Genomic DNA, 114572 nt, shown 5'->3' with positions numbered 1-114572 from the left:
AGACCTGAGGCGGGATAGTAACCAGTTCAGCGCCCCGACGCAGCTCGCGGCGGTCGGTATCGAAAGAGCAGCTTTCGAAGAGGTAGCGCAAGCTGCCATTCCCCCGAGCAACTTCCGAACACCGGGGTCCAGCACGCCGGCAAGGCAAAGAATAAGCTGCCGGTGACGAAAATGTAAGTAGCAAGTAAAGCGCGCTCGCCGATGCCTTGGCATCCTCTGGGGACACAACATCCAGGAGATACCGCCATGAGCACGATAACAGTATCGGGACAGCCCGCCGCCTCGACCCGGCAAGTCCCCGGCTTCATCAGTCGATGCTGGAATGCGCTTCAGGAGCGACGCAAACGCGAGAAGGTGCGGGCCGCGTTGTACGGCCTGAATGGCAGCGACCTGCAAGATATCGGCATTGCCTATGGCGATATCGAGTACGTGGCCTTGCACCCGGACATCGACCCACGAGGCATCTGATCCGCCGAATGAAACGCCTGTTATTTGGCACAGGGTGGACGGCCGGAATTACCGATCGCCCGGAGGTCGACTTCTGCTTTGGGTCAAACGCTGCCTTACACCCTCGAAACGCGACTTCTGTTGTTACCCCAGCAACCGACATAGGGGTGACCAAGGCAGCACGTCGGTTTTGTGCCAACAACGGACCTTAACTCAAAGACTAGAAAACCAAACATCCCTTACTCAGGCAAGCCAAGCCTTTCGATCACCTCCTCCAACAGAGCTCGACGCGGCAAGTTTCGTATCGGCTCAACAAACAATTTCCTCAGGTCCGAAATCCGCAATTGTGGATGTCGCAGCTTGATAGTCGGGTCTGCCTCTATCGCCCATCGGATGAACCAAGCGTACAGATCATTGGGGGCACGAGCGATTAGCTTTTTGGTTTGTTCGAGGGCATCCGGATAACGGAACAGCGCCCACAACGTGAAGCATTTGCCCCGCAACGCAATGAAGACAGTCCGATCGTCGAAGGGGTTCAGTCTGATCGCACGATTAAATGCCTCCAAGCCTTGTTCAAGTTCTCCCGCTTCTCCAGTGCAAAGGGTAATCCACGCGCGAGCAGTCCACGCGTTCGAGAGGTTGGGGTTGATTGCGAGAGCTTGGTCCACGTAATCAGAACCACGCTCCATGTCGCCGATCGTAAATGCAAAAATGAGAGAGGCCCAAGCCAAAACGAAAGCGTCCGTAGGCTCCAGAGCGAGCGCACGATCATTGAACCGTATGGCTTCGGTTCGCTCCTCCTCGGTGAGGGCTAACCCCCCGTAGGTTGGCTTCATAGCTAAGCAAGCAGCAGCGCGTGTATAGGCCGTCGCGAACTCCGGTTTCAGATCGATCGCCTTACGGAATAGTATTAAGGCTTGGGCGTTCGCTTCTTCATTTCGCTCGCCGTATAGCGAGATCCCCCTCAGATAGAGGTCGTAGGCATCCCACTTATCCGGCGGCGTACGCTTTACGCGTTCTACTTCTGCATAGACTAGTCGCGGGGCAATTGCCCCCACGACACTCATTGTAACCTTGTCTTGGAGGTCAAAGGCGTCTTGCAGCTCGCCTTCAAACTTGTCAGCCCACAGGTGGGCACCGGTCGCAGCTTCGATCAATTGCCCTGTGATCCGAACCCGTTGCCCAGACTTACGAACGCTCCCTTCGAGTACGTAGAGAACACCGAGTTCACGCCCAACTTGCTTGATGTCAACTGGTTTACCTTTGTAAGTGAACGATGAATTCCTTGCGATGACAAACAGGCCCTTGAAGCGGGACAGTTCTGTGATGATTTCTTCCACCATGCCGTCCGCGAAGTAATCCTGCTCGGGATCGCCGCTCATGTTGGTAAACGGCAGTACAGCGATGGAGGGTTTATCCGGAAGCGCTAGCGCCGGAGCTTGGCCCGGCAACGAGCCCGGTTGCGCCTTTGCAGCGCGCTGACCACCAAGCTGAACCCGCCACGCTCGCATGGGCTCGGTAATATTTTTTAGGATCTGCGGTCCAAGGTCATCGCATGTGACCTCGACCTTGCCGCGAACCTGCCGATAGGCGTCATCGGAAATGCAAACGCCGCCCGGCTCGGCAATACCTTCCAGCCGAGCGGCAATGTTGACACCGTCGCCAAAAATGTCGTTGTCGTCGATGATAATGTCGCCGACATGGATGCCGATGCGGAGCTCGATCCGTGTGTTCTGCGGTACGTCTTCGTTCTGCTGGGTGACGCGCTGAACCTTCCGGGCTTACGCGTGAATCTATCGGAGGGTTGCTATGCTTCTGTCGAAGGGTGGGCTGCCGTCGCTAATCTCCACCCAAAGGTCATCCGGCAGCGTTGGGACTTCGCTACTACCTTCATCTCCGGCCGATTCGATCCTTTCCAAGGTATTCGCCTGGTGCAATCGCGTGATCGGGACTCCTTGTGGTCCACCATGATCATGCTGGAACTAAACCAACTATTAGCGGGGAATCAGCCGCAACGCTTCGGCAGGAATGAATTGGGCAGAGGCGATCACTAATCGCAATGGAGCCGGATCGCTGAAGTGACGTCAGGAATCACACGGGGGTGATAAGTTCAGCTTTCTTAGGAGTGGATCCAACCCGTCAGAACGACACCGCTTGACCTCACTAACCTGCTTCGGAGGCTTATCAGCGGCGCCCTTCTTTGATTGCTTTGTAATCTTGGCTCTATTGCTTGCGACCTTGGCGTTAAGATCAAGCGGATCGTGCCAATGACGAGGAGTAATGCGGTGACGCGGGGGAATGGCAGCTTGCTTTGGAGCTGGTGGTGGCAAATCGGCTTGGCCTTGTTCGCTAGACTGAACATAAACAACATCGACCGTCTCAGAGGCAGTCGGCGTGTCCAGATTGATTACAAGCGGCAGGCGATCAGCCTTGTTCCCAGCCACTACGGGCATGACAACTTCAGGCGCGGGTGGCGGCGCTGATTTCTTCGCAGCTGCAGCAATAGCACCTAGTGCAGCTAGGCAAACCACTCCAAGCGCGACCGCTCTAATCACGTGGGAAGCCCCCTGTGCAGAGAGCCTCCGAGCCTTGTGATCAAATTGGTTCAGAATAAGGCCGCCCGGCCAATGTCACTGACCTAGGCGCTGGCGCCGGCCGTCTCTCCGGCGGTGACGCATCCGGCGATGCTTCGTACCCGCGGGCTGGAGCGGAGGTAGTGCAGCTGGAGGTCGGACAAGTAAAACAACGGCACCGCTCGGCTCCGGATTTATCTTCTGTAGCGGAGCCTCGATCGAGGCAAGCAAAGCTCGGCCAGCTTCGGTGATCTGCCAGCCGGACTTGTCGCGCAAGACAAATGCTTGGGTAAAGATATCGAGACCAGGCGCACGCGCCGCCAAACGTTTTGTCCGGTCAGTCCAGTCTGGGCCACTGGAAATGAGAATGGCCACCGCGCACCTCAGCTCTTCCAGTGAAGCGCGTCCTTCTGGATATCCGGCCAGCACCTTGAGAACCGTAATCTGAAAACTCACAACCGCCCCCGACACGCAAGGCGCTCAAATACAGCGGGCATGAGGCTAGTTCGCGATTCACCGGTCGTCTGTCCACTACCGGCACACCTTCTGCGATCAGACGATTTTCGACACCGCGCGCCAAATGAGCAACACTGCCCGGTCCAGAGTTGTCACTTAAGACGTCACCACGGGCCATCGTTGACACCTTATCGCGCATTTCATTGGGTGCATGGTTCTTTACCGCCGCGTCCGCTGTTCTAGGCACAGCGGATGCAAGTCGCACAAGCTCGATAATAATAATAGCCCGGATCGCAGCAAATTCTGTGGCGGGCTTGCAGCGCTTCGTCCCGTTCCTTCAACGGAACAACATCCAGTTCTATGCGACTCGCGTAAGCAAGACATAAGCTAGATTGCACCGGGGCTGAGCAGAGTTTAAGCCCGCAGTTATTTTGAGCCCGGTCGGCCGCTGGTCAGATTGCCAGCGGCCTTTTGATGGTCGAACTCGAACCGGGGACCAACGTCGCGAAAGGTGCGCTATGGAAGAGTGAAGGCAAAAAATCGCGTCTGGTCTATTCAGAAGTTGAGATCGGCTCTCTCACAACGATCCGCACTTGCTTGCGCAAATCCTATGCGACACAGGCCGCGCCATGTACGAAGGTCGGATCGGCAGCCGCTTGTACTTTCGCGCAAGGCCCGCCCATAAGGGATCCTGCTGCGGGGCGAAGGCTTGGACCGCTATCAGCCGCGCTGAGAATTTAGTATCTTCGGCTCGTTCACTGGAGCGGCGCGCCCATGCCACGTCCTGGAAATCCGTCCGCCGTATCGAAGGCTAGAATGGCGGCAAGTATCAATGCCAAAGAAGAGGAGCGGTGTAGGAAGTATAGGGATTTCAAGGCGATCGACGATGCCTACCGGAAGGGTGACATCGACGCTCTGCTTGTGGCTCTGGGGGATCCCTCTGACTTCCCGAATAGCCTGCATCCCTGGGATTTAGGGCTGGGTGACTTTCCGCTTGAGTACGCGATTTATTGGAGCCCGCTTGCGTTCATCGAAACGCTCCTCGACCATGGGGCAAATCCCAACTACCTGGATCGAGCCGGATTCCCCTCACTGATTGCGGCACTTTCGACCGACCGGCCTGACCGGCTCGAGCTTTTGCGTCTGCTGCTGTCCCGCGGTGCCGACATCGCGCAGCGTGGAGTAAATGACTGGACCCCGTTGCACTACGCTGTGAGCCGAGACGACGTCCCTGCAATCGAGCTCCTATTGGCGCATGGAGCTGACGTCAGCGCGAGGACGCGGATTGACGATTTCACAACACCGCTCGAAGAAGCAAAGCGATTGAACCATAAAAGCGTGGTTGACGCATTGAAGCGGTCAACTTCAGCTTGAGAGGCCGCGAATTCATAAACCATCAGCGCTGGTCAGCTTTGGTTTACCAGGCCGCTTAAGCGTTTTCGTCCGAGCCCATGCCATGGTGGCTTGCAGATCGGGGACAAGCCTCGACAGGGAAAGCGTCAGGGTCGGGCTGCCAAGCGGCCCGACCCGCCGTCTCGGGAGTGCAATGCGATCATCACAAAAAACAAAGCGCAAGAAGGCAAAGACGAACCTGGCTCTCGCTTATTTGTCCTCGACGCTATCGATGGCCACGCACAACCTGATCAATATGGTCGCAGTGACCGCGTCTCGGGCGCGGTTCTGATTGCGCTTCTCACCGTCAGGCATTTTTGAAGCGGGGCGCATTCGCCAATCGAATGTTATGGAATGTTGATTTATCGTATCGCCAAAGGCTGCCACATGCGAGAATGAACAGACGGCTTGACCGGACGGATCTGGGCAACGATCAACGAGCGGCACGTGACAAAGGCAGAGATCGACGCCACGCTGGCGCATTCGAATTAACCAATCGACTGCCAAGGATGAGAATCAGTGCAGAGCGCTTTGAACGTCGCGCGCCCGCCTAACGTCAGCCGTTTCGGCTCCTTTGTCAAACCAACGGCAGATTGGTTCCAGCAGCGCGCGCGCCTCATCAGGCCTTCCTTGCGTCCGCCAGAGTTCTGCAAGGCTTGTGGCGGCGCGTAGTTCCAAGGACTTGGCGCTTTGACCACGCGCCACTTCAATAGACTTCCTAAGATGAGACTCAGCTTCGCTTACCTTCGATGGGTTGAGCGCTACAAGAATTTGCGCTCTTTGCCGATGCAATTCCGGTTCCCATGACCTGCCTGTCACCTCACCAGTATTGGCCAGGATCCCCTCGACAATCGATAGAGCGCGTTCATTTTCGCCAGCTTTGGCGTACAGGTCCGCCAGCCAGCTATCCATCATTGGAAGCATGAAGCCGACGCCATTACGTCGCGCTTCGTCGATTCCCAGTGCCATTTCGTCCCGGGCCTCTTCAAGTCGGCCTAGTTCGCCGACTGCTCGGCCTCGCGAAATTCTGGACAAAATTACGTACAGCGAAAACCGCTGTTCTTGTGACATTTCATAGCTTTTTTCGGCGCTTTCGAAGGCGCGAGCGGCATCCCCGCGCAGGAGGTGCACAACAGAAGTCATGTAATGAGCGAACGCCACGGTGTATGGGTGCCCAAGGTCTTGACCCAAGGCAAGCGCTTCCGAAACGCGGGAAAGGGATTGATCCGGATAGCCCAGAAACCACAAGTCCCAAGATAGGAGCAGAAGTGAAGCCGCTTGGGGTTCCACCATGTAAAGATTGGATAGGGGCTGTTTTCCTTTGCCAATCGAGAGCTTGATTGACTCCGCGAAATGGTTCGCTGACGATTGGAAGTCCCCAATCGTCAATAACGTACTGCCCATCACTCTATGAGCCACCATTAGCGGCACGGGTTGGGACAACGCTCGTGACCGTGACAGGAACTCATCAGCTAAGCGGAGCGCATCATCATTCTTTCCACCCATCCAGGAGTGCCCCCACAACCCAAACAGGGCTTGGAAATACTCAGGGATGTCGCCGAGTTGCAGGCATAAGGTACGAGCCCGCGAAAACGCTTCGCGGGTTTCCGCGGAGGCATACCCTTGAATGGCGATAAGCGGTATTCCTAACGCCAATTGAATGTCGATCTCTTGTTTGATCCGTTCAGGCGTTTCCGGCAAAGCGTCCAGAAGCTGAAGGGCATTTCGAAAGCTAGCAATCGCTTCGACGTTGGCGGAATGCGCGAGCGCGCCCTGCCCAGACTTGAACCAGCAACGAATGGCCAGTTGGTGATTGCCTGCTTCTTGATAGTGATAAGCCAGGACTTGGGGTTGATTTTCGGCGAGCTCCGAAAAGTCATGCTCTAAGATTGCCGCGATGTCCGCGTGTATCTGCTGCCTCTTACTCCTAAGCAAAGAGTCGTAGATTGCGTCACGCAACAACGCATGCTTGAAGGCGAAACGAAGGAAAGGCGAAATTCCGACTCGATAGACGATGTCAGCCTGTTCGAGCAACGAGAGGGCCGACAGCATATCGTCATCGTCAATTCGCGATGCAGCCGACAAGAGATCATAGGAGAACTCGCGCCCAATCACAGCCGCAATCTGTGCAAGTCTGCGACTCGGCGCAACGCGGTCGAGCCGCTCCATCAATGCATCACTCAGCGTGTCCGGAACCCTGAGTAATGCTGGCTGTGCTGCGGGCTCGAAAGTGCCTCGGGTTCGTAAAGGCGCACTCAACATACTGCTTGTCAGTTCCTCTATGAATAGCGGGACGCCATCGGCCTTTTCGATAATCCGGTCGAGCACCGCTTGGGGCATGCTCCCTCCCCTCAAGATATCTCCGATCATCGCCTTCACTTCGGTGAGCGATAATCGAGTGAGCGAGTGCATGGTGGTGTTCGCATGGGTCATCCATGTGGGGCGGAACTCGGGCCGGCACGACACAATAAGTAGCACGCGGGCGTGGTCGATCCGGCCGATAATCGATTCAAGCAGCTCAAGCGTCGATGGATCTAGCCAGTGCGCATCCTCGAAGATGCAGAGCGTGGGGCGTTGGACAGAAAACGCCAAGATCATGTCGACAAGCGTGCTTATCGTCCTGTTTTTTATTTGCTGCGGCGTAAGACCAGATAATTCGAGGTTATTTTCCAAAGGGATTGATAACAGTTTGGCAATGAGCAGGACCGGCTCTTTGGAATTATCAGTTGAGCGCGGAAGGTAAGTTGTAAGCTTGGCAATCTTATCTGCCTCGGCCTCGCGAGCTGTTAGTTGGGCCGCTTGTTCGATCTGCCCGATCACCGGAAAGAATGCGCTCTGACTGTGATAGGGCGAGCACTGATGGTGCAGCAAGACGTGTGGTTCCTGCTGAATATGCGATTTCAATTCGTGGAGGAGCCTTGATTTTCCGACTCCGGGAATACCCGAGAGCAATATGACTTGGCCGTCACCCTCTTTGACTTTCTGCCACCTATCAAGCAGCAAGCTTACTTCACTTGAGCGTCCAATGAGCGGGGTAAGAGAGCCCGTATGCGCAGCCTCGAAGCGGCTAGCGGTATTTTTTGCCGCGAGCACGCGATACACGTGAAGAGGTTCAGTTACACCTTTGAGTTCCTGGAGCCCGAGGTCCTGAAAATCAAAAGCTGCCCATACGAGACGCCTCGTCGATTCCGAGATGAGGACCGTGTTGGCAGTGGCAAGGGTCTGTAGACGTGCGGCGATATTCGGCGTCTCTCCCACCGCGTCCATCGACCACGTACCACTATCTCCAATTTCACCGACAACAACCGGACCCGAGCAAACACCCACTCGACAATTCAGGGTAACTGGCCCTGCAATCTTCGTAACTCCGGAGACAATCTCCAGGCCGGCGTGAACAGCACGAACGGCGTCATCCTCGTGTGCACGGGGCCAGCCGAAAAATGCCATCACGCCATCGCCGAAATAGCGGGCGACCTCGCCTCCATAGCGCCCAATCGCCGCGCTGCACCCTACCCGATACGCGTCAATGAGTTTTTGGAGATCCTCAGGATCTAACTTCTCCGATAGCTGCGTAGATCCCACCAGGTCACAGAACATCACTGTGATCTGACGGAATTCAGCTTCGCGATGTTGCACAAGAGACGGTGGCACCACAGTGGCGCTTGAGACCGCTTTTGTTGTGCCGGTGCGCTGGCGCGCGGCCGTCAATGCTTCAATGGCCCTAAGCAGCTTCTTACGGTGACCTAGAGAAGATACTCCGAGTTTTTCGAGATCATTTTCCGTCAAATCCGGAAGGACGGAGTAGTCGATGTTGTTTTCTGCGAAGGTTTTGGCGTACTGACCTAGACCGTGTCTACCCAGCCACTCGGCTAAGTCGGTGGTTGTTGTCCTCGTCATTGCAGAGGCCCTTGCCTACTGCCGTAGTTCATTAAGAAGGAGTTGGGCTTCAGACCCACCATGTGGTGCCTTTGTTGCTTAAAACCAGGAAACCTCCTCCCGCGCACGATATCATATGAGCGTTATCATGTGAGCGTTCTTTTGACCGCTGGCTTTACCCGGCGGCGAAGCACAACTGCAGCTTGGCGCGACGACGCCAGCGCTGGGTGCCCTACCATGCTACCATGTCGGCCGAGCGCGAGCAGTCACGCGGGCCGAGTCGTGTTAAATCGCAACCGTGCTACAACGCTATGGAGAGCCGGCGCGTCGTTTCTCGTGCCTCACGCCTTGTCCAAACTGCGATGACTATTGCGCTATTCGCTCATGCCACGGGCCGAGCGCACCGTTTTTCACCGTGCATAGGATAAGAAGTGTGACGATACGGGAGCGCCTCTCCGAGCGCCTGCTCAAGCTCCTCAAGCATCTCCGCCTCGGATTTGAGAAGCTCGTGATTATATCCCTCCGCCAGGATCAATGCCGATTCATACGTCTCCTGAACGACCCTGATACGGTCATTCGCGGGAAGGGAGGCAACGAACTTGATCGTTTCTTCGACGTGAGTGGCCTCACTTCCGAGGGAGCTGTGACTTCTGAGGAAGCGGGTCGCATCGACGTCATGCGGACAGATCGCCTGCACCTTCTCGATATCGGTCTCCTGCTTGAGCGCGGCGATGCGCTCCAGGCAGTACGAATAGCCGATGCAGCCGATTGGATAGTCCTGGACGCAGAGATCATCGAAGCGCTTGCAGAGCGGCTTGATGCCCTCCGGGATAAAGCTAGCGACGAGTCGCTCGCCGGGCACACCCAGCGCACGCAGATCCTTGAGCGCGAGCCGGTCGTGACCGGTCTCCTCGCGCGCACGCTCCTCAAGGTAGGCCGCGACCTCGGGCCTCCCCAGCTCGTTGAAGCGCCCGGCGGCGCGCCGGAGATTTCGAGGCGTGTCGACAGACGTGTGATAGGCGCCGGCCAGGGCGACGATATAGCCGGCGATCGTCGGGTCAGGGCGCGCGAGGCGCTTTTCGATTCCCGCAAATCCAAGATTTATCGCGCCGTCAAGCAGCCCGACCGTGCTGCCCGCCGAGCCCACACCTGTCATCGGTGTCGCGAATGGATCTACGGTTTCTCTCGTGCCTCTCGGGGTATGAAACCAAACCTCTCCCGACTCGCGAGCGACGATAGAAATATCGCCCGTGACGTTGACCCACTCCGTGACCAGCCGTGCCATTTGAACCTCCACTTCCGCGTGAACGTCCGCGTGGTTTCTCGCAGGATGCGACCAAACTCGCGTCAAGCTAGAGACACCCCGCCTCACCCGAGACGGAGTGCAAGACCGCTAGATTCCGTTCGGCGTAACGGCCATCAGCAATTTGGCCGTTTCGAGAAGTGTTTGCCCTGCCGGCGCCGCTATCGTGCGCGCTTCATCCGGCAACACAAAAACGACTTCATCGTCGTCCTCCTGCTGCCAGCCGGTATTGTACTCAGCTTCCGTAAGCACAACGGGGTGGTTCAGAAAGACCCCCCGGTTCGCCAGCTCTGTTTGGACGGCAGCTTGATTGTTGTGATTGAGTAGCTTCTGTTTCAACGGATTACTGGCCCACGCGTCGACGACCAATTGTGCAAGGACATCACTTGTGTATGAAAAATCTAGCACCTTCACGTCTTGGTCGTTGATGTTAGCCTTGTTTTTCCAAATTCCTCGCTCCGGCTTCTGGTTCCTTTGGCCCATGGGCAACCCTCCCTAATCAAGCAAGCCCCGGCATTTTGCCATGCCGCGTACTTAACCACTTTAGTTGCGGTACTTTCTAGATGCAAGTTACGCTGGCGGTATCAGGTTAGCACACGGCGCACAAACGTCGGCTTCACACCCGCTAACCAGATGATCGAATAGCTGGCAATGTCCTCTTTTGATGCTGTGGACGGCTCCTCCACCGGCACATGAGTGCCACGGATGTGGGCGCTGTTAAAGCTCCCAGTATTCAGAGGAGCGAGCCATGCTGACGGTCACGACAATCGGTTTGGACATCGCCAAGTCAGTCTTCCAGGTGCACGGAGTTGATACCGCCGGCCAGGTGTTGGTCCGCCGGCAGTTGAAGCGCCGCCATGTCCTTGCATTCTTCCAGAAGGTGCCGCCATGCCTGGTTGGCATTGGGGCCTGTGCCTCGTCTCACTATTGGTCCCGCGAACTTCAGGCGATCGGCCATATCGTTCGGCTGATGCCGCCAGCTTACGCGAAGCCCTACGTCAAGCGGCCGAAGAATGACGCGACTGACGCAGAGGCGATTTGCGAGGCGGTTACCAGAGCCAACATGCGGTTCGTGCCAACCAAGACGCCTGAGCAACAGAGCTGCCTGATGCTTCACCGCACACGCCACCTGTTCACCAGCAGACCGCGGTGATTAATTCGATCCGGGCTTACCTTGCCGAGTTCGGCATCGTCGCACCGGTAGGGCGCAAAGGAGTTACGGAACTGCTGCATGTTGTTGCCGACCCGAACGACAACGGGTGCCAGAGGTTGCCCGTGCGTGCCTTGCCGCGCTTGGCGATCAACTGCTCAGACTCTGCCGCAAGCGCAACCCATCGCTGGAGCGCCCGAAGACGGCGGTGCCGATCCAAGTCGGTCAAACCAGTATTCGGCGGTAAAGCTGACGGTACCGATTTCAATCCCAAAGACGTCTCGAAGTAGGGATATTTCTTGATGGCCGATGTACGATGCAAGTCCACCCCGGGTTTAGACATCGCTTCCTCCTGGATGATGTTGTTGCCTCCTTCGGGCTGAGATCGGTCGCGGTGTGTTTCCGCGAACACTGGAAGCTACCCAAGCAGTCCGCTTCGCGTTGAGAAGCGGACTAAGCCGATCCAGACCGCGAAGTCCCCTTTGTGCCAAACGCGGAAGTAGTTAGCCTCGCTTGGGGAACAGCTTGTCGCGGATGTAACGAGAGGTCGGTGTTAACTGGATGCCGCGCGGGCGCGGTTTATGCCACGTCGCCTTGTCTATTTCCTGCTTGTCACCGATGGCGAGACGACCGGAGGCTCTATTAGCAATGAATATAGCATCGCTCATCTTCCGTCCTGATCTGGGGTTCTTGGCCTTGACTTCTTTCCAGAGCTTCAACCGCCCCAGTTTGAGCTTTGGAAGCTCCTCCCGGATTTCCCTGCGCAGGCAATCTTTTTCCGTTTCCCGCCCACGCCTACGACCCCCAGGGAACATCCATAACCGGTCGCGCCTTCTCCTCACCAACAAGACGCGCCCGCGCTTTGCCGCAACGAGTTTTGATGACTTTGCCATTACTATTCTGCGCTGCCCTAACATCGAATCGTTTGCCCGATTTTATAAGATCCTCGACGCAATAATAGCGTTACCCTACCCCATGCTTCAGATTGAAATATACGACGCGACTACGAAGATGCGTACGCCGTTGAGTTAGTCCTCGTAAGCTGAAATCTCGATAAGGCTACCATCCGGGTCGCGACAATAGACCGACTTCAAGGAGCCGATTGCACCTTGCTTGTTCACCGGTCCTTCTTCAATGGTAACGCCACAGCTCTTGAGATGGTCAATCACCTCCTGCGGCGTTGTGTCTGTCAAAAAACAGAGGTCCTCACTGCCTGCTTCTTCGTGGTCGGCTGTGACCCATTCTTCCTTGTCTGCTGAGACTGGACGCAAGTTGACCTTTTGATTGCCGAACAGCAGTGAGATTCGTTTTTGCTTTCCGTGTCCCGGATCGAGGTCTTTTCTTTCCATGCCCAAGACGCGTTGGTACCACTCTGCGGAGACCTCCACGTCCGTGACGTTCGCTACGAGATCATTAAGGGAACTGACTTTGATGGGCATATAATGTACCGTCAGATGATCAGATGTTTCGTGACAAAGATCTACCAAGTGCAAGCATACACTTTTTGAATTTCCGCCAGCTTGCTCCCGCTCGCAGAGATTTGCTGGCCGCCTTTCCTGTTCAGGCGCCCAACGATTCCTCTATCGATAGGCCTTCGAGAAATTCAGCCAACGCGGTTTTCCAGCCACTTCCGCAGCCTCGGAAGAGCGGAAGCCGTGCACCCTCACTTTCACCCCCATCGGTGTTTTCCTGTGACGAAGTTCCCAGCAAAAGCAATCCGGGCCACCACCCTCCTGAGTGACAGCAACAAAGTAATCTCTATGTGTCGCGATCGGGATCATCGAGACTCTAACGTATTGTTCCCACGGAGGTTCAAAGTATTTGCCGCTCAAAAAAGCGCCACTGTGCCGTCGCAACTGCGCTATCCACGGTAAGGATGACATCGACCTTTAGCCTAACAAACTCTGTCGCGATCTCGCGCCGAAGCGGCCGCTCTTACCCTCCGCCCACCTGTAGACGATGGAGACGGTATGCCCATCGATCCAGCCGAGTTCGCACAGGCGCTGCTCGAAACTCGCAACCAACGGAGCCCACGCGGTGGCCGCGCCTGCGCCCAGGAAGCCGATGATATTGACTGGCTGCTGCGCTCGTGCAACCGCGCTGGCCGCGCCGCCGCCGCACCGGCCACAAGCGTGATGAACCCGCGTCGCTGCATTGCCAATCCCACGATGCTCCCAGCCCGAGCGTAAGCGGCTTTTCGGCACTGGTCCAAGCGGTCGGATGTCCGAAGTGGGTCATTCGCGTCGATTTGACCGGACCACGGCGACTTCCGATCTACCCCAGGGAACAGACATTCTCAGCATAGCCGAGCATGTCTCAAAGGTGCCAATATGCGACATCAGCCTTAGTGGGCATCCCATCTGATCTGTCGTACAATCGCATCTAGGTTGGATCGTGGGCCATGGTGCAGGAGCGGCCAGTCCGGGTCGAGCGGAGGTTGTCGGCGATATTGGCCGCCGACGTAGCTGGCTACTCGCGGTTGATGCACAATGACGAAGAGGCGACCCATGCCAAACTGGCCGCGCTCCTAACCGACGCCGTCGCCCCGGCAATTGCCGAACACGGCGGCCGTGTCGTGAAGAACACCGGCGACGGGTTTTTGGCGGAGTTTCCGAGCGCGGTCGAAGCCATCCGAGCTGCGGTGCAGTTCCAAGCGCGTGTTAACGAGCTTACAACCGGTGACGTGGAAGAGAGACGCATTGTATTCCGCGTGGGCGTCAATATCGGTGACGTAATCGTTGAACACCACGACATCTTCGGCGACGGAGTTAACATTGCTGCTCGGCTTGAAAGCATCGCAGAGCCGGGCGGCATCTGCATCTCGTCTGCTGCCTACGATCAAGTCCGAGGCAAGGTCGGCGTTGAGTTCGCCGATCTGGGTGAGCAGAACCTCAAGAACATCGACGACCCGGTGCGGGCCTATGCCTTAGTCCAGCATGAGCTCGGCCTGCCGACAGAGGGCGGCAGCACGACACTCAGCCGACCTTCGGCGCCGCACCTGTCCCTAGTGGTGTTGCCGTTCGCGAACATCGGGGCGATCCCGAGCAGGAATACTTTGTGGATGGCGTCACAGAGAGCCTGACCACAGACTTATCGCGCATCAGTGGCGCGCTTGTGATTGCGTGTAACACAGCGTTCACGTTCAAGGGCAAAGCAATCGATGTCAAGAAGCTGGGACGTGAGCTGAACGTCCGCTATGTACTGGAGGGTTCGATGCAGCGTGGCGGCAACCGCCTCCGCGTGAACGTCCAGTTGATCGACGCCGAAACCGGCAACCAACTCTGGGCCGAGCGTTTCGACAAGCCTGTCGCTGACCTCTTCGACATGCAGGACGAAATCGTATCGAGGCTGGCCAACACGCTCGACGCGGAACTCATTGTTGCCGAAGCAAGACGCGCGGAGAGTTCGTTACATCCAGACGCCTTGGATTTGGTGTTCCAGGGCCGAGGCTGGCTCAACAAGGGGCTGATCCCCGATTACATGGCGCGGGCGCGCGGTTTTTTCGAGAAGGCGGTGGCGCTTGATCCCGAAAATGTCGAGGCCATGGTTGGTTTGGCGCGGGTCGATGCGATGACTGGATCTGCCCTTATGACCGACGACTGGTCAGCGCGGCTCGCCTCGGCCGAGGCGACTTTAACCAAAGCGTTATCGCTCGCGCCGAACCATGCTGTGGCTCACATGTTGATGGGCATCGTGCAAGTGGTCACGAAGCGCGCGGCCCAAGCCATTGCTCAATGCGAGCACGCAACGGCTCTGGATCGCAATTTGGCTCCCGCTCATGCTGTCATCGGGGGCGCAAAGTTCTTTCTAGGTCGCGGCGAAGAAACTGAACCCCACATCAATGAGGCACTCCGCCTTTCTCCTCGCGACATTTTTGCCCATCGATGGATGGCAATCGTCGGCTTCGCCAAGGCGCAGCTCGGTGCCGATGCCGAAGCAATCGTCTGGCTGCCCCGGGCTCTCGACGCAAACCGAAACCATTCCACCGCGCATTTCGTTCTCGCGGCTGCGCTGGCGCGGCTCGGGGAGCTGGACGAAGCGCGCGCCACAGTGCAAGCGGGACTTGCGCTCGATCCGAATTTCACCATTCGCCGCTTTCGTGATGCCACCAACGCACGGAGCGACATTCCGACTTTCCTTGCCTGGCGCGACCGCGTGATTGAGGGCATGCGATTGGCCGGGGTGCCTGAGGGCTGATGTCCGAGTTGGGTCCAATCGCGTCGGTTTGACGGTCGGCCAGCCACTTCCGGTCTACCTCCGTCAACGGACATCGCCAGATCGGCTCGGCTCTTCCGCTTCGTGCCAACAAGCGACATTGCGCCGGGCGGTGCGCCGTTGGCGCGTCGACAATTTGGCCGTCACGACGGGCCCTCGGCGTGCTATCATTCCAATTGAAATTAATGGGCCTCAGTCTCGGCGTGGGAGGAGAGTTGCCATGAGGCGACGGGATTTCATCGCGCTCGTTGGCGGCACGGCCGGGACATGGCCGCTCGCCGCCCGCGCTCAGGTTTCGACCAAGCGGCCACTTATCGCTGTTCTGGTTGCGGTCACGCGAAAAGGCAATCCGGTGCTCAACGCTTTTGTTCGGGGCTTGCGAGAAGTCGGCTACGTCGAAGGCCAGAATGTCGATATTGCATGGCGTTTCGCCGAAGGCCGGATGGATCGATTTCCTGAGCTGGCAGACGAGTTGGTCCGACTTATGCCAGACGTGATCATGGTCGCGGTCACTCCGGCCGCCGTCGCGGCAAGGAGGTTGACGCAAACCATCCCGATTGTTTGCCCATTGCTTGCCGACCCGATCCGCCTTGGTTTGATTGCGAGCGTGTCACGACCGGGGGGCAACGTCACTGGTCTCCTATTCCGCATTGAGGGTCTCGCGGATAAGCAACTCGAGCTTGCGCTCGAATTGATCCCAAATGTGGCCAGAATCGGATTGCTGGTGAATGTTGCCAGTGGGATCATAATCGATCGCCAAGAAGCAGAGAGTGCGAGTCAGAGGTTAGGGATCAAGTTGATTCCCGCCGCGGTTCGGACGCCCGATGATCTCGACGCGGCGTTTCAGGCATTGGCAAATGACGGCGTTCAAGCTGTCATCGTGCTTGTCGATGGTATGCTGTTCAACGAACGAAATAGGGTCGCCGCACTTGCGGCGGCGGCGCGGCTGCCAGCCATCTACGGCTTTCGCGACCATGTCGATGCGGGCGGCCTAATCAGCTACGGGGTCAACTTGGCCGACAACTTTCATCGTGCGGCGGCCTACGTTGACAACATCCTCAAGGGCGCCAAACCGGGTGATCCGCCGGTCGAGTTTGCCACCAAGCTCGAAATGGTGATTAATCTGAAATCGGCTAAGGCACTTGGCCTCACGGTGCCCCCCTTATTGCTCGTGCGCGCCGACGAAGTGATCGAATGAGCGATACCCACTATGTCCGTTCCGGGTCACTCGCGTCGGTTTGACCGGATCACGGCGACTTCCGGTCTACCCCCGGTGAACGGACATTCTCAGGATAGGCGGGCATGTCTCAAAGGTGCTAGAAACATGGGATCACATCGACAAATGAAAGAGGCCGCCAACTGAGGCGGCCTTTTACATGAACGCGATAACTAACCCCATCGCGACCAGAGCTTCTACACCAGTGATGGCGATGCCTAGATATAGGCCACCCATGACGTCAGATTGGAACTTGGGTTGTTTGCCCGACACTGCACTATCTCCACGCAATTTCCCACCACGACACACCAAGCGGAAGGACGGGCAAATCGTTCCGGCGGAACTGCACACTCCCAACATCGTGCTCATGGCGGGGATCGCTATGCCGCATGCAACCCCAGTGGACGGTCGGTCAGGGGGATGATCCGGAAACGTCGCCCGGCTTTTGCGATTGGTGACGAAACGTGGGCTGAACAACGAGTTCACCACGTGTTCATCTGCAAAATCCTAATAGGCGCTCGGGAGGCGCTTATAGGGAGGTGGACACATGTCGGACGCCCGGAACGGCTTCGATGCGATTGGAGTTGTGGTCGATTGGATCGACGCCTGTAAGCAACGTAGGCTAGATGATTTGCTAAACCTCTATGATGCCACGGCCACCGTTGAATGCTGCGAAGGCGGAAGCTTTCGAGGCCGATCCGAGATGGAACGATACTGGCGCTCGCGGTTAGCGCGATCGCGCCTAGGTACCTTCGAGATCGACGCATTGATGCCGAAGCCAGATGGCGTGACGCTCGATTATCGAGGGTACGACGGCCTGCCCGTGCGGACGCATTTCCGCTTCACAAGTACAGGCAAGATAAGTCTCACAGCCTCCGCGCCTATTAGAGCAGCCGCCTAAAGTGCCTTGGTCGCCGCTGCCGGCGGGCTCGGCGGCAAGATCTTGCTACTAATGACTCGCCGCGCCCCCCCGATTCCCTGAGGACTTTGCCGTGCGAATGCCGCTAGATCGAAGGTCGCGCCTCTCGCAAGTGGAACCCGAATTGCTCTTGTTCTGTTAGGTATGGGAGGAGCGGCCTCCAACCAGTCGAGCCAACCCTATGCCCAAGGTCCGCGTTTCAATGCCGGAATTGCAGCGTCGAGCTTTGTTAGAAGTGAGAAAGCAGCCGGGCTGTCATAACGTGCAGGAAATAGCGATCAATCGTGTTGCAAAGCACCCTGAAAATAACTGGTCGCTCTGCGTGCTCGCAGCGGGCGCGGCAGATGCCAATACCGCCGCGCGCGCGGCGGTTCACGTCCAAACCGTTTTGCGCCGAAACTATGATCTGCTGACTGATTGATCTGTAGGTCCATAAAAGGAAGGCGGAGATCAAATGGACCACCGCTTCACATTCTCGATATTCACAATTGAGGTCAACGGCAGGCCAACGCTTGCGTTGCAGGCTAAGAGGCACAAGGATGCGGAACGTCTTTGCGAACATGTCCGGTTACGCACAAAGTTGAGTACAATTACGTCTCATGGCACCCCGTTGTGCGATGCCAGTGCCACGATGAAGGTCAGGTTGGCTACCGCCGAAGAAGCAGTTCTTTATCGGCAAGCAACGCAATCGACCGAGCCATCAGGTGACACTAACGTCGTGTACCTTGTGGATCTCGATGGATAGGCGGAACAAGAAAAAGAGGGCCGAAGCCCTCTTTCAAGATTAGTACCGACGATAGCCCCGATGATATCCGTAGCCGCGACGTACATAGGGGCGGCGGACGACGTAGGTCCCGCGCCGATACACGGGCCTTGTGCGGACGCAACCGCGCGGACCGCAGACCACTGCAACGCTCTCGACGTTCGAAGACTGGAACTGTCCCAGGGGGGCCAGCGAGAGCGACCATCTCCGCGCTAAACGCGCGCGAGCCGCCGGGCTTCCCCAGCGGCTCAAGCGTTGCGTAGCGATGTGTTGCGACGCGTAGCGTCGCGTGGCGGTGCAATGCGCCGAGCGCGCCGCGTTGCCTACCGTGATGTCGATAGTCCTACGCATCTCATCGACCACCCCAACCATGGTACAGTCGCGAGGCGACTTCAAGACAGCGCTGCTGCCATAAGACCTGCACTCTCTTTATGATTGTGCCTAAGAAGGCTGCAACTGTCGTAACGAGATGCAAAAGGAACCATGTAGCAGACACGCGCGTCGTTGACGGCCTTGAAACGCCGTCAATGATAGGCGATATCGTCGTCGAGATGGACTTGTAGCTAATGCAGAAAGCCCCGGCATTGCTGCCGGGCCTTTCTTACAGTTGGGGCTCTGAACGGTTAGACTTAGAAATCCATACCACCCATACCGCCCATGCCGCCACCGCCCAAAGGCATGCCGCCGCCTGCGTTCTTCTTTGGCACTTCGGCCACCATGGCTTCGGTGGTGATCAGCAGCGCTGCGACTGAGGCCGCGTTCTGGATCGCCACGCGAACCACCTTGGTCGGGTCGATAATGCCCTTGGCGACCAGGTTGCCGTATTCGCCGGTCTGCGAGTCGAAGCCGTACGAGTACTGATCCTTTTCGAGGATCTTGCCGACGATCACCGAGCCATCTTCACCTGCGTTGATAGCGATCTGGCGGGCCGGCGCGGATAGCGCCTTGCGCACGATCTCGACGCCGGTCTTCTGGTCGTCGTTCTTGGTGCGCAGACCTTTGAGATGCTCGGAGGCACGCAGCAGGGCGACGCCGCCGCCCGGCACGATGCCTTCCTCAACCGCCGCACGGGTCGCATGCATCGCGTCATCCACGCGATCCTTGCGCTCCCTCACTTCGACTTCGGTCGCGCCGCCGACGCGGATCACCGCGACGCCGCCTGCGAGCTTTGCCAGACGCTCCTGCAGCTTCTCACGGTCGTAGTCCGAGGTGGTTTCCTCGATCTGCGCCTTGATCTGCTGCACGCGCGCCTCGATGTCGGCCTTCTTGCCGGCGCCGTTGACGATGGTGGTGTTTTCCTTGTCGATCATCACCTTCTTGGCGCGACCGAGCATCTGCAGCGTGACGTTCTCGAGCTTGATGCCGAGATCTTCCGAGATCGCCTGACCACCGATCAGAACCGCGATGTCCTGCAGCATGGCCTTGCGGCGATCGCCGAAGCCCGGAGCCTTGACGGCCGCGACCTTGAGGCCGCCACGCAGACGGTTGACGACGAGGGTGGCGAGAGCTTCGCCTTCGACGTCTTCCGCGACGATGACCAGCGGCTTGCCGGTCTGCACCACGGCTTCGAGCAGCGGCAACAGTTCGTTCAGCGAGGAGAGCTTCTTCTCGTTGATCAGGATGTAGGCGTCGTCCATTTCAACGCGCATCTTGTCGGCGTTGGTGACGAAGTAGGGCGAGATATAGCCGCGGTCGAACTGCATGCCTTCGACGACGTCGAGTTCGGTTTCGAGCGACTTGGCTTCTTCAACCGTGATGACGCCCTCGTTGCCGACCTTCTTCATGGCGTCGGCGAGGAACTTGCCGATTTCGGCGTCGCCGTTGGCGGAGATGGTGCCGACCTGGGCGATTTCCTCGTTCGAGGTGACCTTCTTGGAGTTCTTGACGAGGTCGGCGACCACGGCTTCCACAGCCAGGTCGATACCGCGCTTCAGATCCATCGGGTTCATGCCGGCGGCAACCGACTTGGCGCCTTCACGGACGATCGCAGCGGCGAGCACGGTTGCGGTGGTGGTGCCGTCGCCGGCCGCATCTGCGGACTTGGAAGCGACTTCGCGCACCATCTGCGCGCCCATGTTCTCGAACTTGTCTTCGAGTTCGATTTCCTTGGCGACGGTGACGCCGTCCTTGGTGATGCGGGGAGCGCCGAACGACTTGTCGAGCACGACGTTGCGGCCCTTGGGGCCGAGGGTGACCTTCACCGCGTTGGCGAGAATGTCGACGCCGCGCAGCATGCGGTCGCGGGCATCAACGCCGAATTTGACTTCTTTAGCTGACATATTTGATTTCCCTGAGTTGTACTTGGTGTCTCACCCTTGTCGGGGAGCGCCTCGCAGGCGCTCCTCAGGGGTGAGCGTGTGCGAGTTGGCTTAGGCGGCCTTCTTCTTGGTCGCGGGAACGTCGGTGAGGACGCCCATGATGTCGCTTTCCTTCATGATCAGCAGTTCCTGGCCATCGAGCTTGACCTCGGTGCCGGACCACTTGCCGAACAGGACGCGGTCGCCGACCTTGAGGTCGATCGGGATCAGCTTGCCAGCTTCGTCGCGGCCACCGGGGCCGACGGCGGTGATTTCGCCCTGGGAGGGCTTTTCCTTGGCACTGTCCGGAATGATGATGCCGCCAGCGGACTTCTCTTCGGCGTCGATGCGCTTGACCACGACGCGGTCGTGAAGCGGACGGAATTTCATGCAGTCCTCCTAAGTTTTTGCAAATGTTGTCGATTTTGGCGTCTTGGCAGTCCGGGCAGGCGAGTGCCAACCCGGCTGCGGGTGATTTAGGCCAGTCTTGTTCGGGGGACAAGGGCTTCTAGCAGAAAAATTGGCACTCAAATATGACGGCTGCCAATTTCATTCATCATGATTAATCAGGGTAAACGGCCAGCCGACCTCGTATTAGCACATGCGGTAAGCTGCTGCTAACGCATGAATTTTCAACAGTTCATTAAACATTTAGGCTTGTGATGGGTTGGTATCGTGCGTCACATTTCTCTCATGTGAGCGCATCTCCGCCGGGGTGGCTCGGTGTGGCCACCACGTGAAATGCGCTTCCTAAAATGGAGGTTGGCATGGTCTCGCGGGTTGGAGTTGTTTCCGACGATTTCCGGAAGCAGGTGCTGGGTTATGGGCTGACGACGGCGCAAATTCTGTATCGGCTGCCGGATCATCCCTCGCTGCTGCAGACCTACGTCTGGCAGAACTACGATCTGTTTCCGAAATTTCCGGCGCTGAAAGATTTTCTGGCCTTCTGGCAGGAAAAGCTCGACGGCCCGCTGTATTCGGTCACGGTCGCGCATTCCAAGCTGATCAAGCCGGCCGAGCTTCGCGCCGTGGACGGCGTGTTCAGACTGAATTGAGCGGAAAGGATTGTAGGGTGGGCAAAGCGCAAGCGTGCCCACCATTCCTTGCGCGATGAAGATGGTGGGCACGGCGCAAGCGCGCCTTTGCCCACCCTACGAGGCGCATTTTGTGCTAGCCTCTCCCCACCAAACGATCAGGGGAGGCAAGAAAAATGGCCAAGCAAAAAGCGACACCGAAAGCCGCAGCCAAAACCGCGGTGAAGAAAAAATGGACGGGCCTCGGCGCGGCAGCCAAGTCCTCAGCCCGCAAGACCATCACATCAAAAGGCCGCGTCGCCACGGCCAAATCGAAGGCGGCCGCCAAGCCAGCGGCCAAGGCCGTAGCAAAGCCGAAGGCGCGGCCGAAACAGCGCATCGCCATCAGCCATCACCGCGATGAGGATTTCAAGGCCGACGGCCTGCGCACCTATGCGCAGTACCGCGATCTCGGCATTGCCGCGGCGACCCATGGCCTGGCGCAGGCGCATGTGATCCGGCTGATCGGCCCCTGCAACCCCGAGGAAGTTTCAAAACTGCATTACCACGACGTCGAATTCCAGATGGTCTATGTGCTCAAGGGCTGGGTGAAGACCTACATGGAAGGCCAGGGCGAGACCTTGATGAAAGAGGGCGGCTGCTGGACCCAGCCGCCGCGCATCAGGCATCTGATCCTGGATTATTCCGACGACGTCGAATTGCTGGAAGTGATTTTGCCGGCGGAATTCAAGACGGTGGAATTGGGGACTTAAGAGCGCGCGAGCGCCGATTTTAGTGTTCGTCATGGCCGGGCTTGTCCCGGCCATCTACGTCTTTTGTTGCTTCATGAAGAAGTAAGTGGTGGATGCCCGGGGCGTAGGCGAGCGTAAGCGACGCCGTCCTTCAGACGGCTATGCCGGGGCATGACGGAGTGATTTCGTCTCCGGCATCACGAACGCGATCAGGCAAAGCCCTAAACATCCGATCGCGGACAGGCCGAGGAAGGCCGCGCTGTGGCCGAAATGGTCGCTGACATAGCCCGCCAATACATTGCTGCATGCCGCGCCGATCCCCACCGCCGTCCCCACCACGCCCTGGGCGAGGTTGAAATGGCCGCTGCCGAAGGCGATGTCGGCGACGGTCAACGGGATGAGAACGCCGAACACCGCGGCGGTAATGCCGTCAAAGAATTGCACGGCGACCAGCAGATAGGGATCGGTGACGGTTGCGAACAGCACGCCGCGGATGGCGAGCGCGGTGAAGCCGATCAGCAGCAGCGGCCGGCGGCCCCATTGCTGCGCCTTGCGGCCCACCGATGGCGAGGTCAGCGCCACGATCGCCTGCGGCAGGATGATGCACGCCGCGATCAGCACCGGCGCCCACTGGGTCGAACGCGTCGTCACGATGCCGGCCATCAAGGGGAGCATCGCGGCGTTGGCGAGCTGCAGCAACATCACGGCGCCGGCAAAAATCAGGAGCGGGCGCTGGCGCAGCAGATGCAGCACGCTGGTGGCTTCAGGATCCGGCTTGGCGCGGACGATCGCGCCATGGGCCTGCTCCGGATCGATTTCGCGATCCCTGATCCGGGCCAGCGCTATGATGGTGAAGATCACCAGAACGAAGGTGGCGAGAAACACCGAGCGGCTGGACAGGAAATAGCCGCAGGCGCCCATCAGCGCTGCGGCGAAGCCGTTGCCGAGCGAGGCAAATCTGGCATTGCGCCCGAGCCGTTCGCCGATCGCGGCCGGTCCGACCAATCCAAGGCTGATCGCGGCGATCGCCGGGCCGAGCACGCAACTCGCCATGGCGTGCAATGTCGCCGCCGCCGCGATGACGGGAAAGATCGGCCATGCCGCATAGGCCAGCGCTGCGACTCCGATCGCCGCGACCGCGAAACCGGCGACCAGCCGTTCTCTCCGGGCGGCGTCGATGATGGCGCCGCCCGGCATCTGGCCGATCAACCCGACAATGCCGCCGATCGACAGCACCAGCCCGATCTCGACCTGGGTCCATTTTTGCGTCGTCAGATAGACCGCGACGAACGGACCAAAGCCGGTCTGGACGTCGGCGAGAAAGAAGATGAACCAGTCGAGGCCGCGCTGGCTTTGCGCCGAAGGGTGCGGCTCGGGCGATGCCGGCGGCGGCGGTGACGTGTCGCCGCGTTCATCGATGGACGGCGCGCCCCGCGTCTCATCGGCAAAATCCTTGGCAGGATCTTTGGGATATGGGTTCGGGCGCGCGGACAGTGGAATTCTCCTCCTCCGTCAGTGGTCGAATTGCAGAGGCTGCAGACTGCCGGAGGCGCCGAGCACCACGATCGGCGTATCTTCCTTGTATTCGGGTGCGGCCTTGACCTGTTCCAACGTCAGTTCGAGCGTCATGCTTTCCTTCTTGTTGGTAACTTGTCCGAAGTGGAGTGCGTTCCAGTCGACGACGATCTTTCGGCTGCCGACGCCGAGAAAGCCGCCGAAATCGATCACCGCGGCGCGCACGGTTCCGGAGCGATCGACGATCACGTCGACGATGCGCCCCATGTTCTCGCCGGCCGTGCTGCGGACATCGCGTCCGAGAATCCCGCGTGCGTCCGCCGCGCGGATAACCGTGACGGAAGGCGGGGGCACCGGTTCTTTCGGCGCATCCGGCCCGGTCTTTGCCGCCGGACTTGGTGCGGCGGGGGCCGGCGGGCCCTTGTCTGGTTCCTGCGCGACCGCCAGTGCGCCGAGGGATATCGCGCTCCACACCAGAACGGCTGCCGTGATCTTTTGCCCTGAACGCATGCGGTCTCCTGAAGCTTTTCACGGTTGCGCGACCAGCGACGAGCCGGCCGCGGCCGGTTTCGTCACCATTTCCCGACTACGATCGCCGTCAGCGCGACAACACGATCGAGACCTGAACCCGGCCGCGCGTCCGCATCATTTCGAGCGATACGTCGTCGCCGTGACGACGCAGGCGAAGATCGACGCTGGAATCGCCAAGCCGCAAGTCGCGCAGCACGACCTCGTTCAGGAATTCCGGCAGACGCGGATTTCGCAGGCGGATTTCGCCGGCCCGCGCATCGAATTCCAGGCCCAGCGAAGCTTCCAGCAGCGTGAAAGGCGTCGCGCTCGCCCATGCCTGCGGCGAGCACGCCACGGGATAGAGCGTCGGTCCAAACCGCCGCTCGCGGTGGAAGCCGCAGAACAACTCCGGCAACCGCCTGAGATCCATGTAACTCGCCGCGCCGAACAACCCCTTGAACAGATGTTCGACGGAATGTTTCAGGCCGTAGCGCGCAAGGCCCAGCGCGATCAGCGCGTTGTCGTGCGGCCAGATCGAGCCGTTGTGGTAGGACATCGGATTGTAGCGGGACTCACCGAGCGCCACGGTTCGAATGCCCCAGCCGGTGAAGAAGCGCGGCCGCATCAGGTCGGCGGCGACCATGCGCGCGCGGTCTTCGCCAATGATGCCGGTGAACAGAAGCTGGCCGGCATTGGATGTCCGCACCTTGCACGGCCGCTTGGCGCCGTCGAGCGCGAGCGCGTAGGTGCCCATGTCAGGACACCAGAACGCCTCCTCAAAGCGCGCGGCAAGTTGGATTGCTTCCTCATCGAGCCTGCGCGCCTTCTCGGCAAAGCCAAGCTGGCGCGCGCAGCGCGCCGCGAGCCGTTTGCCGGCGAAGACGTAACCCTGAACCTCGCACAGGGCGATGTGGCCTTCGGCCAACTGGCCATCGGCATGAAAGATCGCGTCGAAGGAATCCTTCCAGCCCTGATTGGCGAGGCCCTGGTCGGACGCGCGCTGATATTCGACAAAGCCGTCACGATCAGGGTCGCCGGGACCGTCGATCCAGGCCAGCGCGGCCTCTATCGCAGGCCACAGCTCGCGCAGCGTGTCCTCGTCGCCGGTGCGCTCGAAATAGAATCCTGCCAGCAGCACGAACAGCGGCGTGGAATCGACGCTGCCGTAATATTGCGCGAACGGCACTTCGCGCAGCGCCGCCATTTCGCCGCCGCGCATTTCATGCAGGATCTTGCCGGGTTCGGCATCGTTCAAGGCATCGACGGCCGTGGCCTGATAGGCAGCGAGCCGTTTGAGCACGCCACAGGCCACGCGCGGGTCGATCCACAGCATCTGCAGCGCTGATATCAGGCCGTCGCGGCCGAACGTGGTCGAATACCAGGGAATGCCGGCATAGGGATAGCGCCCATGCGGGGTGTCGGTCATCAGCATGTTGAGATCGGCCATCGACTGGCACAACACCTCATTGAAGATGCTGTTCGAGGTTTCGACGCTGGCGGCGCCCGCGGTCGAACGGCGCATTTCGCGGCGATGCGCCAGCAGGCCATGCATGAACGGCGCCGGCCGGTGCTCCGCGGCATAGTTGCAGGTCACCGCAACGAACACCGAGGTAAGCTGCTGCGGCTCGAGCGCGAAATGATAGCTGCCGCTGTTCACCGCCAGCAGGGTCGGGCGCGGGTCGAAATGCAGATTGGTCGTTCGCGCCTCGCCGTCGAGGCCGTGATACTCGAACCTGACATCGGCGGGGCTGAGCAGCTCGCTGGTGCCGGCGCCGCGGCGCGCGCGCCTGGCGCCGCGCACCTCGAACAGATCGGCGAAATCATTGTCGAACAGGAAGGTCAGATCAATGTGTGCCGCCCGGTCGCCATGGTTCTGGACGGCGATCCGCTGATAGGCGGTGCCGCGCCACAGGAAGATGGTGCGCACGATGTGGATCAGATCCTTCTGCAGGACGATCCGGTCGCCGTCATAGATGTCGGGATTGGTGAGGTCGATCGTCAGCGCGGAATTGTCGTCGCGCAGGTTGGAGCCGAGCAGCAATGGCTGGGTCTGGTTCAGCAAGAGTTCGAGCCGCGCCAGATAGCGGGTATCGGCATTGAACAGTCCATCGGGTCCACCGGCCGAAGCACCGATGTCGCCATGGCTGTCGAGGACGATGAACGTATCGTCGTGCTTGAGGGTGCGGCGCGGCCGTGCCGCCTGGCCGGTCATGGGAATGTAGAACGGCGATTCCGTGATCTGCTCCGCGAGCGGAGCATCCGCCCGCTGGACGTTGGCTTTGGTGGCCATGCGTAACCTCTGTCCTGTAACTCTAGAGCCTTTTCCGTTCCGATTAAATCGGACGGGCTAGATTCTTGATTTGACGCGTTTCATTGACGCCAACCGGTATCCAATTCGCTGGAAAACGCTCTGGCGAATACCGCTCCGCACGCCGCGACGCCGATCTGACTGTGTCTCAATTCGCCGCCGCGATTCAGGCTGCGTGGATCGCGAGACGGTTCATTTCCTGGGTCACGAGCTGCCGGTAAGGGCCGGTTTCACGCATCAGGCGGTCGGGCGGACCGTCCTCGATAACCTTGCCATCCTTGAGCATCACGACGCGGTCAAAATTGCGCAGCGTCGCGAGACGGTGCGCAATCGCGATCACGGTGCGGCCGCGCATCAGGCGGCCGAGCGCATCGCGGATGGCCTCTTCGGATTCGCCGTCAAGCGCGGCAGTTGCCTCGTCGAGCAGCAGGATCGGCGCGTCCTTCAGAAACGCGCGCGCGATCGCGATGCGTTGCCGCTGGCCGCCGGAGAGCTTGACGCCGCGATCGCCCACCATAGTGGCAAGGCCGTCGGGCAGATTTTCGACGAAGTCGCAGCGCGCCGCGATCGCCGCGCGCAAAACCTCGTCGTCGGTCGCCGTTGGGCGGCCATAGCGGATGTTCTCCATGATGGAGCGGTGGAACATCGAGATGTCCTGCGGCACCACCGAGATCGCCTCGCGCAGGCTTTGCTGGGTGACGCGCGAGATATCCTGACCGTCGATGGTGATACTGCCCTTGTCGACGTCGTAGAAGCGCTGCAGCAGCACGAACAGGCTGGACTTGCCGCCGCCGGACTGGCCGACCAGCCCGACGCGCTGTCCGGGTTTGAGATTCAGGTTGAATTTGTCGAACACTTGGACACCGCCGGGATATCCGAACGAGATGTTCCTGAAGGTGATGGCCGCACCGCTCTTGATCAGCGGTTCGGCTTCGGGATGGTCGCGCAGTTCATGCGGTTGCAGCAGCGTCGCAATCGCCTCCGAGAGCCGGGCCGTGTGCTGGGTGACATCGACAAGTGCTACCGCCAGATCGCGGGTCGCATGCAGGATGGAGAGGCCGAGCGTGCAGACCAGTACCACGTCGCCGGTCGTGGCCTTGCCGCTCTGCCATAGCGTGACCGCCCAGTACAAAAGGGCCACCGTCAACGCCAGCGTGATCACCGCATGGATGAGCCGCAGCTTTTCCAGATAGCGCAGGCTGCGGCCCCGCGCGGTCAGTTCGCGGTCGACGGTGTTGTCGAAGCGGTTGTGCTCATGGTCGAGCCCGCAGAACGCTCGCACCAGCGGCATGTTGTTGATGACGTCGACCATTTCGCCGTCAACGGCGGCGGCCTTGTCGGCGTAGTCGTCATGTAACGGCTTGCCAGCGGCCGCGATCCGGAACATGGCGATGAGGACCACGCTTGCGATCACGACCATGCCGGCGGCCATCGGCAGGCTGACGGTTCCAATCAGCGCGATTGCCACAATTGTGGCGATGCAGGGCGGCAACACGTTCCATACGAACATGTTCTCCACCGTGAAGACGGCATTCGAAGTGGCGGTGATCCGGCTTGTCAGCATGCCCGGTAGCCGATCGATGAAATAGCTCGGGGCGTGCCCGGTCAAATGGCGGAACATGTCGCGGCGCAGATCGCCTGTGACGCCGACAAAGGTGAAGCTCGCTGTCCAGCTCGCGATCCGCCACAGCAAAACGTCGGAACCAATCAGCGCTATGAGAAAAACGAATGCCAGCCATACACCGGCGCTATGCGCCGGTCCGGCGGCGAGGGCGTCGACGAGATACTTCACGCCGTATTGGGTGCCGACCGAGCAGGCAACGGCGGCAACAACCGCGACCAATATCACCAGATGCGACGTGCGCCGCTGGCGCAGATAGCGCATGACGAAGTGGAAAGGGCGGTTTGCGTATCCCGAAAGATTGTCCATGTGCCTGCTAAACCTGTTGGAGATAAACGAGAATCCTAGCGGATCGCCGATTGCCGAGAGCCGTCTTGATGAGGATCACCCCGAAGACGCAGCAGCGCCTCATCTGCACAACAATTCCGCAGCAAGGTCGGTCCGAAGAGCCTGATCACATGTGATGTCATGAGCAAGACGACAGTGTGCGCGAAGTGCGCATCATCTTGGAACTTCGCAGGTGCGTAAACGTTCCCGACTTGGCGATGCCGCGCCACGAGGGGCTGAGGGCTTTCAAAGCAGAGTCAGATCAGGAGGTTGTTAGGATGCGCATCGCGCAGGTTGCTCCATTGACGGAGGCTGTTCCGCCCAGGCTGTATGGCGGTACCGAACGGGTCGTCTATTGGCTGACCGAGGAACTGGTCGCGCTGGGCCACGAGGTCACGCTATTCGCCAGCGGCGATTCCCGAACATCGGGAAAGCTCGAAGCGACATGGCCGAAGGCACTGAGGCTGGATGGATCGGTCCGCGATCCCAACGCGCTGCACATGCTGATGCTCGAGCGCGTCAGGCGGAAATGTGACGACGAAGAATTCGATTTTCTCCACTTCCACCTCGACTACTACCCTTTCTCACTCTTTGCGCGTCAGCCGACGCCGTTCCTGACCACCCTTCACGGGCGGCTGGATCTTCCCGAGCATCAACCGGTGTTCACAACATTTTCATCGATACCCCTGGTCTCGATCTCGAATGCACAGCGGCGTCCGGTGCCGCAGGCCAATTTCGTCCGCACCATCCATCATGGCCTGCCGGAAAAGCTGCTGACGCCGCAGCCGGTCAAGCCGAGCTATCTGGCGGTGCTCGGCCGCATAGCGCCGGAGAAGGGCGTCGACCGTGCGATCAGGATCGCGATACGTTGCGGCATCCCGCTCAAAATTGCGGCGAAGGTCGATCGCGCGGACCAGGAATATTACGATGCGATCATCAAGCCGATGATGGCTAATCCGCTGATCGAATATATCGGCGAAATCGGGGATGACCAGAAAGCCGATTTCCTGAGCGGAGCGATCGGGCTGCTGCTGCCGATCGACTGGCCGGAGCCGTTCGGCCTCGTAATGATCGAGGCAATGGCCTGCGGCACGCCCGTGATCGCCTACAACCGTGGATCGGTTCCTGAAATCATCGACGACGGCAAGACCGGCTTCATCGTCGAGGATGAAATCAGCGCGGTCGCCGATGTCGGGCGGCTGGGGGAACTCGATCGCCAGGCCATTCGCGCGCATTTCGAGACGCGCTTTACCGCTCGCCGAATGGCGCTCGACTATGTCAACACCTATCAGGGCATGATCGAGGCGGTGAAGCCGCGGATGAAACTGGTCAGCAGCGCGGAGTAACGTTGCCGGAGCAGGGCGCTCGATCGTTAAACCCCGTCGATGGCGTGCGCCATCGACGGGGCGATTTCGTGCGCCAGGACGCGGTGTTCGATTGACCGCTCGACTTCGAGTCGTCGCCGACAGCGTGCAGCACGAATGGTCTGGCGACACGCCCAGGTTCGGCGACAGGAATGGACGACCTGCGACTTGCGCGCTTTGGCCGTGGTGCGGTCTGGTTCTCGGTGGAGCGAAACAACGCGTAGTCGCGGCTGAATAGCCAGCGCGATGCTTGAAAGACGCCGTAGGTGATGAACAGCGCGGCGAGCACGTCGATCGAATAGTGGTAGTGGCCGAGCAGCACGACCGCGCCGAAGAACGCGGTCAGCGCGAGAAAGAATATCCGCCACTGCACAATGTGCCAGAACGCCAGCGCCGCAAGGAACGGCATTCCGGTGTGACCGGAAAAGAACAGATCGCTGCCGTAAAAAATAGAGTTGAAAAACGGCGCCGGCTGCTGCGGATCGATCGGCGACGGCGCCATGTGGGTGAGCGCCACGAAGACGGCGCGGACCACCAGGAACAGCGCCGTGGCCTTCAGCGCGAACGGCAACCGGGTCGGCCGCCAGGCCAGCAGCCCCGCCGTGATGACGAAGGCCGTGAACGTACCGTAAATGAACAGAAAGCGGACATTGTAGGGCCCGACGCGGCTCAGCACAAAATCGGTGACGTGGTTGCTGGCATGGACCGTGGCATAGGTGACGGCGGCGAAGATCGCGATGCTGCTGGCAGAGAGGAAGGCGGCGCCTTCGCATAGCGAACGGACATACGCGCGCGTACCAAACAGCGTGCGGTAAAGCCGCATCGTGTCCTGCACTGTCCCTGCGCCTCCGTTCGCGGTAGTCGGCGACGACAGGTGCGGCGGTCTTCGTCGCTCGGGCTGCTGGATATCCTGTACTTCAGCGTAACCGTAATGCGAGGCGAAGCATCTGCATGTGAGGTATGCCACACACCTCGTCGATTTTTGCCGCTGCCCGCTAGCTCATCACCCCACGATCGCGCCCATCAGGCAGGTTGTCAGGGGGCTCGACACGATGGATTTGGCGCGATAGCTCCATCAGCATCAGCATCAGCATCAGCATCAGCGGCATGGCGCATGGGGACGTCCGCATTCAACAGGTGATCTTGCCCGTCGTAAAATGCTGTCCCTTCGCGCAAGAGCGAATTCCAACCATGAAGCGGCGTGCGCGTCCTAGCTCATCACCCCCACGATCGCGCCCATCAGGCAGGTGGCCAGCGTGCCCGACACGATCGACTTCAGCCCGAGCGCGTTGATTTCGTCGCGGCGGTCGGGTGCCATGGTGCCGAGGCCGCCGATCATGATGCCGAGGCTGGCGAAGTTGGCAAAGCCGCACATCGCATAGAGCATGATCAGCCGCGACCGCGGATCGAGCGCATCAGGACCGAGCTTCGATAAATCGACATAGGCGATCAACTCGTTGAGCACGGTCTTGGTGCCCATCAGGCTTCCCGCCGTGATCGCCTGCGACCAGGGCAGGCCCAACAGCCAGCACACCGGCGCCATCAGATAGCCGAGCAGCCGCTGCAGTGAAATCTTCGCGCCGCCGATCTCGGGCAACAGGCCGAGGATCGCGTTGGCGAGATAGACCAATGCTACCAGCACCAGCAGCATGGCGATGATGTTGAGCAGCAGCTCCAGTCCGGAAGTGGTGCCCCTGACGATCGCATCCATGGTGCTCTTCACCTCCGTATCGGGAGCGGCCAGCATTCCGCCAGTCCGCTTGTCCGACGTCTCCGGCACCATGATCAGGCTGACCAGGATTGCCGCGGGTGCGCCGAGCACCGAGGCAATGACGAAATGCGCTGCCGCATCCGGGATCAATGGCGCCAGAAACGTGGCGTAGAGCACCAGCACGGTGCCGGCGATTCCCGCCATGCCGCCGGTCATCACCATGAACAATTCGCTGCGGGTGAGTTGCGAAAGGTATGGGCGGATGAACAGGGGCGCCTCGACCATGCCGAGGAAGATGTTGGCGGCGGCGGAAAGACCGACCGCGCCGCCGACGCCGAGCGTGCGTTCCAAAAGCCACGCCATGCCGCGCACGATCGGCGGCAGCACCCGCCAGTAGAACAGCAGCGTGGTCAGGACGCTCATGACGAGGATGATCGGCAGCGCCTGAAACGCCAGGATGAAATCGGCGCCCGGCGCCTTGAGGTCGAAAGGAAGCGTGCCGCCGCCGAGATAGCCGAACACGAAGGAGGTGCCGGCGCGGGACGCCGCCGCGATGGTATTGACCGCGTCATTGATGGCGCCGAACGCCCTTGCGACCAGCGGCAGCTTGAGCAGCACCAGCGCGGTGAGCACGGTGATCGCAAGCCCGATCGCCATCTGCCGCCATGACACCGCGCGGCGGTTCTCGCCGAGCGCCCATGCGATCGCCAGCAACGCCAGCACGCCGAAAGCCGATTGCAGTTGCAGCATGATCTCGAAGTCCCCCGGTCGATTATGGCAGCGAGGGACTTGCAAGCGCAATGCCGGGCAGCCCTTCGCCGCCGGCCATTGACAGCGGGACCAGGGTCGTTCACGGCGTAATCAACAACAATGCGGGCGGACCCGGGCACGGCTCACGCTTCGAAAAGCAGGATACCGGCCTCACCATGTCTTCCCTGATGCCTGTCGGCGCCGGCGATCTGCTCAGGCATCCATCCTTCCTGTCGTTTCTGCTGTCGCGCAGCCTGTCGCGCTTCGCCAGCCAGATCGGGGCCGTCGCCATCGGCTGGCAGGTCTACGATATGACCGGCAGCGCATTCGATCTCGGCATGATCGGACTGGTTCAGTTCCTGCCGACCGCGTTGTTTCTGTTCGTGGCCGGCCACGCCGCCGACCGCTACGAACGCAAACGGGTGGTGCAACTCTGCCAGATCGCCGAGGGGCTGACGGCGCTGTTTTTGGCCTGGGGCGCCCATGCGGGCTTTCTTAACGTGACGCAGATCTTCATTGCGTCCTTCGTGCTCGGTATAGCCGGGGCCTTCGAAAGCCCGGCATTGGCCGCGCTGCTGCCGCTGATCGCGCCGAAAGGCTCGTTGCAGCGCGCCACCGCGGTTTCGAGCGGCGCGGGGCAGATCGCCACCATCGCCGGTCCCGCGCTGGGTGGGCTGGCCTATGCCCTCGCGCCAAGCGCTGCCTACGGGGTCATGGCGGCGTTTTTGCTGTTCGGGGCCGCAATCATGGGCGCGATCCGCCTGATTCAGCCGGCCGTGGTGCGGGATGCTGCAACGCCTGATGATGTCTTTGCCGGCGTCAAGTTTGTCCGCAACAACCCGGCGATCCTCGGCACGATCTCGCTCGATCTGTTCGCGGTGCTGCTCGGCGGCGCCACGGCGCTGCTGCCGATCTATGCGCGCGACATCCTTCAGACCGGCCCGCTCGGCCTCGGCATCCTGCGCGCCGCGCCCGCGATCGGCGCGTTGTTGATGACCGCGTTCCTCGCGCACCACACCATCAACCACCGCGTCGGAATACGGATGTTTCAGGCCGTGATCGTGTTCGGCGTGGCGACGGTGGTGTTTGCGCTGTCGCACTGGATGTGGCTGTCGGTGCTGGCGCTGGTGGTGCTGGGCGCCGCCGACGTCGTCAGCGTGGTGATCCGTTTCTCGCTGGTGCAGCTCGCAACGCCCGACGACATGCGGGGCCGGGTCGGCGCTGTCAATTTCCTGTTCATCAACGCGTCAAACCAGCTTGGCCAGTTCGAAAGCGGCGTCACCGCCGCGCTGTTCGGCGCAATGCCGGCCGCCGTGCTCGGCGGCGTCGGCACGATTGCGATCGCGCTATTGTGGATGAAGCTGTTTCCGGCGCTGCGGGATGTGGAGAAGCTGGAGTAGGGCTCTCGTGTCCCGGACGCGGTGCAGCGAGCAACGCTGCTCCGCAGAGCCGGGACCCAAATCTTGCGCGACCTATCATGGGCCCCGGCTCAGCAGTGCAGCACTTCGTGCCGCACTGCGTCCGGGGCACGAGAGAGACCTAGCCCCGCCCCACGAACGGCATCTTGGTCGCCATGACCGTCATGAACAACACGTTGGCATCGAGCGGCAGGCCGGCCATGTAGGCGACGGCATCGCCGACCGCCTTCGCATCCATGCGCGGCTCGTGTTTCATGGTGCCGTCGGGCTGCATCACGCCGGGGCCGGCGACCATGCGGTCGGTCATCGGGGTTGCGGCATTGCCGATGTCGACCTGGCCGACCGCGATGTCGTACATGCGGCCGTCGAGGTTGGTGGCCTTGGTCAGGCCCGTAATGGCGTGCTTGGTCGAGGTGTAGGCCGACGAGAACGGCCGCGGCGCATGCGCGGAGATCGAGCCGTTGTTGATGATGCGGCCGCCGCGCGGGTTCTGGTCCTTCATGATGCGGAAGGCGTGCTGGGTGCACAGGAACGGGCCGGTGAGGTTGGTGTTCACCACCGCCTGCCACTGTTCGAGGCTGAGGTCCTCGAAGTTCACCGGCGGCGCGCCCATGCCGGCATTGTTGAACAGTACGTCGAGCCGGCCGTAGGTTTCCTTGACCTTGTCGAACAACGCGGCGATCGAGGCCGGGCTGGTCATGTCGGCGGAAACGCACAGGCTCTTGCCGACATTGTCGCCGAGCTTCTTGGTCTCTTCGAGCATCTCCATGCGGCGCCCGGCGAGCACCACGGTGAAGCCGGCATTCATTAGCGCTAGCGATGCCGCGCGTCCGACGCCGGTGCCCGCACCGGTGACGACTGCGATCTTGTTTGCTGCTTCGGCCATTGTTTCCTCGCCTTTACTTTTTCGTTTCTGTTTCTGACTTGTAGGGTGGTCTTGGAATATTCTGATGCGCCGCGCGCAACGCTGCCGACCAGCGCGAACGCAAATCGTGGAAATAGGGCTCGCCGGCCTCGATGCGGTGGTTGAGGTCGGCCTCGCAGGCATCCGCGCGCACCACCAGCACGTCGATCGGCAGGCCGACGCCGAGATTGGAGCGCATCGTCGAATCCATCGAGATCAGGCTGGTCTTCAGTGCCTCGTACAGTTCGACGTCGTAATGCATGGCGCGATCGAGCACCGGCTTGCCGTATTTATGCTCGCCGATCTGCAGGTAGGGCGTATCTGTGGTGCATTCGATGAAATTGCCGGCGGTGTAGACCATGAACAGCCGCATCCGCGAGCCCTTGATCTGGCCGCCGAACAGGAACGAGACGTCGAAACTGACGTCTTCCGAGCGCAGCGCGTCGCCTTCGGTGGCGTGGACGCTGCGGATGGCGCGGCCGATGCGCTGGGCGGCCTGGAACATGGTCGGCGCATTCATCAGCGTTTCGACCTCGCCGGAGTGCGGGTCCTCGATGCCCTCGGTCAGGGTGGACAGCACCGACTGGCTGATCGCCAAATTGCCGGCGCTGGCGATCGCCATGATCCGCTCGCCCGGCTTTGAGAAAATGTGCAGCTTGCGAAAGGTCGAGACGTTGTCGAGGCCGGCATTGGTGCGGGTATCCGCGATCATGACCAGACCGTCCCGTACCAGCACTCCGCAACAATAGGTCATTCCACGTCCCCGAACCGCCTCGATTGCCGGCGGGGCAACTAGTAGCGAATTTCACGGGGGCATCCAACCCCAATTACCGCGGCGCGGCATGCGCCGGGTGGGTAAAAAGACGCATTGAAGCTGGCCGGGAAGGCTAGATCCGGGCGAGGATGATATGGGCCTGGATCTTGGCCGATATCTCGCCGCTGCCGTGCCTGACAGCGATGACCGAGGCCGCATGGTCGGTCGCCGCCTCGAGCCGGTCCGGACCCCGCGCTTCGATCTCGTTGCGCAGCGGGGTTCCCTGGCAATAGGCCAGCGCGACATGGCGGGCAGAGGGGGCGCGGCTTTGCGCTTCCCTTGTCTCGATCGTCACGTCGGTAAAGCCGGCTTTCGCCAGATCGCTGCGGATCAGCGCGGTGTCGTGATAGCCGTGGGGCGTGCGGGCCATGAAGCGGGGAGGGTCGTCAGGAAAGAACGTCGCAAGCGCGTCGGTGACATCGCTCGCGAACAAATTCTCTTCGATCCGGTCCCAGACGTTGAACAGGAAATGTCCGTCTGGCCTCAGAACCCGGCGGGCTTCGCGGTACCCGGATGGGCGATCGGGAAGAAACATGACGCCGAACTGGCAGCAGACGAGATCGAACGCGGCGTCCTCGAACGGCAGCGCCTGCGCATCCGCCTTTTGCCAGATGATGCGGCTGTCCGCGCCTTGTCTTGATTTCGCATATTCCAGCATGGGCTGATTGAGGTCGGTGACGACGTATCTGGCATCGGGCGACAGCATTGGCGCCAGTGCGCGGGTGACCACGCCGCTGCCGGCCGCGGTTTCCAGTACGGACTTCGGCGCCAATGCGCTTGCGCGTCGTGAAATGTCCTGCGCGTAGCTCTCGAAGATCAACGGAACCATATGGCGATCATAGTTTTCCGGAATCGAGCCTGCGAACACTTTGTCGATTTCCGACATCGCGCGCCTCCTGCGTTGCATCTGGTCGTTTTGCTTGGCAGTCATCCCTCGCAGCCCTATGGACTTTGGCAGCTTTGAGGAAAAATGAAAACATGCTGGAGGCGGAATTGCGAGGGCGTTCCGCGCCATTCGGGCGGCGCTTTCATGTGGGTCAGCTTTGCGGGGAAACGGGGCGATGCCGGGGCCAAGGCCGGCCCGCGCGACCTGTCGCGGACCATGACGCGCTAGGAAATCCCGGCCGCAGGCGCCATGGCGCAAGCCTGCGAGGCCTCCAACTATCGCGGTTGCGAATATTGATCGATCAGCAGCGAACCGGGCACTGCGATATGGATTAAGTGTCCTATTTGCCCGCGCCAAGCAGGTTCTTGTAGATTGTCCCGTCCTTCATGATGACGACGAAATTCTTGGCTGGGTCTTCGATCAGCTTGATGTTGTCGACAGGGTTGCCATCCACCAGCAACAGGTCGGCCAGCGCGCCTTCTTCCACGACGCCGAGCCTGCCGGGATAGGGATTGCGCTTGCCGGACAGCGCCAGCAGTTCGGCGTTTGTCGATGTCGCCATGACCAGCGCTTCGGCGGGGGTGTACCAACGGGTAAGCGAGGCCAGAATTGCCCCTTGTTGTTGGGCGAGCTCGCGGGAGAACAGCACATCCGTGCCCCACGCCGTCTTGATCTTGTATTTCTTCGCCATCTCATAGGCGCGGGCTATCCCGGGCCAGACTTCGTCCGCCTTGGCTCGCTGGACAGAACCCTCAGGAAGGCCCAGCCTCATTCCCTCCGGCAGTGGCTGCATGCTCAGCCAAACACCCTTATCCGCGATCAGCTTGGCGGTTGCGTCGTCCATCAGGAAACCGTGCTCGATACACCTCGCGCCAGCCGCAATAGCGCTCCGGATCGCAGCCGGCGTAAAGGCATGCGCGACGACGTACGTCCCCCAATTTTCGGCCGCTTCGACCGCGGCGCGCATTTCGGCCTCCGTGAAGGTGCTCACGTCGATCGGACTGAAGGGTGACGATACGCCGCCGCCCGCCGTCAACTTGACCTGGGAGGCGCCCTGCATGAGCTGTTCGCGCGCGCGCACGCGCACCTCGTCAGGGCTGTCCGCAACGATGGCGCCCCCGATCTGCTCCATGCGGGTAACCATCCCGCCGATCGTCCGCGGCAAATCAGTTAGCTGCCGGAAATCGCCGTGCCCGCTCGTGACAGTGATCATGGCGCCGGACGGATAGATACGCGGGCCCTTGACGATGCCTTCATCGATGGCGCGCTTGAGACCGAACGCCGGCCCGCCCACGTCGCGAATGGTGGTGAAGCCGCGCATCAAAGTATCTGTCGCTTCCTCGCCTGCCACCAGATTGTTGAAGCCGACGTCACCGAACGCCTCTACCGGGGTCGTGCGCACCAGCATCGCGTGCCAATGCGCATCGATCAGACCCGGCATCAAGACGCGGCCGGCACCATTGATCGTTGCGGTTTGAGCGTCGACCGCGATCGCCGCCGTCGAAATCTTCTCTATCTTGTTGCCTCGGATGAGAACGTTGGACGACACTGAAAGTGCGCCGCTCTTTCCGTCGAAGATCCTGACGCCCTGAAATATTGTAGCCTTGGCTTGCTGGGCCTGCGCGGAGGGTGAGGCGGAGAAGCTCAACCCGATTGCAGCCAGAACCGCCAGCACGGAAATGCCGGGGAGTATTCTCAAGCAAGACATTCTCATATCCGCGTGCCCAGTTATTGATCTTGTTATCGGATCTGACTGCTCTCATTGCGCCTGATGATCTTGAGCACCCAGAAGATCAGGCCGGCTATCAGAGACAAGGCGCCAAGAAGCGATAACACCGTTGATTCGAGGTTTATGCCTGCGACCAGCAACAAGCATCCCAGGACGATCAGAAGCAGACCGCCGAGCTTTTTCGCGAGAAGAACGGGCCCTTCGCCAGCACGTGCAACCATGGCGACCACTCCTTTATCTCACGCCGTTTTCGCCGCCGGCCGCCAAGCATAAGCCAGCCAGGCGACGCCGTGAGATATCAGGTCGACGCCGAGGACAAATCCGAGCACCCACAGACCGGTCACAGGGAATCCCGTCAGAATGACGAGGCCAGCCAGAACGCCGAACAATCCCGACAACAGCATGATCCAGCCGGCCTCTCTCCAGTGGCCGAACCCCAGCAGAATTCGAACGACGCCGGATATCAGCAGCAGTAGCCCGAGGACATAGGTGAGGATCAAGGCGCTGGCGACGGGCTGACTCACCAGCACCGCGCCGAAGGCGATGTACAGAATGCCAAGCAGCACCTGCCATACGAATCCGCCCCATCCCTTGGTCCAGAACGCGTGAACCACTTCGAAGGCGCCCGTGGCGATCGATATCCAGCCGATGAATATCGTGCTGATCATGGTCACGAGCACGACGTCGCTTAACACCAGGGCTCCTGCGGCAATCATCACCAATCCAAGCAGAACGCAGATCCAAAATGGCGGCGCGGACAAACCATCGGCGCGCAAGCGTGAACTACCGTCGTAAGTGGTCATGTTGTCCTCCTCGGTTCCCCGTGCGATCAAATCAGCGGCGCAGCGCCGGCCGCTCGGGTCTCATCAGCATACTGAAATTGGCTATAGCCATCGCCAGCCGCAAACGCGGCGCCCGCGGTGCCAATAACAGACCCAACGGCGCCGGCGGTGACGATGGATTGGGCGTCGTCGCGGCGGACGAGCCACAGGACGCCGGGGCGGCCGGCGGGCGACGGCCTGAACCCGTACAGTGAGATCGTCCGCCTCGCTGCCAGGCTCTTTGCTGCCAAGATCTTTGCCAAGGTCTTTCTGGGCCGCGAGGGGCATGGCCTCGACCACGGCCGGCAGCGAACTTGCGGCAAAACCCGCGGCTGCGGCCGCACACAGAATGCCCCGTAGCACGCTGCGACGCTCGATTGCATCCATTGGGCTCTCTCCTTTGATCGACGTCTTGTTATTTTTCTCCGCGGATAAACACACGTCTCGCAGTCGGGGATCAGGCCGATCTCGAGCCTTCGGCCTCAGGGTCGTCGCTCGGGATTTCTCCCGGCAGGTAATTCGGGAGCTGTCCGGCCGGAATCACTGCGAGCAGGGCGAGGCCGGCCATGATGAGCAGGCCGATCTTCAACGCGCGCAACCGCGCCTCCGTGTTCACGCGCACCGCTTCCTGCACCTGCTGCGGCGTGGCGGTCGTGCTCTCCATCACGGTCCGCAGGCGCTCGTTGCTGACGAAGGTGATGTTGTTGAGATCGACCTGGCTCTGTAGTTCCTTCGGCAGCGCCGGATTTGCGGCGATGTTGCTGATGGCGATTGTGCTCAAGAGGCCGACAAGGAGCGCGCCGGCGACGGCCGTTCCGACTGCCGCGGCGAGATTTTGCGTGGTGCCGCGCGCCGATCCAACGTCGCCTGCAAGCGCCTTGGGCGAAGCGGTGACCAGCACGTTAAACAGTAACGTGACCAGCGAACCCTGGCCGATGCCGAACAGGACGAGGCCGATCAGTACGGGAATCTCGCTCCAGTCGTTCCGCACCACGAACGCGAGCCACACCAGTGCAAGCGTGCAAAGGGCGAAGCCATAGCGGCCGATTTGGCGGGGTGTCAGTTTGTCGTAGACATTGACGATCAGCATCGCCGTGAAGAACACCGTGAGATTGAACGGCATCATCGCTATCGCGGTTGCGAGAGGGGAGCGGCCCTGCACGATCTGAATGTACAACGGCACCGAAAAATTAAGCGCCGCCTCCAGTGCGACCACGGCAAACAGCCCATAGACCGCGGCGCGTTCCTGCGGCGAGTCGATCACTTCGAGGGCAAGCAGCGGCGTCTTCCCGGCCGCCTGGCGCCGATGCGTCCACATCAGGAAGGCCTGGCCGAGCACGATACCCAGAACGATCATGACCGGCGCCGGCGAAAGGCCAAGCAGGTTGAACGGCGCGTTGGGGGTTGCCAGCGCCAGGCCCCAGCCGTTTAGATTATTGAAGCCGAAGCTGATGAGGATGATGGCTGTTGCCGCCAGCACGACGCCTGTGACGTCGATCCGCACGCCCTGCCGTCCGTGGTCGGGTCTGAGGCGGAAGCTCAAGACGAAGACAATGGCGGAAGCGGCGATCAGGATTCCGAACGCCGGACGCCAGCCGATATATGTACCGAGGACGCCGCCAATGATGAACGCCAGCACGCCGGCAGCGGCACGCGCCGAACCAAGCGCACCCACGGCGGTCGCCTGTTGGCGCCCTGAATAATTCTCGGCGATCAGCGCCACCAGCGACGGCACAATCACCGCCCCCGCCGCGCCGCAGAGCGCCTGGGCCGTGATCATCAGGGTCGCGGTGGGGCTGAACGTCATCAAGATCTGCGCGGCACAGAACAATACGACGGCAGCACGGAAGACCTGCGCGGCGCCGAACCGCTGGGCGAGTTTCGCGCCCAGCATCACGAAGCCGGCAACCAGCATCGAATAGGCTACGATGCCGGTCGCGACGGTCGTCGGCGGGACGCCGAAGCTCTGCACCATGCCCCCCATGGCGACCGGCAGCGAAGCGACGTTGAAGGACATGATCATCTGGCCGAACGCAATGGCGATCATCGGCACCCATGACGTCTGCGCGTCTTCGCGGATGTCGCCGATTGAAATCGAGTGCGTTGCCATGGCGTCCTCCGGCTTGCTCGGTTCCGGATCGGTCGGGTCTTACGGCCCGTCCCAATCCCTTGGCATCTGATTCATTCTTCCGGTTGCGACACGAACAGATCCATTCCCAGCCGCTGCGACAGGAATTTAGCGGCGAGCTGTCCCTTGACGCTGTTGCCAGCGGCGTCGAGCGGGGGCGCGAAGGTTCCGAAGCCGCCTTTGCCCGGGGCAACCGCCACGATGCCACCGCCGATTCCGCTCTTTCCGGGCAGGCCGATGTCGTAAAGCCAATCGCCCGACGTCTCGTACAGTCCGGCGGTGATCATCACCGCCAGCGCGTAATGACAGACAGCCGGATCGACCACGCGTTTTTTGGTGATGGGGTTGACGCCGCCGTCAGCCAGCGTCGCGCCCATGACCGCGAGGTCCCGGGCGCTGACATTCAGCGAGCACTGCCTGGTGTAGAGGTCGGTCGCTTCCTTTGCGTCGCAGTAGATCCGATCAAAACTCTGTAGCAGGCGGGCGATGCTGCGGTTGCGGAAGTTGGTATCCGACGCCGAGGCGTAGACCTCTTCATTCAGCGGCAGCTTTCGGCCCGCGAAACGCGACAGTCCGTCATGGATGAACTGCCATTTTTCATCCGCGGTCGTGCCAGGCGCAAGGCTCGTCGTTGCAATGGCGCCCGCATTGACCATCGGGTTCGTCCGGCCGCCGCCGTGCTCGATGGCGGCGAGGGAGTTGAAAGCAAGGCCAGTGGCGTTTGCTCCGAGCTTGGCGCGCGCTTCTTCCGGCCCGACCGTCTCGCATACCAGCGCGAATACGAACGGCTTCGACACGCTCATGATCGAGAATTCGTAGTCGGTGTCCCCGGCGGCATAGACGCGTCCGCTCGTGCCGACGACGCAGACACCGAACAGATCGCTGGGGATTCTGGCCAGCGCCGGATAGACTTGCGAGTTTTGGCCGTCGGTGTTCGATTTAAAGCGCCGCTGCGCTTCGGACACGAGTTCCTGTACCATCTCGGGCTCGGGCAGATGCCCTGTCGAAACGTATGGCCGTTCGGCTTGTGCCGTGATCGATGGCGAGTCCATGGGACTCCTCCTCAATCCTGTTTGCACGATCCTGCTCGTGGGCGCCGGGACATCGGCAACGTTCGTTGCTCATTGAGCAACCGATCACGTGGGATCTTGTCAGCTCGTTTTATTCGGCCCGACAAACAAGCGCTCGTAAGTGCACGGAGTCAAGCATACAACCTGACGCACTGGTTTGCGCAACGTGTGCGTCGTCATGAAAAGTTGTGACAAATCCGTGCAACGCAATGGCACAAACTGCATATGCCGGGAGCCGGCTAATGGCTAATCAAAGTCGCGCCGCCACCATGCCGCGGCACGGCATGGACGGATACATCCACATGCAGTGCGGTCGGGTCGTCAGCGTTGCCGACGAAGCCGCCCGAAATTGGAACTGCTTGTTCCGCCTCTCGGGTTACGCCCACGCGGATCAGGTTCTCGCCGGCAATCAAGCCATTCGTCGGATCATACTCAACCCATCCTGCGCCGGGGAGGTAGACGCTGCACCAGGCATGGGTACTGCCGCCTCCGCGAACCGATCCTGAGATACTGTCATACAAGTAGCCGGTGACGAAACGCGTGGCGAGCCCGAAGCAGCGCAGCGCTTCCATCATCAGCACTGCAAAATCGCGGCAGGTGCCGGAACCAAGCGCGAGGGTCTCGGCAGCTGTCTGCGTACCCTCCTCATGGCGCGCGACATAACGGAATTCCTCCTTGATTACATGCGTCATGGCGTCCAGTACTCGCAAGGTCTCCTTACTATCCACGCTTGACACGACGCGGCGGGCCCATGCTTCGATCTTTCGATCGGAGTCCGGCATCTGGAGCTCGGTGAACCGAGCCAGATCGGGAAGCTCATGGGCGGCGTAGGCGTACGGAAACTGCTCGGCAGCCGAGTCGAGACTATAAATCGGAAGGGGTGGCCCCTCGGGGTGATGTGTTAAGTCAAGCTCTGACACAATGCCGAGCCGCCTGGTTCTGAGCGCTTCCGGCCAATGCAGGAAGCAGATCGAATTGTCGAAAACGTCATGCTTCCAGTAGATATCGGACGGTGCCGGTTCGACCTTTAGCGTGGCGCCGTGAAGTCGCAGGTCGTGACTCTCATCCGGCCGGATCATCAGCTTGTGGCGCAACAAGCCCACTGGGTTGCGGTAGGTGTATTCGGTCGTGTGCACGATCCTGACTTTCGCCATATGAGCCTCTTCTGAGCGGGATGAAGTCCTCAAGACTAAGTCCAATGCGCACCGAAGCCGCTAGTTTCCCTTCGGTCCGGCCGGGCCTGGAGGACCTGCTGGACCAGGCGGTCCAACAGGTCCGGGAAGGCCGCAGTTCTGTATCACCACGTCTCTCGTATCCGGCCCGGACGTGATCTTCACGATGCAAGTAGAGGGAAATTCCGATCCAACCCACCTGAAGCCGCCCGTCGATGTGCTCTCAACCTGCACCGTTCTTGTTGGGTTAATTTTAATCTCCACGTTGGGGTCCCGCGGTCGCCTAACCCGTCCTGCGATAACTAACTCGCCTCGCGATATGGAGGCAGTCGTAATCAATATTTCTGCCTGGGCATTTCCGCTGAACGTGACCAGACAAGCGGTTGAAACGACTGCGACAGTGCCGATAAGCTTTGTGCGCATGGCAAGTCTCCCTTGCAATTTGTAATGCGGGACTTGATCACCAACGCTCCATGCTAGCGCTGCAACCGAATGAAAGGGTTTGCGGCTTGTTTGCTTTGCTACAAAAGTTTGTGACAAATTACGCTATCCGGTGGCACGAATTGCATATCCGAAGGCTGGCGCAGAGGAAGGCTGGCGAACAGAATGAGTGTGTTCAGAAGCAAGGTAGCGGCGGGTGAGCGGATGCGCTGCTGGCATTCCACCGAGAGACTGATAGCGTCGGTCGGAGAGCAATCGATCCTGTTGCGGGTAAAATGCGGGCCCTGATCATGACGAGGCCGACCGCGGAGCCTGATTCACCAGCCGCTCAAGGCCGGTTGCTTGTCGATCCGCGCCAGGGCGATATCGAGGACGATGCCTCCAGTCCCGGACAGAGATCGCTGCTGGCGATCACCGGCAGTCTGCTGGTTGAAATCAGCCTGCCGAAATTGCTGTTCGCCTGGACCGTCTCGCTGCTGTTGCCGGCGGTGCTGCTCGGTCTCGCGCCGCTGATCGCGACGGCCTGGTTCTCGTCCTTGTCCGAACACGTTCTGGAACTGACCGGGATCGGTGCGGCGCTGCTGCTGGTCGCGGTCATCGCGCTCGGATGGTTCGGATGGCGGCCGCTGTTTCGAGCCGCTGAGACAAACTTCTGGTCGCTCAATGCGCTCGCCGTCCAGCCCGGCTACGCGTTTGGCCGCGAAGCGCTGCGGCATTTGGCGGAACTGGTGTTCGGTAGGAACGCTGACGCGACAGGGCGGGCCCGGCTGCGCGCGGCGACCTCCGCCGGCGCCGGCATTGTGCTCTGCCTGTGTGCGGCGGCTGTCGCGATTTTCGTTTGGCCCTTCTCGCGGTGGGTCGGTTCGGTGTCGGACCTCGTGCTTCTGCACCGGCTGATCGTTCCGACTTTGGCCAATGCGGTCATACTGGTATCGGGTTATCTCGCGTTCGCGTCGCTGGTCTGGGGCTTTGCGGATGCCAGAATGGATCAGCCGCTCGATCTTCCCGGATTCGACGACGCGCCGTCCGGTTGCCGGACCTGGCGTGTCGCGCATCTTTCGGACCTTCACGTGATCGGCGAGCGATACGGTTTCCGCATCGAGAGCGGACGTGGCGGCCCGCGCGGAAACCAGCGCTTTACTCGCCTCATGGCGCGTCTTGCAGCGATCCACGCCGCTGACCCGCTTGATCTCATCCTTGTGACCGGCGACATGACCGATGCTGGCCGCGCGACGGAATGGGCCGAATTCCTCGACGTCGTGGCGCTGCATCGTGATCTCGCGGCTCTCATGGTCATGTTGCCCGGCAATCACGATCTGAACATCGTCGACCGTGCCAATCCGGCCCGGCTCGATTTGCCGTTCAGCCCCGGCAAGCGGCTGCGGCAGATGCGGACGTTGTCGGCAATCGCAACCGTGCAGGGGGAACGTGTGTATGTCGTCGACGACGCGGGAAAGCCGGCTGCGACGCTCAATGCGACGCTGGCGCCGTATCGCCAGCGGATCGCGGCATTCGCCGAACGCGGCGGCTTGCGCCGCGCCGCCGGGCTGGTCGGGCTGTTCGACGACCTGTTTCCGATGCTGTTGCCACCCGATCGGGAAGACGGATTAGGCGTCCTGATCCTGAATTCCAACGCCGATACGCATTTTTCCTTCACCAACGCGCTCGGATTGGTCTCCGTTGAACAGATGCGCCGGCTCGCGGCGGCGCTGGGTCGTTTCCCGAAAGCGCAATGGATCGTCGCGCTGCATCATCATCTGATAGAATATCCGATGCCGGTTGCGAATTTTTCCGAACGGATTGGAACCGCTCTTGTCAATGGTAGCTGGTTTGTCCGCAAACTCAGGCCTTTCGCGAAGCGGGCCGTGATCATGCACGGCCATCGCCACATCGACTGGATCGGCGCCTGCGGTACGCTGAAGATCATCTCTGCTCCGTCGCCTGTCATGGGTGGCCCTGACGCCGAACCGACGCAGTTTCTGATCCATACGCTGGCCGCCGGTTCGAACGGGCGGCTCTGTTTGCTCCCGCCGCAGTGCGTCGAGATCGCCGGCGAGAGCGGTAGCTAGCTTTTGTCGCCCCCTATTGCTTCGATCCGCCGAGCAGATCGGCTATCCAGCGGCTCGACGGATGCTGGGCACAGAAGGTGAGGATCGCGAGCGCGATCGGCACGCCGATGAAAGTTCCGAACAAGCCCCACTGAAAAGTCCAGAAAAAGATCGCGAACAACACAACCAGAGGCGAGATCGAAAGCATGCTGCCGGCAACGCGCGGCTCAATATAACTGCCGACCACAAACTGGATGATGTTGAGGCAAACGAAGACGGCAAGAACGGCTTGCCAGCTCTCGAATTGTGTCATCGCCAGCAAGGTGGGAAACAGCGTTGCGATGAAGGGCCCGATGAAGGGGATGTAATTGAGCGCAAAGGCGATCACGCCCCACTCCAGCGCGAACGGCAGTCCGGTGACCCAGGCGAACAGACCGACGAGCATGCCGGTGATGGCGCTCATCTGCGTCCGTACCAGGAGGTATTTCCGGAATTTGGCTGCGGTCGCCGCACTGCCGTCCAGCAGCACGCGCGCAACGTCAGGCTTGCCGAGCGTCTCGATCCTTCGTCTGGCGTCCTCTACCTCCAGAAGTCCTAGCACAACATAGACAAGTGCAATCACCCAGAAGCTGAGTGTGGTGTTGACGCGGCCGGTGACGAGTTGTGTTGCGCGCATCAGCCACGCGACGTTAAAATGCTCGGCCCACAGGCCGGCGACCGAGACGCCATGGCCGTCGAGCCACGTCACCATGGCGCCATAAAGCGCCTGATAGCGCACCGTATCGGCCATCAGTGATCGTCCGACCCGCCCGAAGCCCCAGGCCGCGAGCGAGGCGAAAGCGAGACAGACCACGATCGTGACGACGATGGTGAGCGCCAATGCCAGCAGTTTCGGCATTCTCGCCTGCAGCCGGCTCTGCAGCGGCCAGACGATTGCGATGATAAAGAGCGCCAGCGCCAGCGGCGCGAACACCGCGCTTGCTTGCCTGACAGCGGCTGCCAGCAGCACCACTGCGATGATTCCGACCGCAATCTTCATGCGTGCCCCGCGAGCCTTGCTCCAAGGTCTTTCACAAAATTCCGGCAGCCGCGGCCAGCATTCCGTTGTGCGGCATGAACGGGATTCGGCTTGTGTCCACGCGCTACTTTCGTTTTCTCCCGCAAGCGCATGGAGTTGACCGCGGTACGAAAGCCGAGCAACCTGCGTAACGCTGGGCTCGACCCACGGTAGTTCTATAGAAAAAGAAAATCTTTTGGGAGGCAAAAATGGGAATCAACCAGCCACCAGCCAGGTCGAGAGCTTCCTCCATCCTGTTGCTTTGTCTTGCGCTATGCGCCGCAAGCCCCGCCGCCGCGCAGAAAAAAGGCGGCACGCTCCGGCTCTATCACAACGACAATCCGCCCTCGACGTCGCTCCTGGAAGAGGCGACCATCGCCTCGGTGCTGCCTTTTGCGGCGGTGTTCAACAATCTGGTCGTGTTCGATCCGGCCAAGCCGCATGAGAGCATGGAGACCGTGATCCCGGATCTGGCCGAAAGCTGGTCCTGGGACACGACCAACACCAAGCTGACCTTCAAGCTGCGGCAGGGCGTGAAGTGGCACGACGGCCAACCCTTCACGGCGAAAGACGTGCAGTGCACCTGGCGGATGCTGATCGGCAAGACCGAGACGCAGGATTTCAGGCGCAACCCGCGCAAGGTCTGGTACACCAAGCTGCAGGACGTCAGCGTCAATGGCGACCATGAGGCGACGTTCGAATTGAGCGAGCCGCAGCCGAGCCTGCCGGTGCTGCTGGCGAGCGCGTTTTCAGCCGTCTATCCCTGCCACGTGCCGCAGGCTGTGATGCGGAGCAAGCCGATCGGCACCGGGCCATTCAAGTTCGTCGAATTCAAGCGCGGCGAATCCATGCACGTCGTGCGCAATCCGGATTACTTCAAGAAGGATCGGCCCTATCTCGATGAAATCACGGTGCGGACGATCGACAACCGCGCCACACGGATGCTGGCATTCTCGACCGGCGAGTACGACATCACCTTTCCCTCCGATGTCAGCGTTCCCCTGCTGAAGGACATCAAGGCGCGGGCACCGAACGCGATCTGCGAGATGACCGGCACCGGAACCCAGATCAATTTGCTGGTCAATCGCGTCAACCCGCCGTTCGACAATCCCGACATCCGCAAGGCGATGTCGCTTGCGCTCGATCGCAAGGCCTTCAACACCATCCTGATGGAAGGTAACGCGCGGCTGGGCGGGGCGATGCTGGCAAAGCCCGAGGGCGAATGGGGCATGTCGTCGGAAATGGTGACGTCGCTGATGGGTTATGGCCCTGACATCGCCAGGAACGTCGCGGAAGCGCAGGCGATCATGCAGAAGCTCGGCTACAGCGACGCCAAACCACTGCCGATCAAGATCCAGACCCGGAACCTGCCGACCTACCGCGACCCCGCGGTGATCCTGGCCGACCAGCTCAAGAAGATTTACATCGTCGGCGAACTCGACATCCTCGACACCCCGCGATGGTATGCGCGGCTGGCGAAAAAGGATTTTACGATCGGATTGAACGTCACCGGCGTCAGCGTCGACGATCCCGACGGCAACATCGTCGAGAACTATTCATGCAAGTCCGAGCGCAACTATACCCAGTACTGCAATGCCGAGGTCGACAAGCTGCTGGCGGCGCAGTCGCGCGAACTCGACAAGGAAAAGCGCAGGAAGATCGTCTGGGATATCGAGCGCATCCTGGTCGACGACGCCGCGCGCCCGATCATCCTGCACTCATCGGCCGGCAATTGCTGGCAGCCGCATGTGAAGAACTTCAAGCCGCGCGACAACAGCCAGTACAACAATCTGCGGTTCGAGGATGTGTGGCTGGATAAGTGACGGCGATAGAAGCGAACACTATCCTCGTCATTGCGTGCGAAGCGAAGCAATCCATGGCGCAGCAGAGAAGGTGGATTGCTTCGTCGCTGTGCTCCTCGCAATGACGGTGGTTGGATCTACGACTGGCTCTGCCACTGCCCCGACCGGCCGCCGGCCTGCTCGACCTTGACCGCGACCGTCAGCGTCTCGTTGCCGCCGCCATAGCGGGTGCCGCGGACGGGGGCCGCGCCGAGATAGTCGAGGCCGATCGCAATGCGGGCGTGGGCGTCTGTGGTGCAGATGCCGTTGGCGGCGTCGAAACCGACCCAGCCCAAATCAGGCACGAAGGCCTCGGCCCAGGCGTGGCCGGCCTGCTGGTTGACGGTGCCGTCGGAGCGCAGGAAATGCCCGGAGACAAACCGCGCCGGCACGCCGCCCGAGCGGGCGCAGGCGATGAAGATATGCGCGTAGTCCTGGCACACGCCGCGCTTCAAAGCGAAGGCTTCCGCCGCCGAGGTGCCGCTGTTGGTCGGATCCTCGTCGAACGTCATGTGCTCGTTGATCTGGACCATCAGCGCGTGCAGGAAGCCGAGCACGTCGTCGCCCGATTCCGAGCGCATCTCGCGGGCAAAGGTCGCCATCGCCGGATTGACTTCGGTGAGCGTGGTGGAGCGCAGGAACAGGCTTGGCGGGAAACGCTCGTCGGTGCCGCGCAGCACGCCGCCGGTGTCGTGGGTCTCGATCAGGCCCTCGACATTGATGGTGAGGTCGGCGAGCGGCCCGTGAGTCAGAACATGCGTGACATTGCCGAACGCGTCCTGGTGCATGTCGAGCCGGGAATCGGTGGAGACGTCGATCTGCCACTCGGCGACATATTGCCCGTCATGGCTGCCCGGCGTCATCCGCAGGATCTGGATCACGCCAGAGGCGGGGGGCTCGTAGCGATAGCTGGTGGTATGGGCAATTCGCAGGCGCATGGCGTTACCAAAAACGAAACTGGAGTGCTCGTTCGTCATGCCCGGGCTTGACCCGGGCATCCATCAAGAATTGACGACTCTTCTTAAGAGGATGGATGGCCGGGTCAAGCCCGGCCATGACAGCGTTAAATCAGATACTGCTTCGTGATGATTTCACCCAGCCGTGCGTTGTCCGCAATGAATTCCTGGATGAATTCATGGACGCCATGCTGGAAGATATCGTCCATATGGCTGTGTTCAAGCCGGTTGCGGACGCCGCGGGCGTGGCGCTGGGAGGCACCCTGGCGGCCATAGGCGACGCCGATCTGGTCGAGGTTCCGAACCAGATTGCTGTAGCAGCTCGCCAGCGAGCGCGGCAGCGTGTCGTTGAGGATCAGCAAATCAGCGATCAGCCAGGGTTTCAGCGTCTCGCGGTAGACCCAGTGATAGGCCGTCAGCGCCGACACCGAGCGCAGGATCGAGGTCCACTGGTAATAATCCAGCGGACCGCCGACATGTTCCTCCTCGGGCAGCAGCACGTGATATTTCACGTCGAGAATGCGGGCGGTGTTGTCGGCGCGCTCCAGATGCAGCCCAAGGCGCGAGAACCAGTAGGCGTCGTTGCGCAGCATGGTCCGGTAGGCCGAGCCGTCGAAGCGAAGCGACGTCTCCTGCACGAAGCGCAGGAATTTCGCCAGTTCCTCCCGGCTTCCGGTGCCCTTGCTCCAGACTTCCTGCAGTTCGATCCAGGAACCGTTGATAGTGTCCCACATCTCCGAGGTCAACGCGGTGCGTACCGAGCGGGAATTGAGCCGCGCTGCCTCGATGCAGTTCTTGATCGAGGAGGGATTGGACGGCGAGAACGCCAGGTACTCGACGACGTTCTGTTCGTTGGCTTCCTGATAGGCCTCGTAGAAGCTGGCGCTGACGCCGGCGGTCAGAAGCGCGGAATCCCACTCATTGGTCTTGCCGATATAGGCGGCGGGAAGGGCTGTTACGCGCAGGGTCGCGTCGATGGTGCGCGCGAGATATTCCGCGCGCTCGACATAGCGGGCCAGCCAGTACAGGTTTTCGGCGGTGCGCGACAGCATCTCTATTCGTCCAGAATCCAGGTGTCCTTGGTGCCGCCGCCCTGGCTCGAATTGACCACCAGGGAGCCTTCCTTCAGCGCCACGCGGGTCAGCCCGCCCGGCACGATGGTGACGTGATCGCGCCCGGTCAGCACAAACGGCCGGAGGTCGACATGGCGCGGCGCGAGGCCGGACGCGGTGCAGGTCGGGCAGGTCGACAGCGCCAGCGTCGGCTGCGCGATAAAACCCTCGGGCTCGCGCTTGAGCTTGTCGCGGAACGCCTCGATCGTCGCCTTGGTGGCGGCGGGGCCGATCAGCATGCCGTAGCCGCCCGAGCCGTGCACTTCCTTGACCACGAGATCCCCGAGGTTGTCGAGCACGTAGGCGAGGTCCTTGGGCTCGCGGCAGCGCCAGGTCGGGACGTTCTTCAGGATCGGCTCTTCGCCGAGATAGAATTTCACGATGTCGGGCATGTAGGAATAAACCGCCTTGTCGTCGGCGATGCCGGTGCCGACGGCGTTGGCGAGCGTGACGTTGCCGGCCGCATAGGCCGACATTAGCCCGGGCACGCCGAGCGCGGAATCCGGGCGGAAGGTCAGGGGATCCAGGAAGTCGTCGTCGACGCGGCGGTAGATCACATCGACGCGTTTGAGGCCCTCGGTGGTGCGCATGAACACTTCGTCGTTCTTGACGATGAGGTCGCGGCCCTCGACCAGCTCGATGCCGAGCTTGTCGGCCAGGAACGAGTGCTCGTAATAGGCTGAATTGTAGACGCCGGGCGTCATCAGTGCGACCGTCGGCTCGGCGGAAGCGGAGAGCGGCGCCACCGAGCGCAGTGCCGACAGCAGTTCGTCGGGATATTTCTCCACCGGTGCGACGCGGTGGCGGGCGAACAGGTCCGGAAACAGCCGCATCATGATTTCGCGGTTTTCCAGCATGTAGGACACGCCGGACGGGGTCCGCGCATTGTCCTCCAGCACGATGAAATTGTCGGCGTCGACCCGGACGATATCGATCCCGGCGATATGGACGTAGACGTCGTGGGGGACGGCCTGGCCATTCATCTCGGGGCGGAAGACCGGATTCTGGAAGATCAGATCGTCGGGGATGATATTGGCGCGCAGGATGTCGCGGCCGTGATAGATGTCGCGCAGGAACATGTTGAGGGCGCGGACCCGCTGCTTCAGGCCCTTTTCCAGCAGCGTCCATTCCTTGGCCGACATGATCCGGGGGATCACGTCGAAGGGGATCAGCCGTTCCTGGGCTTCTGCGTCGCCATAAACGGCGAAGGTGATGCCGATCCGGCGGAACAACAGCTCCGCTTCCTGGCGGCGATATTCAAGGGCGTCCGGAGGCGTCTCCTTCAACCAGCGGGAGAGTTCCTGGTAGGCGGACCGGAGGTCCCCGCCGGGGCCGTTCATTTCATCAAACGCGACTGCCATAAGTCCTGACTATCTTTCGAAGCCATGCGACACAGTGCATGACTTCACGGGATGGTAGCAAGGGCCGGGCCAGCGCGATATGCATGGGCTGGGGCATTTGGTATGGGGTTGTTTCCCCGTGCTGCCTGAAAAACCGGCTGCCGGGTGCTTATTTCGGCAGCAAAGCCCCGTGACTTCAATGCGTTGGATGCGCAAAGTCGGGGACAGGGTGAGGATTGGAAATGAGTGAGATCGTCACAGCGGGTATTCTGGTCATTGGTGACGAGATCCTGTCCGGCCGGACCAAGGACAAGAACATCGGCTTTATCGCCGAGTACCTGACCAATATCGGGATCGACCTCAAGGAAGTCCGCGTCGTTGCCGATGAGGAGGCCGACATCATCGCCGCCCTTGATGCACTGCGAAAGCGCTACGATTACGTCTTTACCACCGGTGGCATCGGGCCGACCCATGACGACATCACCGCCGACAGCGTCGCCAAGGCGTTCGGCGTCGGCATCGATCATCACCCCGAAGTGGTGGCCCGATTCCGCGAACGCTGGACCGAGCAGGATCTGAACGAGGCGCGCTTGCGCATGGCCCGCGTCCCCGACGGTGCCGAACTGATCCAGAGCGCGACGATCCTGGCGCCCGGGTTCAAACTCGGCAACGTCATCGTGATGGCCGGTATTCCCACGATCATGCAGGCGATGATGGACATCGTCGCGCCGAAGCTGAAATCGGGCGTGCGGATGCTGTCGGATTCGGTCCGGGCGAATGCGCGGGAAGGCGACATCGGAGGCCCCTTGCGCGCGATCGCGAGCGCCCATCCCGACACCATCATCGGCAGCTATCCGTTCCAGGACGAAGACAAAAAGCCGAACACCAATCTCGTGGTCCGCTCGCGCGATCCCGACAAGCTCGCCGCCGCGATGGCTGCGGTGAAGGAGATGCTGGCGGGTTTGAACACGCCGCGATAGCACCGATGATTTCGACCAGGCCAATCCGCGCCGACGATCTCGAACTGGTGTGCCGGCACCGCGAACAGATGTTCCGCGAATCCGACGCGCCGGGCAGGACCGAAGAGATTTTGGAGAGGCAGACCGCGCATTTTCGACCCTGGCTGGCCAAGCACCTCGGTGACGGATCGTATTTCGGCTATATCGTCGAGGAACACGGCAAGCCCATCGCGGGAATCGGGCTGATGACCATCGAGTGGCCGCCGGGCCCCTCGCATCCGACGCAGGACAGGCGCGGCTATGTGCTCAACGTGTTTGTCGAGCCGTCGCATCGCAAACAGGGAATTGCCAAAGCGCTGATGGACCGCGCGGACCAGGAATTCGCCAGGCGAGGCGTGGGTTTCGCGATACTGCACGCCACCAAGATGGGACGGCCGCTGTACGCGCAACTGGGCTGGTCGGCGACCAGCGAGATGGCAAAGTCGCTATCGTAAAGGAGATCAAGGGTGGCCGATCGTTTTGGAGCGAAGTCATGAGTGAAAAAGTCACTCCGCCGCTGGAGAAGGCCTTTCCGGTCTCGTGGGATCAGTTTCACCGGGATTGCCGGGCGCTGACCTGGCGGCTCAACGAGGTCGGACCGTTTCATGCCATCATTGCGATTACCCGCGGTGGGCTGGTGCCGGCCGCGATCGTTGCGCGCGAACTCGGCATTCGCATCATCGATACCGTCTGCATTGCGAGCTATGACCACACCAGACAGGGCGACCTGAAGGCTCTCAAGGGCGTTTCGGCGGACGTGGCAAAACTCGGCGGCGGTACCGGCAAGGGGCTGTTGATCGTCGACGACCTCGTCGATACCGGCAAGACCGGGCGGCTGGTGCGTTCGATGATGCCGGAGGCGCATTTCGCGGCTGTCTACGCCAAGCCGCAGGGCAAGCCGCTGGTCGATACCTTCATTACCGAAGTGTCGCAGGACACCTGGATTCACTTTCCCTGGGACACCGCGCTGTCGTTCCAGCCGCCGATCCGCGACGGCGCGTGAGTTTCTAGCCGTCATTGCGAGCGCAGCGAAGCAATCCACACTTTCTTTGCGGCTATGGATTGCTTCGCATCGCTCGCAATGGCGGTGCGACGAACAGTCGGGCTCTTCCATGCCGCTGCAAAACCGCGTCACGCCCTCAGGCGACATCATCGCCGACCCGCACCGCGGCCTGTTCACCGGCAATCGCGGCATCATCCATGATCCCCTGACGAAGACGCTGCTGAAAAAGCGCTGGGCGAGCCCCGCGTGGATCACGTGCGTCTGCGAGTTCAGGGGATGGCGGCGCCAGGTGATGGGCACGCGCAGCTGGACCGAACTGTTCTTCCTCGATGAAGCGACCGCGTTCGCCGCCGGCCATCGCCCCTGTTTCTTCTGCCGCCGCGACGACGCCAACCGGTTTCGCGCCGCGTGGGAGAAGGGCAATGGCGTCGCCGATGTCCTCGCGCGCGATATTGACGCCGTGCTGCATCGGGAACGGCTGGAGAAAGGCAAGAAGCGGCTGCATCCATTGCCGATGCCGGTCGAAAAACTGCCTGACGGGGCGATGGTGCAGGCGGGGGCGGCGTATTTTCTGGTTCTGCAGGGCAGGGCGCTGCAGTGGTCGATGGCGGGCTATCGTGTAGCCAGCGATGCGATCGGGGATGCGATGCTGCTGACGCCGCCGTCGGCATTGCGTGCGATGGACGCCGGGTATCTGCCGGTGTTGCATCCGAGTGCGGGTGAATTGACGGATTGAGCCCGACCCTATCGCTCGTCATGCCCGGCCTTGTGCCGGGCATCCACGTCTTATGCTGCTTATCGAAGAAAGACGTGGATGGCCGGGTCAAGCCCGGCCATGACGGTGGTGGGGAGTAACGATCACCCCAATTGCTGCCTTGCGAGCTTCGCTCCGGCACCGAGCGCCGCCAGCTTTGCCTCCGCGATATCCCGGCGCATCGGCGCCATGCCGCAATTGGTGGTCGCGACGATGTTGGCCTTCGGCACGAATTTCGACACCGCGTCGATCACCTTGACGACGTCTTCGGCGGTCTCGACCGTGTCGCTGGCGACGTCGATCACGCCGGCCTGGACGATCTTGCCGGTCAACAGCGCCAGCAAGTCCAGCGGCACCTTGGAATTGCGGCATTCGATCGCGACCTGCTGGATCGAGCTCTTGGCGATCGCCGGGAAAATCTCCTCATACTGCCGCCACTCGCTGCCCAGGGTTTCCTTCCAGTCGGTGTTGGCCTTGATGCCGTAGCCGTAGCAGATGTGCACGGCGGTGGCGCAGGTCAGCCCCTGCGCGGCGCGCTCCAGCGCCTTGATGCCCCAGTCCGAAACCTCGTCCATGAACACGTTGAAGGCGGGCTCGTCGAACTGGATGATGTCGACGCCGTCGGCCTGCAAAGCCTTGGCTTCCTCGTTCAACAGTTCGGCAAAGGCGAACGCCATCTTGACGCGGTCGCCGTAATGGCCGTCCGCCACCGTGTCGATGATGGTCATCGGGCCGGGCAACGTGAATTTCAGCTTGTGTTTGGTGTGGGCGCGGGCGACGCGGGCCTCATCGGCATGGACGCGGCCTTTCAGCGTCAGCGGCGCCACCACCTGCGGCACCATCGCCTTGTAGCGATCCTTGCGGATGCCCATCTCGACCTTGTGGGCGAAATCGATGCCGTCGACCTTTTCCAGAAAACCGTGGACGAAATGCTGGCGGGCCTGCTCGCCCTCGGTGACGATATCGATGCCGGAATCCTCCTGCAGTTTTACGGCCAGCATGGTGGCGTCGCGCTTGGCGCGGGCGAGTTCATCGCCCTTTGACTTCCAGGGCGCCCATAGCGTGTTCGGCTCGGCCAGCCATTCCGGCTTCGGAAGTGAGCCTGCGATCGTCGTTGGAAACAGCATGGGAGCCTCCCGGGTGGTTCTGATTGAGCGCCTGTCTGCCATGTCTTATGATCGGCGTACAGAACAACAAAAGTCGCCCAAAAGCGCGAAGCGCGTCTATGGGCCAAATGTCCGGGAATAATTCGAAAATCCCGGACGCTGGGGAAACCATGATCGACCTGCATTACGCACCAACGCCCAATGGCTGGAAAATCTCGATCATGCTGGAGGAACTCGGGCTCCCCTATACCGTGATCCAGGTTAACATCCGCGCCGGCGAGCAATTCAAGCCGGAATTCCTCGCGATCAGTCCCAACAACCGCATTCCGGCCATCGTCGACCATGCGCCGGCCGACGGCGGCGCGCCGTTCTCCGTGTTCGAGACCGGCGCGATCCTGATTTACCTGGCAGAAAAGACCGGTCGCTTTCTCCCTGCGGACATGCGCGACCGCTCCCACGCGGTGCAGTGGGTGATGTGGCAGATGAGTGGGCTCGGGCCCATGCTCGGCCAGCACGGCCATTTCGCGCTCTATGCGCAGGAAAAGATCCCATACGCGATCGAGCGCTACCGGGATGAAGCCGCGCGGCTCTACCGGGTGCTCGACACGCAGCTCGGCAAGACCGGGGCCTATATCGCGGGCGCTGAATATTCGATCGCCGACATCGCCTGCTTCCCCTGGACCATGACCCACAAGGCACAGGGCTTTACGCTCGAGGATTATCCCAACATCAAGCGCTGGTACGCCGTCGTGCGCGCCCGGCCGCAGGTGCAGGCGGGATTGGCGATCGGCAAGTTCGTGAAAGAACCGTTCGACGAGGAAGCGCGCAGGAACATGTTCGGCGCGAGGGCGAAGGAAATGGCCGGACGGAAGTAAGAACCAACCGCGCCGTCATTGCGAGGAGCGAAGCGACGAAGCAATCCATCCATCCGTTATGCCGTGCGATGGATTGCTTCGCTTCGCTCGCAATGACGACCTAGAAACACAAAAAGGAAACGCCATGATCGAATTCTTCTTCGACTGTTCCAGTCCCTGGACCTATCTCGCATTCCACAACATCCAGCCACTTGCAAAAGAGCTCGGCGTCGAGATTTCGTGGCGGCCGATTTTGGTCGGCGGCATCTTCAACACGATCAATCCCAGCGTTTACGCCCAGCGCGAAACGCCGGTGCCGCTGAAAGCGCGTTACATGAAAAAGGATCTTGCCGACTGGGCGCGCTCCGCGGGACTCGCGATCAAGATGCCGCCGACGGTGTTTCCGGTGAACAGCGTCAAGGCGATGCGCGGCTGCATCTGGCTGGGCAAAGAATCTGAAAAGCACATGGTGCCGTTCGCGCGCGCCGTGTTCGAGACCTATTGGGGCGGCGACAAGGACATTTCGCAGGACTCGGTATTGACGGGAGTCTGCAAGAGCGTCGGCGTCGATCACGTCAAGTTCTTTGCCGGCATTGGCGAGCAGGCGATCAAGGACCAGCTCAAGGCCAACACCGATGAGGTGATGGCGCGGGGCGGCTTTGGTTCGCCCACCATCTTCGTCGGCAGGACCGACATGTACTTTGGTAACGACCGCATGCCGCTGATCCGCGAAGCCGTGCTGCGGCTGCAAGAGAAGGCTGCCTGATGCCGAAAGCCGTCATCTGCCGCGAGCTGGGTCCGCCCGAGAGCCTGCGCTTGGAAACCTTTGAAAGTGCACCGTTGGCGCCGGGGCAGGTGCGTGTTGCGATCAAAGCCGCCGGGATCAATTTTCCGGACATCCTGATGGCGGCGGGTCAATACCAGCTCAAACCGCCATTGCCGTTCACGCCGGGCGTTGAGGCCGCGGGCGACGTCGTCGAGGTGAACGACGCAACGGGTGTCAAGGTCGGTGACAAGGTGATCGTCAAGATGCGCCATGGCGCTTATTGCGACGAGGCCGTGACCACGCCGTCGCAACTCGTGCGGTTGCCCTCGACCTTCGACTATGCAGAGGGCGCGACGTTCCTGGCCGGTCACGGTACGGCCTATCATGCACTGATCGATCGCGGGCAGGTTCAGCCGGGTGAAGTGCTGCTCGTGCATGGTGCCGGTGGCGGCGTGGGACTGGCCGCCGTCGAGATCGGCAAGATGTTGGGGGCCACCGTGATCGCGACCGCGTCGAGCGACGAAAAACTTGCGATCGCCAGGGCGAGGGGCGCCGATCATCTGGTGCGCTATGACCAGGAACCGTTTCGCGACGCGGTCAAGCGCATCACCGACGGGCGCGGCGCGGATGTCGTGTTTGACCCCGTCGGCGGCGAGGTGTTCGAGAACTCTATGCGCTGCATCAACTGGGGAGCGCGGCTCTTGATCATCGGATTCACCGGCGGCATCGGGCTCGCCAAAACCAATCTCTTGATGATCAAGGGCGCGAGCGTGCTCGGCGTGCGCGCCGGCGAGGCGGTGCGGAAAAATCCGGCGCTCGGCGAGATCAGGATCAAGGCGCTGACGGAGTGGGCGGAAGCCGGAAAAATCCGCCCCAACATCTCCCACCGGCTGCCACTGGAAGACTACGCCCGCGCGATGCGGCTGTTGATCGACCGCAAGGCGATCGGCCGCGTGGCGCTGACGATGGGGTAACGGCCGTAGGGTGGGCAAAGCGAAGCGTGCCCACCAACATTGCATCCACGAAGAATGGTGGGCACGGCGCAAGCGCGCCTTTGCCCACCCTACGGCCTGCTGAACTTGCCATCCCTCAGAAACGCAATCGTCTGCGCGATCGCCACACTATTCCGTGGCAGCCAGGGATGCGACGTGCCGATCACAACATGATCCGCCATCCCGTCGAGCTTGGTGTTTTCCACCGACACCCTGCCGTCATGCGGCTTCGGCAGGAACAGCGAAGAGGTCGGATCGACCGACCGGTTTCCCGCGATGATGCCGACGGGAAAATCGACCGGCGGAAACAGTGCGTTGGTCGCGGCGTCGCGCCGGGTCACGAGTTGTTCGCCGGCGGGGCCGAACCAGGCGCGGTAGAGCGAAACATTCTTCAGGCGATCGGCGATTTCGCTGCCGCCATTGGGCGTCCCGAGCATCACGACGCGGCCGAGGCGCTGCGGCCGGTATCTGGAAAGGTAGACGCGGGCCAGCAGGCCGCCCATCGAATGGCCGACGAAATGAATTTGGCCTTCGGTGGCTGCGGTGAACTGCGTGATGGTGGAGTGGATTTCTTCCGCCAGCGTTTCGAGCGGGTGGCTTCGGCTCGGATAGCCGACGTTCAGTGTGGCGAAGCCGGCGGCCTGGAGCGCGGCCTGCATTTTTTGAAATGAGCGGTGGGTGGGTTCTGCTGATGCCGTGCAGCAGGACAACGCCGCCTTGGCCGGCTGTCATTATACGATCCGTCATTCCGGGATGGTGCGCAGCACCAGACCTCAGGTGCGCAATTGCGCACCGGGGAATCTCGAGATCCCGGGTTCGATGCTTCGCATCGCCCCGGGATGACGGCTTTGCCGTCACTTATACTCCCGCTCGTCCCACCACGGGTAATAGTCGGGCATGTCTGTTGAAACCTTGTTCTTGAATTGCGCCGGGCGCTTTTCCAAAAACGACACCACGCCTTCCCTGACGTCGTCGGAGCGGCCGCGGGCATAGATGCCGCGGCTGTCGACCTTGTGGGCTTCCATCGGATCGTCGGCGCCCATCATGCGCCACATCATCTGACGGATCAGCGCCACAGAAACGGGGGCGGTCTTGGCGGCGATTTCCTTGGCGAGTGCGCGGGCGGTCGGCAGCAAATCATCCGGCGGCACCACCTTGCTGACGAGGCGGCCGGCGAGGGCCTCTTGGGCCGGAAAGACGCGGCCGGTGTAGCACCACTCCAGTGCCTGGGCGATGCCGACGAGGCGCGGCAGGAACCAGCTCGAGGCGGCCTCCGGCACGATGCCGCGCTGGGAGAACACAAAACCGAAGCGCGCGGCTTCGCTCGCAATGCGGATGTCCATCGCGAGCTGCATGGTGACGCCGATGCCGACTGCCGGTCCGTTCACCGCCGCGATCACGGGTTTTAAACATTTGAAGATGCGTAGCGTCACCTGTCCGCCGCCGTCGCGCACCTGCGGATCGCTGTAATCGACAGTGCCATCCGCAAGCCGCTTCACCGGCCCACGCCGCGCGTCGCGATCGAACGTATTGGCGCCGGAAGAAAGATCAGCGCCGGCGCAGAAACCGCGGCCGGCGCCGGTGACGATGATGGCCCTGATATTGTCGTCCTTGTCGGCCGCGTCGAACGCGTCGATCAATTCCTGCTGCATGGTGCCGTTGAAGGCGTTGAGCTTGTCGGGCCGGTTCAAGGTGATGGTGAGAATCTGCTCGGCGACCTCGTACTTGATGGTCTCATACGCCATGGGGGTTTCCTCTCTCTAAATTGTTTTTTTCGTCTAGCTCATCCGCATCGTCATGCCCGGCCATAGCCGTCTGAAGGACGGCGTCGCTTTGCTCGCCTATGTGCCGGGCATCCACGTCTTTCCTTGGCAGAGTAGCCAAGACGTGGATGGCCGGGTCAAGCCCGGCCATGACGGCGTTGAGGGATAATTACTTCTTCGGCGGGGCAGGCCACGGCTTTTGCGGGCCGCGCAGGCCTTCGAACGCCTTGGCCATGCCGAGCACGCCGAGATCGTCGAACCGCCGGCCGACGATCTGCACGCCGATCGGAAAGCCCTTTTTGTCGTAGCCGCCATTGATCGAGACGGCCGGGTTTTCCGACATATTCCACGGCACGGTATAGGCGATGTGCTCGAACGGCCTTTCGGGATCGTTGACCGGGGAGGCGAACTCGGCCGGGAAGTTGACCACCGGCGACACCGGGGAGACGACATAATCGAGATCGCAGAACAGCTTTGCCGCGGCGGTGCGGATCGCCATGGTGGCGTTGAAGCCCCTGATGACATCAAGGCCTGAGAGCTTCGCGCCGGCCTCTGCCCATTGAAGGATGTAAGGCAGCATCTTGCTGCGCTCCTCCGGCGTCAGCCTGGAAATATCGTCCCAGCTTCGCGCGCGAAAGAAATTGTCGATTCCGTCGAGCATCTCGCGCGTCAATATGCCGTCGATTTCGGTAACGACCGCGCCGGCGGATTCGAACGACTTGGCGGCCTCGACGGCGACCTCGCGCACTTCCTTCTCGAGCGGCTGGCCGGTGCCGGCATCGAGCATCAACCCGATCCGCACTTTGCGCGGCGATTTGTCGAGCCCCTTCCAGTTGATCTCATGCGCGGGCAGGCTCATGCCGTCGCGCCGGTCCGGCCGCGACAGCACGCTCATCATCAGCGCCGCATCGTCGACGATGCGGGTCATCGGCCCGGCGACGCGTCCGACATAGAACGGATCGACCGGAACGCGCCCAAGGCTAGGCTTCAGCCCGACCAGGCCGCACCAGCAGGCCGGCAGCCGCACCGAGCCGCCGATATCCGTGCCGAGATGCAGCGGGCCGTAACCGGCTGCGCCGGTGGCGCCGGCGCCGGAAGAGGATCCACCGGGGTTCTTGCTGAGGTCCCAGGGATTGCGGGTGAGGGGATGGAAGCTCGAAAGGCCCGACGACAGCATGCCGTAATCCGGCATCGTCGTTTTGGAGAAGATGATGGAGCCGGCTTCGCGCAGCCGTGCGGCCGGCGGCGCGTCCTTCGGTGAGGGCACCAGCTTGACGCTGGCGGCGCCGAGCGGCACCGGCTGGTCCCTGGTGGCGATATTGTCCTTGATCGTCACCGGCACGCCGTCGAGCGTGCCGACAGGCTCGCCCTTCTGCCAGCGGTCGGTCGAGGCCTTGGCGACGGCGCGCGCGCCCTCGGGATCGAGCAGATAGAGCGCCTTGATGTGCGGCTCCCACGCCGCGACATGCGCCAGCACTTCCTCCAGCACTTCGGACGGCGAGAACTGCTTGGCGCGATAGCCGGCGAGAAGGTCGACAGCGCTGAGATCGTGCAGCGACGTGACCTCTTCTTCTTTTTTGGTTTTATGCATGGGCACCTAACCTACTGGCATACGGGTCTCGATGATGCGCGCGAACATGCTGGCCCCGATCGGCAGGATCTTGTCGTCGAGGACGAAACCGGGATTGTGCACGGGCACCGAGCCTTCATGGCCGACCCAGAAATAGGCGCCGGGCACCGCCTGCATCATGTCGGCGAAATCCTCGCTGCCCATCTTCGGCTCGGTGCGGGTGATCACCTTGTCCGGATCGACCACCGTACGCGCCACCGCCTCAACGATCCGCGACTGCTCTTCCTGGTTCACCAGCACGCTGAAGGTGTCGCGGATGTCGGCAGTGATCTCGCACTGGAACGCCGCGGCGATGCCGGCGCAGATCGCGCGCATGCGCTCGCGGATCAGCGCACGCACGCCGTCATCGAAAGCGCGGACGGTGCCGCACAGCTTGGCCTGGCCGGGAATGACGTTGTAGGCCGAGCCGGCATGGATCTGCGTGATCGACAGCACCGCCGGGTGATGCGGGGGCACGTTGCGGCTGACGACGGTCTGCAGCGCCTGTGCCAGCGTGGTGGCGATGATCACGGCATCCTTGGAGCGCTCCGGCATCGCGCCATGGGCGCCGTAGCCGTCGATCGTGATGTCGAAGAAATCGGCGCCGGCCATCGCCGGGCCCGGCAGGATCGCGATCTCGCCGTGGTTCAGATCAGGCGCGTTGTGCAGCCCGTAGACCTCGTCGCAGGGAAACTTCTGGAACAGTCCGTCCTTGATCATCGCGCGCGCGCCGCCGAGGCCTTCTTCGGCGGGCTGGAAGATGAAATGCACGGTGCCGTCGAAATTCCTGGTCTCGGCGAGATAGCGCGCGGTGCCGAGCAGCATGGTGGTGTGGCCGTCATGGCCGCAGCCATGGAAGCGGCCGGGAATGGTCGAGCGCCAGCGCAGGTTGGTGTTCTCTTCCATCGGCAGCGCGTCCATGTCGGCGCGCAGGCCGATCCTCATGCCGCTGCTGCCCTTGCCCTTGAGCACGCCGACGACGCCGGTGCCGCCAAGGCCGCGATGCACCTCGATGCCCCATTGCGTCAGCTTGTCGGCGACGATGCCTGAGGTGCGGACCTCCTCGAAGCCGATCTCGGGATGCGCATGAAGATCGCGCCTGATAGCGGTGAGTTCTTCGGCATAGCCGTCGATGCGTTCGATGGTGGGCATGTCTGTTTATCCGGTTACGGTTGAACGAGATTTGGCTGGAGTCGCAAAAGCAGGGCCGTTCGGCTTGATGCGGATACCCGGACGCAGCCGCGTCCAGGGCAGGGTAGCGGTGTCGGCCGGCATCGCGCCGGGCGCGGCGCAGATCAGCAGTTTTTCGGCGATCGGCTCAAAGTCGGCGCGGAAGTGCACCGAACTCTTGTTGACCAGGATTGCCTGTTCGGTCGGCTCGATCCCGACATAACGGTACATCGCCTGGTCGGCGAGCTGTGCCTTGTAGGAACTCACGACCACACGGACATCGCCGATGCGCAGGCACGCTGACGGTCCCATTTCCATGTCGCGGCCGCCATAATAGGGGCCGGACGCCACGAACTTGCCGTCCGACAGTTTTTCGACGACGAACGTTTCTTGATACGGCGCGTCGCCCGGGATGCCGGACTTGCCGCCGAGCGAAAGCGTCACGGTGGCGCCGACGCCCGCGGCATGCGCGGCCTTCGCCGATTGCGGATCGTAGATCACGCCGGTGGCGGCGCGGGTCGCCTTGTTGCGGACCAGCGCACGCAGCATGCCTGTCGTGTCGGAATCGCCGCCGGCGCCGGGATTGTCCTGAGTGTCGGCGATGACGATCGGCTTGCTGGCGTTCTTGGCCAATTCCATGGCGTGGCGCACGCCGTCGTCGGGCGAATAGATGCGGCCGTCGAAATCGTCCTCGTGACTCTCGACCAGCGCTACGACTTGGTCGGCGGCGGCATCCGCATCGGCCTGCGTCGCGCCGTAGGCGAATACGCTGGGGCCACAATCGCGAAAATCGGCGGCCGGAAATCCGGGGGCGAATGACAGCGTCGGAACTGAAACGCTCTCCAGCGCCGCCAGTTTTTCATAAATGCCTTTGGTCGGCTGGTCGTTGGTGCATTGCCAGCTGATCGGAATCAGGAACGGCAATTGCCGGAAGGCTTTTGCGTAGCGTGCCTTTGTCTTGAGCATCAGCGCCAGATGCTTTGCGCAGGCCCGGCCGGTATCGGCCATGTCGACGTGAGGGTAGGTGCGGTAGGCGATGAGCGCATCCGAATGTTCCATCATCTCGGGCGAGACGTTGGCATGGAGGTCGAGGCTGACGACCAGCGGCAGGTCCTTGCCGATCACCTTGCGCACCCGGGCAAGCGTTTCGCCTTCGCCGTCGTCGTAATGCTCAGTGACCATGGCGCCGTGCAGGTCGAGATAGACGGCATCGATCGGTCCGGCCGCTGCGATGCCGTCGACCATTTCCTTCATGATGCGTTCGAAGGCATCCTTGGTGACATGGGCTGATGGAACAGCGGCCGCCGAGATCGTCGGCACCAGCTCCCAGCCATTGGCCTCGGCGGCTTCGACAAAGCCGGCAAGGCCGATATTGACCTTGCGCATCACCTTGAGCACGTCGGCGCCATGCGCCATCGACGGCCATCCACCACCATGAACGAAATCGTCATAGGTCGCCTTGGTCGGCGCGAACGTGTTGGTCTCGTGCAGAAAGGCACCAACGGCAATGCGGGTCATCAAGTTTTCTCACCGGTGCATTCGTTGGGGGACGTTAAGCGTGTCATTGTGCCAAGCGCAAGCCGTGGAGCAATTCCGTTTTGCATGCCGCCCCATCCGCCATTGCGAGCGAAGCGAAGCAATCCACGCAGCGGCTTGCGCCGTTAGGCATTGCCTGGGAGCGTTGCTCCCTTGCGCAAACGCTCTGCGTTTGCCGCAGGTAATGATGGGGAGAGATGCCTGGCGCTCACGTCAATGTCGCCAGCAGACCCGCCATCAAGCGGCCGCGCTCGGCGAGACTGTCGATCTCGATATGTTCGTTGAGCGTATGCGCGTCGGCACCTCGAACGCCCAGGCCATCGAGGGTAGGGATACCCATCGCGCCCGTAAAGTTGCCGTCGGAGCCGCCGCCGGCGCTGGCGTGCGGCAGCTCGACGCCCAGGCTCCGGGCCACGTTGCGCGCCTGTTCGTAGAGCGCCATCGTGCCGGCGTCAGGCTCCCACACCGGCCGGGTCACGCCGCGGGTGACCTTGAACGTGACGTCATTGCCGGTCCCGGAAAGCGCGAGCATCCGCGCGACGCCGCGGTCGAGATCTGCCTGCCGCTTGGCCATGCTGAGCGCCTCGCCGGTGCAGGTGGTGGCGACGCAGTTCACCCACTGGCCGCCATGCACAATGCCGACCGAAAAAGTGCAATCTTCAGTCGTCATACCGTCGATGGCGATAATCTGGCGTGCCATCTCGCGGATCGCGGAACGGCCGGATGAGAGCGTGGCGCCGGCATGGCTCGGCTTGCCGATCGCTTCGAGATTGAACCGGGCAATCGCATATCGCCCGGTGACCACGCCGTTGTTGGCGCGACCCGGCTCCGGCACCAGCACGTATTTGTTGCGGGCGGCTTCGGCCTCGATGATGTCGCGGGTCGATGGCGTGCCGACCTCTTCGTCCGGCGTGAACAGTACCGTGATCGGCAGCGGCGTGGTGAACGATGCACGCGCCAGTTGCCGGATCGCCTCTAAGCTGAGGTAGTTGCCGCCCTTCATGTCGAATATGCCCGGGCCGTAGCATTTGTTGCCCTCGCGCCGCCACGCCAGCTTTTCCAGCGTGCCGACGGGATGGACGGTGTCGAGATGACCCGCGATCAGGATTCCAGGCTCACCCAGCTTCGGGTGAGGGAAGCGCGCGCGGACGCAGCCGGCAAAGCCCTGCCGCCCGGCGATGCGTTCGATGGTCGCACCCATGATGGCCATCTCCCGCGCCGCAAGATCGAGCATGCGATCGACCGCGCCGGCATCCCAGGTGGGGCTTTCGCATTCCACCCAGGCCCGTAAACCCTGCAGCATGGTCTCGGAATCGAAGGGGAGGTTGGCAGGATTCATATGGGTCCTCCCGGTTGGGCCGGAATGTTTGGGTTCGGTGTGGGCCCTTTACGAGAAGGAGCGGCGGCGAATTTGTAAAGGGAAAACATGGCGCGTTCGGACCTTCCCGGTGCGAGGTAGGGGTAACGGTAATTCTGGCATCATTCTTGATTGTAGGTTTTTGAGAAGGCGTGTTGGCGGAGCTGATCCGGGGTTGCAATCCATCCGGTGGCGGGCGTAAGCCGGCCGCGAATGGACCTGTCCGGAGGGCTGTCCTGATTTCTGCCTGAGCGCCGGCGTCACCACTGTCGTCGGGTCAAAAGGGTGTTGTGAAGCTGAATATCGACCCTATAGTCCGCTTAGAAACCGGGCAGGGGCCCGAACATTAGGCGTTCGGGCGTCGAGACGACAACGGAGGTGAAGGAATGAACGCGTTCAGAAAAGCAATTCTTGCTGCGACTTGTGTCGGCAGCCTGGTGACTGTGGCAGCGCCCGCGCTTGCCCAGACCACGTTGCGCGCCGTCATGCACTCGGATCTGAAGATCCTGGATCCAATCTGGACCACGGCCTACATCGTCCGCAACCACGGCTACATGATCTATGACACGCTGCTCGCGCAGGATGAAAAGGGCGAGATCAAGCCGCAGATGGTCGAGAAGTACGACACCTCGGCCGACAAGAAGACCTACACTTTCACGTTGCGCGAAGGCCTGTTGTGGCACGACGGCAAGCCAGTGACGTCGGAAGACTGCATTGCCTCCATCAAACGCTGGGCGGTCAAGGACTCGCTCGGTCAGAAAATGATGACCTTCGTTGCTTCGATCGATGCGGTCGATGCCAAGACTTTCACCATCAAGCTCAAGGAGCCGACCGGCCTCGTGCTGCTAGGTCTGTCGAAGCCGTCCTCCAACGTGCCGTTCATGATGCCCAAGCGCGTCGCCGACACCGATCCCAACAAGCAGATCGAGGATTTCACTGGTTCCGGCCCCTTCGTCTTCGTCAAGGATGAGTGGAAACCGGGCGACAAGACCGTCTACATCAAGTTCGACAAGTACAAGCCGCGCGCCGAGCCGGCCTCGGGTCTTGCCGGCGGCAAGGTCGCGAAGGTGGATCGCGTCGAGTGGCGCGCCATTTCGGATGCGCAGCAAGCGGTCAACGCGCTGTCGAAGGGCGAGATCGACTTCATCGAGGCGCCCAGCCACGACCTGCTTCCAACCCTGAAGAAGGATCCGAGCGTAAATATTGTCGTGTCGCCGCTGGCGAAGCTGCAATACGTCTTCCGGCCGAACACGCTGCACAAGCCGTTCGACAATCCGAAAGTCCGCCATGCGTTGTGGTACGCCTTCAACCAGGAAGATTTCCTGATGGCGACCATCGGTGACGAGAACTACATCAGGCCGTGCAAGGCGCTGTTCATCTGCGACACGACTTTCGCCAGCACCAAGGGAATGGACGGGCTGCTGACCTCCAACGCCAAAAAGGCGCAGGAGCTGCTGAAGGAGGCGGGCTACGACGGCACGCCGGTGGTGCTGATGCACTCCACCGACCTCAAGACCCTGACCAACCTTGCTCCGGTGGCGAAATCGCTGATGGAGAAGGCGGGCTTCAAGGTCGACATGCAGTCGATGGATTGGCAGACCCTGGTCGCCCGCCGTGCCAAGAAGGACTCGCCGGAAGCGGGCGGCTGGAACGCCTTCCTCACGGCCTGGGTCGCCGCCGACGTGATGAACCCGATCTCGACGGCCTACGTGAACGCGGCTTGCGAGAAGGCCTCGTTCGGCTGGCCCTGTGACGAGAAGCTGGAGAAGCTGCGCGACGACTTTGCCCGCGAGACCGATCCCGCCAAGCAGAAGGCAATTGCCGAAGCGGTACAGCAACGCGTCATCGAGTTTACGCCGGAGATTCCGGTCGGCGAGTACGTCCAGCCGGTTGCCATGCGCAAGAGCGTCAAGGGGTACCTGATTTCGCCGGTGCCGGTGCTCTGGAACGTCGAAATCACCAAGTGATGTAACGACGCGGGCGGCGGTTCGCCGCCGCCCGTTCGGTTTATAGGATCGCGCCACCATGTCGATGTACGGCTACTTCTTCCGGCGTCTGATCGGCACGATCCCCGTGATGCTGGTGGTTGCGGTCTTCATCTTCCTGATGCTGCGGCTGACCCCCTCGGATCCGGCGGCGATCATCGCCGGCGACAACGCCACCACCGAACAGGTGGCGCAGATCCGCAGCCAACTCGGCCTCGACCGGCCGATGATCGAGCAGTTCGTGATCTGGTCGGGCCGGGTGTTGACCGGTAATTTCGGCGAAAGCTTCTTCTTCAAGAAGACGGTGGCCTCGCTGATCGGTGAGCGGATCGAGCCGACCCTGTCGCTCGCCGTGTTCACGATCCTGATTGCGATATTCGTCGCTGTTCCGCTCGGCGTGCTGGCGGCGCACCGGCACGGTTCGTGGATCGACCGCATCGTGATGGGCTTTTCGGTGCTCGGATTTTCCGTGCCCGTGTTCGTGATCGGCTATCTGCTGATCTATTTGTTCGCGGTCTATTTGAACTGGCTGCCGGTGCAGGGTTATCAGCGAATCTCGGAGGGGATTGGCGGCTGGGTGCAGCGGTTGATCCTGCCGTCGGTGACCTTGTCGGTGATTTATATCGCGCTGATCGCGCGCATGACGCGCACCAGCTTGCTGGAAGTGCTGTCGGAAGATTATATCCGCACCGCGCGGGCCAAGGGACAGTCCGAGCGAAAGGTGCTGTTCCGTCATGCGCTGCGCAATGCCGCCGTTCCGATCGTCACGGTGATCGGACTTGGCGTGGCGCTCCTGATTGGCGGCGTCGTCGTCACCGAGAGCGTGTTCACGATCCCAGGCCTTGGCAGGCTCACGGTTGACGCGGTGCTGGCGCGCGACTATCCGACGATCCAGGCCGTGATCCTGCTGTTTTCGTTCGTCTACGTCATGATCAACCTTGCGGTTGACATGATTTACACAATCCTCGATCCCAGGATCCGCTACTGATGGTCGACGCAACGATCCTTGAACCCGCTCTGCCGGCGAGCCCGGCCAAGCCCGCGGCGTATCGCAAATTGCTGCGCAACCCGGGCGTGGTGTTCGGCGCCGCCGTCATCACGATCGTATTGCTGATGGGGCTGTTCGCGCCCTGGCTCGGAACCATCGATCCGACGGCGATCAGCCCGATTGCACGAAACAAGGTCCCCGGCGCGGAAATTACGATGCGGACGGACACCGGCGAACGCTTCAAGATGATCGCCAAGTTCGGCACCGACGGCCTGGGACGCGACGTCTACAGCCGCGTGGTCTATGGCGCGCGTGTCTCGCTCTTTGTCGGCATCACTGTGGCGCTGATCAGCGTCGCCTGTGGCCTGTTCATCGGTCTGCTCGCCGGCTTCTTCCGCATTCTCGACGCCGTCATCATGCGGATCATGGACGGGTTGATGGCGATTCCAGCCATCCTGCTGGCGATCGCCATGGTGTCGCTGTTCCGCTCCAGCGTGCTGACCGTCATCATCGCGATCACCGTTCCCCAGATTCCCGGCGTCGTCCGGCTGGTGCGCTCGATCGTGCTCAGCGTGCGCGAAGAGCCCTATGTCGAAGCCGCGGTGACGCTTGGCACGTCGACTCCGAAACTGCTGTGGCGGCATGTGTTGCCCAACACCATCGCGCCGATGATCGTGCAGGGCACCTTCATCTGCGCGTCCGCCATCCTGATCGAGGCCATCCTGTCCTTCCTCGGCATCGGCGTGCCGCCGGAAGTGCCGACTTGGGGCAACATCATGGCCGCGGGAAGAGAGGTGTTCAGCCTGTTCCCGCATAACATCATTTATCCAGGTGTCTGCCTTGCGTTCACGATCCTGGCCGTCAACGTTCTCGGCGACGGCTTGCGCGATACGCTCGATCCCAAGATGGCGAAGCGGGTGTGATGTGAGCAATACCGTACTCGAAGTCTCCGATCTTTCCGTCTCCATCAGGGGAGGCGACCGGACGCACGCCGTGCAGGGTATCAACCTCACCGTCGGTGCCGACGAGATCGTCTGCGTGGTCGGCGAATCCGGTTCCGGCAAGTCGGTGACGGCGCAGGCCGTGATGGGCCTGTTGCCGAAAGCTGCGATGCGGGTCGAGTCCGGCTCGATCCGGCTGCAGGGCGATGAACTGCTCACAAAATCCGATTCCGAGCTGCGCGCGATCCGCGGCACCCGCATGGCCATGGTGTTCCAGGAGCCGATGACGGCGCTCAACCCGGTCGAGCGGGTCGGCGACCAGATCCGTGAAGTGCTGGAGATCCACACCAGGCTCGACCAGAAGGAGCAGCGCGCGCGTGTGCTTGAGATCATGCGCTCGGTGCAACTGCCGGACCCTGAACAGATGATCGACGCCTATCCGCACCAGCTGTCCGGCGGCCAACGCCAGCGGATCATGATCGCGGCTGCGCTGGTGCTCGACCCCGCTCTGCTGATTGCCGACGAGCCGACCACGGCGCTCGACGTCACCACGCAGGCTCAGATCCTCAAGCTCGTACGGGAAATGCAGGGGCGCACGAAAACCGGCGTACTGTTCATCACCCACGATTTCGGCGTCGTTTCCGAGATCGCCGATCGTGTCGTGGTGATGCAGATGGGCCGGATCGTGGAGCAGGGTCCCTGTGAGGAGGTGCTGCGGGCCCCGCGCGAGGACTATACCAGGATGCTGTTGCGCGCGGTGCCGAGCATGACGCCGCCGAAGCGATCTCCGGTGACCGGTCCGGTGGTCCTGCAGACCGAGAATCTCTTCAAGACTTATGGCAAGCGATCGCTGTTCCAGCCGAAAGCGCGCGTCGTGGCCGCGGTCAAGGACGTCTCGCTGACGATCCGTCGCGGTGAAACGCTCGGCATTGTCGGCGAGTCCGGTTCAGGCAAGTCGACAGTGGCGCGTTGCGTCGCGCGGCTGGTCGACACCTCAGGCGGCGGCATCAAGATCGACGGCATCGATATCGCGGCAATGCGGGAGGCGAAATTTCGTCCGATGCGCCGGCGCGTTCAGTTCATCTTCCAGGATCCATATCGATCGCTCAATCCGCGCCGCACGGTCGGTGAGGCGATCATCGAGGGGCCGATGAATTTTGGCGTCAGCCGCAAGGCGGCGCTGCAGCGTGCGCGCGACCTGATGGCGATCGTGCACCTGCCTCCGGCCGCGATCGATCGCTTCCCGCACCAGTTCTCCGGTGGCCAGCGCCAAAGGATCTGCATTGCGCGGGCGCTGGCGATGGAGCCTGAATTGCTGATTGGCGACGAGCCGGTGTCGGCACTCGACGTCTCCGTGCAGGATCAGGTGCTGAAGCTCCTGGACGAGGTGCGTCGAAAGTTTAATCTGGCGGTGCTGTTCATCACCCATGATTTGCGGGTCGCAGCCCAGGTCTGTGACCGGATCGCGGTCATGCAGCGCGGGGTAATTGTTGAACAGGGCACCACGGCGGAGGTCTTCGCCGCGCCCCAGCACGAATATACCCGGGCGTTGTTCGACGCCGCGCCTGGCCGGCATCAGGAATTCGCCGCCAGCGCTTGATGGCACGGGGCCGCTAGCAGCGACTGTCGCGGATCAGTTCCAGTCCATCATTTTGCAGCGGTGGGCCCCTCGGCGGCGATGGCTGCCCGGTGGAAGACGGCGCTTCGGGCGAGGGTTTCTCAGTCGCGTGTTCGTCAGAAGGTTGTTCGCCTGCCATGTCGTCATGCTCCAATTGCTGCAGCACAACATTCTTGCGGGCATTAGGTTCCGTCAATCCGGGTGCGCTGCGATATGCGCCAGCAATAATTCGCTGACCCGTTCCGGCGCCTGATCGGCCGCGAAATGCCCGACGCCGGGCATGACTTCGAATTGATAGGGCGCGGCGACGAAATCGCGGGTGCCTTCGGCGGCGATACGGCCGACGGTGTCGTCGGCGTCGCCCCAGATGTAGAGCGTGGGCACACGGATCGGACCGAGCGGCCCGCGGACCGCGCCGCGCGCGCGGTACCAGGCCAGCGCCGCTTCCATCGCGTCCTTGTTGCCGAGCACGGCCAGATGCTGCTCGATCGCATCGGCGGGAACGCCGTTGGCAATGAGCCGATCGCGCAGCCATTTGGCGTTGTCGGCGAGCACTATGTCGGCGGCGTCAGGTTCGAGGAACGCCTTGTGGTGTCGCGAGCGATTCGCCTGTTCGCCGTCGGACATGTGCAGCGCGCGATTGAACGCGTTCGGATGCGGCCGCGAAAGAATGGTGAGCGAGGCCAGCCGCTCGTGGCAACGGTCGGCCAATCCCCAGGCGATGCTGCCGCCCCAGTCATGGCCGACCAGATGAAAGCGCGCCTCGCCATAGCCCGAGGCTGCGGCGATGGCCAACGCGTCGTCGATCAGGCGGTCGATCAGGTAATGCGAGAACTCGCGGGGGTTAGGCCGCGCACCCGGAGAGTAACCGCGCTGGCTCGGCGCAATCGCGCGGTAGCCCATATCGCCGAGCGCCGTGACCTGGGCGCGCCAGCAATGCATCGATTCGGCAAAGCCATGCAGCAGCAACACCACCGGCGCGCCTGCCTCGCCCGCGACGAGGGCGTCGAAGGTGAGGCGCGGGGAGATGGTGATCTGTTCCAGGGCAGGCACGCGACAATCCTAGATAGACAATGCCGGCCGGTCCACGGCGAAACGATTTTTCTTTGGGGCAGGCGGTCGTTTGGGGCGGCCCGGAATTATGCAAGGGCCGAAAAGTACTGTATTTGGGGCCCGTCAATCGCGGAAGCCTCAAGGGATATTATCGTTGCATTATCTGAGATCGGTCGCATTCGATACGTTGGTGGTGCTGTGGACGCTGGTGCTGTCGCCGGCGATACCCCTGTTGTGGGTTTTCGATGCGAGCAGCGCAAAGGTTCGCGCGGTGTCCCAATTGTGGTCGCACGGCATCGTGTTTCTTCTGAAATACGTGGTGGGGCTGGATTACAGGGAGCAAGGCCGCGACAACATTCCAATTGGCCCATGCATCATCGCCTGCAATCACCAATCGCTGTGGGAGACGGTTGCGCTCTGCGTGATTTTTCCCGATGCCAGCATCGTCGCCAAGAAGGAACTGCTCAATATCCCGGTGGTCGGCTGGTTCCTTCACCGCTATCCGATGATCCTGGTCGACCGGTCAGCCGGCCGGCAGGCGCTCAAGCAGATGATCGCGGAAGCAAGGGCCGCGATCGGCGAAGGCCGCAAGGTCTTGATATTTCCGCAAGGCACGCGCCAGGCGGTCGACGAGCCCATGACATTCCATGCGGCCGGCATCGCCGCGCTGTACACCAATCTCGATATCCCGGTGTTGCCGACGGCGCATAATTCCGGATTGTTCTGGGGCAAGAAGACGCTGCTGATTCACAGCGGCAACATTTCGCTGTCCTATCTGCCGCCGATTCCGCCGGGACTCGATCGGAAAGAGTTTCAGCCGAAGGTCGAGCGGCAAATTTCCGAAGAGGCGAGCCGATTGATCAAGGCGGCCGACGCGAAGGTCGTTCGTTAGCGCGACCATCGTTCGGCGAGCCAGCCTGCGACCGGCGAGAAAAACGCCAGGCACCAGATGAACTGCGCCACCTTCGGGGAGAATGTGGCGATGGCTGTTCCGACGACAAATACCAAAATCGGAAATAATACCGTCACCCGTAATGGCATATCGCGGCGGCCCCAGAGCGCCAGAATCCACAGTAGGCCGTTCAGCGTGGCGATCGTAGCGAGATGAATCCCGTAAATCACGGCGACCACCCCGTCGAGCCGATAGCTGCCATACAGACCGTTCGTCACCGGCAGGATGATGATCGACAGTAGAAACAGCAGATTGAGGAATACCACGCCGCGGCTGGCTTCCGGCGCAACGGCGAGCCGCCGGTGATGGCTGAACCAGAACAGGCCGGCGACAACAAAGCTGATCGTCAGCGCGATGACCGGTTGCGCATAAACGCGAACGAGGTCGATCCAAGCCGGTGCGCTCGCGAAACTGCCGGCCTTCGGCAGGTCGTAGGCGAGCAGCGTCATCGCAACGCCGAAGATCGTGTTGCTCAGCATCTCCAGCCGGCGCATTTCGAAAAGGCTAGTCTGCTGCAACGTCGCTTCCCCCCGCCCACGCTTCGCCCCAATCGACGGGCTGATCCAGTTTTGGCCCGTTAGGCAGTCCGTCTTCGCTTTCGCTGCGCTTCAGCTACGCCGGACACGCTTCGCCCTGACGGCCTCCGCGTGGCCGTGCCACGCGTAGCCCGTCAGGGCGAAGCGTGGTGCGGGCGGTGGGACTCGAACCCACACGACGTTGCCATCGAGGGATTTTAAGTCCCTTGCGTCTACCAATTCCGCCACGTCCGCTTTAGTCAGAAGATCAGGTACTTAGCGCGTTTGCCGGCGAAGTGGAAATGGGATAATCCGCCCCCGGAAACCGCGCCTTTCCTTAAGGGAACGCGGGGCCGGACGCAAAGCCTCAATGCGGACATCTGGTCCTGCTTTAGGCAATCTCAACGTTGTTGGCTTATGAAGGTCCGATGTCCGAATCCACGTCCCATCGCCGGCGAATTCCGCGTGCCGTAGGCGTGTTGGCGCTGCTCGCGGCAGGGGCAGGGCTCTCCGGCTGTGCCAGCGTGGGCGACAACATGTCGACGGCTTTCGCCGATCCCGCCAAATACGATCTCTACGAATGCAAGCATCTCGAGACGGAACGCGCCCGGATTGCCGGGCGCAAGGCGGAACTGCAGGGCCTGATGGCGAAGGCTGAAACCGGCGTCGGCGGTTCGGTGGTGTCGGAGCTTGCCTATCGCAACGAACTCATTGCGACCCAGGGGCAATCGAAATTCGCCGAGGAAGCGTGGCGGCGCAACAAATGCCAAGAGGCGCCGCCGGAGTCCAAACCTGCCGCGAGCGCGGCGGCGACGCCTGCGCCATCTGCAGGCGTCAGGGGATCCCGTCCATTGTCGCGATGACGCGTCCTCCGGAAGACTTCCCGCGCCGCGCGCTCGCGTCGGATGTTCACGCCCGCCAGTCGTAAATCCAGTCCTGCCGCGCCAGCATTCGCCTAGGACCGAGCGACTTGATGGCGAGATCGCGCGCGAGCGCCAACGGTCCGGTCAGATGATAGATTTGTCCGGACCGCCGGGCGGCGCGCTGAACCCTTAACACGCGGGAGCGGCGCAGCCGTCCGTAGCGCTTCAAGGCTGCCGGGATGCCGGCGGTATTGTCTCCGGCGCATTCGCTCAAGGCTTTCGCCAGTACCGCGGCGTCCTCGATCGCCATTCCCGCGCCTTGCGCGGCGAACGGCAGCATGGCGTGCGCGGCATCGCCGAGCAGCGCGATCGCGCCGTCACTCCATCCGCCGATATCGGGCACCGTGAACAGCGCCCATCGCCGCCATTCATCGACGGCGCCGATCAGCATTCGCGCGGTCGCCGGCCATTGCTGCGAGAACGCCGCCTTGATTTCATTGGCCTCGCCCGGTGCGCTCCAGCCCGGCCTGTTCCACGTCCCCGGCACGATGGCGACGACATTGATGCGCCGCCCGCCCGAGATCGGATAGGCGACGAGATGCGCTCTTGGTCCCATCCAGAGTTGCACCCGCGGCGACGTGTATTCGCGCGGCAACGCCGTCGCATCGAGCGTGCCGCGCCAGGCGATCAGACCGGAGAATTGCGGCTGGACCTCCGGAAACAAATGATGCCGGACCGCCGACCAGATGCCGTCGGCGCCAATCAACGCCACGGCCAGTTCCTGTTGCCGCGCATTGCCGTGGCGCTGCACGACCGTCAGTCCCTTGGCGTGCGCGGTGACATCCTCGAACTGGCAGCCAAGCCGCAATTCGATGTCGGGACTGTGGTCGACCTGGGCCTGCAGCGCCGTCTGCAGGTCGGCGCGATGCACCACCCAATAGGGTGCGCCGGCGCGAAAATTCGCGGCCTCACCAAGCGGCAGGCGAGCGATCTCGCCGCCGTCCCGGGCACTCATGATGTTGATGGATTGGGGCGTCACGGCGCTCGCGGCGAGCCGCGGCTGCAGACCGAGTTCAACCAGGATGCGGCTGGCGTTGGGCGAAAGCTGCAGGCCGGCGCCGGCTTCCTCCAGCCGCTCGGCTTTTTCCAGAACGACGATGCGAAAGCCTTGCTTTGCGAGCGCCAGCGCCGCGGTCAGTCCTCCGATCCCTGCACCAGCGACAACGATGGTGCGCGTAACCGCCACGGCGGACCTGTCAGGCGACTTTGTCTTTCAGCACGCATTCCGGGGGGCGCGCTTCGCCGGCTTTGAGGTCGGCGGCAAAACGATAGAGCGTCGAGCAATAGGGGCAGATGATCTCGTTGTCGTTGCCGAGATCCAGGAAGACATGCGGATGGTCGAACGGCGGATTGGCGCCCACGCACATGAATTCCTGCGAGCCGATCTCGATTACCGAGACGCCGGCGTCGTTGTGAAAGTGCGGGACGACATGATCGGACATCTTGTTTCACCTTGGATAGCAATGACGGACGGACGCAACCAACGATGCGGCGGCCCGAAATGCCGCGCACCATACTGACGGGTTCCGTTGATTCCTAGAGCCCAGATTCTTGAACGTCGCCGCCGCACATTTGCTCATGCAAATTCGACACAATCTTGTCGTCCCAGAGAAGCCCTTCTTTCGTCGGGGACGTTGTGTCGCAAATGCGGCACATTATGTTGAGGGCAGCGAAAACCCAGGTTTTGCAGGATGAAGCGGGCAGGGCTCAGTTTGGCGGTGGCGGGCATGGTGGCAACTATCGCCGTGGGTGCGGCGCTATGGCCACACGCGCGCGACGCTTTTGCGATCCTGGCGGCGCAGGACGAACCGTCCGAATTGGCCGATCTGAGGATCAATTCTGCCCTACGGAACAACCCGGCGCTTGTCGCAGAAAATATCGAGGCGGCGCTGGCGGCAGGCGATGCCGATCTTGCCGGCAGCTTCGCCGAACTTGCGCGCGACAAGAACATCGCCATTAGCGAAGCTCTGTCGACGCGCGTGAACGACGCCGTCACGGACGCGAACTCAACCTCGCATTTTGCTAAACGTTTCGCGGTCGGTCTCGTCACCGGCAACGCCGAGGATGTCGCGAGCCTGTCGGGCACGGTGGCCGGCGATCTCTTTGTGTTCGGCGATATCCGCGACGTGGTGCGCGAGAGCAAGCATCTGGCGATGGGCGAGGACACCGATCATCTGGTGCTGGGACTTGCGACAGTGGGCCTGGCGGTGACGGCGGCGACCTATGTGTCAGTCGGTGGCGCGCTACCGGTGCGTGCCGGTCTGACCATGGTCAAGGATGCCCGCAAGGTCGGGCGCCTCGGCGAGGGGCTGATGCTATGGGCCGGCCGCTCGGCGCGCGAGGTCGTCGATGGGCCGATGCTGCAGAAGGCGGTCGCCTCCGGCTCGGTGCTGCGGCCCGGCGCGACTGTAAGCGCGATCAAGGCGGCGTTCCGCGCCGAGAAGGCCGGTGCGTTGGTCCGGCTGGCCAAGGACGTCGGCCGCGTCGGAGAGAAGGCCGGTACGCGCGGTGCGCTCGATACGCTGCGCATCGCCGAGGGCCCGAAGGATATCGCGCGCGCCGCCCGGCTCGCGGAATCCAAGGGTGGCCAGACCCGGGCGATCCTGAAACTGCTCGGCCGCGGCGCCCTGCTGCTGGCGGCCGGCGCATTCAATCTGTCACTGTGGGTATTCAGTGCACTGCTGGCGCTGTTCGGCTTCTTGTCGTCGATCAAGGCGATCACAGAACGCGCCACCATGGCGTATCTGCGCCGCAAGAAGGCGAGGCGGCAGCGTGAGCAGGCGGCGGCTGCGGCGTTGCTTCCCGGCCCGGCTCTGGCGGGCGCCGCCACCTGCGGCTAGAGTTGCGATCGTCTTCCGATCGCGCATTTTGAACTCCCCAAAAAATGGAACTAGCGATGCCGAGTTTTCACAACGGCGATATCGAGATTGCCTATCTCGACGAAGGCGAGGGCGATCCGATCGTTCTCGTACACGGCTTTGCCTCGAGCAAGAACGTGAACTGGGTCTATCCGACCTGGGTGTCCGAACTGAAGAAAGCCGGGCGCCGCGTGATCGCGCTCGACAATCGCGGGCATGGCGATTCCGGCAAGCTGTACGACTCCGCGCAGTACGAGATCGCGATCATGGCCGGCGACGTCATCGCGCTGCTGGATCATTTGGCAATCGAGCGAGCCGACGTGATGGGCTATTCACTGGGATCGCGGATGACGGCGGTGATGGCGCTGGGCCAGCCGCAGCGGCTGCGCTCGGCCATCCTGGGCGGCATCGGGATCGGGATGATCACGGGCGGTGGCCCCGGCGAAAACGTCGCCCTCGCACTCGAGGCGCCGTCGCTGGACGACGTGACCGATCCGGTCGGGCGGACGTTTCGCGCTTTTGCCGACCAGACCCGTTCCGACCGCCGCGCGCTGGCGGCCTGCCTGCGCGGCTCGCGGCGCCTGATGACGCGGGATGAAGCCGCCGCTATCCACGTGCCCGTGCTGATCGCGGTCGGCACGTCAGACGAAATCGCAGGCTCGGCGCAGGCGCTGGGCGAGATCATTCCGGACGCCGAGGTGCTGGATATTCCGAACCGCGATCACATGCGCGCGGTCGGCGACAAGGTCTACAAGGCCGGCGTCATCGACTTTCTCTCACGGCGAGGCTGAGCGTTTGCGCGCTCCGTCCTCGCCGAAAAATTGCCGCGCCGCCGCGATCAGCACCACGAAGGTCGCGACCCACGCCATGCGCGCGCCGTAGCGGTCATGCGGGCCTGATATCACGGCGCAGATAAAGGCGTTGCCGAGCACGGCCAATGTAACGGTTCCCGCGAGGAGCGTGAGATCATCGAACGGACACCGCCACAGGCCGCGACCGAACACGATTACGGCCAGCAGCATCGAGACAAGCGCCACCGGAACGTGGAGACGATTGATGGCGGCGAAGTCGAGCCGCCAGCGCTGCTGGTTCGCGGCGCGCATCGCCTTGACCTGCGTTGGGATGTAACGCTCGATGATCCCGTAGGTGTGGCCGATCCATTCATTGGTGCCTTCGCCGGTCGCGACATGGACCAGTTGCCGCGCGGTTCCGGTGATCGCCGCCTCGATCTGCCGTGCCGGATATTCGGCCAGCGAACGCAGCACGATGAAGCTCATCTCGTCGCCCAGGCCCTTGAAGCGGCCAAGCGTGTTGAACATGCTGTTGCCCCACAGAAATTGATCGGCCGTTGCAGGCAACTGGTCGCGATAGGGACAGAGCTTCAACTTCTGCTGCGGGCAATGCTCCTTCAGGTAACGCGCGACGATGCCGTCCTGCAGCATGCGTCCGAAGGCGACGCCGTAGCCGCCGGGCGTCCACGCCACTTTCCCAGACAGTGCGAAATTCGCCGCCAGCAGCATCGCCGCGCCGGCGACGAGGGTAAGGCTGCCCTGCATCAGTCCGGAAACGGTAATCCGTCCGCGCGAAAACGGACGCACGATCCAACCCACACAACACAGCCCGAGCAGCACTGCCAGCGTGGCGCTGTGCGAGGCTGCGGCGAACGCCGTCAGCGCGAACAGCGAACATTTTTCGATTGTCGAGGTCCGCTCGCCCAGCGCGACCAGGATGAAGAGCGACAGCACCGACAGGCCTGCATAGAGGTCGGTCAGAAGCGTGCTCGCGAGCCACGGCAGTGCAGTGGCCAGGGCCAGCACCAGGCTCATTGCGAGCAGCCGCAAGGGTTGGGCGATTTCGAATGCACGCAGCGTCAGCTGCAGGATCCACAGCGTTGCCAGCGCCTGGATTCCGAGATTGATCCAGAACGCGGAGTCTTCGCCGAAATGCAGGTAGAGGCCGAACACCGTGGAGCGGCTTGGCACGAGGTAGCCTTCATACCAGCGTGCCAGATAGCCGCCGGTATCCCATTGGAGCAGCGGATAGCCGTTCCACAGGGCAGGGGCGAGCAACATCAGGGGGATGGCGATGGCGGCGATCCAGACCAGCCGTGAGTCGGCCGTCCGCGCGCGCAAAATCTGCGTGTTCATGTGGTTTCCCCCCCCCAATTTCGGCCAGCTTGCCCGGAATGGCCGGGGGGCCGAAATTCACCAATAGTCGGACCTTACCCGGCTTGATTTCCTGAAATCGCCAACCACCTTGAACTGACCCTAACCGATCCTGGGGCGTTCGGCGGGGGTTTACTCTGCCGGCGCCCGCCCCGGGACAGCCATCCGTTCGCCGTGCTATAACGCGGGGCGAAACAAGCCAAGAGAACAAGCCGAGAAACCCGAGAGAAACCCATGGCAGTGCATCAGGTCAGTCCGCAGGGTTCGAAGCTGGCCGCGCTCGATCCGATCTGGGATCGCGTGCGGAACGAGGCGGAAGACATCGTTCGCCGCGAGCCGGAACTGGCGTCCTTCATCTACTCGACCGTGCTGCATCACGAGCGGCTGGAAGATGCGGTGATCCACCGCTTGGCCGAGCGGCTCGATCATTCGGCGCTGTCGGGCGATCTGATCCGCCAGACCTATGACGAGGCGCTGCGCGACGAACCCGATCTCGGCAATGCGTTCCGCGCCGATCTGGTCGCGGTGTATGACCGCGATCCTGCGACGTCGCGCTTCATCGATCCCTTGCTTTACTTCAAGGGCTTCCACGCCCTGCAGACTCATCGGCTGGCGCACTGGCTGTACAAGCGAGGGCGCAAGGATTTCGCCTACTACCTGCAGAGCCGGGCGTCCGCGGTGTTCCAGACCGACATCAACCCGGCGGCGACCATCGGCCGCGGAATCTTCCTCGATCATGCGACCGGTTTCGTCTGCGGTGAGACGGCTGTCATCGAGGATGATGTTTCGATCCTGCACGGTGTCACGCTCGGCGGCACCGGCAAGGAGAATGAGGATCGCCATCCCAAGATTCGCCACGGCGTGCTGATCGGGGCCGGCGCGAAAATTCTCGGCAATATCGAGATCGGTCACTGCGCGCGCATCGCCGCAGGCTCGGTGGTGGTCAAACCGGTGCCGCATAACGTCACCGTGGCGGGTGTTCCTGCCAAGATCGTTGGCGAGGCCGGCTGCGCCGAGCCGTCGCGCACCATGGACCAGATGCTTAACGCGATCGGTATCTGATTTTTAAGGACTTTCTGACCTGTCGATCTCGTGAAGATACGGCTGGCGGTCTGCGCCGTCTCGGCCTAATACTCCCCGGAAACCCCATAATATCCGATTGGAGACCGCCGTGGACGTTCAGGAAGTCAGGAAGCTCGACGCCTATCTCAAGCGCGTATTCGGCAACCAGAAAATTCGCGTGGTGCCGCGCCCGAAAAAGGATGATTCCGCCGAGGTCTATATCGGTGAGGAGTTCATCGGCGTCCTGTTCGTCGACGACGAAGACGACGATCGTTCCTTCCAGTTCCAGATGGCGATCCTCGAGGAAGACCTGGTCGATCAGGGCTGAGGCGAATGCCGTAGGGTGGGCAAAGGCGTGCTTGCGCCGTGCCCACCACCTTTGTTCGACGAAAGAAATGGTGGGCACGCTGCGCTTTGCCCACCCTACAAAGCAAAGCCGGCGCTTGCGCCGCTATTTTTGCGGCCCGTGCAATTGCGCTGTCAAACGGTTCATCGCATTGGCGACGTCGCGCCATTGCAATAGCCAGCTCCGCGGAAATCTGAACGTCAGGTCGGCGCCGTCGACACGGCGCTCGCTCAGGCACATTCCGGGCGTCACCCCGTCGCGCGTGCAGCGCGCGTTGAGGCCTGGCGCGCTGGCGGTGAACAGATCCTCGTTGGCATAGGGCGAGCCGTCGCGAAACGCACGCATCGCCAGTCCGTCGTCGACCGGCGTTGCGGCCTGCTCCATATAGCGCGGATAGATGGTGCGGACCCGGACGTCGGGCGCCAGTGTGTCGTGGTGCGCCGAGATCGACAGGAAGATCCGGTCGATCGGCTGCACCTTTTCTTCGACCGTATCGGCGCTCATGTGCCGGGGCAACTCTGGCGCTTCGAGCGAAGGGAATGTGAAGTTGAGATCGACGCGTTCCTGTGGACCGGAATGGCGCTGGATTTTCCTGCGGATCGCCGACGTCGGCACGTTGAAGAGGGTGCCGCCCACGCTGACCGGTAATCGCGACGGCGCGTTGGCTGCACCGTTGCCCCAGGTTGGCCACAGGAGATAGGCCACGAGCCCGATTGCGCCGGCGGTGATGGTCGCTGCCACCACGATCAGGAGCATGTGCGAGCGCGGGTCCTTCCGCGTATCGCGGGCAATGTGCTGGGCCGTCGAAAGCAATGTCATGAAAGAAATATCGGTCGAGTTCGAGGCTGAGGCCGAATCACCGGCGAATATGCCACGGGCGGCGGGATTTCCGTATGATTTCACCGGCATCGGGCAAGCGCGAGCCATGCGCAAACGGGGCTGCGGCCGCCCGCTGTTAACCTTTCCTTAAGGATGCTGTGGCGGCGGGTCCCCGATTTTGCGAAAGCAGGGCGCGGTTGTTCTGTAGCGGATGTGTTCCATGTCGCCCGATGCGTTGAATTCCCTGTTTTCCCTTTGCATCGGTTTTGCGCTCGCAGGCGCGTTGACCTGCGGCTACCAGGCCATGGCGGCGCGGCCCGCCGGTTTCGGGCTGCTCGGGGATGGCGTGGCGCCGAAGACGTTCGCCGCGGTTCCGTTCCTGGTTTTTGCCGCCCCCTTCATCATCATGCGCAATACGCTGCGCGGCGCCAGGATCGAGCGCCGCCGCTTCGAATTCGTGATGATGGCGACCGTGCTCGCCGGCTTCTGGAGCCTGATGTCGGGCACGTTCTTCCTGATGACGCTGCGGGCCGCAGGTCTGTTCGCTTAAAGCCTGTTCGCCTAAAGCCGGTTCGCATGAGGCGTATCCGGCCGCTTGCTTGATCATGCGCTGGCGGCTGTGCCAAGGTCTCCACAAACGGAGACCTGATCATCATGGCGATCTACGAACTCGACGGGCAGGGGCCCGATCTTCCCGCGGACGGAAACTATTTCATCGCGGATACCGCCACCGTCATCGGCAAGGTGCGTCTGAAGAATGGGGCCAGCGTGTGGTTCTGCGCGGTGCTCCGCGGCGACAATGAGTGGATCGAGATCGGCGAAGGCTCCAACGTGCAGGACAATTCGACCTGCCACACCGACCCCGGCTTTCCGCTGACGATCGGCAAAAACTGCACCGTCGGCCACAACGTCATCCTGCACGGCTGCACGCTCGAGGATGGCGCGCTGGTCGGGATGGGCTCGATCGTGATGAACGGCGCGAAGATCGGCCGCGGCAGCGTCGTCGGCGCGGGATCCGTTATCACCGAGGGCAAGGAATTTCCCGAGCATTCCCTGATCATCGGCTCGCCCGCGCGCGTGATCCGCACACTTTCGCCCGAGCAGGCGACGGCGATGGGACGTGCGGCGAAGTCCTACGCCATCAACGGGCCGCGTTTCAAAAAAGGTTTGAAGAAGATCGGCTGAACACAGCGTCAGGTATCTTCGGATTCATCTTCAGATTCTTGGGCCTCGGCCGCGCTGGCAACCTGTTCGTGCCCGGCTGCCCAGAGTGCGTGCTGTTCGCTGCCGTCCTGATATGGATTTGCTTCAGCCGGAATATTCGCGCGCGCGGCGCGCTGACCCTGCTCGAACGGATCGGGCTCGGTCGTCATGATGTTGCCTTCCGGGCTTTTGACTTCTTCTGTTTTGCAATTTTTTCTGTTTTGGCGCTGGAAAGTTTTGCGCTCTTGCGAAGTGCGTCCTTGAGATCGATCGGGATGCCGTGCTTCTTCAAAACGTCAGCAAAGGCTTCATCGGCCAGTTCCTGAATCGTCGCCATCCGGTCGCGTCCAAGCTGGGTCAGCTTGTCGAACGTGTCGTCGTCGAAAGCGATCAGTTTGCGCAAGCGTCCTCGGCTCCGGCAACGTAGCGGATGCGTTTGCATAATGGTCCGCGCCCGAAATCGTTCCGGCCGGAACAAGGCTGTTTCGCCGTCGTTGAACCAGGAAAGGAGTTCTCGATGACCAAACCAACCGCATTTGCAGCAATGATCGCGCTCACCATCCTGACCGTGCCGGCCATTTCGTTCGCGCAAAGCGCAGGCGGCGGCAGCGGAAGTGCTGGCGGCACAAGTGCTGGCGGCGCCGCAAGCGGCTCGACATCAGGAAGCAGCAGCTCGGTGGGTACGCCCAGTGCGGGATCGGCGGGCGCCGGCCCGACTTCCATCAATGGCGTGCCACCCGGCCCGGCAAACGCGGCCGGTCTGAACAATTCGGGCAACGATCCGAGCGGCACAGGCAACGCGGCCAGGCTTCCCGCTGCGCCCGGCACCAACAGCGCCGGCACCGCCCAATCGTCGGGCCCGCCTGCGAACACCGGGGCCGGGGTCACGACCGGCGCTGCGGGCACAGGGTCGACGGCGCGACCGCATGCGGATGTCGATGCCGCCATCCAACAGGAAAACAGGACCATCGATCGCAAGGTGAAGAGCATCTGCCGGGGCTGCTAGGTACAGCGGCTGCACGTTGCCCGGTCGCGCAGAAGTGAGAACACGAGCCGCGCGATTGCGTCGGTTCAGGTTGCAACTAATCCCGGCCTGGCGGGTTATCGGGATGATTTCGGCGGCCCCGGTGTTTAATCACCGAGGCTGCGTTTGGTTTGCTGGTACGTCGCTTGCCTCACATCAGGGATGCTGAACATGCTCACAGTCCCGGCTTTGACGTTCGTGCTCCTGGGTATCGTTGTCAGTCTGGGAGCGGCCGTCGTCTGGATACTCTGGGAAATCGAGCAGACGGTATCCAGACCGCATCGCAACAGCGATCGCGTCGGATAGGCCGTCTCTTGAAATAGCGCGCAGCCGTTGGCTGCGCGCCATTTTTCACGCCTGTGGTTTGCCCGCAGCTATTCTTAGCTCAGCACGCCGTATTTCTTGAACCAGGCCTGCATCTGCGCCCACGCGTCGTCGGCCGCTTCCTTGCGATAGCTGGCACGGTAGTCGGCGTGGAAGCCATGCGGGGCGCCCGGATAAATCTTGAACTCGGCGGTCTTCTTGTTCGCCGCCAGGGCGGCCTTCAGGGCTTCCACGGTGGCGACGGGAATGCCGCTATCGGCTTCACCATAGAGGCCCAGCACCGGCGCCTTCATCTCGGGCGCGAGCTGCGTCGGGCTCTTCGGCCAGAGCGGGTTCGGCGGATCGACCGGCGGGCCGTAAAACGCGGCGCCTGCCTTGAGCGTGGAACTATGGGCGGCGTATTCCCAGACCGTCCGCCCGCCGCGGCAGAACCCGATGATGCCGAGCCGCGAAGTATCGCCGCCCTGCGACTTCGCCCACGCCACCGTGCTGTCGAGGTCGGACAGCAATTCGGCGTCCGGTTTCGAATTCACGATCGGCAGCAGTTGCGGGATGTCGGTGACCTTGGTGAGATCGGTGCCCTTGCGGAAATAATAATCCGGCGCCACCGCGAACACGCCGAGCTTGGCGAGGCGCCGCGTTACGTCCTTGATGTATTCGTGCAGCCCGAAAATCTCCATCGCCACCAGCACGACCGGCGGATTGGCGGCGCCTTCGGGACGGGCGAAATAGCCGGGCATCTCGCCGTCGGTCACCTTGATCCGGGCATCGCCGGCGTTAAGGCCGTTGGTGTCGGTCTTGATGACGTCGGCCCGCACCGGCCCGGCGGCGAGCGTATAGCCGGCCGTGACGGCGGCCGTCGCGGTCATGAAGCTGCGGCGGGAAAACGGCGCGATTTTCGTCAGTCCGGTGACATCGGCGGTCGGGAGGGGGTCGGCGCTCATGGGGAGGCTCCAGCTCCTTGCATGGCGTCTTCCGGCGCAAGGGGATCCCTCCGCTGATGAAAACGCATCAAAAACAAACGAGTAGAGCGCGGTCCTCATGCATCAGGACCGCACGGGCTCAAGGGAGGCGCATTCAGCAAACAATGCCGGCCAAAGGCAAATCACCTGCTTGCGAGGTTCAATCTGATCGTGGATTTCGGAAGCGCCGGGGCGAGGGATGAATGGGGGCAAAAAAAACAAGGCCGTCGACGCAATATACCGTCAACGACCTTGCCAGCCCCGGATATTGAAATCGGCTCACGCCATCCGGTGAACTGCAGCATGCAGGAGATTCCCGCGGTCATATGTGAAGCAGTTCACACTCGGAACACAAAATTGGCAGAAAGGCGGGTTTTTGGTGGCATGTGGTGGAGAACTGCCGCCGGGGGTCTGCAGCCGGGCACGGCGGACGGGCGCTGAACGCGTCACGATCAGCCACGCAAAGGGCACGGATCGTGCGGAGAGCATCACGAAAGGCGCTCGGTCCGTTCCTCTGGCTTTGAGGGACGGTCCTGGACCGCGTTCGGGGCGGGCGTCAGCCGTTCGATCTGCCGCGCTTGAGGGCGCTCTTGCTCGCGCGCGGCTTTGCCGCGTTGGATTTCCTGACCGACCGTTTGCGGGCAGAGGGCGGGGCGGCCGGTTCGGACGCCTGCGCGCTCGCGAACGATTGCCGCAACCCGTCGATCGATTCCGTCAGGGTGCCGACCTGTTCGGAGAGCTTTCTGGTATCGGCCTGCTGCGCGGCGAGCAGGCGGCGCACCGTCAGCAATTGATCCTGGACCACCTGGAGCTGGTCGATCGATTCCTGCTGGGTGGCTTCGAGGCCCTTGGTTTTCTCGACCAGCTGTTCGGACGCCTGCGCGGTACGCGCCTGCAATTGCCTGACCGCAACGACGCGGTCGGTTTCGGGCGCGGTGCCGGTATAGGCCCGCCACAGCGTGATCGAACCTATTCCCAGCACGACAATGACGAGGGCCGCAGCGCCGATTGCGATCGGCTGGCCGCTGATACGCGCAAGCGCACTGGTATTCCGGGGGGCGGGTTCGATCATGAGACGCTAAATCCGGACGTAATTTCAATGCCCCCGATTACCACAGGCTTGGCTGCGCCGAAACCCGGGATTCACCCAGTCGAGGCGGGATTCCGGGTAAAACATCAATAATCCCGGGCTTTTGCGTTGCAGAATGGCCTTGGACGGCGTCCGCGCCCTGCACACGCTCTACGACGGCCCTTGCAAATGCGCGCGGATAAATTGCCGCCTTCGCCAAGGCGCGGCGACCATCCGCCAATCTCGCATTCCAGACCGGCCAGGCGTGGATCATGTGCGGCCAGATTTCGAGGCTCACGGCGACGTTGGCCGATCCGGCGGCGTCCGCCAGCCGTGTGGCGTCCGCCAGCAGCGTTTCCGCCGAGCCGACCTGGATCAGGAGCGGCGGAAAGCCGGCGAGATCCGCAAACAACGGCGAGATCAGCGGATCCCGGCGATCGAGCGGCGACGGCGCATAAGCGTCCGCGAGTTCGGTAAGATAAGCCCGGTGGATCAGCGGGTCGATGGCATCCTTGGTGTCGAGCGTGGTGCCCGACATCGTGAGGTCGGTCCAGGGCGAGACCAGCCAGGCGCAGCAGGGCAGCTGCTCGCCGGCCGCGCGCAACCGGCCGATCAGCCCGAGCGTGAGATTACCGCCGGCGCTGTCGCCACCGACGGCGATGTTTGCCGCCGGTATGCCTTGCTTGCGCAGGAAGCGCCACGCCGTCAGCGCGTCCTCATGGGCGGCCGGGTAGGGGTGCTCGGGCGCGCGCCGGTAATCGATCGCGAGCGAGCGCGACTGTGCCGCGCGGCCCGCTTCCGTCACCATCCGGCGATGGCTCTGGATCGAACCGGAGCAATACCCGCCGCCGTGAAAATACAGCAGCACGCGCGACGGGTCGCTGCCTGGCGCGAGCGACCACTCGCCGGGCACGCCGTCGCAGTCGACGGCGTGACATTTCACATCAGATGCGATCGGCCAGGTCGATCCGACTTCGTCGAGCCGCTGGCGCCGCTCCGACCAGCCGACAGGTCGCGGTTTTGAACCCAGCAATGCGCGGATGGCGTCGATCTCGTTGTGGGCCAAGGGGCAATCTCCCGAAGAGACGCGTCATCATCTCATATCCGCCCGGCAACACAAAAAATATCGCCCTTGAAACCAGGGCGCGGGCGTCGGTGGCGCGTTGAGAAAACTCTACTGAGATTGCGGATTGGTCCGGACTTTAAGGCGACTTATCCATATCCCGATGAGCATCGGCAGCAATATCGGCGGAGCAAGCAGCGCAATCGTCATTTGAGCTCCATCGCCATGCGCGTTCGGCGTACCCCCGAAAATGGCATCCGCAAAAAAGAGGCCGATAAGGAGACTGAGACTCACGACCAATGCCACGCATGCGAAGGTTGGAACGGAAATCTTTCCGATCAGCCAACCAACGAGCGTTCCGGGGAGAAGCGCAAAGAGGAAAGCACTTCCCAGACGAAAACGAACAGCATGAGCTGTCCGATCAAGTCTGCAGGTCCCCCAAAAAGTTGCGGCCAGCCTTTGGGGGAAGGCTGGCCGCGCGCGAACCGGTCTGGGACGGGGAGGGGTGGGGATGTGACCGGGTCGCGGGTTCGTAAAATTCCTTGTCGTTAGCGATCGCGAGAACTGGCGGTGGCGACCGCGGGGCGGTTGTCACCGAGCGACACCCACAGATTCGGGTCGCTCTGCGACTGACGCTTGACGAAGCGGTAGCCGGTCTCCGTCCAGGCGAGGACGCTTTCGTTCTGGTTGTCGAGCACGAATTCGCCCTTGTCGGTTTTGACCGTGAGCACCGCGTGGCCTTCGCCCTTCTTGTCGCGCACCACCGTGATCAGCAGCGCCTCGCGCGGCCAGCCGGCGTCGATCAGCATCTTGCGCTTCAACAGCACGTAGTCCTCGCAGTCGCCGTAGCCGTCCGTCGGCAACGACCATTTCTCGATCACACCCCAATGATCCATGTCGGTGATCGGCTTGATGGTCTCGTTGACCCACTTGTTGACTCTCAGCAAATCTCGCCATGCCGTCTGCGACAGCACGATGTCCCGCGGCTGTGACGCGCCGCCGCGGCAGTCGCCGGGGTTCTCGGCGCAGAATTCAACCCAACCGATCGGCGAACGCGTGGTATCGCCAAGGCTGGCATAGAGCGCGTCACCGGCTTTCGCCTGATAACTCGTAGAGACGCTCATCCCCAGCAGGATGGCGGCAACCGCCAATCCTTTCCCCTGTCCCCTGAACAACATTGTGGCCCCCGTTTCTTGTTGGGACCATGTTTCGCACAAAGGATTTGCGCCGCCGCTAAGTCAGCCAAGTACATTTGACGCGAATACAAGTAAAAACCGCGGCGAATTCGATCTATACTTGAATAAAATTTGCCAAAAATTTGAAACAACTGCAATTGATTCAAACTTTACGCATTAACGCGCCAGGCGCTGCCGCAGTGGCACTTGTGGTTGCAAAAGCGCCCGGCGTTAACCTGTTCTGGCAGGCGTCAGAGCGCACAAAGGCGGCATCCGGCAACGCGGATACCGCCTTTTGAAGTCGATAAATCGGGGATTTTGGGCGGTTGGCGCTTTACCGCGCGCTAACCGCGTCTTCGAGCGTCTCGGCAATTTGCTCGTGGACGAACTCGAGCGCGAAGCCTTCTTCGAGATTTCGCACCACCCGGGACTGGACCTTGCCCAGCATGACAAGCGATTTCAGCGGCGGGCGGTTTTCCGCGGCAATCGCCGCACCCGACGCCGAGAGGTCGATGATCCGGCAGGTCATCTTGCTGCCGTCCTCGAGCGTGAGCAGCGCGATCGGGTTGCGCGGCACGATACGGTCGTGGCGACGGTCTTCCGGCAGATTGAGAATATCGCGGTTGGCGAGCCAGGTGAGCTGGGCGGCGAGCTTGTCGCGTTTGCGCGCGGTCGCCCCCACGGTCATGGCAAAACCATTGTCGATGATGCGGGTGATCTTGCCCTCAACCCGGCCGATATGGTCGAGATAGGCGATCACGCGGTCGCCGACATTGCCGATGCCGGGCGCCAGCAGGGCCAATCCGCCCGGCGACATATTGATGATCTGGCAGGGAAATTCACGCCGGTCCGGCAGCATGTAGCGGCCGAGCAGGTGGACTTTCACGCGCTGGAAGCGCCGTCGCTCCTGAGCAACCGGGACAGTGGATTTTTTTTGCGCAAACGACATTCTTCGCCACCCGACGTCCGGTCCTTCGGCGTCAGGAAGACCCTAAGGCCGACAGGGTTAATGATGTGTTATCGCCGGTTGCATCAAGTATGTGCATCAAGCTGTGTGTGTCCGTGCCGCCGCAATCCGGTTGAACGTCCACAGCAGCAGCGGGCACAGCAAAACCATCGCCGCGCCGAAGTCGAATGCGGTGGCAGCGGTCCCCGTCCATTTGGCGAGGCTGCCGCCGACAAACGGCCCCAGCATCATCGCCGCATAATAGACCGTGTAGAACAGGCCCATGCCGATCGCGCGGGTGGAAGGCTGCAATACCTGCGGGGGCAGGCTCATGATCGGCCCCGACGGCAGCGCGCAGACGAGGCCGAGCGCGACGACTGTCAAGAGCACCGCGCCGGAGCGTGGCAGCATCAGCATCAGCAGCGCGAACACGATGCAGCCGCCGACAAGAACAGTCTGCGGGCGCTTGGTTCGATCCGCCAGAAACCCGCCTGCCGGGCCCGCGAGCGCCGCCAGCCACAGCACGATGCTGATGGTCGATCCTGCGGCTGCGATCGACCAGCCGCGTTCGACCAGCAACAACGGTCCAAAGCTGAAGATCATCGCAAAGCCGATATTGTAGATGCCCCAGAGCAGCCCCGCGACGATCACCGCGATCAGTACGTTGCGGTCGAGACGTGCGGGAGCGCCGGAGACCGCAGCCGCTTTCGGCGGCGATCGATAGCCCGCGGCAAGCAGAACGATCCCCCATCCGATCAGGGCTGCGACCGCGAAATAGACCGCGCTCACGCCCCAGGCGATGCCGATCGCGGGCAAGGTCAGCAACGATATCGCAATGCCGGCCGGCCATGAATTGATGAAGATCGCCATCGCCGTTGCGATCTCGCGACCGGCGAACCAGTCGGCGACCATCTTGGTCATCTGGACGTTGAGCAGCACGCCGCCGGCGCCCGCGATCAGCCGTCCCGCCATCTGCACGGTCCAGGAATCCGACAGCGCCATCGCAAGGCCGCCGGTCAGCATCAGCGCGAGCGCGGCGAGCACGGTGGTCTTGTCGCCGAACCTTTGCCCGATTGCGCCGCCCGGCAACGCAATCGCCACGCCCGGCGTGAAATAAAGGCCGATCAGCAGTCCGATATCGGCAAGGCTGACGCCGAAACTGGTGCCGAGCAGCGGCGCGACCGCGGCCACGCTCTGAAACTGGAAGGCCATCGTGAGGCGAACCACGAACAGGATCGCAAGAATGCCCCAGCGATTGCGCAATGCCGCACCTTCAAGAGTTATCGATCAACCTCCGACCGCGAGCGAGCTATGTCAACGCGCGCACGGATTTCGGCCTGAACGTCGACCGGCGGTCGAAAGCTACTTCTGGACCAGCTGATTGAGATCCTGCTTGATCGAGTTGAGCAGCGATTCCAGGCGTTCCGGCCTGAATGCCGGCTGCGCTGGCAACGCCGCTTGAGCAGTCGGCTCCGCGATGGCGGTTTGAACCGGCTTCTCCGTGACGATGGGCTTCGTTGGAAAGACCGGGCGAACGGCACGCTCCGGAATGGCAGGTCGATCCGGAAATACCGGCCGGACCGGCTCTTCGCCCTGCGCGCCGGCTTCGACGAATTCGCCGTGCAAAACGTCCTCGCGCCGTCCCATCAGCCACAGGACCGCCCAATAGGAAACCGCCAGTAAAATGACGCAGAAAATAATGATCTCAAACATCGCTCACGTCCAATCCGGTCAGTATCCCGGTAAAGGCGGTTTTCGGTCAAGACCGCTGAAAGCGATTGTTTGTCAGTGCGTTGTTTCGGTACCATCATGCTTAATGTCGGGCCCGGCAGGGCCGGCCAAATTTCGGGGAGGGACGCGATGCCGGGAGTGAAGCGGGAACGCGACGATGCCGTCGGCGTGCTGACACTGGACGAGCCTGCGACGCTGAATGCGATGACGCCCGATCTGTTGGGCGATCTTGCCCTCGCGATCCGCGAGATGACCGAGGATCCCGGGGTGCGGGCGCTGGTCCTGACCGGCGCCGGCCGCGGCTTCTGCTCCGGCCAGAACCTCAAGGCCGCTTCCATCCTCGGCGACGACATTGTCGATGGGGTGATGCGGTATTACTGGCCGGCCTTCAGGGCGCTGCGCGAATGCCAGGTGCCGGTCGTGGTGGCGGTCAATGGTGTTGCGGCCGGCGGCGGCTTCAGCCTCGCGATGGCGGGAGACGTGATTGTCGCGGCGCGCTCGGCGAGCTTCATTCAGGTCTTCAGCCGGATCGCGCTGGTGCCTGATCTCGGCTCGACCTGGCTGTTGCCGCGCCTCGTCGGCCGGCAGCGCGCGCTCGAACTGATGTTGATGAACGAGCCGCTATCGGCCGAGACGGCCAGGGAATGGGGACTGGTCCGGGAAGTATTCGATGATTCCGCGCTTCAGGGCGGCGCGCTGGCGCTGGCGCGCAAGCTTGCAAACGGTCCGACGCGGGCGCTGGTTGCGACACGCCGGTTGATCGAGGAGAGCGAACACGCCAGCTATGCCGATCAGTTCCGGCGCGAAATCGAGACGCAGGCCGAGATACACAGGAGCGCGGATGCGCTGGAAGGACGCAACGCGTTTCTTGAAAAGCGCGCCGCGCGGTTCAGCGGCCGGTAATTCCTTCGTAGACCATGAAGCCGCGCGCGATGGCGAGCTTGCGCAAGGCGCGGGGAACGAGTTTCTCCGGCCGGTGCAGATAGCGCCACGACGTCAGCTTGAAATCCTTCAGCGTGCCGAGATCGTCCTCGAACGGCGCCAACAGGCCGGTGACGCTGATTGGCGCGTGCGCGCGGTTGTTGAACGGCAGCAGCAGCAATTCCAGATGCGCAGTCCGGCCGTCTTCCGACGTCGCGGTGATGCCGGCGACTGCGGCCAGCATTTCTTCGGCGACGTAAGTCACGATGTCTTCGATTTCGCGGCGGCTCTCTGGTGCGAACAGCGCCGAGAAGCTGCTGTCCTTTATGTCGCGGCCGAGCAGGGCGCAGACCCGTGTTCCGGCGACGCGGAAGGGGAAGCCGGCCTCGTTTTCGTAACCCAGCACGAAGATGTCGCCGAGCAGTTCGCGTACCGCGCCGGGTTCGATCTCGCTGCGGTCAGGTGCCCGCGCGTGGCCGCGTTTTGCGTCCCAATAGGCAAAAAACTGACGGCTCGATGGATGTTTCATACGTTGGCCTTGCCTCCGCCCGTGGCTCGGCGGCACATATCTGTCCCGATTTTGCGCACGTGCTGTCCCTTCTGTGTTGTGCAGGACAGGCTGTGCAGCGTCCATGCCGTGGACGCGGTTTGGCCGCTTTGGCGGCGGCTTTGCGTTGTTAACGTTAAATTAACTATGCGATTGGCGATCCAGCTGCGGCCTGCGTAGAGTGGAACGCATCGGACCCGGCCGGCTTATCTCCGACTGACCGGCTCGGTTGGTACACAGGTGGCGTCAAACAGTTTGGTCGTCGCGCGGGAGGGGTGGGGATGTTCCCTCAAGCTCCAGGGGCGCGAAAAGATCGGCACGATGAGGGAGGATGTTCTCAGCATCCTCCCTTTTTCTTTTTTTGGCACAGCGACCCGGTCTCGTGTCTCGGCTCTGCGGAGCCATAGCGCGTCGAAGACGCGCGTAAACGCGCTAATGACACGCTGCACCGCGCCCGGGACGCGAGCGGGTCCATTCCGCGTTTTGTGCACTTGCACAGCACGGGCAAAGCCGCCTATCTGGGCCGATTATTCCCCAAAGCCACCTCTAAAGGTCTCTAAAGGTCCCTGGCCCCTTGGAATCCCAGCCTGAAACCCAGCTTGAAGCCCCGGACGGTCCGCGAGAGCCGATCCTGACCCTGCCGGGTGCGCTGACGGCCTATATCGCGCTGATCGCGGTCATTCATCTGCGGGTGCTGCTGCCGCCGGAACTCGAGAACTGGACCATCGACGTCTTCGGTTTCATTCCGAAACGCTACGATTCGACGCTGCTCAACATCGATTTTCCCGGCGGCGCGGGCGCCAAGGTCTGGACCTTCGTCACCTATTCGCTGCTGCACGCCAATCTCACCCATATCGGCTTCAACGTGCTGTGGCTGTTGCCGTTCGGCAGCGCGCTGGCGCGCCGGTTCGGCGCGGTCAGGTTTTACGTGTTCATGGCCGTGACGGCGGCGGCCGGCGCGCTTGCGCACCTGCTCACGCATGAACACGCGATCGCGCCGATGATCGGCGCGTCGGCGTCGGTGTCCGGCACCATGGCGGCCGCCATCCGCTTTGCCTTTGTGAAGGGGAGCTTCCTGTCGTTCAGCCGCGGCGACGCGGATGAAGCGGCGAAAGTGCCGGCGCTGTCGCTCGGACAGGCCTTTCGCGACACGCGCGTGCTGGGATTTCTCGGCGTCTGGTTCGGCGTCAACATCATCTTTGGCGTCGGATCGATTGCGATCGGCGCCGACGGTGGCAGCGTGGCGTGGCAAGCGCATATCGGCGGATTTCTTGCCGGCCTGATGCTGTTTTCGCTGTTCGATCCGGTGCCACGGGCGGCAACGCATGCTGCAGATGCGTCATCGCCTGACGAGGCCGACCGCGTCTGATCATCGCTTGCGGCGCACCGCGATTTCATCCATCATCTTGACAGGTGTGACACAAGACAAAGCCCGCTGCCGTGCAGGACAGCCGAGCTTGTAGACCGCGCTTGAAATGAAATCGGCGCGGAACTGTTGATTGAAGACTCGCGAACAAGTCGAACCCCCAAAAGGGGTGCGCACCGATTCAGGAGGCGGCAATGACGGTACGTGCAATTCTCGATTCCAAAGGCCATCACATCCTGAGCGTCGAGCCGGACGCCAAGCTCTCGGCCGCGGTCAAACTCCTCGGCGACCGCAAGATCGGCGCCGTGCTGGTCATGAACCAGGGACGCCTCGAAGGCATCCTGTCGGAACGCGATATCGTCCGTGTGCTCGGCGAGCGCGGCGCCAAGGTGCTGGATGAGCCGGTCAGCGCCGTGATGACGCGCAAGGTCGTCAGTTGCCGGGAGTCGGACACGGTCAGCGGCATCATGGAAATGATGACGCTGGGCAAGTTCAGGCATTTGCCTGTCGTCGAGGAGGGCAAGGTGGTCGGCCTGATCTCGATCGGCGACATCGTCAAGCGCCGTGTCCACGAATATGAAGCCGAGCAGGAAGCGCTGCGCGACTACATCAAGACCGCCTGAGCTCTATTCTTTCTCTGGTCCGGCCTTTTCGGCAGCCGCGGCGGCACCCGCCGCTGGCGGCGCCAGAATATGGATCGCTTCCTGGATGGAATCGATGGCGCGCTCGGCGGCGCGCGCGCCGTGGGCGATCAGATCGTCGGCGCGGTGAAAATCGAACCAACCGATCCGTCCGACACGGGGCGAGATCAGCAAATCCGGCGGATCACCGGCCAGCCGCGCGCGGGTGATGCGGTCCTGCATGATGTTGAAGGCGTCCACCATGACGGTGGAGATTCCCGGCCGTCCGCCGCCGCCGAAGAATTCGCGCTTCACGGTGCGCTCGGCCGAGAAAAACCTGCCGAAGCCGCGCTTTGCGGGCTCGGCTTCAGGTACTGATTCAGGTGCGACCGAGACCGTCAGGTCCGCCGCCGCGCCGTGGGAATAGATCGTCGTCGCGTGGGTGAACACGTCGCTGGAGAGATTGGCGGCGATGACGATCTCGGCGCCGAGGGCGCGCGCCGCCGACACCGGCACCGGGTTGACCAGCGCGCCGTCGACCAGCCAGCGATCGCCGATCAGGACCGGCGAGAATATTCCGGGCAGCGCATAGGAGGCGCGCATCGCGTCGATCATGCGCCCATGCGTCAGCCAGATCTCGTGGCCGGTGCGAACTTCCGTTGCAACGGTGGCGAATTTCACCGGCAGATCCTCGATCAGGCTCAGGCCCAACGTCGTCTCCAGCTCGGCAGCGAGCTTGGCGCCGCCGATCAGGCCGGAGCCGTTGAGGCGGATATCGAGATAGCCGAAGATGTTGCGCGGCTGCAGGCTGCGCGCCCACGCCTCCACTCTATCGAGTTGTCCGGAAGCGTAGCCGCCGCCGACCACGGCGCCGATCGAGGTTCCCACCACGACGTTGGGGAAGATGCCGTGCGCGACCAGGGTCTTGATGATGCCGATGTGGGCGAAGCCGCGCGCGGCGCCGCCGCCCAGCGCCAGCCCGATCACCGGCCGGCGGATACTGCCGAGCCCTACCTCGTCATGGCCGTTGGAGCCCTTTTGGCCGCGGCCCATCCAATTATCTAGCACCAAGAACTCTCCTGCGGCTCAAGCATATTCGCCGCGGCATGGCCGTGCCAGAATCACCTGATCAATTTCCCGATGCATGGTTTATGCCCCGGCCAAAGCGGCCCAGGCGGGGATTATGACTGGACCACGACCGCGGGATCAACAGTGGGTTTAGAGGCCGGTTCCTGGCCCAGGGGGTACCCGGGCCTCTGCAGGCTTGAATTTGCCGCGTTTTCAGTGAAAAGCATGGCCATGACTTGGCGAGGCAATGGCATCGGCGGGGACGGGGGCGCATGGCGGCTTTTCCCGCGGCTTCTGCTTGGCCCAATGCTTGCCTTGGTGTTGCTGGCACCTGGCCCTGCTTCGGCCCAGATGTTCTCCGATCGCCCGCCGCCGGTGCCGCCGGGTTCGATTCCGGATGCGCCGTCCGGCCCCGCGATGAACCTGGCGCCGCCCGGCTCGATTACCCTGCCGCCAACACTGACGCAGCCGACCCTGGTGCCGCCGTCGATCGCCACCGTCCCGCCGGCGGCGCCGCCGCCGGGCGCCTCGACGCCCGGCCAGGCCGTGCTGTCGTTGACGGCGCGCTACGGCAAGGATTTGCCGGTCATCAACAGCGGACTGGTGTGGCGGGTGTTCGCGGACAAGCCGGACGATAACGGCACGTTCCGCCTGATCCGCGAGGACCGCGGTGCGACCCCGAACATCGTGCTGCCGCCGGGCAATTATGTCGTGCACGTCGCGCTCGGCCTCGTCAGCGCGGTGCGGGCGGTGAGCCTGAAGTCGGAGACCGATCGCGAATCCTTCGTGCTTCCGGCCGGCGGCCTGCGCATCGAAGGCCGCGTCGGCACCTCCAAGATTCCGCCGAACCAGATTTCGTTCGCGATTTATAAAGGCAGCCAGTTCGACGGCGCCGAGCGGACGTCGCTATTGCCCAACGTCGCAGGCGGCGACGTCGCGCTGTTGCCGGAGGGGACCTACTACATCATCTCCAACTACGGCGATGCCAATTCCGTTGTTCGTTCCGACATCCGCGTGCAGGCCGGCAAGCTGACCGACGTGATCGTCACCCATCGCGCCGCCGTCATCACGCTTAAGCTGGTCAGCGACAAGGGCGGCGAGGCGCTCGCCAACACCGCGTGGTCGGTCATCACGCCGGGCGGCGACGTCATCAAGGAATCGATCGGCGCATTTCCCCGCGTCGTCCTGTCCGAAGGCGAATACCGCGCCATCGCCAAGAACGAAGGCAAGGTGTTCGAGCGCCCGTTCAACGTGGTGAACGGCGTTGACGGCGAGGTCGAGGTGGTGGCGCGGTAGGCGTTTGCGACCGCAGCTTGTAGGGCGGATTGAGCGAAGGCGTAATCCGCCATCTTTGGTCAATCGCTGCGGTTCATCGTCGTCGCCGTATTCTCTTCGCAAATTGCATAAGCGCGACGATAATTCGACATAGGGCGTCGGATAGCACACGCCGCGCTGCTATGTAGTCCTAGGTCATCGAAAAGTGGCATTGATTTAGGCAACTAAGCAAACTGATCGCGTAGCGACGAACCGCTAGTGAGATCACGGCGCTTTTTTAACCCCGGTACGTCGTTCCATTCCTTGCCGTTGAATGCGTTGACGCTCACAGAGATTGCCTCGGAGGTGCGAAAGTTACCAGCAAACCTCGGGCGATCCGCGCCGCGAGATCGCGAAACTATTTCCACGTCGTCCCGGCGAACGCCGGGACCCATACTTCGCGGCCCTTGTTGTTGAAAAAGGAAGATAACGACCAGCATGCATAAGCAATTACCGCTGGTGGTTATGGGTCCCGGCCTTCGCCGGGACGACGGCTATTGCCCCGAACCGCAATTCACATCGCGTCGCGAGATCGCGAACTTGCATATCTGGATTTGCCGATCGCTCGGCGCTTCAAGCAACTGTCACAGTCTCTAACGCGTACTAACCATCGCACAACTTAAAACTGTCATAATCGCCGCATCCGGGTGCCGCCTCCGCAATTTTTACACAGCATTAAACCTGGCGGCATTGGGATGCTGACGGGATGAAGTTTGGGTAGCGGGGGCGGTCATGGTTACGACCAACAAAAAGAAGTCGGCGGGAAAGTCGGGGAAATTCAACACCGAGATGTTCGACGACATTCCGGTGCTGCAGCGCAAATGGCAGGCCGCGTTGCGACCTGGCGAAGCACTGCCGCGGTATGAAGATGTCATGCTCGGCAGTCTCGGCCGGCTGGCCGATCATATCGTGCTGCTCAGCGAGCATAACGACGCGCTCGGCGTATCGCGCAGCGGCCGCTACATTCAGCAATGGCTCAACGACGACCGCTGGGACATTCCCTTGAGCGACTTGCCGCCGGATTGCGCGACCGCGCTCGGTGAGGCTGCGTCGAGTGCGCTTCAAAATGGTCGGCCGTATCTGGCGTCGGCGCATTGCGTGCGCGACGGGCTGGTGCGGACCTATGACGTGCTGGCGCTGCCGACTTCGTCGCGCTGGGGCGGCACGTTGGTCGGGGCCTATGTCAACGAACGCGACGCCCAGTATAATCTGCTGGACACGATCTTCTCCGCGACCGACGAGGGCGTGCTGTCACTCGCCGCCATTCGCGATGCCGCCGGCCGCCCGGCCGATTTTCAGATCGTCCACCTCAATCAGGGCGCGGCCCGGCTGCTCGAGCAGCCGCTGGCCGCGCTGTTGTGGCGCCGGCTCGGCGCCGGTGGAAACCTGTTGTGCGCGCCGGATGTGATCCGCCAGTTGCGCGACATCGTCGCCTGCGGCAATCGCGGTCAGATCGAGATCGACCTCGACGATCGCAGCCTGCGATTGGGCGTCACCGCGTTCGGCGACATGCTCTCGCTGACGGTCTCCGACGTGACCGCGCTCAAGCGAAGCGAGGTTTCGTTCCGCCTCTTGTTCGACAACAACCCGATGCCGATGTGGGTGTTCGACGCCGAGACCATGCAGTTCCTGAGCGTCAACGACGCGGCCGTGCAGCATTACGGCTACAGCCGTGAAACGTTCCTGCAAATGCAGCTGCGCCAGATCTGGCCGCAGGACGAATGGGCCACCCACAGCCAGGCGCTGCAGCAGGTCGGCGATGTCTACGATTCAGGCCGCGACTGGCGGCATCTCAAGGCCGACGGCAGCGAAATCCATGTGCTGACATTCGGACGGCGGGTCGCATTCGACGGCCGCGACGGCTATCTCGTCGCCGTGGTCGACATCACCGAGCGCCGCAAGGCCGAGGCCCGGATCGCCCACATGGCGCATCATGACGGCCTGACCAATCTGTCCAATCGGGATTTCTTCCAGGATCGGCTTCGTCTCGCGCTCGAGCGCAGCCAGCCCGCGGGCAAGCGGGTGGCGGTGCTGTGCGTCGATCTCGACCTGTTCAAGAACGTCAACGACAGTTTTGGCCATCCGATCGGCGATCGCCTGCTGAAGGCGGTGGCCGAACGGCTGCGCTCGGAAGTCCGCGGCGACAATCTCGTCGCCCGGCTTGGCGGCGACGAGTTCGCGATCGTGCTGCCGTCCGACGTCTCGCCGAACGAGGCGAGCGATTTTGCCGACCGGCTGATCGGCGTGCTGAGCGCCCGCTATGATATCGACGGGATCGAGGTCATCGTCGGCGCCAGCATCGGCATCGCGCTGTCGCCCGGTGATGGCGCGAGCTGCGAGGAATTGATGCGCAACGCCGACATGGCGCTGTACCGGGCCAAGTCCGACGGCGGCGGCGTTCACCGTTTCTTCGAGCGCGAGATGAACCAGCAGGCGCAAAAGCGCCGCGACATGGAGCGCGACCTGCGGCGCGCCTTTGCCAATGGCGAGTTCGAACTGCATTATCAGCCGCTGGTGGACATCGCCGCCAACCGGATCAGCGGCTTTGAATCGCTGCTGCGCTGGCGCCATCCGGACAAGGGCATGGTCTCGCCGGCCGAGTTCATCCCGGTCGCCGAGGACATCGGCTTGATCGTCGCACTCGGCGAGTGGGTGCTTCGGGAGGCGTGTTCGGAGGCGATGAACTGGCCGGTGGACGTCAAGGTCGCCGTCAATCTGTCGCCGGTGCAATTCCGCAGCCGCCATCTGGTTCAGGCGGTGATTTCGGCGCTGGCGCACTCCGGATTGTCGCCGCGGCGGCTCGAGCTCGAAATCACCGAGTCGGTTTTCCTCGCCGAGACCGAGGCCAATCTGGCGATCCTGCACCAGCTCCGCGAACTCGGTGTCAGCATCTCGATGGACGATTTCGGCACCGGCTATTCCAGCCTGAGCTATTTGCGGAGCTTTCCGTTCGACAAGATCAAGATCGACCGCTCCTTCGTGAAGGATCTCGCCGAGCGCAGCGACTGCGTCGCGATCGTGCGGGCGATCTCCGGCCTCGGCCGCAGCCTCAACATCACCACGACCGCCGAAGGCGTCGAGACCACCGACCAGCTCGACTGGCTGCGCGCCGAAGGCTGCAACGAGGTGCAGGGTTTTCTGTTCAGCGCGGCGAAGCCGGCGTCGGAGGTTGCGGCGCTGTTGTCCGGATTTGTTCCGCGGGCGTCGAAGGCGGCGTGAGCGATCAGAACCGCGTCACGATATCCGACAGCGCCGGGCGAGGGCGGTCTTCGGCGGGCTTCGACGGCGTGCCGATATGGATGAAGCCGGCGAGTTTCTCATCCGGCTTCACGCCGAGGCCTTCGAGCACGTCGCGGTCGAATGCGAACCAGCCGGTCAGCCAGTTGGCGCCGTAGCCGAGCGCTGTGGCCGCGGTGACGATGTTCATGGCGCTGGCGCCGGCGGACAATTCCTGCTCCCACGCCGGCACCTTGGGGTGCGGTTTCACAAAACTCACCACCGCGATGACCAGCGGCGCGTCCATCAGCCGGCGTTTCTCCATCTCGATATCGGCCGCCGGTGCGCCTGGATTCTTGCGCGCAAACACCTGCGCGATGACGTCGCCGGCGCGGGCGCGCGCGTCGCCTTCGAACACGATGAAGCGCCACGGCGTCAGCTTGCCGTGATCGGGAACCCGCGAACCGATGGTCAGGATGGTCTCGAGTTCGGCCGCCGAGGGGCCGGGGCCGCTCATCTCGCGCGGTTTGACGGAGCGGCGCAGTTTCAGGAGTTCAAGGGCATCGGGCACGAGAGTCTCTTTCGTCGGACAGGATTGGGCAATGGCCTAACACGCAGATAGGGAGGCAAGGAGGCCACCGAAAGCCAGTTTAGACCGATTGTGACGACGCTTAAGGCTTGCGGGCCGGCATCTTCGCCGCCCGCTCCAAAAGATCCTTGCCGAGGTCTTCCAGAATCTCCCGCGTCGCCAGGAACAAGCTGTGCCCCTGTTCGGTTTCGATCGCGAGCGCCACCACCGTCGGCCGGTTGGGATCCGGGATCAGCTGGTAAGCCCGGATCGGAAAAGCGGGAAGCTCCTGTTCTTCGCTCATCAGGTCTCCAGCCGCGCCCGCTTGACGTCCGGCGGGGTGGCTTCCTCGACCAGCGCCGCCAACGCCTCGTCGGTCGGCATCACCTTTTGGCCTTCGCTGCCGAGCCGGCGGACCGAGACCGAATGGGTCTCGGCTTCCTTCTTGCCGACGACGAGAAGCGCGGGGATCTTCGCCAGCGAGTGCTCGCGGACCTTGTAGTTGATCTTCTCGTTGCGCAGATCGATCTCGACGCGCAGGCCCGCGCGGCGCGCGGCGGCGGCCACCACCTTGGCGTATTCGTCGCCCTCGGAGGTGATGGTGGTGACGACGGCCTGCACCGGCGCCAGCCAGAGCGGGAAGTTGCCGGCAAAATGCTCGATCAGGATGCCGATGAAGCGCTCCATCGAGCCGCAGATCGCGCGGTGCACCATGACCGGCACCTTCTTGGAGCCGTCGGCATCGATGTAGAACGCGCCGAACCGTTCCGGCAGGTTGAAGTCGACCTGCGTGGTGCCGCACTGCCAGTCGCGGCCGATGGCGTCGCGCAGCACATATTCGAACTTCGGCCCGTAGAACGCGCCTTCGCCGGGATTGATCGCGGTCTTGATGCGGTTGCTGCCGCTGGCCTGAATTTCCGACAGCACGGTGGCCATCACGCGCTCGGCGTGATCCCACATCTCGTCGGTGCCGACGCGCTTCTCCGGCTTGGTCGAGAGTTTGATCGTCAGCTCACCCTCGAAGCCGAAATCCGCATAGGTCGACAGGATCAGGTCGTTGATCTTGAGGCACTCGTCGGCGAGCTGCGCTTCCGTGCAGAAAACATGCGCGTCGTCCTGGGTGAAGCCGCGCACGCGCATCAGGCCGTGCATCGCGCCCGACGGTTCATAGCGGTGCACCACGCCGAATTCGGCGAGCCGCAGCGGCAGGTCGCGGTAGCTCTTCAGGCCATGCTTGAAGATCTGCACATGGCCGGGGCAGTTCATCGGTTTGAGCGCAAACCAGCGCTTGTCCTCGGCCTCGTCGCCGGCCGATTGCGCCGCGAACATGTTCTCGCGGTACCAGTCCCAATGGCCTGAAGTCTCCCACAGCACCTTGTCGAGGATCTGCGGCGCGTTGACCTCGCTGTAGTCGCCGGTCAGGCGGCGGCGCATATAGGCGATCAGCGCCTGGAACACCGTCCAGCCCTTCGGGTGCCAGAACACCACGCCGGGGCCTTCCTCCTGGAAGTGGAACAGATCGAGCTCGCGGCCGAGCTTGCGGTGGTCGCGCTTCTCGGCCTCCTCGATCTGCTTCAGATAGAGGTCGAGGTCTTCCTGCTTCGCAAACGCCGTGCCGTAGATGCGCGTCAGCATCGGGTTGTTGCTGTCGCCGCGCCAATAGGCGCCCGCGACCTTCATCAGCTTGAACGCGTTGCTGACCTTGCCGGTCGAGGTCATGTGCGGCCCGCGGCAGAGATCGAACCAGTCGCCCTGGAAATAGATCTTGATCGGCTCGTCGCCGGGAATGGCGTCGACCAGCTCGACCTTGAAGGCTTCGCCCTTGTCGCGGAACACCTGTTTTGTCTTCTCGCGCGACCAGACTTCCTTGGTGAAGGGTTGGTCGCGCGCGACGATCTCGCGCATCTTCTTTTCGATCGCGGCGAAATCTTCCGGCGTGAACGGCTCGTTGCGGAAGAAGTCGTAATAGAACCCGTTCTCGATCACCGGACCGATGGTGACCTGCGTGCCCGGCCACAGCGATTGCACCGCTTCGGCGAGCACGTGGGCGGCGTCATGCCGGATCAGTTCCAGCGCGCGCGGGTCGTCGCGGCTGACGAACTCGATCCTGGCATCGCCGGCGATCGGATCGTTGAGGTCGGCGACCACGCCATCGAGCGCCATCGCCACCGTGCGCTTGGCCAGCGACGGCGAGATGCCCTTGGCGATCTCGATCCCGGTAATGTCCTGGGGAAATTCGCGCCTGGCGCCATCGGGGAAGGTGAGGGTGATTTTTTGCACGGGTTCGGCCGGTTTCAAGTTCGCAAGGCCAAATTGGAATCCCGGTGCGGGTGCATTGCTGTCAGGCATTGGCGTCTCCTAAAGCTCACTCCTGCGAACGAGCGCAGGTAAGCGGGAACAGGCGGTATAGCAGGGGATTCGGCTCCTGCAATCGGGCAATATCAAGAAAATCGGCGCCGGATCGAACCCGCACTGAACGGTCGGGACGCCACCAGTGGCCGGCATAACGAACGCCATCCATGCAATTCCACGTAGGAGACGCTCGCACCGACGCGTGCGACCCAAGCGGGCACAACGCCAAAGTTCCACACGGCGCCATCGTGACAAGACCAGGTTCGCGTGCTTCTCTCGCCGTGGGGAATCCGAGGGGGCATCGTGAGGGTAGGCAATACCGCGGCCTATGCCGCTTTCGTGGCGCTTCAGTTCGCGGCCGTGGGGCTGGCATCGCCGGACAGGGCGATGGCCCGCGAGCAGCCAAGCGGCTGCAAGGTCGGTCCGCTGAAAAGCACCAGCGAACTGGATGACCGCGTCGCCGCCTGCACGATCCTGATCGATACCAGCCGGTCCCCGGCCAAGCTGGCGCTGGCACTGTCGTACCGCGCGCAGAGCCTCCTCAACCAGAAGAAATGCGACGCCGGGTTTGCCGACCTGATGCGCGCCAAGGACGTTTCGCCCTCCAGGAAGAGCTCCGCCTATTACGATCTGCATTTGTGGATCTCGTACTACTGGCAGCACTGCAAAGGCGATTTCGATCGCGGCATCGAGGTGCTGAACGAAGCCGCTGCGATCCTGCCCCGCGATCCCGCGGTCTATAACCAGCGGGCCAACATGTTCAGCGACAAGGGTGATCACGCGGCGGCGCTTGCCGACATCAACCGCTCGATCGCCTTGATCAACAACGATCCCTATCGCGCCTCGGCCTACAACAACCGGGCGCTGATCTGGAAGACGATGGGGGAGTATGAAAAGGCGGCCGCCGATTTCGGCGTTGCGATCAAGCTCGCGCCCAAGAACGCCAAATATTATGCCAACCGCGGCGACGCCTGGCGTCGCACCGGAAACCTCGAGCGTGCGTTGCAGGACCAGGACCGCGCCATCGAGCTTTACGCCGGCGGTCCCGGCATCGCCCTTGGCCTGACGCTGCGCGGCGAGACGCTGCGTTACATGGGTGAATATGACCGGGCGCTTTCCGACTTCAACCAGGCTGTCCGGATCGAACCGGACTTCGCGCCGGCGCTCACCGGCCGCGGACTGACGTTCGAACGCACCGGCGATCTCGAGCGCGCAAAATCCGAGTTCCGCAGCGCGCTGTCGATCAGCGAGAATTCCGGCCGGGGCGACCTGTCGAAATCCGCGCGTGAAACCGCCGAGGCGCGTCTTGCGGCGCTTTCCTCTGGTGTGCCGCAGCCGACCATCCTTCCGGTCCCCATCAGGGCGGCCTCGACGAATTCGGTGCCGACCCCGGCCGTTGCGATACCCGTCGTGGCACCCGCAGCGGTCAAGGCCACGGCTGCAAAGCAAGGCCGCCGGGCCGCACTGATCATCGGCAACTCCGCCTACAAATCGGTAAGGGCGCTCGAGAACCCGGGCCGTGACGCCGAAAAAATCGCCGGCACGTTGCGCGCGATCGGCTTCGACAGCGTCACGGTCGCCATCGACGTCACGCGCGAGAAAATGACCGAGGCGCTGCGCACGTTTGCGGCGGCCGCCGACAAGTCCGACTGGGCGATGGTCTATTATGCCGGCCACGGAATCGAGGTGAATGGTGTCAATTACCTGATACCGGTCGATGCCAAACTGGCATCCGGCCGCGACGCCCTGTTCGAGGCCATGCCGCTGGATCAGGTGATGGCGGCCATCGACGGCGCGAAGAAGCTCAAGCTCGTGATGCTCGATGCCTGCCGGGACAACCCGTTTGCGAATGCATCAACGGCAACTTCGCCGCCGGTTGCCGCCGCGCCGGTGCCGGCTTCGAACGAAGGCGACACGCGCGGCGCGAAGACGCGCTCGGTCGGCCGCGGGCTTGGCGAGGTCAAGGTGCAGGGCGCGTCGCTGGTGGTTTACGCGGCCAAGCATGGCGAGACCGCGCTGGACGGCGAGGGGGATTATTCGCCGTTTGCCGTCGCGGTCGTGCAGCGGATCGCGACGCCAGGCGTCGAGATCAACAAGCTGTTCCGTCTGGTCCGCGACGACGTGATGGAGGCGACCGCGGGGCGGCAGGAGCCTTACACGTATGGTTCGCTGCCCGGACGCGAGGACTTTTTCTTCGTGAACCGATGAGTACTGCGACCGATTACCGGTTCGCGGGTGACGGCGCGCTGGCGATCCGGGTCAGCTGTGGCGAAGCCGCCATCTTGACCAGCACATCCTTGACCGGATGCTCGGTCCAGGCCTGCGTGACGTAATCGCGATGCGTGATGCCATCGCGCGTCTGCACGAACACGACGCTGCCGGGGCGCAGCGGCCCGTCCATGTTCTCGGTGACGGTGATGCCCTTGTCGCGCAGCATCTCGATCAGTTCCTGGTCACGGCGCTTGGTGTAGCGGGTGTAGGAGCTGACGAAGAAGCCGGAGCGGTTGTTCGCGATCCAGCTGGCGAACTTGTCGAGTTCGCCATAGACGGCGTCGAGCAGGAACACGCCGCGGACGCGGTTGGTCGCGCCGCCGACGTCGAGGCTCCAGGCGGTCGGCAGGAAGCCGCCGCTATAGCCGACGATGACGATCGGCATGTTGGCGAACGCCTGCGCCGATTTCGGATCGCCGGTGAGGCGGGCGAGGTGGGTCGCCGACTCGTCCATGAAGCGCTTGAAGCCGCCGGGCTGCCAGAACTTGCCGGCGCTGGAATCGGCGGCGTTCACCGCCAGCTGCGGCGCCAGCAGCACGGCGTTCACACCTGAATCCGAAATCTGCTGCGGCACCAATTGGCGGTCGCGGACGTCGCGTTCCAGCGTCGCGCCGTTGCCGTGGAAGAACACCACGATCACGCCGGGCTTGCGGACGTCGAAGGTCTCGGGGACGTGCACCAGCACGCGGCTGTCATTGTAGGTCTCATCCTGCCAATAGACCCGGCCGCCATAGGTGCGATGGCCCTTGCGATCGCCCTTGGTGATGTTGAGGAACGGCGCCTCGGAGCGTGGATTGGTGCCGAAATAGGGGAAGGCGGAGGATTTCATGCTGACCAGCGTGGTCAGTTCTTCGCGCTCGCTCTGGCGCGGAAGCGTCAGCGCGGGATTGAGCGAGGCGACCCTGACCGGCTCGGTCCGCACCTTGCGTTGAGACGGGGTTGGGGCCAGCGCAACCTGCTGCACCAGGCTCTCGCTTGGCGTCGGGAAACGGTCGGCGAATTGCCGCTGCGGGAAGCGGTCTTCAAAACTGTCGCCGGCGGTGGCGTGGGCGTTCGCGGCCAGCATGCCGGCGGGGGGCGCCTTGCCGCATTGAACCAGCACGAACGACAGGGGTACAAAAAGCGAAGCGACCGCGATCCAGTGCCACGGGCGGGGCTGGGCACGATGACGGGGCGGGGCATGGTGCTGCGTCACCGGTGAAATCACCCGGTCCGCGCGATCATTGATCTGGAATTTCGGATCTGCCCCGACCATCCACCCACTGCCCCAAGGACCACCTGAGAACCACCCAAGATCCACCCTTAACCGGCGTACCTCGATCCGTGTTTAGGCGACGTTAAGCTTCCGGAGCAAACTCCCCAGATCCGGAAGTCCGGAGGAGACCATCCAATCGTGTCCTGATTGTGAGCCCCGCCATCTTGTTCTCGCAATGTCGGGGTGCACTGCAAAGGCCAAACAAACTTCGCTAGGTATCCAGATACCTAAATCGTTATCTGATTTAAATCATTGTTAACGCTGCTTGAATTGGGTGGCTCCAGCCTGCACCATGAGGGTTCAGGCGTGCGGCGCTGAAGGTACGGTCGAAATGGCGGCATCAGAAACGGGCAGCGCGGCATGGTCCGGCCCGCGTCCTGGCGGCGGCTCGACCATTTCGGTCGTGGTAGCGATCTCCATCGTCGTTGCCGACATGGTCGGCGTTGGCGTCTTCACCAGCCTTGGCTTTCAGGTCAAGGACATCCCCTCCGGCTTCTCGATCCTGTTGCTGTGGACCGTCGGCGGTATCGTCGCGCTGTGCGGGGTGTTTGCCTATAGCGAGCTCGGGGCGATGTTTCCGCGCTCGAGCGGCGAGTACAACTTTCTCGGCCGCGCCTTTCACCCGGCCTTCGGTTTTGTGGCGGGCTGGGTGTCGGCGACCGTTGGCTTTGCGGCACCCGTCGCACTCGCCGCGATGGCGTTCGGCGAATACGGCAAATCGGTCTTTCCGGACGCGCCACCGCTGGCGCTCGCCATCGGCGTGGTCTGGCTGGTGTCGCTGGTGCAGCTCACCGGCGTCAGGCACTCCAGCACCTTCCAGTTGATCGCGACCATCCTCAAGGTGGTGCTGATCGTGGCCTTCCTGGTCGCCGGATTTCTGATGGCGACGCCGCAGCCGTTGTCGTTTGCGCCGTCCGCGTCCGACTTCTCCCACATCGTCAGCGCGCCGTTCGCGATCAGCCTCGTGTTCGTGATGTATTCGTTCTCGGGCTGGAATGCGGCGACCTACATCATCGGCGAGGTGCACGATCCGGAGCGCAACGTGCCGCGCGCGATGCTGGCGGGGACGCTGATCGTGCTGGTGCTGTATGTGGCGCTGAACGCGGTGTTCCTGCACTCGGCGCCGATCGACAAGCTGGCGGGCCAGCTCGACGTTGCCCGGGTCTCCGGCAGTTACATCTTCGGCGAGTTCGGCGGCCGCATCGTCGGTGCGATGATCTGCTTCGGGCTGATCTCCTCGATCAGCGCGATGATGTGGATCGGACCGCGCGTGATGATGACCATGGGCGAGGACATTCCGGTGCTGCGCCCGTTCGCGCGCCGGTCGACCGGCGGCGCGCCGCCCTACGCCATTCTGTTTCAGCTGACGGTGGCGAGCCTGATGCTGTTCACGCGCAGTTTTGAAGCCGTGCTCGAATTCATTCAGTTCGCATTGTTGTTCTGTTCGTTCTTCACCGTGCTCGGCGTCATCAAGCTGCGCATCACGCACCCCGACCTGCCGCGGCCCTATCGCGCCTGGGGATACCCGGTCACCCCGGTGGTTTTCCTGCTCGTGACCGGCTTCATGATGTACTATCTTTTGACCGAACAACCGCTGCGCGTGTTCCTTGGTGTTCTAATCATGCTTTCAGGACTTTTGATTTACGCCGTTTTCCGCAAGCGGGCCGATCAAGGCCCGGTGGCGGCGTCTGCGGGCAGCGAATGAAGATGCGCGCCTCGTTGAAAATTGCCGCGGTGAGAATTGCCTCGTTGAGAATCGTAGCGCTGGTGGCCGCGATGTCGTTCGTGGTGATGCTGCCCGCGCGCGCCGCCGATCCGGCGACCGCCGACGATACCGCCAAGTTTCTCGCCGGCATGATGCCCTCGGCCGACTCACCGCTGATGCCGCTGACCAGGGAGCCGGCCTGGCAGCGCCACGCCAAATTCTTCGACAATGCGTTCGCGCAGCTCGAGCAACGGCAATTGTCGAAGATCCGCGCCTGGGCGGACAGCAATCTGGCGGCCCCGCGGCCGACCATGTTCTACATGTTCTCGGGGCCGGACTTCCTCTATGCCAACGCATTCTACTCGAAGGCGACGACTTATGTGCTGAGCGCGCTCGAGCCGACGGGCTCGGTGCCGGATCTGACGAGATTGCCGCGCGGCGGCGTCGGCGCCGCGCTCCACAGCGTGGAGCGTTCGCTGAGTTCGATCCTGAGCTTCAGCTTCTTCATCACCAAACAGATGAAGACCGATCTGAGTGCCGGCCAGATCAACGGCACCTTGCCGGTCCTCTATGTGTTCCTGGCGCGCTCGGGCAAGACCATCCGCAGTGTCACGCCGGTGGCGCTGGACGACAAGGGCGCGGCCTATTTCGGCAGCGAGAACCCCGGGCCGAACGCGGTACGCGGCGCGCGCATCATCTTCGCCGGCAGCGACGGCGCGGAAAAGACGCTGTATTATTTCTCGACCGACCTTTCCAATTCCGGCGTCAAGGTCACGGGCTTCCTCAAGTTCTGTTCGACGCTGGCGCCCGGCAACAGCCTGATCAAGAGCGCGTCCTATTTGCTGCACTCCGGCAATTTCACCACGGTGCGCGATTACATCCTCGCCAACAGCGCCACCATCATCCAGGACGATTCCGGCGTTCCGCTTCACTACTACAGCCCGAAGAAATGGCGCTTCTTTCCGTTCGGCCGTTATGCCGGCCCGATCGACGAGTTCCCGGGACGATATCAGCAATCCTATGCCGAGTTGTTCAGGCGCGCGCAGCCGATGGATTTCGGTATCGGCTATCGCTGGCGCACGCATGAATCGAACTTGCTGCTGTCGGTCAGGTTGCCCGACGACGGCTCTGGCAGCCAGGAGACGACGTCATCGGCCGAGCCGCCACCACCGCCGCCACCGCGTCCCAGAAAGCCGCGTCCGCCGGCGCCTATCGAACCGCAGCCGAGAGGCGGCTTCTTCTTCTGGCGCTAGCTGGTCCGGATTAATTCACAATGTGTCGTGGTCGCCAGCGCGCAACGACGGCGCGTTGACGCCGCGCCATCGGCCGTAGCGCCACGGCAGATACCATCGCGCCCCCGGCGGTTTTGCGATCGGGACGTTGTCGATGCCGGACGTGCCCCAGGGCTGACAGCGTAATATCCGCGCCAGCGTCATCCATCCGCCGCCCCAAAGACCGAAGCGTTCGATGGCCTCGTCGCCATAGACCGAACAGGTCGGCAGATGCCGGCAATTGTAGCCGACCAGCGGCGACAGCGTGTGCCGGTAAAGCCAGATCAGCCCGCGCCCCGCGTTGCGGGGCAAGCGCCGGACCGTCGTGGCACAATCTATGCAATGTGATTTTGTGCACTGTGATGAGGGCGTGAATGACTGTTTCATGGGGCCTGCCCGAATGATCTCCGTACTCTTGCGGGGTTCCAAGGTAAGGAACTGAACATTCGCAGATATTTACGCCACACTTGGGAATTATCCGATGGTTTATTGGCGATGCAGCAAAGGTACTATGGACGCTCGCAAGGCGCACGGTTACCTTTTTGATAACGCCGGTATGACAGAATCATGTGGCGTTGAAGTGGGGCCATTGCCGTTCGCCGTTAGGGCTTGGGGGAAGGAACCAAATTGAGGTTTGTGACGTCGGCTAAAATTCGCGGTTTGGCGCTGCTCGGTGCCACCGCCCTCTGTATCGCATTGCCTGGCGCGATCACGACGCCGGTCAACTCGGCGCACGCCGGCGTTTCCCTCGAAGAACGCAAACTGCCGATGCACTTCAAGTGGGTCGCATGCCAGCCGGACTGCAAGGGCTGGGTCTCCGCCGTCGGCATCGTCACTGCGGACAGTCCCAAAGCATTCGAAGAGTTCGCGCGTGATCGCCAGCTTGGCGGCGCCACCATCGTGCTCGATTCCAGCGGCGGGTCGGTCAACGATTCCATTGCGCTCGGCCGCAGGTTCCGTGCCCTCGGCGCGCTGACGACGGTCGGAACCACCGTGCGCACGCAGACGGCGCAGGGCGAACGCGCTTATGTCGTTCCGGAAGCCTATTGCGAGTCGATGTGCGTGTTCCTGCTGCTGTCCGGCAAGACGCGTTATGTGTCGCCGGCCTCCCATGTCCGCGTGCATCAGATCTGGATGGGCGATCGCGCCGACGACGCCAAGGCGGCAAGCTACACCGCGCAGGATCTGATGATCGTGGAGCGCGACATCGGCCGGCTTGCCAAGTTCACCTTCGACATGGGCGGAACCGGCGATCTGTTGTCGCTCGCGCTCAGCGTGCCGCCGTGGGAAGATCTGCACAAATTGTCGGCGACCGAGTTGCGTCTGACCAATCTCATCACGACCGACGCCGTGGCCGACGTGCTGCCGCGTGACTCATCGACGCCGGTTGCCGAACTGAAGTCCAAGCCGACGCAGGATCGCTTCGTCAGCTCCGCGGTCGAAGAGCAGGCGCCCGTGCATCCGGCGAAGTCGACCAAGACCGCCGAAGCCGCGGTTCCCACCGGTAGCGCCGCCGCGCCCGCGCCGGCTCAGCCGCAGAAGTAACTTCTCAGCCCGCGAAGTAAGAGACAAGCTCGCCTCATAAATGGTGTCGTCGCCCGCGAAAGCGGGCGATCCAGTACGCCGCGGCTTCTCGATTCAGTTATCGGCGTCTCTGGAATACTGGGTCGCCCGGTCAAAGCCGGGCGATGACAGCTGGGGTGGGGCCGGGTCGCCAGCCCAGTATCTACTGCACCTACGCCGGCTGCTTCGCCCTGGCCTCGATCTGGCCGATCGCATCGACCACGGCATCGAAGGTCAGCATGGTTGAGGCGTGGCGGGCCTTGTAGTCGCGCACCGGCTCCAGCAGCGCAATGTCGGCCCATTTGCCCTGCGGCGGCTGGCCGTTTTCCTTCAGCATCTTGCGCACGGTCTCGCGCAACTCGCGCAGTTCGCTCGCGGTCGAGCCGATGACATGGCTTGCCATGATCGAGGAGGAGGCCTGTCCGAGGGCGCAGGCCTTCACGTCATGGGCGAAGTCGGAAACCACCGGCCCATCCATCTTGAGGTCGATCTTGACGGTGGAACCGCACAGTTTGGAATGGGCGGTGGCGCTGGCGTCGGGGTCCGGGAGGCGGCCCAGACGGGGGATATTGCCGGCCAACTCGATGATGCGCTTGTTGTAAATGTCGTTCAGCATGGAGCGAGGTCTCGGGCCCGTGGGCGGAACCGCCCTTGGCGGCAGGGTTTCACCGTCCTATATATGGACGGTCATGGCGGAAATACAGTCCGGCCATGTTGCCACGGCGGCCTGATTGGAAGCCAATTCTACCCCGGTGGTGCTAGGATCAAGGGGATTCAGGCGTCCGGCGGCGAAGCCGCCCCGTCTGCCCGGTGACACTCCGGTCTGAAGGACCGGTCGAACGGAGAAGACATGGACGCATTGATCAAATCCCTTCGCCCCAGCAAGACTGAGGTCAAATCGCCTGACGTTGCCCCGGACACCCGCCCCGCCGAACTCGATCCCGCCGAATTCCTGGCCGCTGCCGTCCGTGCCGATCAGCCGCGCCCGTCGCGCGTCGAGGCAGAGGCGGCCGTGCATACGCTGCTCAGCTATATCGGCGAAAATCCCGGCCGCGAGGGCCTTTTGGACACCCCGCGCCGGGTCGTCGAGGCCTTCGACGAACTCTACCAGGGCTATCACCAGTGCCCGGCCGAAGTGCTCGACCGCACGTTTGGTGAAACCGCGGGCTATGACGATTTCGTCCTGATCCGCGACATCGAATTCACCTCGCAATGCGAGCATCACATGATGCCGTTCTACGGCAAGGCGCATATCGCCTATACGCCGGTCGAACGGGTCGTGGGGTTGTCGAAGCTTGCGCGCCTGACCGACATCTTCGCGCGCCGCCTGCAGACGCAGGAGCATCTCACCGCGCAGATCGCAGCCGCGATCGACGAGGTGCTCAAGCCCCGCGGTGTTGCGGTCGTGATCGAGGCGGAGCATACCTGCATGTCGGTGCGCGGCGTCGCCAAGCACGGTGCGATGACCTTCACCAGCCGCTATACCGGCATGTTCCGCGACAATCCGGCGGAGCAGGCGCGTTTCCTGTCCATGGTGCGAGGACCGGCCCGGTAACCTCGCCTGAATCTTCGCGAGGCAACCCGTGTCCACATCCGCAGATATCAACGACCGCGAGGAAGGGCTGGCGTTCCAGCCCAAATTCGACGCGTCGGGTCTTTTGACCTGCGTGGCGACCGATGCTGCGACCGGCAACGTGCTGATGGTCGCGCACATGAACGACGAAGCGCTGCGCAAGACCATTGCCAGCGGCGAGGCCTGGTACTTCAGCCGCTCGCGCGGGCGCCTGTGGCGCAAGGGCGAGAGCTCCGGACACACCCAGCGCGTGGTCGAGATGCGGATGGATTGCGATCAGGACGCGATCTGGATCCGCGTCGAGCAGCACGGCGCAGCATGTCACACCGGCCGGCAGTCGTGCTTCTACCGCGCGGTGACGGCGGACGATGGCGGCACGCAGTTGTCGTTTGTCGATGCGGACCGGTTGTTCGACCCGAACGCGGTGTATCGAAAATGATCCGTTGTTGCGCAGCGAGAGACAGGAATCCATAACCACGATCGTGAGCATGGAGTTCACACATTGGGCCGCGTGCTGCGGCTAACGCTTGATCGGGTTGTGTGCCTCCGCCGCCTCGTCGATAGGCACGTTCGCGCCATGCGCGATGGCCAAACCTTCGCCCCGGGGGACCAGGACTAGCGACATGCAATCCTTGCCCGGCGGTCTCATTTCCCCATTTGGCCGTCGATAGCCGCCCATCGACCAGCGTACGACCGCAACGAAAGCCCCGCCGGGCAATGTCTCAATGCTTTCAATTTCTTCGAGTTTGCACGATCTATTCCTGAACAGTAGATCGAAAAATACCTGATGCGCTTTTTGTACTTCTGCTTTTCCACGCCAATGCATCCCGACGACGTTGACCCAATGAATGTCATCCGTCGCGAGCTGCCACATAGCGTTCATGTCCGAAGCGTTCCAGGCAGCTTCCCACCCGTCCAGCACGGCTTTGACCTCTGAGACTGCCCCGTTGTTGATTGTTGGCATTGGATCACCTCTGAGCACCGAACGAGGCATCGTAACTTCTCGGAGTGATTTGGCTAGACTGCTCGCCGTCCGTTGTGGGTCTTGGCCGTGTAAAAACACCCTTCCAAGGAAGTCGGTGAGAAGCCAGGACCGGTTCGGTCTCAGGCCGCGATC

General features: G+C 62.1%; 103 protein-coding genes, 1 tRNA gene and 2 pseudogenes (1 of these 106 running past the window's edge). 45 read left to right on the top strand and 61 right to left on the bottom strand.

Going from position 1 to position 114572, the window contains the following annotated elements; genetic code table 11:
- Nucleotides 1-91, bottom strand: partial view of a winged helix-turn-helix domain-containing protein gene (locus tag JQ567_RS22730; RefSeq protein ID WP_212440849.1) — the 5' end (the start) only. It extends 1472 nt beyond the left edge of the window; the window shows 91 of its 1563 coding nt (coding positions 1-91); its start codon is at nucleotides 89-91; its stop codon lies beyond the left edge, outside the window.
- 155 nt (nucleotides 92-246) lie between these two features.
- On the opposite strand from JQ567_RS22730, the gene JQ567_RS22725 reads away from it, so the two are divergent.
- The gene (locus JQ567_RS22725) at nucleotides 247-468 is read left to right on the top strand and encodes a DUF1127 domain-containing protein (protein WP_212440848.1); all 222 of its coding nucleotides are present in this window, start codon (nucleotides 247-249) and stop codon (nucleotides 466-468) included.
- A 218-nt stretch (nucleotides 469-686) separates the two neighbouring features.
- On the opposite strand, the gene JQ567_RS22720 is transcribed toward JQ567_RS22725, so the two are convergent.
- Nucleotides 687-1829, bottom strand: coding sequence for an adenylate/guanylate cyclase domain-containing protein (locus JQ567_RS22720; RefSeq protein ID WP_249165623.1), 1143 nt, complete (start codon nucleotides 1827-1829; stop codon nucleotides 687-689).
- Between the two features lie 204 nt (nucleotides 1830-2033).
- A pseudogene (locus JQ567_RS39095) lies at nucleotides 2034-2153 on the bottom strand (hypothetical protein); the annotation flags it as partial.
- On the opposite strand from JQ567_RS39095, the gene JQ567_RS22715 reads away from it, so the two are divergent.
- Together JQ567_RS22715 and JQ567_RS22710 are read left to right on the top strand one after the other, a co-directional pair.
- Complete coding sequence (locus tag JQ567_RS22715) at nucleotides 2148-2501, top strand: hypothetical protein (protein ID WP_212440847.1); 354 nt, start codon at nucleotides 2148-2150, stop codon at nucleotides 2499-2501. The pseudogene JQ567_RS39095 and the gene JQ567_RS22715 sit on opposite strands and share 6 nt — an antisense overlap.
- Nucleotides 2502-4292: 1791 nt before the next feature.
- Nucleotides 4293-4850 carry an ankyrin repeat domain-containing protein gene (locus tag JQ567_RS22710; RefSeq protein ID WP_212440846.1) on the top strand — a complete coding sequence of 186 codons (558 nt, stop codon included), beginning with the start codon at nucleotides 4293-4295 and terminating at the stop codon, nucleotides 4848-4850.
- A gap of 534 nt (nucleotides 4851-5384) precedes the next feature.
- On the opposite strand, the gene JQ567_RS22705 is transcribed toward JQ567_RS22710, so the two are convergent.
- The 3 genes from JQ567_RS22705 to JQ567_RS22695 all read right to left on the bottom strand — a co-directional run bounded on the left by JQ567_RS22705 (nucleotide 5385) and on the right by JQ567_RS22695 (nucleotide 10530).
- Nucleotides 5385-8765 carry an adenylate/guanylate cyclase domain-containing protein gene (locus JQ567_RS22705; RefSeq protein ID WP_212440845.1) on the bottom strand — a complete coding sequence of 1127 codons (3381 nt, stop codon included), beginning with the start codon at nucleotides 8763-8765 and terminating at the stop codon, nucleotides 5385-5387.
- 361 nt (nucleotides 8766-9126) lie between these two features.
- Nucleotides 9127-10029 carry a hypothetical protein gene (locus JQ567_RS22700; RefSeq protein ID WP_212440844.1) on the bottom strand — a complete coding sequence of 301 codons (903 nt, stop codon included), beginning with the start codon at nucleotides 10027-10029 and terminating at the stop codon, nucleotides 9127-9129.
- Nucleotides 10030-10137: 108 nt separating this feature from the next.
- Entirely contained in the window at nucleotides 10138-10530 is a 393-nt protein-coding gene (locus JQ567_RS22695; RefSeq protein ID WP_212440843.1) for a hypothetical protein, read from the bottom strand.
- 265 nt (nucleotides 10531-10795) lie between these two features.
- Here JQ567_RS22695 and JQ567_RS22690 point away from each other — a divergent pair, with 265 nt between their 5' ends.
- Nucleotides 10796-11200, top strand: a complete 405-nt coding sequence (locus tag JQ567_RS22690) for a transposase (protein ID WP_212440842.1) — start codon at nucleotides 10796-10798, stop codon at nucleotides 11198-11200.
- Between the two features lie 500 nt (nucleotides 11201-11700).
- Here the strand turns inward: JQ567_RS22690 and JQ567_RS22685 are convergent, their stop codons facing one another.
- Both JQ567_RS22685 and JQ567_RS22680 read right to left on the bottom strand, forming a co-directional pair.
- On the bottom strand, nucleotides 11701-12090 hold the full coding sequence (locus JQ567_RS22685) for an NUDIX hydrolase (RefSeq protein ID WP_212440841.1): 390 nt from the start codon (nucleotides 12088-12090) through the stop codon (nucleotides 11701-11703).
- A 135-nt stretch (nucleotides 12091-12225) separates the two neighbouring features.
- The gene (locus JQ567_RS22680) at nucleotides 12226-12636 is read right to left on the bottom strand and encodes a VOC family protein (RefSeq protein ID WP_212440840.1); all 411 of its coding nucleotides are present in this window, start codon (nucleotides 12634-12636) and stop codon (nucleotides 12226-12228) included.
- A gap of 962 nt (nucleotides 12637-13598) precedes the next feature.
- Between JQ567_RS22680 and JQ567_RS22675 the strand changes: the two are divergent.
- The 4 genes and pseudogenes from JQ567_RS22675 (at nucleotide 13599) to JQ567_RS22660 (ending at nucleotide 17968) form a co-directional block, all read left to right on the top strand.
- Nucleotides 13599-15394, top strand: a pseudogene (locus JQ567_RS22675) (adenylate/guanylate cyclase domain-containing protein).
- Between the two features lie 238 nt (nucleotides 15395-15632).
- Nucleotides 15633-16610, top strand: coding sequence for an ABC transporter substrate-binding protein (locus JQ567_RS22670; RefSeq protein ID WP_212440839.1), 978 nt, complete (start codon nucleotides 15633-15635; stop codon nucleotides 16608-16610).
- Nucleotides 16611-17175: 565 nt separating this feature from the next.
- On the top strand, nucleotides 17176-17529 hold the full coding sequence (locus tag JQ567_RS39090; protein ID WP_212440838.1) for a nuclear transport factor 2 family protein: 354 nt from the start codon (nucleotides 17176-17178) through the stop codon (nucleotides 17527-17529).
- A 199-nt stretch (nucleotides 17530-17728) separates the two neighbouring features.
- Nucleotides 17729-17968, top strand: coding sequence for a hypothetical protein (locus JQ567_RS22660; RefSeq protein ID WP_212440837.1), 240 nt, complete (start codon nucleotides 17729-17731; stop codon nucleotides 17966-17968).
- Nucleotides 17969-18939: 971 nt separating this feature from the next.
- On the opposite strand, the gene groL is transcribed toward JQ567_RS22660, so the two are convergent.
- Nucleotides 18940-20589, bottom strand: a complete 1650-nt coding sequence (gene groL / locus JQ567_RS22655; protein ID WP_212440836.1) for a chaperonin GroEL — start codon at nucleotides 20587-20589, stop codon at nucleotides 18940-18942.
- A gap of 90 nt (nucleotides 20590-20679) precedes the next feature.
- A complete protein-coding gene (locus JQ567_RS22650; protein WP_212440835.1) occupies nucleotides 20680-20997 on the bottom strand; it encodes a co-chaperone GroES in 318 nt (105 codons plus the stop codon).
- Between the two features lie 377 nt (nucleotides 20998-21374).
- Between JQ567_RS22650 and JQ567_RS22645 the strand changes: the two genes are divergently transcribed.
- Together JQ567_RS22645 and JQ567_RS22640 are read left to right on the top strand one after the other, a co-directional pair.
- Nucleotides 21375-21662: an usg protein gene (locus JQ567_RS22645; RefSeq protein ID WP_212440834.1), complete on the top strand. Its 288-nt coding sequence runs from the start codon at nucleotides 21375-21377 to the stop codon at nucleotides 21660-21662.
- A 155-nt stretch (nucleotides 21663-21817) separates the two neighbouring features.
- Entirely contained in the window at nucleotides 21818-22393 is a 576-nt protein-coding gene (locus JQ567_RS22640; protein WP_212440833.1) for a cupin domain-containing protein, read from the top strand.
- 138 nt (nucleotides 22394-22531) lie between these two features.
- Here JQ567_RS22640 and JQ567_RS22635 read toward each other — a convergent pair whose 3' ends face one another.
- The 4 genes from JQ567_RS22635 to JQ567_RS22620 all read right to left on the bottom strand — a co-directional run bounded on the left by JQ567_RS22635 (nucleotide 22532) and on the right by JQ567_RS22620 (nucleotide 28635).
- On the bottom strand, nucleotides 22532-23791 hold the full coding sequence (locus JQ567_RS22635; protein WP_312017447.1) for an MFS transporter: 1260 nt from the start codon (nucleotides 23789-23791) through the stop codon (nucleotides 22532-22534).
- A 93-nt stretch (nucleotides 23792-23884) separates the two neighbouring features.
- Complete coding sequence (locus JQ567_RS22630) at nucleotides 23885-24397, bottom strand: PRC-barrel domain-containing protein (RefSeq protein ID WP_212440832.1); 513 nt, start codon at nucleotides 24395-24397, stop codon at nucleotides 23885-23887.
- A gap of 88 nt (nucleotides 24398-24485) precedes the next feature.
- Nucleotides 24486-26687: an amylo-alpha-1,6-glucosidase gene (locus JQ567_RS22625; RefSeq protein ID WP_212440831.1), complete on the bottom strand. Its 2202-nt coding sequence runs from the start codon at nucleotides 26685-26687 to the stop codon at nucleotides 24486-24488.
- A gap of 184 nt (nucleotides 26688-26871) precedes the next feature.
- On the bottom strand, nucleotides 26872-28635 hold the full coding sequence (locus JQ567_RS22620; RefSeq protein WP_212440830.1) for an ABC transporter ATP-binding protein: 1764 nt from the start codon (nucleotides 28633-28635) through the stop codon (nucleotides 26872-26874).
- A gap of 296 nt (nucleotides 28636-28931) precedes the next feature.
- On the opposite strand from JQ567_RS22620, the gene JQ567_RS22615 reads away from it, so the two are divergent.
- Nucleotides 28932-29999, top strand: a complete 1068-nt coding sequence (locus JQ567_RS22615) for a glycosyltransferase family 4 protein (RefSeq protein ID WP_212440829.1) — start codon at nucleotides 28932-28934, stop codon at nucleotides 29997-29999.
- Here JQ567_RS22615 and JQ567_RS38900 read toward each other — a convergent pair.
- On the bottom strand, nucleotides 29983-30852 hold the full coding sequence (locus JQ567_RS38900) for a phosphatase PAP2-related protein (RefSeq protein ID WP_212440828.1): 870 nt from the start codon (nucleotides 30850-30852) through the stop codon (nucleotides 29983-29985). The two genes, JQ567_RS22615 and JQ567_RS38900, sit on opposite strands and share 17 nt — an antisense overlap.
- 375 nt (nucleotides 30853-31227) lie before the next feature.
- On the bottom strand, nucleotides 31228-32478 hold the full coding sequence (locus JQ567_RS22605) for a NupC/NupG family nucleoside CNT transporter (RefSeq protein ID WP_212440827.1): 1251 nt from the start codon (nucleotides 32476-32478) through the stop codon (nucleotides 31228-31230).
- Nucleotides 32479-32654: 176 nt separating this feature from the next.
- Between JQ567_RS22605 and JQ567_RS22600 the strand changes: the two genes are divergently transcribed.
- Nucleotides 32655-33878: an MFS transporter gene (locus tag JQ567_RS22600; protein ID WP_212440826.1), complete on the top strand. Its 1224-nt coding sequence runs from the start codon at nucleotides 32655-32657 to the stop codon at nucleotides 33876-33878.
- 139 nt (nucleotides 33879-34017) lie between these two features.
- On the opposite strand, the gene JQ567_RS22595 is transcribed toward JQ567_RS22600, so the two are convergent.
- The 9 genes from JQ567_RS22595 to JQ567_RS22555 form a co-directional block, all read right to left on the bottom strand.
- The gene (locus JQ567_RS22595) at nucleotides 34018-34782 is read right to left on the bottom strand and encodes an SDR family oxidoreductase (RefSeq protein ID WP_211996262.1); all 765 of its coding nucleotides are present in this window, start codon (nucleotides 34780-34782) and stop codon (nucleotides 34018-34020) included.
- A gap of 13 nt (nucleotides 34783-34795) precedes the next feature.
- Nucleotides 34796-35554, bottom strand: a complete 759-nt coding sequence (locus JQ567_RS22590) for a proteasome-type protease (protein ID WP_192734068.1) — start codon at nucleotides 35552-35554, stop codon at nucleotides 34796-34798.
- A gap of 133 nt (nucleotides 35555-35687) precedes the next feature.
- Nucleotides 35688-36500 (bottom strand): class I SAM-dependent methyltransferase, encoded by an 813-nt coding sequence (locus tag JQ567_RS22585; protein ID WP_212440825.1) that lies wholly within the window; start codon nucleotides 36498-36500, stop codon nucleotides 35688-35690.
- 340 nt (nucleotides 36501-36840) lie between these two features.
- Entirely contained in the window at nucleotides 36841-38208 is a 1368-nt protein-coding gene (locus JQ567_RS22580; protein ID WP_212440824.1) for an amidohydrolase family protein, read from the bottom strand.
- 32 nt (nucleotides 38209-38240) lie between these two features.
- Entirely contained in the window at nucleotides 38241-38450 is a 210-nt protein-coding gene (locus tag JQ567_RS22575; RefSeq protein WP_212440823.1) for a hypothetical protein, read from the bottom strand.
- Nucleotides 38451-38468: 18 nt separating this feature from the next.
- Nucleotides 38469-39032, bottom strand: a complete 564-nt coding sequence (locus JQ567_RS22570) for an HdeD family acid-resistance protein (RefSeq protein WP_212440822.1) — start codon at nucleotides 39030-39032, stop codon at nucleotides 38469-38471.
- A gap of 475 nt (nucleotides 39033-39507) precedes the next feature.
- The gene (locus JQ567_RS22565) at nucleotides 39508-41160 is read right to left on the bottom strand and encodes an MFS transporter (RefSeq protein ID WP_249165622.1); all 1653 of its coding nucleotides are present in this window, start codon (nucleotides 41158-41160) and stop codon (nucleotides 39508-39510) included.
- A gap of 71 nt (nucleotides 41161-41231) precedes the next feature.
- Nucleotides 41232-42230: a glutaminase A gene (glsA, locus tag JQ567_RS22560; protein WP_212440821.1), complete on the bottom strand. Its 999-nt coding sequence runs from the start codon at nucleotides 42228-42230 to the stop codon at nucleotides 41232-41234.
- Between the two features lie 257 nt (nucleotides 42231-42487).
- Nucleotides 42488-43402, bottom strand: a complete 915-nt coding sequence (locus JQ567_RS22555) for a transglutaminase family protein (RefSeq protein ID WP_212440820.1) — start codon at nucleotides 43400-43402, stop codon at nucleotides 42488-42490.
- Nucleotides 43403-44151: 749 nt separating this feature from the next.
- Between JQ567_RS22555 and JQ567_RS22550 the strand changes: the two genes are divergently transcribed.
- On the top strand, nucleotides 44152-45930 hold the full coding sequence (locus JQ567_RS22550; RefSeq protein WP_212440819.1) for a metallophosphoesterase: 1779 nt from the start codon (nucleotides 44152-44154) through the stop codon (nucleotides 45928-45930).
- Between the two features lie 13 nt (nucleotides 45931-45943).
- Here the strand turns inward: JQ567_RS22550 and JQ567_RS22545 are convergent, their stop codons facing one another.
- Nucleotides 45944-46948, bottom strand: coding sequence for an AI-2E family transporter (locus JQ567_RS22545; RefSeq protein ID WP_212440818.1), 1005 nt, complete (start codon nucleotides 46946-46948; stop codon nucleotides 45944-45946).
- A gap of 227 nt (nucleotides 46949-47175) precedes the next feature.
- On the opposite strand from JQ567_RS22545, the gene JQ567_RS22540 reads away from it, so the two are divergent.
- Nucleotides 47176-48789 (top strand): ABC transporter substrate-binding protein, encoded by a 1614-nt coding sequence (locus JQ567_RS22540; RefSeq protein ID WP_212440817.1) that lies wholly within the window; start codon nucleotides 47176-47178, stop codon nucleotides 48787-48789.
- 116 nt (nucleotides 48790-48905) lie between these two features.
- Here the strand turns inward: JQ567_RS22540 and JQ567_RS22535 are convergent, their stop codons facing one another.
- From JQ567_RS22535 to JQ567_RS22525, 3 genes are all read right to left on the bottom strand, one after another.
- On the bottom strand, nucleotides 48906-49745 hold the full coding sequence (locus tag JQ567_RS22535; protein ID WP_212440816.1) for a transglutaminase family protein: 840 nt from the start codon (nucleotides 49743-49745) through the stop codon (nucleotides 48906-48908).
- Between the two features lie 125 nt (nucleotides 49746-49870).
- Nucleotides 49871-50815, bottom strand: a complete 945-nt coding sequence (locus JQ567_RS22530; protein WP_212440815.1) for an alpha-E domain-containing protein — start codon at nucleotides 50813-50815, stop codon at nucleotides 49871-49873.
- 2 nt (nucleotides 50816-50817) lie between these two features.
- The gene (locus JQ567_RS22525) at nucleotides 50818-52236 is read right to left on the bottom strand and encodes a circularly permuted type 2 ATP-grasp protein (protein ID WP_212440814.1); all 1419 of its coding nucleotides are present in this window, start codon (nucleotides 52234-52236) and stop codon (nucleotides 50818-50820) included.
- A 221-nt stretch (nucleotides 52237-52457) separates the two neighbouring features.
- Here JQ567_RS22525 and JQ567_RS22520 point away from each other — a divergent pair, with 221 nt between their 5' ends.
- From JQ567_RS22520 to JQ567_RS22505, 4 genes are all read left to right on the top strand, one after another.
- Nucleotides 52458-53195 carry a molybdopterin-binding protein gene (locus JQ567_RS22520; RefSeq protein ID WP_211996254.1) on the top strand — a complete coding sequence of 246 codons (738 nt, stop codon included), beginning with the start codon at nucleotides 52458-52460 and terminating at the stop codon, nucleotides 53193-53195.
- Nucleotides 53196-53200: 5 nt separating this feature from the next.
- Nucleotides 53201-53668 carry a GNAT family N-acetyltransferase gene (locus JQ567_RS22515; protein ID WP_212440813.1) on the top strand — a complete coding sequence of 156 codons (468 nt, stop codon included), beginning with the start codon at nucleotides 53201-53203 and terminating at the stop codon, nucleotides 53666-53668.
- A 38-nt stretch (nucleotides 53669-53706) separates the two neighbouring features.
- Nucleotides 53707-54216: a xanthine phosphoribosyltransferase gene (gpt, locus tag JQ567_RS22510; protein WP_192734055.1), complete on the top strand. Its 510-nt coding sequence runs from the start codon at nucleotides 53707-53709 to the stop codon at nucleotides 54214-54216.
- A gap of 109 nt (nucleotides 54217-54325) precedes the next feature.
- Nucleotides 54326-54952, top strand: a complete 627-nt coding sequence (locus JQ567_RS22505) for a hypothetical protein (protein WP_212440812.1) — start codon at nucleotides 54326-54328, stop codon at nucleotides 54950-54952.
- A gap of 122 nt (nucleotides 54953-55074) precedes the next feature.
- Here JQ567_RS22505 and JQ567_RS22500 read toward each other — a convergent pair whose 3' ends face one another.
- Nucleotides 55075-56097, bottom strand: coding sequence for a methionine synthase (locus tag JQ567_RS22500; protein ID WP_212440811.1), 1023 nt, complete (start codon nucleotides 56095-56097; stop codon nucleotides 55075-55077).
- A gap of 149 nt (nucleotides 56098-56246) precedes the next feature.
- On the opposite strand from JQ567_RS22500, the gene JQ567_RS22495 reads away from it, so the two are divergent.
- The 3 genes from JQ567_RS22495 (at nucleotide 56247) to JQ567_RS22485 (ending at nucleotide 58670) form a co-directional block, all read left to right on the top strand.
- On the top strand, nucleotides 56247-56951 hold the full coding sequence (locus JQ567_RS22495; RefSeq protein WP_212440810.1) for a glutathione binding-like protein: 705 nt from the start codon (nucleotides 56247-56249) through the stop codon (nucleotides 56949-56951).
- 124 nt (nucleotides 56952-57075) lie between these two features.
- Nucleotides 57076-57696 (top strand): 2-hydroxychromene-2-carboxylate isomerase, encoded by a 621-nt coding sequence (locus tag JQ567_RS22490; RefSeq protein WP_212440809.1) that lies wholly within the window; start codon nucleotides 57076-57078, stop codon nucleotides 57694-57696.
- Entirely contained in the window at nucleotides 57696-58670 is a 975-nt protein-coding gene (locus JQ567_RS22485; protein ID WP_212440808.1) for an NADPH:quinone oxidoreductase family protein, read from the top strand. The genes JQ567_RS22490 and JQ567_RS22485 overlap by 1 nt, the downstream gene beginning before the upstream one ends.
- 89 nt (nucleotides 58671-58759) lie before the next feature.
- Here JQ567_RS22485 and JQ567_RS22480 read toward each other — a convergent pair whose 3' ends face one another.
- The 6 genes from JQ567_RS22480 to JQ567_RS22455 all read right to left on the bottom strand — a co-directional run bounded on the left by JQ567_RS22480 (nucleotide 58760) and on the right by JQ567_RS22455 (nucleotide 66105).
- Nucleotides 58760-59347 (bottom strand): alpha/beta fold hydrolase, encoded by a 588-nt coding sequence (locus JQ567_RS22480; protein WP_249165621.1) that lies wholly within the window; start codon nucleotides 59345-59347, stop codon nucleotides 58760-58762.
- A gap of 195 nt (nucleotides 59348-59542) precedes the next feature.
- Nucleotides 59543-60433, bottom strand: a complete 891-nt coding sequence (locus JQ567_RS22475) for a crotonase/enoyl-CoA hydratase family protein (RefSeq protein WP_212440807.1) — start codon at nucleotides 60431-60433, stop codon at nucleotides 59543-59545.
- A 187-nt stretch (nucleotides 60434-60620) separates the two neighbouring features.
- A complete protein-coding gene (locus tag JQ567_RS22470) occupies nucleotides 60621-62042 on the bottom strand; it encodes an amidase (RefSeq protein ID WP_212440806.1) in 1422 nt (473 codons plus the stop codon).
- Between the two features lie 6 nt (nucleotides 62043-62048).
- Entirely contained in the window at nucleotides 62049-63212 is a 1164-nt protein-coding gene (locus JQ567_RS22465) for a M20 aminoacylase family protein (protein ID WP_212440805.1), read from the bottom strand.
- 6 nt (nucleotides 63213-63218) lie between these two features.
- Nucleotides 63219-64748: a M81 family metallopeptidase gene (locus JQ567_RS22460; protein WP_212440804.1), complete on the bottom strand. Its 1530-nt coding sequence runs from the start codon at nucleotides 64746-64748 to the stop codon at nucleotides 63219-63221.
- 226 nt (nucleotides 64749-64974) lie between these two features.
- Nucleotides 64975-66105 (bottom strand): M20/M25/M40 family metallo-hydrolase, encoded by a 1131-nt coding sequence (locus tag JQ567_RS22455; protein ID WP_212440803.1) that lies wholly within the window; start codon nucleotides 66103-66105, stop codon nucleotides 64975-64977.
- Nucleotides 66106-66509: 404 nt separating this feature from the next.
- On the opposite strand from JQ567_RS22455, the gene JQ567_RS22450 reads away from it, so the two are divergent.
- From JQ567_RS22450 to JQ567_RS22435, 4 genes are all read left to right on the top strand, one after another.
- Nucleotides 66510-68090, top strand: coding sequence for an ABC transporter substrate-binding protein (locus tag JQ567_RS22450; protein WP_249165620.1), 1581 nt, complete (start codon nucleotides 66510-66512; stop codon nucleotides 68088-68090).
- Nucleotides 68091-68154: 64 nt separating this feature from the next.
- Nucleotides 68155-69096 (top strand): ABC transporter permease, encoded by a 942-nt coding sequence (locus JQ567_RS22445; protein WP_212440862.1) that lies wholly within the window; start codon nucleotides 68155-68157, stop codon nucleotides 69094-69096.
- Nucleotides 69096-70019 (top strand): ABC transporter permease, encoded by a 924-nt coding sequence (locus tag JQ567_RS22440; RefSeq protein WP_212440802.1) that lies wholly within the window; start codon nucleotides 69096-69098, stop codon nucleotides 70017-70019. Before JQ567_RS22445 ends, JQ567_RS22440 begins: the two co-directional genes overlap by 1 nt.
- A 1-nt stretch (nucleotide 70020) precedes the next feature.
- Complete coding sequence (locus JQ567_RS22435; protein ID WP_212440801.1) at nucleotides 70021-71637, top strand: ABC transporter ATP-binding protein; 1617 nt, start codon at nucleotides 70021-70023, stop codon at nucleotides 71635-71637.
- A gap of 210 nt (nucleotides 71638-71847) precedes the next feature.
- Here the strand turns inward: JQ567_RS22435 and JQ567_RS22430 are convergent, their stop codons facing one another.
- On the bottom strand, nucleotides 71848-72708 hold the full coding sequence (locus JQ567_RS22430) for an alpha/beta fold hydrolase (protein ID WP_212440800.1): 861 nt from the start codon (nucleotides 72706-72708) through the stop codon (nucleotides 71848-71850).
- 154 nt (nucleotides 72709-72862) lie between these two features.
- Here JQ567_RS22430 and JQ567_RS22425 point away from each other — a divergent pair, with 154 nt between their 5' ends.
- The gene (locus JQ567_RS22425) at nucleotides 72863-73600 is read left to right on the top strand and encodes a 1-acyl-sn-glycerol-3-phosphate acyltransferase (RefSeq protein ID WP_212440799.1); all 738 of its coding nucleotides are present in this window, start codon (nucleotides 72863-72865) and stop codon (nucleotides 73598-73600) included.
- Here the strand turns inward: JQ567_RS22425 and JQ567_RS22420 are convergent.
- On the bottom strand, nucleotides 73597-74154 hold the full coding sequence (locus JQ567_RS22420; protein WP_212440861.1) for a TMEM175 family protein: 558 nt from the start codon (nucleotides 74152-74154) through the stop codon (nucleotides 73597-73599). The genes JQ567_RS22425 and JQ567_RS22420 overlap by 4 nt on opposite strands.
- A gap of 189 nt (nucleotides 74155-74343) precedes the next feature.
- Nucleotides 74344-74430, bottom strand: a tRNA-Leu gene (locus JQ567_RS22415).
- Between the two features lie 173 nt (nucleotides 74431-74603).
- On the opposite strand from JQ567_RS22415, the gene JQ567_RS22410 reads away from it, so the two are divergent.
- Nucleotides 74604-75038, top strand: coding sequence for a twin-arginine translocation pathway signal (locus JQ567_RS22410; RefSeq protein ID WP_212440798.1), 435 nt, complete (start codon nucleotides 74604-74606; stop codon nucleotides 75036-75038).
- A 46-nt stretch (nucleotides 75039-75084) separates the two neighbouring features.
- Here the strand turns inward: JQ567_RS22410 and JQ567_RS22405 are convergent, their stop codons facing one another.
- Entirely contained in the window at nucleotides 75085-76284 is a 1200-nt protein-coding gene (locus JQ567_RS22405; protein ID WP_212440797.1) for an FAD-dependent monooxygenase, read from the bottom strand.
- Between the two features lie 10 nt (nucleotides 76285-76294).
- Nucleotides 76295-76540, bottom strand: a complete 246-nt coding sequence (locus tag JQ567_RS22400) for a zinc-finger domain-containing protein (protein WP_192734038.1) — start codon at nucleotides 76538-76540, stop codon at nucleotides 76295-76297.
- Between the two features lie 249 nt (nucleotides 76541-76789).
- Between JQ567_RS22400 and JQ567_RS22395 the strand changes: the two genes are divergently transcribed.
- Nucleotides 76790-77938, top strand: a complete 1149-nt coding sequence (locus JQ567_RS22395) for a hypothetical protein (protein WP_212440796.1) — start codon at nucleotides 76790-76792, stop codon at nucleotides 77936-77938.
- A 56-nt stretch (nucleotides 77939-77994) separates the two neighbouring features.
- Nucleotides 77995-78747 (top strand): alpha/beta fold hydrolase, encoded by a 753-nt coding sequence (locus JQ567_RS22390; RefSeq protein WP_212440795.1) that lies wholly within the window; start codon nucleotides 77995-77997, stop codon nucleotides 78745-78747.
- Here the strand turns inward: JQ567_RS22390 and JQ567_RS22385 are convergent.
- On the bottom strand, nucleotides 78733-80103 hold the full coding sequence (locus tag JQ567_RS22385; protein WP_212440794.1) for a hypothetical protein: 1371 nt from the start codon (nucleotides 80101-80103) through the stop codon (nucleotides 78733-78735). The two genes, JQ567_RS22390 and JQ567_RS22385, sit on opposite strands and share 15 nt — an antisense overlap.
- Nucleotides 80104-80355: 252 nt before the next feature.
- Between JQ567_RS22385 and cysE the strand changes: the two genes are divergently transcribed.
- Together cysE and JQ567_RS22375 are read left to right on the top strand one after the other, a co-directional pair.
- Nucleotides 80356-81183, top strand: coding sequence for a serine O-acetyltransferase (gene cysE, locus JQ567_RS22380; protein WP_192734034.1), 828 nt, complete (start codon nucleotides 80356-80358; stop codon nucleotides 81181-81183).
- A 109-nt stretch (nucleotides 81184-81292) separates the two neighbouring features.
- Entirely contained in the window at nucleotides 81293-81511 is a 219-nt protein-coding gene (locus JQ567_RS22375; protein ID WP_192734033.1) for a DUF3126 family protein, read from the top strand.
- Nucleotides 81512-81634: 123 nt separating this feature from the next.
- Here the strand turns inward: JQ567_RS22375 and JQ567_RS22370 are convergent, their stop codons facing one another.
- Entirely contained in the window at nucleotides 81635-82348 is a 714-nt protein-coding gene (locus tag JQ567_RS22370; RefSeq protein WP_212440793.1) for a hypothetical protein, read from the bottom strand.
- A 220-nt stretch (nucleotides 82349-82568) separates the two neighbouring features.
- Here JQ567_RS22370 and JQ567_RS22365 point away from each other — a divergent pair, with 220 nt between their 5' ends.
- Both JQ567_RS22365 and JQ567_RS22360 read left to right on the top strand, forming a co-directional pair.
- Complete coding sequence (locus JQ567_RS22365) at nucleotides 82569-82898, top strand: DUF6949 family protein (protein WP_212265849.1); 330 nt, start codon at nucleotides 82569-82571, stop codon at nucleotides 82896-82898.
- Nucleotides 82899-83002: 104 nt separating this feature from the next.
- Nucleotides 83003-83533, top strand: coding sequence for a gamma carbonic anhydrase family protein (locus JQ567_RS22360; protein ID WP_212440792.1), 531 nt, complete (start codon nucleotides 83003-83005; stop codon nucleotides 83531-83533).
- Between the two features lie 8 nt (nucleotides 83534-83541).
- Here JQ567_RS22360 and JQ567_RS22355 read toward each other — a convergent pair whose 3' ends face one another.
- Both JQ567_RS22355 and JQ567_RS22350 read right to left on the bottom strand, forming a co-directional pair.
- Entirely contained in the window at nucleotides 83542-83721 is a 180-nt protein-coding gene (locus JQ567_RS22355) for a hypothetical protein (protein WP_212440791.1), read from the bottom strand.
- Entirely contained in the window at nucleotides 83718-83954 is a 237-nt protein-coding gene (locus JQ567_RS22350) for a hypothetical protein (protein WP_212265959.1), read from the bottom strand. The genes JQ567_RS22355 and JQ567_RS22350 overlap by 4 nt, the downstream gene beginning before the upstream one ends.
- Nucleotides 83955-84068: 114 nt before the next feature.
- Here JQ567_RS22350 and JQ567_RS22345 point away from each other — a divergent pair, with 114 nt between their 5' ends.
- Complete coding sequence (locus JQ567_RS22345) at nucleotides 84069-84557, top strand: hypothetical protein (RefSeq protein WP_212440790.1); 489 nt, start codon at nucleotides 84069-84071, stop codon at nucleotides 84555-84557.
- A 398-nt stretch (nucleotides 84558-84955) separates the two neighbouring features.
- Here JQ567_RS22345 and JQ567_RS22340 read toward each other — a convergent pair whose 3' ends face one another.
- The 7 genes from JQ567_RS22340 to JQ567_RS22310 form a co-directional block, all read right to left on the bottom strand.
- Nucleotides 84956-85768 carry a dienelactone hydrolase family protein gene (locus JQ567_RS22340; protein WP_409363628.1) on the bottom strand — a complete coding sequence of 271 codons (813 nt, stop codon included), beginning with the start codon at nucleotides 85766-85768 and terminating at the stop codon, nucleotides 84956-84958.
- 649 nt (nucleotides 85769-86417) lie between these two features.
- Complete coding sequence (locus JQ567_RS22335) at nucleotides 86418-86933, bottom strand: hypothetical protein (protein WP_212440788.1); 516 nt, start codon at nucleotides 86931-86933, stop codon at nucleotides 86418-86420.
- A 37-nt stretch (nucleotides 86934-86970) separates the two neighbouring features.
- Nucleotides 86971-87996: an alpha/beta hydrolase gene (locus JQ567_RS22330; RefSeq protein WP_212440787.1), complete on the bottom strand. Its 1026-nt coding sequence runs from the start codon at nucleotides 87994-87996 to the stop codon at nucleotides 86971-86973.
- A gap of 545 nt (nucleotides 87997-88541) precedes the next feature.
- Nucleotides 88542-89171, bottom strand: coding sequence for a transglutaminase-like cysteine peptidase (locus JQ567_RS22325; RefSeq protein ID WP_212036163.1), 630 nt, complete (start codon nucleotides 89169-89171; stop codon nucleotides 88542-88544).
- 331 nt (nucleotides 89172-89502) lie between these two features.
- Nucleotides 89503-90117: a PilZ domain-containing protein gene (locus JQ567_RS22320; protein ID WP_212204845.1), complete on the bottom strand. Its 615-nt coding sequence runs from the start codon at nucleotides 90115-90117 to the stop codon at nucleotides 89503-89505.
- Nucleotides 90118-90213: 96 nt separating this feature from the next.
- Nucleotides 90214-91377, bottom strand: coding sequence for a CynX/NimT family MFS transporter (locus JQ567_RS22315; protein WP_212440786.1), 1164 nt, complete (start codon nucleotides 91375-91377; stop codon nucleotides 90214-90216).
- A 99-nt stretch (nucleotides 91378-91476) separates the two neighbouring features.
- Entirely contained in the window at nucleotides 91477-91827 is a 351-nt protein-coding gene (locus JQ567_RS22310; RefSeq protein WP_212440785.1) for a hypothetical protein, read from the bottom strand.
- Nucleotides 91828-91974: 147 nt separating this feature from the next.
- Between JQ567_RS22310 and JQ567_RS22305 the strand changes: the two genes are divergently transcribed.
- A complete protein-coding gene (locus JQ567_RS22305; RefSeq protein ID WP_212440784.1) occupies nucleotides 91975-92748 on the top strand; it encodes an enoyl-CoA hydratase-related protein in 774 nt (257 codons plus the stop codon).
- On the opposite strand, the gene JQ567_RS22300 is transcribed toward JQ567_RS22305, so the two are convergent.
- The gene (locus JQ567_RS22300; RefSeq protein ID WP_212440783.1) at nucleotides 92735-93295 is read right to left on the bottom strand and encodes a PAS domain-containing protein; all 561 of its coding nucleotides are present in this window, start codon (nucleotides 93293-93295) and stop codon (nucleotides 92735-92737) included. The two genes, JQ567_RS22305 and JQ567_RS22300, sit on opposite strands and share 14 nt — an antisense overlap.
- A gap of 592 nt (nucleotides 93296-93887) precedes the next feature.
- Here JQ567_RS22300 and JQ567_RS22295 point away from each other — a divergent pair.
- Together JQ567_RS22295 and JQ567_RS22290 are read left to right on the top strand one after the other, a co-directional pair.
- The gene (locus JQ567_RS22295) at nucleotides 93888-94682 is read left to right on the top strand and encodes a rhomboid family intramembrane serine protease (RefSeq protein ID WP_212440782.1); all 795 of its coding nucleotides are present in this window, start codon (nucleotides 93888-93890) and stop codon (nucleotides 94680-94682) included.
- 191 nt (nucleotides 94683-94873) lie between these two features.
- A complete protein-coding gene (locus JQ567_RS22290) occupies nucleotides 94874-95302 on the top strand; it encodes a CBS domain-containing protein (RefSeq protein WP_212440781.1) in 429 nt (142 codons plus the stop codon).
- Between the two features lie 3 nt (nucleotides 95303-95305).
- Here JQ567_RS22290 and JQ567_RS22285 read toward each other — a convergent pair whose 3' ends face one another.
- A complete protein-coding gene (locus JQ567_RS22285) occupies nucleotides 95306-96367 on the bottom strand; it encodes a patatin-like phospholipase family protein (protein WP_212440780.1) in 1062 nt (353 codons plus the stop codon).
- 231 nt (nucleotides 96368-96598) lie between these two features.
- Here JQ567_RS22285 and JQ567_RS22280 point away from each other — a divergent pair, with 231 nt between their 5' ends.
- Both JQ567_RS22280 and JQ567_RS22275 read left to right on the top strand, forming a co-directional pair.
- Nucleotides 96599-97663: a hypothetical protein gene (locus JQ567_RS22280; RefSeq protein WP_212440860.1), complete on the top strand. Its 1065-nt coding sequence runs from the start codon at nucleotides 96599-96601 to the stop codon at nucleotides 97661-97663.
- Between the two features lie 750 nt (nucleotides 97664-98413).
- A complete protein-coding gene (locus JQ567_RS22275; protein WP_212440779.1) occupies nucleotides 98414-100900 on the top strand; it encodes a bifunctional diguanylate cyclase/phosphodiesterase in 2487 nt (828 codons plus the stop codon).
- A 4-nt stretch (nucleotides 100901-100904) separates the two neighbouring features.
- On the opposite strand, the gene JQ567_RS22270 is transcribed toward JQ567_RS22275, so the two are convergent.
- The 3 genes from JQ567_RS22270 to thrS form a co-directional block, all read right to left on the bottom strand.
- Nucleotides 100905-101468, bottom strand: coding sequence for a nitroreductase (locus JQ567_RS22270; RefSeq protein WP_212440778.1), 564 nt, complete (start codon nucleotides 101466-101468; stop codon nucleotides 100905-100907).
- A gap of 100 nt (nucleotides 101469-101568) precedes the next feature.
- On the bottom strand, nucleotides 101569-101769 hold the full coding sequence (locus tag JQ567_RS22265; RefSeq protein WP_212440777.1) for a hypothetical protein: 201 nt from the start codon (nucleotides 101767-101769) through the stop codon (nucleotides 101569-101571).
- Nucleotides 101769-103814, bottom strand: a complete 2046-nt coding sequence (thrS, locus tag JQ567_RS22260; protein ID WP_212440776.1) for a threonine--tRNA ligase — start codon at nucleotides 103812-103814, stop codon at nucleotides 101769-101771. Before thrS ends, JQ567_RS22265 begins: the two co-directional genes overlap by 1 nt.
- 306 nt (nucleotides 103815-104120) lie before the next feature.
- On the opposite strand from thrS, the gene JQ567_RS22255 reads away from it, so the two are divergent.
- Nucleotides 104121-106025 (top strand): caspase family protein, encoded by a 1905-nt coding sequence (locus JQ567_RS22255; RefSeq protein ID WP_212440775.1) that lies wholly within the window; start codon nucleotides 104121-104123, stop codon nucleotides 106023-106025.
- 13 nt (nucleotides 106026-106038) lie between these two features.
- On the opposite strand, the gene JQ567_RS22250 is transcribed toward JQ567_RS22255, so the two are convergent.
- Nucleotides 106039-107343 (bottom strand): alpha/beta hydrolase, encoded by a 1305-nt coding sequence (locus tag JQ567_RS22250; protein WP_212440774.1) that lies wholly within the window; start codon nucleotides 107341-107343, stop codon nucleotides 106039-106041.
- A 331-nt stretch (nucleotides 107344-107674) separates the two neighbouring features.
- Between JQ567_RS22250 and JQ567_RS22245 the strand changes: the two genes are divergently transcribed.
- A complete protein-coding gene (locus tag JQ567_RS22245) occupies nucleotides 107675-109048 on the top strand; it encodes an APC family permease (RefSeq protein WP_212440773.1) in 1374 nt (457 codons plus the stop codon).
- A gap of 71 nt (nucleotides 109049-109119) precedes the next feature.
- The gene (locus JQ567_RS22240) at nucleotides 109120-110301 is read left to right on the top strand and encodes a hypothetical protein (protein WP_212440859.1); all 1182 of its coding nucleotides are present in this window, start codon (nucleotides 109120-109122) and stop codon (nucleotides 110299-110301) included.
- 15 nt (nucleotides 110302-110316) lie between these two features.
- Here the strand turns inward: JQ567_RS22240 and yidD are convergent, their stop codons facing one another.
- Nucleotides 110317-110706, bottom strand: a complete 390-nt coding sequence (gene yidD / locus JQ567_RS22235) for a membrane protein insertion efficiency factor YidD (RefSeq protein ID WP_249165619.1) — start codon at nucleotides 110704-110706, stop codon at nucleotides 110317-110319.
- A 240-nt stretch (nucleotides 110707-110946) separates the two neighbouring features.
- On the opposite strand from yidD, the gene JQ567_RS22230 reads away from it, so the two are divergent.
- Nucleotides 110947-111864, top strand: coding sequence for a hypothetical protein (locus JQ567_RS22230; protein WP_212440772.1), 918 nt, complete (start codon nucleotides 110947-110949; stop codon nucleotides 111862-111864).
- 190 nt (nucleotides 111865-112054) lie between these two features.
- On the opposite strand, the gene JQ567_RS22225 is transcribed toward JQ567_RS22230, so the two are convergent.
- On the bottom strand, nucleotides 112055-112498 hold the full coding sequence (locus tag JQ567_RS22225) for an iron-sulfur cluster assembly scaffold protein (protein ID WP_192734002.1): 444 nt from the start codon (nucleotides 112496-112498) through the stop codon (nucleotides 112055-112057).
- A 234-nt stretch (nucleotides 112499-112732) separates the two neighbouring features.
- Between JQ567_RS22225 and folE the strand changes: the two genes are divergently transcribed.
- On the top strand, nucleotides 112733-113437 hold the full coding sequence (gene folE, locus JQ567_RS22220) for a GTP cyclohydrolase I FolE (protein WP_211998023.1): 705 nt from the start codon (nucleotides 112733-112735) through the stop codon (nucleotides 113435-113437).
- Between the two features lie 28 nt (nucleotides 113438-113465).
- On the top strand, nucleotides 113466-113894 hold the full coding sequence (gene hisI, locus JQ567_RS22215) for a phosphoribosyl-AMP cyclohydrolase (protein ID WP_312017446.1): 429 nt from the start codon (nucleotides 113466-113468) through the stop codon (nucleotides 113892-113894).
- 81 nt (nucleotides 113895-113975) lie between these two features.
- Here the strand turns inward: hisI and JQ567_RS22210 are convergent.
- The coding region (locus JQ567_RS22210) for an SgcJ/EcaC family oxidoreductase (RefSeq protein WP_212440771.1) at nucleotides 113976-114572 on the bottom strand (597 nt) is incomplete at its 5' end.

Origin of the sequence: Bradyrhizobium sp. AUGA SZCCT0431 (assembly GCF_018131065.1) — a bacterium.
In the GTDB taxonomy this organism is placed as follows: Bacteria; Pseudomonadota; Alphaproteobacteria; order Rhizobiales; family Xanthobacteraceae; genus Bradyrhizobium.
Note: the sequence above shows the minus strand (reverse complement) of the source record. Positions and strands in the feature narration are given on the sequence as shown.

Excerpts from the sequence above, each read along its gene's own strand:
- JQ567_RS22725 (WP_212440848.1), top strand. The coding sequence starts at position 247 with ATGAGCACGATAACAGTATCGGGACAGCCCGCCGCCTCGACCCGGCAA.
- JQ567_RS22720 (WP_249165623.1), bottom strand. The coding sequence starts at position 1,829 with ATGAGCGGCGATCCCGAGCAGGATTACTTCGCGGACGGCATGGTGGAA.
- JQ567_RS22715 (WP_212440847.1), top strand. The coding sequence starts at position 2,148 with ATGGATGCCGATGCGGAGCTCGATCCGTGTGTTCTGCGGTACGTCTTC.
- JQ567_RS22710 (WP_212440846.1), top strand. The coding sequence starts at position 4,293 with ATGGCGGCAAGTATCAATGCCAAAGAAGAGGAGCGGTGTAGGAAGTAT.
- JQ567_RS22705 (WP_212440845.1), bottom strand. The coding sequence starts at position 8,765 with ATGACGAGGACAACAACCACCGACTTAGCCGAGTGGCTGGGTAGACAC.
- JQ567_RS22700 (WP_212440844.1), bottom strand. The coding sequence starts at position 10,029 with ATGGCACGGCTGGTCACGGAGTGGGTCAACGTCACGGGCGATATTTCT.
- JQ567_RS22695 (WP_212440843.1), bottom strand. The coding sequence starts at position 10,530 with ATGGGCCAAAGGAACCAGAAGCCGGAGCGAGGAATTTGGAAAAACAAG.
- JQ567_RS22690 (WP_212440842.1), top strand. The coding sequence starts at position 10,796 with ATGCTGACGGTCACGACAATCGGTTTGGACATCGCCAAGTCAGTCTTC.
- JQ567_RS22685 (WP_212440841.1), bottom strand. The coding sequence starts at position 12,090 with ATGGCAAAGTCATCAAAACTCGTTGCGGCAAAGCGCGGGCGCGTCTTG.
- JQ567_RS22680 (WP_212440840.1), bottom strand. The coding sequence starts at position 12,636 with ATGCCCATCAAAGTCAGTTCCCTTAATGATCTCGTAGCGAACGTCACG.
- JQ567_RS22670 (WP_212440839.1), top strand. The coding sequence starts at position 15,633 with ATGAGGCGACGGGATTTCATCGCGCTCGTTGGCGGCACGGCCGGGACA.
- JQ567_RS39090 (WP_212440838.1), top strand. The coding sequence starts at position 17,176 with ATGTCGGACGCCCGGAACGGCTTCGATGCGATTGGAGTTGTGGTCGAT.
- JQ567_RS22660 (WP_212440837.1), top strand. The coding sequence starts at position 17,729 with ATGCCCAAGGTCCGCGTTTCAATGCCGGAATTGCAGCGTCGAGCTTTG.
- groL (WP_212440836.1), bottom strand. The coding sequence starts at position 20,589 with ATGTCAGCTAAAGAAGTCAAATTCGGCGTTGATGCCCGCGACCGCATG.
- JQ567_RS22650 (WP_212440835.1), bottom strand. The coding sequence starts at position 20,997 with ATGAAATTCCGTCCGCTTCACGACCGCGTCGTGGTCAAGCGCATCGAC.
- JQ567_RS22645 (WP_212440834.1), top strand. The coding sequence starts at position 21,375 with ATGGTCTCGCGGGTTGGAGTTGTTTCCGACGATTTCCGGAAGCAGGTG.
- JQ567_RS22640 (WP_212440833.1), top strand. The coding sequence starts at position 21,818 with ATGGCCAAGCAAAAAGCGACACCGAAAGCCGCAGCCAAAACCGCGGTG.
- JQ567_RS22630 (WP_212440832.1), bottom strand. The coding sequence starts at position 24,397 with ATGCGTTCAGGGCAAAAGATCACGGCAGCCGTTCTGGTGTGGAGCGCG.
- JQ567_RS22625 (WP_212440831.1), bottom strand. The coding sequence starts at position 26,687 with ATGGCCACCAAAGCCAACGTCCAGCGGGCGGATGCTCCGCTCGCGGAG.
- JQ567_RS22620 (WP_212440830.1), bottom strand. The coding sequence starts at position 28,635 with ATGGACAATCTTTCGGGATACGCAAACCGCCCTTTCCACTTCGTCATG.
- JQ567_RS22615 (WP_212440829.1), top strand. The coding sequence starts at position 28,932 with ATGCGCATCGCGCAGGTTGCTCCATTGACGGAGGCTGTTCCGCCCAGG.
- JQ567_RS22605 (WP_212440827.1), bottom strand. The coding sequence starts at position 32,478 with ATGCTGCAACTGCAATCGGCTTTCGGCGTGCTGGCGTTGCTGGCGATC.
- JQ567_RS22600 (WP_212440826.1), top strand. The coding sequence starts at position 32,655 with ATGTCTTCCCTGATGCCTGTCGGCGCCGGCGATCTGCTCAGGCATCCA.
- JQ567_RS22595 (WP_211996262.1), bottom strand. The coding sequence starts at position 34,782 with ATGGCCGAAGCAGCAAACAAGATCGCAGTCGTCACCGGTGCGGGCACC.
- JQ567_RS22590 (WP_192734068.1), bottom strand. The coding sequence starts at position 35,554 with ATGACCTATTGTTGCGGAGTGCTGGTACGGGACGGTCTGGTCATGATC.
- JQ567_RS22585 (WP_212440825.1), bottom strand. The coding sequence starts at position 36,500 with ATGTCGGAAATCGACAAAGTGTTCGCAGGCTCGATTCCGGAAAACTAT.
- JQ567_RS22580 (WP_212440824.1), bottom strand. The coding sequence starts at position 38,208 with ATGTCTTGCTTGAGAATACTCCCCGGCATTTCCGTGCTGGCGGTTCTG.
- JQ567_RS22575 (WP_212440823.1), bottom strand. The coding sequence starts at position 38,450 with ATGGTTGCACGTGCTGGCGAAGGGCCCGTTCTTCTCGCGAAAAAGCTC.
- JQ567_RS22570 (WP_212440822.1), bottom strand. The coding sequence starts at position 39,032 with ATGACCACTTACGACGGTAGTTCACGCTTGCGCGCCGATGGTTTGTCC.
- JQ567_RS22565 (WP_249165622.1), bottom strand. The coding sequence starts at position 41,160 with ATGGCAACGCACTCGATTTCAATCGGCGACATCCGCGAAGACGCGCAG.
- glsA (WP_212440821.1), bottom strand. The coding sequence starts at position 42,230 with ATGGACTCGCCATCGATCACGGCACAAGCCGAACGGCCATACGTTTCG.
- JQ567_RS22555 (WP_212440820.1), bottom strand. The coding sequence starts at position 43,402 with ATGGCGAAAGTCAGGATCGTGCACACGACCGAATACACCTACCGCAAC.
- JQ567_RS22550 (WP_212440819.1), top strand. The coding sequence starts at position 44,152 with ATGACGAGGCCGACCGCGGAGCCTGATTCACCAGCCGCTCAAGGCCGG.
- JQ567_RS22545 (WP_212440818.1), bottom strand. The coding sequence starts at position 46,948 with ATGAAGATTGCGGTCGGAATCATCGCAGTGGTGCTGCTGGCAGCCGCT.
- JQ567_RS22540 (WP_212440817.1), top strand. The coding sequence starts at position 47,176 with ATGGGAATCAACCAGCCACCAGCCAGGTCGAGAGCTTCCTCCATCCTG.
- JQ567_RS22535 (WP_212440816.1), bottom strand. The coding sequence starts at position 49,745 with ATGCGCCTGCGAATTGCCCATACCACCAGCTATCGCTACGAGCCCCCC.
- JQ567_RS22530 (WP_212440815.1), bottom strand. The coding sequence starts at position 50,815 with ATGCTGTCGCGCACCGCCGAAAACCTGTACTGGCTGGCCCGCTATGTC.
- JQ567_RS22525 (WP_212440814.1), bottom strand. The coding sequence starts at position 52,236 with ATGGCAGTCGCGTTTGATGAAATGAACGGCCCCGGCGGGGACCTCCGG.
- JQ567_RS22520 (WP_211996254.1), top strand. The coding sequence starts at position 52,458 with ATGAGTGAGATCGTCACAGCGGGTATTCTGGTCATTGGTGACGAGATC.
- JQ567_RS22515 (WP_212440813.1), top strand. The coding sequence starts at position 53,201 with ATGATTTCGACCAGGCCAATCCGCGCCGACGATCTCGAACTGGTGTGC.
- gpt (WP_192734055.1), top strand. The coding sequence starts at position 53,707 with ATGAGTGAAAAAGTCACTCCGCCGCTGGAGAAGGCCTTTCCGGTCTCG.
- JQ567_RS22505 (WP_212440812.1), top strand. The coding sequence starts at position 54,326 with ATGCCGCTGCAAAACCGCGTCACGCCCTCAGGCGACATCATCGCCGAC.
- JQ567_RS22500 (WP_212440811.1), bottom strand. The coding sequence starts at position 56,097 with ATGCTGTTTCCAACGACGATCGCAGGCTCACTTCCGAAGCCGGAATGG.
- JQ567_RS22495 (WP_212440810.1), top strand. The coding sequence starts at position 56,247 with ATGATCGACCTGCATTACGCACCAACGCCCAATGGCTGGAAAATCTCG.
- JQ567_RS22490 (WP_212440809.1), top strand. The coding sequence starts at position 57,076 with ATGATCGAATTCTTCTTCGACTGTTCCAGTCCCTGGACCTATCTCGCA.
- JQ567_RS22485 (WP_212440808.1), top strand. The coding sequence starts at position 57,696 with ATGCCGAAAGCCGTCATCTGCCGCGAGCTGGGTCCGCCCGAGAGCCTG.
- JQ567_RS22480 (WP_249165621.1), bottom strand. The coding sequence starts at position 59,347 with ATGCAGGCCGCGCTCCAGGCCGCCGGCTTCGCCACACTGAACGTCGGC.
- JQ567_RS22475 (WP_212440807.1), bottom strand. The coding sequence starts at position 60,433 with ATGGCGTATGAGACCATCAAGTACGAGGTCGCCGAGCAGATTCTCACC.
- JQ567_RS22470 (WP_212440806.1), bottom strand. The coding sequence starts at position 62,042 with ATGCATAAAACCAAAAAAGAAGAAGAGGTCACGTCGCTGCACGATCTC.
- JQ567_RS22465 (WP_212440805.1), bottom strand. The coding sequence starts at position 63,212 with ATGCCCACCATCGAACGCATCGACGGCTATGCCGAAGAACTCACCGCT.
- JQ567_RS22460 (WP_212440804.1), bottom strand. The coding sequence starts at position 64,748 with ATGACCCGCATTGCCGTTGGTGCCTTTCTGCACGAGACCAACACGTTC.
- JQ567_RS22455 (WP_212440803.1), bottom strand. The coding sequence starts at position 66,105 with ATGAATCCTGCCAACCTCCCCTTCGATTCCGAGACCATGCTGCAGGGT.
- JQ567_RS22450 (WP_249165620.1), top strand. The coding sequence starts at position 66,510 with ATGAACGCGTTCAGAAAAGCAATTCTTGCTGCGACTTGTGTCGGCAGC.
- JQ567_RS22445 (WP_212440862.1), top strand. The coding sequence starts at position 68,155 with ATGTACGGCTACTTCTTCCGGCGTCTGATCGGCACGATCCCCGTGATG.
- JQ567_RS22440 (WP_212440802.1), top strand. The coding sequence starts at position 69,096 with ATGGTCGACGCAACGATCCTTGAACCCGCTCTGCCGGCGAGCCCGGCC.
- JQ567_RS22420 (WP_212440861.1), bottom strand. The coding sequence starts at position 74,154 with ATGCGCCGGCTGGAGATGCTGAGCAACACGATCTTCGGCGTTGCGATG.
- JQ567_RS22410 (WP_212440798.1), top strand. The coding sequence starts at position 74,604 with ATGTCCGAATCCACGTCCCATCGCCGGCGAATTCCGCGTGCCGTAGGC.
- JQ567_RS22400 (WP_192734038.1), bottom strand. The coding sequence starts at position 76,540 with ATGTCCGATCATGTCGTCCCGCACTTTCACAACGACGCCGGCGTCTCG.
- JQ567_RS22395 (WP_212440796.1), top strand. The coding sequence starts at position 76,790 with ATGAAGCGGGCAGGGCTCAGTTTGGCGGTGGCGGGCATGGTGGCAACT.
- JQ567_RS22390 (WP_212440795.1), top strand. The coding sequence starts at position 77,995 with ATGCCGAGTTTTCACAACGGCGATATCGAGATTGCCTATCTCGACGAA.
- JQ567_RS22385 (WP_212440794.1), bottom strand. The coding sequence starts at position 80,103 with ATGAACACGCAGATTTTGCGCGCGCGGACGGCCGACTCACGGCTGGTC.
- cysE (WP_192734034.1), top strand. The coding sequence starts at position 80,356 with ATGGCAGTGCATCAGGTCAGTCCGCAGGGTTCGAAGCTGGCCGCGCTC.
- JQ567_RS22370 (WP_212440793.1), bottom strand. The coding sequence starts at position 82,348 with ATGACATTGCTTTCGACGGCCCAGCACATTGCCCGCGATACGCGGAAG.
- JQ567_RS22365 (WP_212265849.1), top strand. The coding sequence starts at position 82,569 with ATGTCGCCCGATGCGTTGAATTCCCTGTTTTCCCTTTGCATCGGTTTT.
- JQ567_RS22360 (WP_212440792.1), top strand. The coding sequence starts at position 83,003 with ATGGCGATCTACGAACTCGACGGGCAGGGGCCCGATCTTCCCGCGGAC.
- JQ567_RS22355 (WP_212440791.1), bottom strand. The coding sequence starts at position 83,721 with ATGACGACCGAGCCCGATCCGTTCGAGCAGGGTCAGCGCGCCGCGCGC.
- JQ567_RS22345 (WP_212440790.1), top strand. The coding sequence starts at position 84,069 with ATGACCAAACCAACCGCATTTGCAGCAATGATCGCGCTCACCATCCTG.
- JQ567_RS22340 (WP_409363628.1), bottom strand. The coding sequence starts at position 85,768 with ATGACCGCGACGGCCGCCGTCACGGCCGGCTATACGCTCGCCGCCGGG.
- JQ567_RS22335 (WP_212440788.1), bottom strand. The coding sequence starts at position 86,933 with ATGATCGAACCCGCCCCCCGGAATACCAGTGCGCTTGCGCGTATCAGC.
- JQ567_RS22325 (WP_212036163.1), bottom strand. The coding sequence starts at position 89,171 with ATGTTGTTCAGGGGACAGGGGAAAGGATTGGCGGTTGCCGCCATCCTG.
- JQ567_RS22320 (WP_212204845.1), bottom strand. The coding sequence starts at position 90,117 with ATGTCGTTTGCGCAAAAAAAATCCACTGTCCCGGTTGCTCAGGAGCGA.
- JQ567_RS22310 (WP_212440785.1), bottom strand. The coding sequence starts at position 91,827 with ATGTTTGAGATCATTATTTTCTGCGTCATTTTACTGGCGGTTTCCTAT.
- JQ567_RS22305 (WP_212440784.1), top strand. The coding sequence starts at position 91,975 with ATGCCGGGAGTGAAGCGGGAACGCGACGATGCCGTCGGCGTGCTGACA.
- JQ567_RS22300 (WP_212440783.1), bottom strand. The coding sequence starts at position 93,295 with ATGAAACATCCATCGAGCCGTCAGTTTTTTGCCTATTGGGACGCAAAA.
- JQ567_RS22290 (WP_212440781.1), top strand. The coding sequence starts at position 94,874 with ATGACGGTACGTGCAATTCTCGATTCCAAAGGCCATCACATCCTGAGC.
- JQ567_RS22280 (WP_212440860.1), top strand. The coding sequence starts at position 96,599 with ATGACTTGGCGAGGCAATGGCATCGGCGGGGACGGGGGCGCATGGCGG.
- JQ567_RS22275 (WP_212440779.1), top strand. The coding sequence starts at position 98,414 with ATGGTTACGACCAACAAAAAGAAGTCGGCGGGAAAGTCGGGGAAATTC.
- JQ567_RS22265 (WP_212440777.1), bottom strand. The coding sequence starts at position 101,769 with ATGAGCGAAGAACAGGAGCTTCCCGCTTTTCCGATCCGGGCTTACCAG.
- thrS (WP_212440776.1), bottom strand. The coding sequence starts at position 103,814 with ATGCCTGACAGCAATGCACCCGCACCGGGATTCCAATTTGGCCTTGCG.
- JQ567_RS22250 (WP_212440774.1), bottom strand. The coding sequence starts at position 107,343 with ATGGTCGGGGCAGATCCGAAATTCCAGATCAATGATCGCGCGGACCGG.
- JQ567_RS22245 (WP_212440773.1), top strand. The coding sequence starts at position 107,675 with ATGGCGGCATCAGAAACGGGCAGCGCGGCATGGTCCGGCCCGCGTCCT.
- JQ567_RS22240 (WP_212440859.1), top strand. The coding sequence starts at position 109,120 with ATGTCGTTCGTGGTGATGCTGCCCGCGCGCGCCGCCGATCCGGCGACC.
- yidD (WP_249165619.1), bottom strand. The coding sequence starts at position 110,706 with ATGAAACAGTCATTCACGCCCTCATCACAGTGCACAAAATCACATTGC.
- JQ567_RS22225 (WP_192734002.1), bottom strand. The coding sequence starts at position 112,498 with ATGCTGAACGACATTTACAACAAGCGCATCATCGAGTTGGCCGGCAAT.
- folE (WP_211998023.1), top strand. The coding sequence starts at position 112,733 with ATGGACGCATTGATCAAATCCCTTCGCCCCAGCAAGACTGAGGTCAAA.